Source organism: Pseudomonas xantholysinigenes (assembly GCF_014268885.2).
Classification (GTDB): domain Bacteria; phylum Pseudomonadota; class Gammaproteobacteria; order Pseudomonadales; family Pseudomonadaceae; genus Aquipseudomonas; species Aquipseudomonas xantholysinigenes.
The window spans coordinates 5,080,687-5,196,029 of the sequence record NZ_CP077095.1; the positions used below are offsets into that span (position 1 = coordinate 5,080,687).

The window sequence follows — 115,343 nt, forward strand, 5'->3', positions numbered from 1 at the left end:
CCGATGGCAATGGCCAGGGCGTCGACCTGGGTCTTCTTGACGAAGTCGGCGGCCTCTTCCGGATCGGTCAGCATTTGGCTGTGGTCGAGGATGCCTTCGGCGCCGACGCCGTCTTCTTCACCGGCCTGGCCGGTTTCCAGGCTGCCCAGGCAGCCCAGTTCGCCTTCCACCGACACGCCGCAGGCGTGGGCGAAGGCAACGGTCTGCTGGGTGACGCGGACGTTGTAGTCGTAGTCGGACGGGGTCTTGCCGTCTTCTTTCAGCGAGCCGTCCATCATCACCGAGCTGAAGCCCAGCTGGATGGAGCGCTGGCACACGTCAGGGCTGGTGCCGTGGTCCTGGTGCATGCACACCGGGATGTGCGGGAACTCTTCGATGGCCGCCAGGATCAGGTGGCGCAGGAACGGGGCACCGGCGTACTTGCGGGCGCCGGCCGAGGCCTGGACGATGACCGGGGAGTCGGTGGCGTCCGCGGCTTCCATGATGGCGCGCATCTGCTCGAGGTTGTTGACGTTGAAAGCCGGCACGCCGTAACCGAACTCGGCGGCGTGGTCCAGCATCTGGCGCATGCTAATGAGTGCCATGGTGTATCTCTCTCCCGACAAGCGTCGTTTGTTTCATGCAAGCCTGCCGCAGGGGCGGTTGCTGTTCAAGTAGTGTGGGCCACCTGCGCGGCCCGGCCAGTCACGGTGCCTTGCAGCCCCGCCCAATCAGATCGTTGGTTGCCACCCAGTACGCCAGGCCTTCATCGCCCTTGGTGTGGAAGGCCAGCATGCCATCGCTGTACAGCGCGCCCGAGGCGCCCGGCTCAGCCTTGAGCCGGTAGACCTGGTCGCCGCCACCGAGGCGCACGTCGACCGCATCCTGTTTCGCGTCGGCGAAACGCCACAGCACTTCGGCCTGGCTGTCGCAGACCCAGCGGGTCCAGTGGTCCGCCGGGGCGGGCTGGGCCGGTTGCAACAGCGAGCAGCCCGCCAGGGTCGCCAGGGCCATCAGGGCCAGTAGTGCCTTCATCCGTTAAACCTCGTGTTGGGCCCGCTGCGCGGCCCTTCGCGGGTAAACCCGCGCCCACAGGCAGATGCGGTCCTTGTGGGAGCGGGTTTACCCGCGAAGGGCTGCACGGCAGCCCCTAAGCCAAGACCACAAAACCCACGCTTGGTTGCCCAGGCCCCGATCAAGGGCAGCCGGGCGCCTTGCGCTGGTGCTCGTCGTCGTACTTTTCCAGGCCGTCCGGCCCCAGGCGCTTGTTGATCACCGGTACCGTCTCGGCCTGCCACTGGGACTGGTAGCAACCGCCCTTGGGCGGCTGCGCCGGATCGGCATCGGTGCCCTTGCCGCTGGAGCAGGCGCCCAGCAACATGGCCACGATCATCACAGGCAATTGCTTGACCATCAGGTCGCTCCCTTTGCCAGGCGCCGTCATGCTCAGGCCTTGGCCCGCTCTTCCAGGATTGCCACGGCGGGCAGGACCTTGCCCTCGACGAACTCGAGGAACGCACCGCCACCGGTAGAAATGTAGGAGATATCGGCACCGACACCATACTTGTCGATGGCGGCCAGGGTGTCGCCACCACCGGCGATGGAGAACGCGGCGCTGTCGGCGATGGCCTTGGCCAGGACCTTGGTGCCGTTGCCGAACTGGTCGAACTCGAACACGCCGACCGGGCCGTTCCACAGGATAGTCTTCGAGGTCTTCAGAAGCTCGGCGAACTGCTCGGCGGTTTTCGGGCCGATGTCCAGGATCATGTCGTCGGCGGCCACGTCGGCAATCGCCTTGACGGTGGCTTCGGCGCTCTCGGCGAATTCCTTGGCGACCACCACGTCCACCGGCAGCGGCACGCTGACCTTGGCGGCGATGGCCTTGGCGGTCTCGACCAGGTCAGGCTCGTACAGCGACTTGCCGACTGGGTGGCCGGCGGCAGCCAGGAAGGTGTTGGCGATGCCGCCGCCGACGATCAGCTGGTCGCAGACCGCGCTCAGGCTGTTGAGCACGTCCAGCTTGGTCGACACCTTGGAGCCGGCGACGATGGCGGCCATCGGCTTGGCCGGGGCCTTCAGGGCCTTGCCCAGGGCATCCAGCTCGGCGGCCAGCAGTGGGCCGGCGGCGGCAACCTTGGCAAACTTGGCGACACCGTGGGTGGAACCCTCGGCGCGGTGGGCGGTACCGAAGGCGTCCATGACGAACACGTCGCACAGGGCGGCGTATTTCTGCGCCAGCTCGTCGGCGTTCTTCTTCTCGCCCTTGTTGAAGCGCACGTTCTCGAACAGCACCAGGTCACCGGCCTGCACCTGGACGCCGTCGAGGTAGTCGGCAACCAGCGGCACGTCGCGGCCCAGGGCCTTGCTCAGGTAATCGGCGACCGGCTTGAGGCTGTTCTCGGCAGAGAACTCGCCTTCGGTCGGGCGGCCCAGGTGCGAGCAGACCATCACCGCCGCGCCTTTTTCCAGGGCCAGCTTGATGGTCGGCAGCGCTGCCAGGATACGCGCGTCGCTGGCTACCACAGCGTCCTTCACTGGGACGTTGAGGTCTTCGCGAATCAGTACGCGCTTACCTTGCAGGTCGAGGTCGGTCATCTTCAACACGGTCATGAATGCAGTCCTTCAGGGCTGTTTGCTGCGGGTTGGGTGAACGACGCGCAGATAGTGCTCCGCGACGTCGAGCATACGGTTGGCGAACCCCCATTCGTTGTCGAACCAGGCCAGCAGGTTCACCAGGCGAGGGCCGGAAACGCGGGTCTGGCTGGCATCGACGATGGCCGAATGCGGGTCATGGTTGAAATCACAGCTGGCGTGGGGCAACTCGGTGTAGGCCAGCAACCCTTTGAGCGGGCCCTCCAGGGCGGCCTCGCGCAGCACCCGGTTGACCTCGTCAGCGCTGGTGTCGCGCGCGGTCTGCAAGGTGATGTCCAGGCACGACACGTTGACGGTCGGCACGCGTACCGCTTTGGCCTGGATTCGCCCGGCAAGTTCCGGCAGCAGGCGCTCGATGCCGCGCGCCAGGCCGGTGGACACCGGAATCACCGACTGGAACGCCGAACGGGTGCGGCGCAGGTCTTCGTGGTGATAGGCGTCGATCACCGGCTGGTCGTTCATCGCCGAGTGGATGGTGGTGATCTGCACGTACTCGATGCCGAACGCCTGGTCCAGCACCCGCAGCAGCGGCACGCCGCAGTTGGTGGTGCAGGAGGCGTTGGACACCAGCAGCTCGGCGCCGCTCAGGCAATCCTGGTTGATACCATAGACCACCGTGGCGTCGACGTCCGCCTCGCTGGCCATGGGCTGGGAGAACAGCACCCGCGGCGCACCGGCATCGAGAAAGCGCTGGCCTTCGGCACGGGTGTTGTAGGCGCCGGAGCACTCCAGCACCAGGTCGATGCCCAGGGCGGCCCAGTCGATGCCTTCAGGGGTGGCGCTGCGCAGCACTTTCACGCAGTCACCGTTGATATGCAGACAGTCGCCGTCGACCTTCACCTCGCCGGGGAAGCGCCCGTGGGTGGAGTCGAAGCGCGTCAGGTATTCCAGACTGGCCTGGTCGGCCAGGTCGTTCAGCGCGACGATCTCGAAACCGGCCTTCGCTCCCCGCTCGAACAGTGCGCGCAGGACACAGCGGCCGATGCGGCCGTAACCGTTGAGTGCAACTTTGTAGGGACGCGGGTGGGGCATTCGATGGCTCGCTAACGCATGATGGCTTTTGGGGCCGCTTTGCGGCCCATCGCGACGCAAGGCCGCTCCTACAGGGTACGGTGTACGCCATACCTTGTAGGAGCGGCCTTGTGCCGCGAAACGAGGGCAACGCCCTCGCCTCGCACAGTCTGAATCAGTCTTCCAGCAGCTCTTCGGCGGTGCCCAGGATGTTGTCCAGGGTGAAGCCGAACTCCTCGAACAGCGCGCTGGCCGGGGCCGATTCGCCGTAGGTGGTCATGCCGATGACGCGGCCTTCGAGGCCGACGTACTTGTACCAGAAGTCGGCGTGAGCGGCTTCGATGGCGATGCGCGCCCCTACTTCCAGCGGCAGAACCGACTGCTTGTACGCAGCGTCCTGGGCATCGAACACGCTGGTGCTCGGCATCGACACGACGCGGACCTTGCGGCCCTCTGCGCTCAGCTTGTCGAAGGCCTGAACAGCCAGGCCCACTTCGGAACCGGTGGCGATCAGGATCAGTTCCGGCTCGCCGGCGCAGTCCTTCAGGACATAACCGCCACGGGCGATATCGGCGATCTGTTGGGCGTTGCGATCCTGGTGCTGCAGGTTCTGGCGCGAGAAGATCAGCGCCGACGGGCCGTCCTTGCGCTCCAGGGCGTGCTTCCAGGACACGGCGGATTCCACCGCGTCGGCCGGGCGCCAGGTGTCGAGGTTCGGCGTGCTGCGCAGGCTGGTCAGTTGCTCGATCGGCTGGTGGGTCGGGCCGTCTTCGCCCAGACCGATGGAGTCGTGGGTGTAGACATGGATCACGCGCTGCTTCATCAGCGCCGACATGCGCACGGCGTTGCGGGCGTACTCCATGAACATCAGGAAGGTCGCGCCGTAAGGCACCAGGCCGCCGTGCAGGGCGACGCCGTTCATGATGGCGGTCATGCCGAACTCGCGCACGCCATAGAACACGTAGTTGCCGCTGGCATCATTGGCTTCGACGCCCTTGCAGCCTTTCCACAGGGTCAGGTTGGAGCCGGCCAGGTCGGCGGAGCCGCCGAGGAACTCAGGCAACAGCGGGCCGAAAGCGTTCAGGGCGTTCTGGCTGGCCTTGCGGCTGGCGATGGTTTCGCCCTTGGCGGCGACTTCGTTGATGTAGGCCTGGGCCTTCTCGGCGAAGTCCGCTGGCAGGTCGCCGGCGCTACGGCGCTTGAACTCGGCAGCCAGCTCAGGGTAGGCGGCGGCGTAGGCGGCAAAGCGCTGGTCCCACTCGGCCTCGACCTTGGCACCGGCTTCCTTGGCGTCCCACTCGGCATAGATGTCGGCCGGGATTTCGAACGGGCCGTGGTTCCAGTTCAGCTCTTTACGGGCCAGGGCGATTTCGTCGTTGCCCAACGGCGCGCCGTGGCAGTCTTCCTTGCCCTGCTTGTTCGGCGAACCGAAACCGATGATGGTCTTGCAGCAGATCAGGGTCGGACGGTCGCTCTTGCGCGCGGTCTCGATGGCGGTCTTGATCTCGTCGGCATCGTGGCCGTTGACGTTGCGGATCACCAGCCAGTTGTAGGCTTCGAAGCGCGCTGGGGTGTTGTCGGTGAACCAGCCGTGGACTTCGCCGTCGATGGAGATGCCGTTGTCGTCATAGAAGGCGACCAGCTTGTTCAGGCCCAGGGTGCCGGCCAGGGAGGCGACTTCATGGGAGATGCCTTCCATCATGCAGCCGTCGCCGAGGAACACGTAGGTGTTGTGGTCGACGATGTTGTGGCCTTCACGGTTGAACTGGGCGGCCAGCACTTTTTCCGCCAGGGCGAAGCCCACGGCGTTGGCGATGCCCTGGCCCAGCGGGCCGGTGGTGGTCTCGATGCCTGGGGTATAGCCGAATTCCGGGTGGCCTGGGGTGCGGCTGTGCAGCTGGCGGAAGGCCTTGAGGTCGTCGATGGTGACGTCGTAGCCGGTCAGGTGCAGCAGCGAGTAGATCAGCATCGAGCCGTGGCCGTTGGACAGCACGAAGCGGTCACGGTCGGCGAAGCTTGGATTGCTCGGGTTGTGTTTCAGGTAGTCGCGCCACAGCACTTCGGCGATATCCGCCATGCCCATGGGGGCACCTGGGTGGCCGCTGTTGGCCTTTTGCACGGCATCCATGCTGAGGGCACGAATGGCGTTGGCACGTTCACGACGGCTGGGCATCGCTGAGTCTCCTGAGGCTTGAATTAGGTGGTGAAGCGAAAAAAGGCGGCCATTTTCGCCCACTGGGGGGGCCGGGGGCAAACTTTTAAGCACCAAGCGGCAAGCTTCAAGCTGCAAGCCACGATAGACGGACACCCGATACGCTCTTTCTCTTGCAGCTTGGTACTTGCCGCTTGCAGCTTATCGGCAATATCAAAACTTTTTGATATTGGCCTTGCTAGGCCAACGTTGCCTGTCTAGACTCCCGCCCCATGAACCTCAATGCGCCCATCACCCCACTTCGCAGCGACGAACTGGCCGCCCTGTGCAAGGCCGGCGGCGACCCGCTGCGCCTGAACGTGCTGCGCGCATTGGCCAACGATTCGTTCGGCGTGCTGGAGCTGGCGCAGATCTTCGACATCGGCCAGTCGGGCATGAGCCACCACCTGAAGGTGCTGGCCCAGGCCGAGCTGGTGGCGACCCGCCGCGAGGGCAACGCGATCTTCTACCGGCGTGCCCTGCCCGACAGCCAGCGCCTGGGCGGCCGCCTGCACTCGGCGCTGCTCGAGGAGGTCGACGATCTCGCCCTGCCTCAAGAGGTGCAGGCGCGCATCGCCCTGGTCCAGCAGCGACGCGCCGCCACCAGCCAGGATTTTTTCCTGCGCGTGGAAGAGAAGTTCCGCGCCCAGCAAGACCTGATCGCCGGCCTGCCGCAGTACCGCGAAAGCCTGCTGGCGCTGCTCGACAAGCTGAGTTTTGCGGCCGACGCCAGCGCCCTGGAAGTCGGCCCGGGCGACGGCGGCTTCCTGCCTGACCTGGCCCGGCGCTTCGAACAGGTCACGGCCATGGACAACAGCCCGACCATGCTCGAGCTGGCCCGCCAGGTCTGCGAGCGCCATGAATTGAATAACGTAAACCTGCAGTTGGCCGATGCACTGGGTGCAACGGATGTGCAAGCCGACTGCGTTGTGCTGAACATGGTCCTGCACCATTTCAGCGACCCGGCCCTGGCCTTGCGCCTGCTGGCCAAACGGGTGAAAGCAGGCGGCAGCCTGCTGGTCACCGAGCTGTGCAGCCATGACCAGGGGTGGGCCCGCGACGCCTGCGGCGACCTCTGGCTCGGCTTCGAGCAGGACGACCTGGCCCGTTGGGCCAACGCGGCGGGGCTGACCCATGGGGACAGCCTCTACGTGGGCTTGCGTAACGGTTTCCAGATCCAGGTCCGGCACTTCCAGCGGGCCGCTGGCGACACACACATCGGTAAATTTTAGGAACCCCTCGAGATGAGCGAATACTCCCTTTTCACTTCCGAGTCCGTGTCCGAAGGGCATCCGGACAAGATCGCCGACCAGATCTCCGACGCGGTGCTGGACGCGATCATCGCCCAGGACAAATACGCCCGCGTAGCCTGCGAGACCCTGGTCAAGACCGGTGTCGCCATCATTGCCGGTGAAGTCACCACCTCGGCTTGGGTCGACCTGGAAGACCTGGTGCGCAAGGTCATCATCGACATCGGCTACAACAGCTCCGACGTCGGCTTCGACGGTGCCACCTGCGCTGTGATGAACATCATCGGCAAGCAGTCGGTGGACATCGCCCAGGGCGTCGACCGCTCCAAGCCGGAAGACCAGGGCGCCGGCGACCAGGGCCTGATGTTCGGCTACGCCAGCAACGAGACCGAAGTGCTGATGCCGGCGCCGATCTGCTTCTCGCACCGACTGGTCGAGCGCCAGGCCGAAGCGCGCAAGTCTGGCCTGCTGCCTTGGCTGCGCCCGGATGCCAAGTCGCAGGTCACCTGCCGTTACGAAAACGGCAAGGTGGTCGGCATCGACGCCGTCGTCCTGTCGACCCAGCACAACCCCGAGGTCTCGCAGAAAGACCTGCAGGAAGCGGTGATGGAGCTGATCGTCAAGCACACCCTGCCGGCCGAACTGCTGCACAAGGGCACCCAGTACCACATCAACCCGACCGGCAACTTCATCATCGGCGGCCCGGTGGGCGACTGCGGCCTGACCGGTCGCAAGATCATTGTCGACTCCTACGGCGGCATGGCCCGCCACGGTGGTGGTGCGTTCTCGGGTAAAGACCCATCCAAGGTCGACCGCTCCGCCGCCTACGCCGGCCGCTACGTGGCCAAGAACATCGTTGCCGCGGGCCTGGCCGAGCGTTGCGAGATCCAGGTGTCGTACGCCATCGGCGTGGCCCAGCCGACCTCCATCTCGATCAACACCTTCGGCACCGGCAAGGTTTCCGACGACAAGATCATCCAACTGGTGCGCGAGTGCTTCGACCTGCGTCCTTACGCCATCACCACCATGCTCGACCTGCTGCACCCGATGTACCAGGAGACCGCTGCCTACGGTCACTTTGGCCGTACTCCGCAGCAGAAGACCGTCGGTGACGACACCTTCACCACCTTCACCTGGGAGCGCACCGACCGCGCCGACGCCCTGCGCGACGCCGCCGGCCTGTAAGCCTCCTACAGCAGTAACGGAAAGCCCCTGCCGAGTGATCGGCAGGGGCTTTTTCGTGACATATCGGCTGACAATCCCGCCGTCACACAAGCCATCCCCCTTGCCTAGGCTGAGCATTCCCCACGCCCTGCAAGGAGGCCGGCCATGCCGCTCTGGCGCGTTATCGTCCTGCTACTCGTTCCAGTCCTCAGCGCCCAGGCCCAGGTATGCCCCGACTGGCCAGCCGAGCGCGCCCGCGCAGAAATCGACCAACTGCGCCAGACCCTGGCCCGCTGGGACGACCACTACCATCGCGAGGGCATCGCGCTGGTGGCCGATGAGCTTTACGATCAGAGCCGCCTGCGCCTGGCCCATCTGCAACGCTGCTTCGACCTCGCCCAGCCTGACGAGCCTTTGCGCAGTGCCCGTGGCACACACCCGCACCCCGTCGCGCATACCGGCGTCGCCAAGCTTGCCGACGAACACGCAGTGCGCCGCTGGCTGCAAGGCCGCCAGGATGTGTGGATACAACCGAAGGTCGACGGTGTCGCCGTGTCCCTCATTTATCGACAAGGCAGACTGGTGCAACTGATCAGCCGGGGGGACGGGGTCCAGGGGCATGACTGGAGCAAGCATATTCCCCAGCTCAGCGCAGTCACCCGAGAGCTGGCGCAGGCGATTGACCTGCAATTACAGGGCGAGCTGTACCTGCGCCTGAATGAACACGTGCAAGCCCGGGACGGCGGTGCGAACGCCCGGGGCAGCGTGGCGGGATTGCTCGCACGCAAGCAACTGACCAGCGAACAAGGGAACATGATCGGCCTGTTCGTATGGGACTGGCCGCAGGGGCCCGATCAACAGGCCGAACGCCTGGCGCAGTTGGCGCAACTGGGCTTTCCCGAAGGCCAGCGTTACAGCATTGCTATCGAGACGGCGGCAGATGCGGCACGCTGGCGAGAGCACTGGTACCGCTCTGCCATGCCGTTCGCCAGCGATGGCGTGATCCTGCGCCAGAGCAGTCGGCCACCCGCCGAACGCTGGCAGGCCAAAGCGCCGTACTGGATCGCGGCGTGGAAATACCCTTATGTGCAAGCCTTGGCCGAAGTACGCGAGGTGCGCTTTCGGATCGGGCGTACTGGCAGGGTCACGCCCGTTTTGCATGTGCAGCCGACCAACCTCGATGATCGACGCATTACCCAGGTCAGCCTCGGCTCGCTGGCGCGCTGGCACGCCCTGGATATTCGCCCCGGCGATCAAGTCGCCATCAGCCTTGCCGGGCTGACCATTCCTCGTCTCGAACAGGTCGTGCACCGCGCGCTCGAGCGACAGCCGGTTACCGCGCCAGCCCCCGGCCAGCATCATGCCCACAGCTGCTGGCAAGCCAGCCAGGGCTGTGAGGAACAATTCATCGCCCGGCTCGCCTGGCTTGGCGGCAAGCAGGGCCTGGCCGTGCCGCGCGCCGGGCCCGGTACTTGGCGGCGACTGGTCGAAGCTGGCCTGGTCACTTCGATGAGCGATTGGCTGCGGCTCGATGCCGAGCACCTGCAACAAGTACCCGGAATAAGCAGCCGCACAACGGTGCAGTTGCTGGCCAGTTTCGACGAAGCCCGCTCACGCCCCTTCGATCAGTGGCTGCGAGGACTGGGCGCGCCCATTGGCAAACATTGGCCGTTGACGGGCGACTGGCCAGCGCTGGCTTCACGCAATGCCGAGCAATGGCAGGCCGTGCCCGGAATCGGTGCAAAGCGCGCGCATCAACTTGCGGACTTCTTCGCTCACGCCGAGGTGCAAGCCATTGCCGCACGTTTGACGGAAATCGGCATACGAGGTTTTCCAGCCACGCCCCAGCAGGCTGAGCAATGATTTTTTACCAATTCGCACGTACGAAAAGCCCGAGATTCAAGCGGAAAACTTCACCAAGGGTTTCTAAATGGGCAAAACCAAGGCAGGATTTCCACCAACTTTTGCTGCCCCGCCCCGTTCAGGAGGCTTTTCATGATCCGTATTTCGACACTTTTTCTGCTTGCATCACTGGGCTTGGCTACAGGTGCCGCGCAGGCCGCCCAACCCGCCTCGGAACTGACCGGTTGCGCCGCCAAGCGCCAAGCCATCAGTGAACAGATCGAGCAGGCCCGCGCCCACGGCAACAGCGATCAGCAGGCTGGCCTGGAAAAGGCCCTGAGCGAAGTCACCGAGCACTGCACCGACGCCAATCTGCGCAAGGAACGCGAGCAGAAAGTGCTCGACGCCCGTCACGAAGTGAACCAGCGCACCAAGGACCTGGACAAGGCCATGAAGAAAGGTGACGCGGAGAAGATCAACAAACGCAAAGACAAGCTGGCCGAAGCGAAGAAGGAACTGCAGGAAGCCGTTGACGAACTCGAGCGCTGAACCAACGGCGGCAGCGGCTAAAGCCGCTGCCGCAGGTTCCGCCCAATCCAGAAGCCAAGGTGTTCTCCAGAAGAACCGGCTTTGCCAGCGAACCGTCAATGATTGCGAAACTCGCTATGACAGGCCTTGCACGCCGCCTCGACCTTGTCCATCGGCGCCTTGAGCCCCGCGGCGTCCAACGGCTGGTTGCGAGTCACACCGACCAACTCGCCGGTCACTCCCTCGAGTTGCCGGGCCAGGTCCTGGAACCGCGCCTGGCGCTCCCAGACCTCCGCCCGCGCACTGCTGTCACCCTCATCGCGCACCTGCGGGAAGTGCTGCCACGGTTCGTGGGCCAGGGTGTCCAGCTTCGCGGCGCCCTCGGCGAACTTCCCACCGTCGAAGGGCAAGCGCCCACGCAACATGCCGCCCATGTCCTCGCTGGTCTTGAGCATCTGCTTGAAGATTGCCTTGCGCTGGCCCAGCGGCGAGTTGGGGTCGACGCCATCACAGGCGCTCAGGGCAAGGGCGGCGAGCAGTACTACGGTCAATCGCTTGAACATCTCGGTCTCTTTGGCCAGGCAAACGGGCGGCCAGTATCGCCGCCCACCAGGCAAAGACCAATAGCCACACAGAAAACAAGGGTGAATATTCATCTTTCGCCCAGCACAGGACTCACCCGATGAAATCTGCATTGCGCCATCTCGCCTGGGCCCTGCCCGCCCTGGCGCTGCTGGTCGGCTGTAACGGCGGCGAAAGCGCCAAGCCACAACCTCACGCCATCGCCACCTATGTGCCGGCCACCTGGAAAGACCTACCCGCGGTCAGCGACGACGACCTGCTGGCCGGTTTCTACGCCTGGCGCAGCGGTTGCGAAAAGCTCAAGCGCGACCCGGTATGGGCCGCCACCTGCGAGGCGGCCGGCTCGGCCACGGCAAGCGCTGCCCAGGTCCGCACCTTTCTCGAACAGAACCTGCAGGTGTACGGCCTGCGCTCGGCCGACAACAGCGCCAACGGCCTGATCACCGGCTACTACGAGCCGGTCTACCCCGGTAGCCTGGCGCGTACCGCAGCCGCCCAGGTGCCGGTCTATGGTGTCCCCGAGGACATGATCGTGGTCGATCTCGCCAGCGTGTACCCCGAACTCAAGGGCAAGCGCCTGCGCGGCCGCCTCGAGGGTCGCGTGCTCAAGCCGTATGACACTGCCGAAGTGATCAACCGCGATGGTGCCAAGGCACCGGTGCTGGCCTGGCTGACCGACCCGATGGACCTGCAGTTCCTGCAGATCCAGGGCTCCGGGCGTATTCAGCTGGACAGTGGTCGCCAGCTGCGGCTGGGTTATGCCGACCAGAACGGCCACCCCTATCGCCCGATCGGACGCTGGCTGGTGGAGCAAGGCCAGTTGCCCAAGGAACAGGTGACCATGGGCAGCATCCACGCCTGGGCCCAGGCCAACCCACAACGGGTGCCGGAACTGCTGGCGAGCAACCCGAGCTATGTGTTCTTCAGCACCCGGCCGGACAGCAACGAAGGCCCGCGTGGCTCGCTGAACGTACCGCTGACGGCAGGCTACAGCGTGGCCATCGACCGCAAGGTGATTCCGCTGGGCAGCCTGCTGTGGCTGTCCACCACCCGTCCGGACGGCTCGCCAGTGGTGCGCCCGGTGGGTGCGCAGGACACCGGAGGGGCTATTACAGGAGAAGTGCGTGCCGACCTGTTCTGGGGCACCGGCCCCGAGGCCGGCGAGCTGGCGGGAAACATGAAGCAGCAGGGGCAGATCTGGATGCTGTGGCCCAAGGGCCAGCCTTTGCCTGAAGTACCGAAAGTGCCTTGATCGGCGCGGGATTCTTCGCGGGCAAGCCCGCTCCCACAGGGAGACTGCAAGCCGTCCAGGCTGCGCAGCACCTAGTCGGAGCGGCCTTGCGCCGCGAAAGGGCTGGGCCTCAGACCGAAACCACGAAGAACGATACGATCAGCGCCACCCCGGCGAACCACACCACCGACCGCAACGCCGCCCAGTCCGCCAGGTAGCAGATGATGTAAAGCAGCCGGCTGGTGATATACAGCACCCCCAGCACATCCTGGGTTACCTGTTCGGCATTGCCGACGATATCCGCCACCAGCACCGCCGCGGCAAATGCCGGGAAGGCTTCATAGCCATTTTGCTGGGCAGCATGGGCGCGCCGTGGCAAGCCTGACAGGGTATCGAGAAAGGCGCGCGGGTCGTGATTGTCCTTGAGCCCAAACCGGCCGCTGCTGACCTTGGCGATCAAGGCACAAAGTGGGTTCAACAGCAGCGCGATCAGGATGCACCACAAGGCTACGGTCATGCTCATGACTCCTTGTTCGAAAATGGGTTAGAGCTTCATCACCAGCATGCCTGCCAAGACCAGCCCGCAAGCTAGGAGTCTCGGCCCGCCAAAAGGTTCTTTGAGGTAGCGCATGCCCAGCAGCACCACGAGGATCACGCTGAGTTCGCGCAAGGCTGCCGCCTCGGCCACCGAGCCCAGGTGCATGGCCCATAGCACCAGAGCGTAGCTGAACAGTACGCAGAAGCCGACCGCCAACCCCAGCCGCCATTGGGTCCGCCAGAACAGCACGAAGGGCGCCCTCCGGGCCACCCCGGCCAACAACGGGAACGGCCAGGCACTGAGCAGGGTCAGCCACACCAGGTAGTCCAGCGGCTTGCCCCACAGCCGCACGGCCTGGCCATCGAACCAGGTGTAGCAACCGATGCACAGCCCGATCAACGCCACCACCGGCAGCATCGACCAGGGCAGCCGATCACCGCCACCGCCCTGCCACAGCAGGCAGGCCATGCCACACGGAATCAGCAGGATACCGATGATCTGTTGCTGGCTCAGCGACTCACCGGCGAAGGCCAGGGTCAGGCCCAGCACTACCAATGGCGACAGGCCGCGCATCAGCGGATAGACCAGGCCGAGGTCACCCACTTTGTAGGCTTTTATCAACAGGTAGCGATACAGCTGTTCGGCGAGCGCCGAAGCCAGTAGCCAAGGCCAGATAACGGCCGGTGGGAAGTCGACGAAAGCCACCGCCAGTACCGCGAAAACCAGCGCGACCACGTCCATGCTGGCAATCACCAGCAGGCGCTCGGCACTGAACTTGATCAGGGTGTTCCAGGTGGCATGAAGCAGGGCTGCGACCAGTACCAGGGAGGTTGCCAACACGCCTTGGGTCCTTGTTGTGGGAGCGGGCTTGCCCGCGAAGCTGCACACACGGTGGATGGCACGGGCTGCGCCCGCGGCCACAGGGTATGCGATCCACCCTCTGGATGGGAACGATTTGGACTTATCCGGTCAAACCCTGTGTCCCGAACCCCTCGCCAGATCATCAAAGAACTGCCCGAGCCATTCGGGCAACGACTTGGAAGCCACTGTCACAGGATTCGGGATGCTTGAATTAGTTGCCGCGTTTATCTGCCTTACCACCCTTCTCACTTATGTGAACTACCGCTTCATCGGCCTGCCACCCGCCATCGGCGTGATGGTCACGGCATTGCTGTTCTCCCTGATTCTGCAGGGCCTGAGCCTGATCGGCTTCCCTGGCCTGGAAGAACGCGTCGAAGGCCTGATGAACCAGATCGACTTCAACGACCTGCTGATGCACTGGATGCTGTCGTTCCTGCTGTTCGCCGGCGCACTGCACGTCAACCTCAGCGACCTGCGCAGCTACCGCTGGCCGATCGGCCTGCTGGCCACGCTGGGCGTGCTGATCGCCACCGTGGTGATCGGCTACCTGGCGCACTGGGTGTTTGCCCTGTTCGGCTGGAACGTGCCGCTGATCTACTGCCTGCTGTTCGGCGCGCTGATCTCGCCCACCGACCCGATCGCCGTGCTCGGCGCCCTGCGTACCGCCAACGCCTCCAAGCCGCTGAAGACCACCATCGTCGGGGAGTCGCTGTTCAACGACGGCACCGCGGTGGTGGTGTTCACCGTGCTGCTGGGCATCATCCAGCTGGGCGAGACGCCAAGCGTCGCCGACACCGCCATCCTGTTCGCCCGGGAAGCCATCGGCGGGATCGCCTTCGGCGGCCTGATCGGCTACGCCACCTACCGCATGATCAAGAGTGTCGAGCAGTACCAGGTAGAAGTGATGCTGACCCTGGCGCTGGTCATCGGCGGTTCGGCGATGTGCTACGAGCTGCATGTGTCGGCGCCGATCGCCATGGTGGTGGCCGGCCTGATCATCGGCAACCTGGGGCGCAACCTGGCGATGAACGACATGACCCGTCGCTACATGGACGGTTTCTGGGAGTTGATCGACGACATGCTCAATGCGCTGTTGTTTGCCCTGATCGGCCTGGAACTGTTGCTGCTGCCGTTCAACTGGCTGCACCTGGCGGCCGGTGGCGTGCTGGCGGTGGCGGTGCTGGCCTCGCGCCTGCTGACCGTGGCGCCGGCGATCGTCCTGCTGCGCCGCTGGCGCAGCGTGCCGCAGGGCACTATCCGGGTGCTGACCTGGGGTGGCCTGCGCGGTGGCGTGTCGGTGGCCCTGGCGCTGTCGCTGCCGCAGGGCGAGGAGCGCGACCTGCTGCTGTCGATTACCTACATCGTGGTGCTGTCGTCGATCCTGGTGCAGGGGCTGACGGTCGGCAAGGTGGTCAAGCGCGTAAGCCAACAAGCCTGATGCATCGAGCTGGCTGCTTCGCGGGTAAACCCGCTCCCACAGGATGGCAGAACCTTCAAGGGCGCCGAAGGATCTGTGGGAGCGGGTTTACCCGCGAAGGGCCGAACGCCGCTCTCACTCCACCGCGCTGTCCGGGAACTGGTCCTGGATGTACTTGATCTCGGTGCGTCCATGGGGAGCCGGCAAGCCGTCGTCGCCCAGGTTGACGAAGACCATCTTGTCGACGGTCAGGATCGCCTTGCGGGTGATCTTGTTGCGCACTTCGCACTTGAGGGTGATCGAGGTACGCCCAAACTCGGTGGCGGTGATGCCCAGCTCGATGATGTCGCCCTGGCGCGAGGCGCTGACGAAGTTGATCTCGGAAATGTACTTGGTCACCACCCGCTGGTTGCCCAGCTGGACGATGGCGTAGATCGCCGCCTCTTCGTCGATCCAGCGCAACAGGCTGCCGCCGAACAGCGTGCCGTTGGGGTTGAGGTCTTCGGGTTTTACCCATTTGCGGGTGTGAAAGTTCATCTGGACTCCTGACCGGCTTGGCTGACGTGGGCTAATGATGGCAGACCGCTCGGTCACCCTCCATTGAACATCGACTATCGTCTCGATTAATCGACAGAAAGTCTTGGGTGTGTCACACGCCCGCGGCTATAATCCCTGCCGTTTCACATGGTCCCCCGCAGTGGTGGCCATCCCGCCACCCAGCCGAGGGGCGCTGCAGCAGGTTCGTCCTGTCAGGCTCGGTTGGGGCGTTGTCCGCCTGGCGGACGCTCAACGCACAACGGCGCCCATTCGCACACTACGAATGGAGGCTCTCAATGAGCGCTGTAAACACGCCTGCAGGTTTTTCCGATTTCAAGGTCGCCGACATCTCCCTGGCCGACTGGGGCCGCAAGGAAGTCATCATCGCCGAGTCGGAAATGCCGGCACTGATGGGCCTGCGCCGCAAATACCAAGCCGAACAACCGCTCAAGGGCGCGAAGATCATCGGCTGCATCCACATGACCATCCAGACCGCCGTGCTGATCGAGACCCTGGTCGCCCTGGGCGCCGAAGTGCGCTGGTCGTCGTGCAACATCTTCTCGACCCAGGACCAGGCCGCCGCCGCCATCGCCGCCGCCGGCATCCCGGTGTTCGCCTGGAAAGGTGAAACCGAGCAGGAATACGAGTGGTGCATCGAGCAGACCATCCTCAAGGACGGCCAGCCATGGGACGCCAACATGGTGCTGGACGACGGCGGTGACCTGACCGAAATCCTGCACAAGAAATACCCGGCCATGCTGGACAAGATCCACGGCGTGACCGAAGAGACCACCACCGGCGTGCACCGCCTGCTCGACATGCTGGCCAAGGGCGAGCTGAAAGTCCCGGCGATCAACGTCAACGACTCGGTCACCAAGAGCAAGAACGACAACAAGTACGGCTGCCGTCACAGCCTCAACGACGCCATCAAGCGTGGCACCGACCACCTGCTGTCGGGCAAGCAGGCCCTGGTGATCGGCTACGGCGACGTGGGCAAGGGCTCGGCCCAGTCCCTGCGCCAGGAAGGCATGATCGTCAAGGTCACCGAAGTCGACCCGATCTGCGCCATGCAAGCCTGCATGGACGGCTTCGAAGTGGTCTCGCCATTCAAGGACGGCATCAACACCGGCACCGAAGCCGGCATCAACAAGGACCTGCTGGGCCGCATCGACCTGATCGTCACCACCACCGGTAACGTCAACGTCTGCGACGCCAACATGCTCAAGGCCCTGAAGAAGCGCGCCGTGGTCTGCAACATCGGCCACTTCGACAACGAGATCGACACCGCCTTCATGCGCAAGAACTGGGCATGGGAAGAGGTCAAGCCACAGGTGCACAAGATCCACCGCACCGGCGCCGGCACCTTCGATCCGCAGAACGACGACTACCTGATCCTGCTGGCCGAAGGCCGCCTGGTGAACCTGGGCAACGCCACTGGCCACCCAAGCCGTATCATGGACGGTTCGTTCGCCAACCAGGTCCTGGCGCAGATCTTCCTGTTCGAGCAGAAGTTCGCCGAGCTGCCTGCCGCGAAGAAGGCCGAGCGCCTGACCGTGGAAGTGCTGCCGAAGAAGCTCGACGAAGAAGTGGCCCTGGAGATGGTCCGTGGCTTCGGCGGCGTGGTCACCCAGCTGACCCCGCAGCAGGCCGAGTACATCGGCGTGACCGTCGAAGGCCCGTTCAAGCCAGACGCCTACCGCTACTAAGCGGCAAGCTTGCAGCTGCAAGCGGCAAGATACGGCAGACCGTGTCGTTGCTGCTTGCGACTCCACCTTGGAAGCTCTTGAATGTGCCCAAGCCAGATCGGCCATCACCGGTCTGGCTTTTACTTGCAGCTTGCCGCTTGAAGCTTGCTGCTCGAGGAACGAGTGATGTCCCAGGAACGCCGCTACAGTTTCGAGTTCTTCCCCACCAAGACCGACGCCGGCCATGAAAAGCTGATGGGCGTCGCCCGCCAGCTGGCCAGCTACAACCCAGACTTCTTCTCCTGCACCTACGGTGCCGGAGGCTCGACCCGCGACCGTACGCTGAACACTGTGCTGCAGCTGGAAAGCGAAGTGAAGGTCCCGGCCGCCCCGCACCTGTCCTGCGTGGGTGACAGCAAGGACGACCTGCGCGCCCTGCTGGCCCAGTACCAGGCCGCCGGCATCAAGCGCATCGTCGCCCTGCGTGGCGACCTGCCGTCGGGCATGGGCATGGCCAGCGGCGAGCTGCGTTACGCCAGCGACCTGGTCGAGTTCATCCGCCAGGAAAGCGGCGACCATTTCCACCTGGAAGTGGCCGCGTATCCGGAAATGCATCCCCAGGCGCGCAACTTCGAGACGGATCTTGCCAATTTCGTGCACAAGGTCAAGGCCGGTGCCGACAGCGCCATCACCCAGTACTTCTTCAACGCCGACAGCTACTTCTACTTCGTCGAGCGTGCGCAGCAACTGGGCGTGGACATCCCGGTGGTGCCCGGCATCATGCCGATCACCAACTACAGCAAGCTGGCGCGCTTCTCCGACGCCTGCGGCGCCGAGATCCCGCGCTGGATCCGCAAGCAGCTGGAAGCCTATGCCGACGACACCGCCAGCATCCAGGCCTTCGGCGAGGAAGTGATCACCCGCATGTGCGAACAACTGCTGCAAGGCGGCGCACCTGGGTTGCACTTCTACACCTTGAACCAGGCCGAGCCGAGCCTGGCGATCTGGAACAACCTGAAGCTACCCCGCTGATGGTCGCGGGCAAGGCTTTGGCGCACGTCAAAGCCTTGCTCGTTGCACGCCCCGCCCCACGCCCCAGCGACAAAAGCCCACTGGTCTTGCCAGAGCGGCCAGCGTACTCTCGCGCCATGCGCCCGCTGATCCCCACCCTCCTGCTGTTGCTGCTCGTCTGCCTGAGCCCGCTGGCACAGGCGGAACGCTTGCGCATCGTCAGCGATGACTGGGCGCCCTACCTGTTCCAGGACAACGGCCAGCCCCAGGGCATCGACTATGAAGTGACCAACGAAGTGTTCAAGCGCCTGGGCATCGAGGTGCAATGGCAGTTCCTGCCCTGGCGACGCTGCCTGGCCATGGTCGAGCAGGGCCTGGCCGACGGCGTGATGGATATCTTCCAGGTCGATTCGCGCCTGGGCTACCTGGTCTATCCCGACGAGCCGATGTCCGAGGCCGAATTCGTCCTGTACCAGGCCCGCCAGCGCCCCCATCCGGTGGCACGCCTGGAGGACCTCGCCGGGCTGACCGTGGGCACCTCGCCGGGTTACACCTATAACGCCGCGTTCAGCGACTCGCCGCTGTTTCGACGCGAAGCGGCCCCTACCCATGAAGCCAACTTCGGCAAGCTGATGCTCGGCCGCATCGACCTGCTGGTGACCGATCGCCGGGTCGGCCACTACCTGGTAAGGCAACTGGGCCTGGAGCAATCCGTCGAAGCCCTGCCACTGGTGATCAGCCGCCACCCACAGTACCTCGGACTGGCCCGCAAGCCCGGCCGCGAGGCTCTGGCCCAGGCCTTCGCCGAGGAACTGCGGCGCTTCAAGCAGGAGCCGGCCTACGCCGCGATCAGCGCCCGCTACCTGGGCAATCAGGATTTTCCTTTCGCCGTTGAGCAGCAGGACAGCGGCACACGCTGAATGCTCTGTTATACTCGAGCCTTCCCGCCCGGCTCACGCCCGGACGCTCGGCCTCGCCATCGGCATCTCGACCCGCAGCAGCGCACCCCTGGTGCCCGCCCGCCGCCTCCAGGATGCGCAGTGAACGCCCAGCTGGACCGGACGCGATCGCATCACTCCGATGCCCGTCGCGCCAGGCAGAACACCCCATCGGGCCCAGCCCCCACGAGAACAGGATTGCCCATGTCCTTTGCTTCCCTCGGTCTCTCCGAGGCTCTTGTCCGCGCTATCGAGGCTGCGGGCTATACCCAGCCCACTCCGGTGCAACAGCGGGCCATTCCCGCCGTGTTGCAAGGTCGCGACCTGATGGTCGCCGCCCAGACAGGTACTGGTAAAACCGGCGGTTTTGCCCTGCCGATCCTCGAGCGCCTGTTCCCGGGCGGCCACCCCGACAAGTCGCAACGCCACGGCCCGCGACAACCGCGCGTGCTGGTGCTGACGCCGACCCGCGAGCTGGCCGCCCAGGTGCATGACAGCTTCAAGATCTATGCCCGCGACCTGAACTTCATCAGCGCCTGCATCTTCGGCGGCGTCGGCATGAACCCGCAGGTGCAGGCCATGGCCAAGGGCGTCGACGTACTGGTCGCCTGCCCGGGTCGCCTGCTCGACCTCGCCGGCCAGGGCAGCGTCGATCTGTCCCGCGTCGAAATCCTGGTGCTGGACGAAGCCGACCGCATGCTCGACATGGGCTTCATCCACGACGTCAAGAAAGTGCTGGCTCGCCTGCCGGCCAAGCGCCAGAACCTGCTGTTCTCGGCGACGTTCTCCAAGGACATCACCGACCTCGCCGACAAACTGCTGCACAACCCCGAGCGCATCGAGGTCACGCCGCCGAACACCACCGTCGAGCGTATCGAGCAACGCGTCTATCGCCTGCCGGCCAGCCACAAGCGTGCTCTGCTGGCGCACCTGATCACCCTCGGCGCCTGGGAACAGGTGCTGGTGTTCACCCGCACCAAGCACGGCGCCAACCGCCTGGCCGAGTACCTGGAAAAGCACGGCCTGACCGCCGCCGCGATCCACGGCAACAAGAGCCAGAACGCCCGCACCAAGGCCCTGGCCGACTTCAAGGCCAACACCGTGCGCGTACTGGTGGCCACCGACATCGCCGCCCGCGGCCTGGATATCGACCAGTTGCCCCACGTGGTCAACTTCGAGCTGCCCAACGTCGAGGAAGACTACGTCCACCGCATCGGCCGTACCGGCCGGGCCGGTCGCTCGGGCGAGGCCATCTCGATGGTCGCGCCGGACGAAGAGAAGCTGCTCAAGAGCATCGAGCGCGTCACCAAGCAGCGCATCCCGGACGGCGACCTGATGGGCTTCGACGCCTCCCAGGTCGAGGCTGAAAAGCCCGAGGTGCGCGAGCGCCCGCAGAACAACGGCCGTGGTGGTCGCAACCAGCAGGCGCGTGGCGAAGGCAGCAAGGACGGCGGCGGTCGCAAGGACAAGGGCAAGGACAAAGGCCGCAACAAGCCTGCGGCCGAGAAGCCCGCCGAGAAGGAAAAGTCCGCTGACAAGCAGCAACAAGGCCAGCAGCGCAAGCCGCGGGACAAGAAGCCGCGCCAGCAGCAGGCAGCCCAGGGCCAGAAAGCCATTCCGGCGGTACCCGCCAACCGTGACCCGGAAGAGTTCCTCGACGACGATATCGACAATTTCGGTAACCGCGCCGACTACGTCAGCCCCTACCAGAACGCCAAGAACCAGGGCCGCAATCGTCGCCCAGGTGGCGCCGGTCAGGGCCAAGGTCAAGGACAGCGCAGTGGTGGCGGCCAAGGCCAAGGTCAGGCACGTGGCAACGGCCAGCAGCGCCAGGGCCAAGGCCAGGGCGGCGACAAGCGCCCGCGCAACGGCGGTGGCAGCAATGGTGGCGCTCGCCGTGACAACAACGGCGGTCGCAACCGCCGTGACGACGCGGCTCGCCAGGAGCCGGCAGTGCGCAACCCGCGCGAGTCGCAAAGCGCGCCAGTGATCATCCGCAAGGAATCCAAGCTCGACCGCTATCCAACGCCTGAGCAGTTGGACGACCTGCCAAGCCGCCCACGCGGTGAACGCCCGGCCCTACTGACCCGCAAGGGCTGATTGAAACACCGAGGGGCCGCTACGCGGCCCTTTCACGACACAAGGCCGCTCCCACAGCAGTACCTGTAGGAGCGGCCTTGTGTCGTGAAAGGGCTGCATAGCAGCCCCTCGGTCGTTCAGCTGACGCTAATTACTTCTGCTTCACACCTTCGACGCTGATATCCAGGTCCAGTGTCTGGGAAGTCGGGCCTGGGCCTTTGATCCCGAAGTCGTTCAGGTTCAGCGTGGTCTTGGCGTTGAAACCGGCGCGCTCGCCGCCCCATGGGTCCTTGCCCTCGCCATTGAACACAGCCTTGAAGGTAACCGGCTTGGTCACGCCGTGCAGGGTCAGGTCGCCGGTCACATCGGCAGTCTTGTCACCAGTGGACTTGACGCTGGTGGAGACGAACTTGGCTTCTGGATACTTCTTCACGTCCAGGAAGTCGGCGCTGGCGATGTGCTTGTCGCGCTCGGCGTGGTTCGACCAGAGGCTGGCAGTCTTCAGGTCGACGCTGATCTTGCTGGCTTCAGGCTTGGCGCTGTCCCAGGTGAAATTGCCGTCGAAGTCCTTGAAGGTGCCGTGGATGAAGCTGTAGCCCAGGTGGCTGATCTTCCAGTCCACGAACGCGTGCTGGCCTTCCTTGTCGATCTTGTATTCGGCGGCCATGGCCTGGCCGGCGGAGATCAGGGCAGTACCGAGCGCCAGGGCGGCAAAAGTCTTTTTCAACATCCTTACTTCCTTCCTTTGCAATTGAGGTTGAGAGTCAAGCTTTGCGGCCCAGCATGCGGGTCAGGGTCGCGTCACGGTCGATGAAATGATGCTTGAGTGCGGCCACGGCGTGCAGCACCGCGAAAATCACCAGCCCCCAGGCCAGCCACAGGTGGATGACCCCAGCCGTGTCGGCCTGGTCGGGCAAGTCGCTGACCAGCGCAGGGACCTCGAACAGGCCGAACACCGGGATACCGACACCGTCGGCGGTGGAGATCAGGTAACCCGCGGCCATTACCGCGAACAGCCCCAGGTACAGCGCCAGGTGCCCCAGCTTGGCGACCAGGCGGGTGGCCTTGCCGTGATTGGCCGGAGCCGGCGGTGGCGGGCTGACGAAACGCCACAGCACGCGCAGCAGCATCACCGCCAGAAGCACCAGGCCAATACTCTTGTGCAGGTCGGGGCCGGACTTGCGCCAAGGGCTGTAGTAATCCAGGCCGACCATCCACAGCCCCAGGCCGAACAGGCCGAAGACCGCCAACGCCACGCCCCAGTGCAGGACAATGCTGACCAGGCCATAGCGAGAAGATGAATTGCGCAGTTGCATGTTGGCGTATTTCCCCGTGAAAGCTGTGCACAAGACTAGCGGGTAACGTATCGAATAAAAGCGGAAAAACTTGCTTCGGATTATCTAAAAATCCGATATAAAGTCTGCAAGCTTCCCATTAAGGAAACATTAACGATAGACGTTCCCACAGGTACTGCACGGTATGTCTTACGCTGGCCTCCTGCAGGAGCGGCTAGACCGCTCCTACAGTGGACGTACAAACCCGTTAAGTGGGGCTCAGCCAGCCTTGGCCTGGCTGTTGACCACAGCCTTCTTGGCAGGCTCACCTTTGGCGGTAGCCTTCTTCACCGGCGCGGGCTTGGCAGTGGGTTTATGCACAGGCTTGGCCGCCGGTTTGTGCGCGGCAGCAGGCTTGGCCGGCGCCACCTTGACCGGCTCTTCCTTGGCCACCGGCGCCGGAGCGGCCGGTGCGGGTGCCGGAGCAACTGGCGGTGCAACCTCTTCAGCCTTGGCAACCGGCGCGGCCTTGGCTTCTGGCTTGTCACTCGCCCCGAACAGGCGCGAGAAGAAGCCCGGCTTGTCCTGCTTGGCCTCTTCGGCCTTGGCCGCCTGTGCCTTGGCTGGCGCCTTGTCGGAAGATCCACCGAACAGGTTGGAGAAGAATCCGCCCTTGTCCTTCGCCGCGGCCGCGCCGACAGCGGCGGCGGCGGCGACCGGCGCGGCCTTGACCGGGTCGAACGACTTGCCCGCCGCCAGTTCCTGGACCTGCCCGGCAGCGCGCTGGCCACTGCGCAGAGCACCCTCTAGGGTACCGGGATACAGCGCGTCGGTGTGTTCGCCGGCGAAGGCAATGCGCTGCACCGGGCGCTCCCACAGGCGCCAGTACTTGCTGATCTGCCCCGGGCCAAAGGCCAGGTAGGCGCCGCCCATGCCGGCGTCGGTGCTATAGCGGCGCACCTCGTAACCGGTGAAGGCACCCCGGGCCTGCGGGTAGAAGGCATGCAGGCGGATCAGCACCTGGTCGACCATCTGCTTGTCGCCGAACGCCTGCAGCAGGCGAGCATTGTCGCCGGACAGGTTGATCACCACGTTGGCCCCGCCCTTGAGCGCAGGCTCGATCCACAGCATGCCCAGGCCAGTGTTGCTGAAGATCTCGCCGGACATGCGCGCACGGCTTTCCCAGACCGGGTTCTTGAACTTGAGCATCAGCTGGTCGCGCCAGCCGTAGTTGGTGCCCTTCAACGCGGCCAGGTGCTGGTTGTCCAGGCCCGGGGTCATCTGGATCTTGGCCAGCGCGCGCAGCGGCACGGCCATGACCAGGTAATCGGCCTGGTAGCCGACCGCGCCGACCTTGACCGTCACGCCGTCCTTGTCCTGGACGATGGCAGTGACCGGCGAGCTGGTCTTGATGGTCTTCAGTTGCTTGACGAAGGCCTGGGCCAGCACCGGGCTGCCGCCAGGCAGACGCGCGGCACGCAGGTCGCGGTCGCTGACGTTGCGGTAGACGCGGTTCTGCTGGGCGAAGTACAGCAACGACAGGCGCGAAGGTTCATCGTAGCGGGTGCGGATCTGCTGGTTGACCAACTGACGGGCGGTGGCCGGCAGTTGCAGCTTGTCGAGCCAGGTGGACACGTTCATCTGGTCGAGGGCGAACAGGGTGCTGTTGGCCGCCGGGTTGAGCGGGTCGTCGATCGAGCGGGCCAGGTCGTCGAGGGTCTTTTCGTAGCGCTTGAGCGCCTCGGCGGTGGCCGGCTGCTTGGCGGCCAGGTCAGTGGCGCTGAAATACTCGCCGTCGATCAGGTAACCCGGCGTGCGCACGAATTCGGGCGCCGGCAAGGTCGCGACCTTGAACTGTTGCAGGTACTGGTTGAGCACCGGCTGGGTCTTGTCGTTGCCGATCCATTCGCTGGTCGCCAGGCCCGAGCGCCCGCCCATGCCCGATTTGGCCTCCAGCAGGGTCACCTGCCAGCCTTTGTTCTGCAGCTCATAGGCCGCGGTCAGGCCCGCCAGGCCGCCACCGACGACGATTGCCGTCTTGTCCTTGGCCAGCGCGGCACCGCTGGACACACCGATCAATACCAACGCGCACAGGCGCACCCAAGCAGCAGCCATGATGGCGAACTCCGGTTGAAAAACGACAGAGAGGCCGGGGAAGAACGCCCCGGGAAAGATGCGTTAAGAATACGTCACCGCCGCAGACCCTGCCAGCGCAGTGACATCAAGTGCTTTTGGCAACTGGTAATTTTGCCAGTTGTCCACGCCAACGCTGGCGGCCAAGCTGTGCGAGGACTCATCAGCATCGGACGCTTCTTCGTGAGCCATACCCTCCAGCAACCCGCCCCCCTCTTGGGCAGCGCCTCGCCCAGTCAGGACTGGAACACGTCCATGGGCTGGAACATCTCGATACAAGGAGATGTGCAATGGTCGAGCTACCAGACTGCGCAGGGCAATATCGCGGTTCAGCTCACGCTATCCGGCGAATGCGATGTGAAAATCGATTTCAGCCAGCTGGTCAACGAGCTGTCACTCGGCACGCACATCTGTCGTTTTGGCAAAAATGTCGTGCATGCCTACTGGCTGACATTCTTCGATGGCGAATCGCATTTTGTTCCCGGCCCGACCCAGTTCGGCGGCCATCAGCATGAACAACACTCGCCCCTGTGCAGCCTGACCCTTTCCACCGGCCCGCAATCGATCGTGCAACTGCGTTCCCTGCAATGGTCGCTGCTGCGCCTGCATTGACTGGCCAAGCAACGGTTGTCCTGCCCAGCGGCATTGCTTAGGCTTACGCGGCCAACCCCGCCGTACCGCCAGGAGTAAAGCCCATGGGCCTCAACGATCAGTGGATGCAACGCGACCTCAAGGTCCTGTGGCACCCCTGCACCCAAATGAAAGACCACGAGCAACTGCCGCTGATCCCGATCAAGCGCGGCGAAGGGGTATGGCTCGAGGACTTCGAGGGCAAGCGCTACCTGGACGCGGTCAGCTCCTGGTGGGTCAATGTGTTCGGCCACGCCAACCCGCGCATCAACCAGCGCATCAAGGACCAGGTCGACCAGCTCGAACACGTGATCCTCGCCGGTTTCAGCCACCAGCCGGTGATCGAGCTCTCCGAGCGCCTGGTGGCGATGACCCCGACCGGCCTGGACCGGGTGTTCTACGCCGACAACGGCTCGTCGTGCATCGAAGTGGCGCTGAAGATGAGCTTCCACTACTGGCAGAACACCGGCAAACCGCAGAAGAAGCGCTTCGTCACCCTGACCAACAGCTACCACGGCGAGACCATCGCCGCGATGTCGGTGGGTGATGTGCCGTTGTTCACCGAGACCTACAAGGCGCTGCTGCTGGACACCATCAAGGTTCCTAGCCCCGATTGCTACCACCGCCCGCAAGGCATGGGCTGGGAGGAACACTCGCGGAACATGTTCGCGGCCATGGAGCAGACCCTGGCCGAACACCACGCCAGCATCGCGGCGGTAATCGTCGAGCCGCTGATCCAGGGTGCCGGCGGCATGCGCATGTACCATCCGGTGTACCTCAAGCTGCTGCGCGAAGCTTGCGACCGCTACGACGTGCACCTGATCCACGACGAGATCGCCGTGGGCTTCGGTCGCACCGGCACGATGTTCGCCTGTGAGCAGGCCGGCATCCGCCCGGACTTCCTGTGCCTGTCCAAGGCCCTGACCGGCGGTTACCTGCCGCTGGCGGCCTGCCTGACCACCGACAAGGTGTACCAGGCCTTCTACGACGACTACCCGACCCTGCGCGCCTTCCTCCATTCGCACAGCTACACCGGCAACCCGCTGGCCTGTGCCGCGGCGTTGGCGACCCTGGACATCTTCGCCCAGGACAACGTGATCGAGGCCAACCAGGCCCTGGCCACGCGCATGGCCAGCGCCACCGCGCACCTGGCCGAGCACGCCCATGTCGCCGAGATCCGCCAGACCGGCATGGCCCTGGCCATCGAGATGGTCCAGGACAAGGCCACCAAGGCCGCCTACCCGTGGCAGGAACGTCGCGGCCTGAAGGTGTTCGAGCATGCCCTGAGCCGCGGGGCCCTGCTGCGGCCATTGGGCAGCGTGGTGTACTTCCTGCCGCCCTACGTGATCACGCCCGAGCAGATCGACTTCCTGGCCGAGGTGGCCACGGAGGGTATCGACATCGCCACCCGCAGCAGCGTGAGCGTGGCCGTGCCGGCCGATTTCCACCCCGACTTCCGTGATCCGGGCTAGGCCCGCAAGCCCACCGCCTAACCCTGTGGGAGCGGGTTTACCCGCGAATGCGAGGTAAAACCCAGCGACGCATTCGCGGGTGAACCCGCTCCCACAGGCTCCACGTTCACTTTATTGCTTGAGCTCGACCATGAGACTTTCCCGCTTTTTCATCGACGCCCCCCTCGGCCTCGGCGAGCACGACCTCCCCGAAGCCCAGGCCCACTACATCGGCCGCGTGCTGCGCATGGCGCGCGGCGACGCCGTGCAGCTGTTCGACGGCAGCGGCCAGGAATACCTCGGCCAACTGCTGGAAGTGGGCAAGAAAACCGTCCGCGTCAGCCTCGACCAGGCCCTGGCCGGGCAGGCCGAATCGCCCCTGCATATTCATCTGGGCCAGGGCCTGTCCCGGGGCGAACGCATGGACTGGGCGATCCAGAAAGCCACCGAGCTGGGCGCCAATGTCATCACCCCGATCGTCAGCGAGCGCTGCGAAGTGCGCTTGAAGGACGAGCGCGCCGACAAGCGCCTGGCCCACTGGCGACAGGTGGCGATCAGTGCCTGCGAGCAATGCGGCCGTTCGACCCTACCGCTCATCCAGCCGCCGGTAACCCTGGCTGAATGGCTGAAAAGCACCGAGGCCGACCTCAAGCTGGTATTGCACCCGGTAGCAGAACCGCTGACCCGCCATGACAAACCGACCAGCCTGGCCTTCCTGATTGGCCCGGAAGGCGGCCTCAGCGACGCCGAAGTCGAGCAGGCCAAGGCCGCCGGCTACCACGCCGCGCGCCTCGGTCCACGCGTGCTGCGCACCGAAACCGCACCAGTGGTGGCGTTGTCGGTCGCGCAGCAGTTGTGGGGCGACTTCTAGCTGACGTAGAAAAACACCGCGACGAAGTGCATCAGGCTGCCGGCAATGACGAACAGGTGCCAGATGCCGTGCCAGTGGCGGAAGCGGCTGTCGAAGGCGAAGAAAACGATGCCGACGGTGTAGAACACACCGCCGGCCGCCAGCCAGGTAAAGCCGGCAGCCCCCAGGCTCTGTAGCAACGGCTTGACCGCCACCAGCACGATCCAACCCATCACCGCGTAGATGACAATCGACAAGATCCGCGCCTCGGAGCGTGGCTTGATCTCCTGCAGCATGCCGATCAGCGCCAGCCCCCAGACCACCCCGAACAGGCTCCAGCCCCAGGGCCCACGCAGACTGACCAGGCAGAACGGGGTATAGCTGCCGGCGATCAGCAGGTAGATCGACAGGTGGTCGAGCTTGCGCATGACCCGCTTCGCCCGGCCGCGGGTGCTGTGGTAAAGGGTCGAGATGCTGTAGAGCAACAGCAAGGTGGTGCCGTAGATGGAGAAACTGACGATCTTCCAGGGGTCGCCCTGCAACCCGGCCACGACGATCAGCCAGATGGCGCCGATACAGGCCAGGACAGCACCGACCAGGTGGGTCCAGGCATTGAAACGTTCACCGTAGTACATGCAGGCACAGACCTCGGCTGACGAACGGGGTTCCAATCGCTTCGCGGGTAACCCCACAGGGGTTGCACTGAACCTGTGGTAACGGGTTTACCCGCGAAGGGGCCAACAGACTCGCATCCTACTCAACGACAGATTGCAAATGTGCGTCACGCACCAACCGCTCCAGCCCCGCCAGGTCCGGTACCCGCGCCACCTGCTCGCCCACCTGCACCGCGGCCAGCTCCAACCCGGCCAGCGGCACATCCACGTAGTTGAGCTGGCTGTCGAGCTTGCATGAACGCGGAATCCCCTGCAGCAACACCGCCAGGTAACGCAGGCCAGTATCGCCCAGGGCGTTGAGCACGACGATCCGCGCCCGCTCGCCACAGGTGGTCTGCCCGCCACAGGCGGCCTCGAAACCGATCAGCGGCAGCCGTTGCTGCCGCCAGTCGACCCACCCCAGGTGCCAATCGGGCTCGCCCACCTCGCAGGCAATGGCGCGATGGCCGATCAACTCGGCCACCGCCACGTTGGGCAGCACCAGGGTGCGGTCGCCCAATGGCAGCAACAGGCCCGTCAGGCTGCTGCGCTGGCCGGCAATATGTTCAAGCATGGTGCTGACTCCAGTGGCTGATGCTGTGCAACAGCACCGACTCCTGGTACGGCTTGCCCAGGTATTCGTTGACGCCGATCGCCATGGCCCGGTCGCGGTGCTTCTGGCCGGTGCGCGAGGTGATCATGATGATCGGCAACTGTTTCAGGCGCTCGTCGCGACGGATACGCGTGGCCACCTCGAAACCGTCCATGCGTGGCATCTCGATATCCAGCAGCAGCACATCGGGACGGTGTTCCTCGAGCAAGGCCATGGCATCGACACCGTCCTTGGCGGTCAGCACGCTCATGCCGTGGCGCTCCAGCAGACGGCTGGTGACCTTGCGCACGGTGACCGAGTCGTCCACCACCATCACCAGCAAGGGCCGCCGTGGCGCTGGACCGATCAATGCGTGCGGGTTGTCCACCACACTGGGCAGGCGCGCCAGGCGACGCTGCTGGCCACGCAGCTGGCCCAGCAGGTCGAGAATCAGCACCACCCGGCCGTCGCCGAGCAGGGTCGCGCCCGACAACCCCGGCACTGCGGCGAACTGCGGCCCCAGGCTCTTGACCACGATCTCGCGGCTGGGCGAGAGGCTGTCGACCTGGATGGCGAAGGACTGCTCATGGGAATGGGTGAGCAACACCGGCAAGGGCACGCTCTGGCCCAGCAAGCGCGGCTGGCCGCCACCTTGCAATAGCTCGCCGAGGTAGCGCAGCGCGTAGTCGTGGCCGGCGTAGGTGTAACGCGGCGGGTCGTGACGGTAGCAGGCCTCGAGCTCGGCTGGCGGCACCCGGACGATGCCTTCGATGGTGTTCAGCGGGATGGCGTACTGCTCGTCGTCGACATGCACCATCAGCGCCCGGTTCACCGACACCGTGAACGGCAGGCGGATCAGGAAGCGCGCGCCCTTGCCGGGACTGGACTCGATACTCATCGAACCGCCCAGCTGCTTGACCTCTTCGTGGACCACATCCATGCCCAGGCCACGCCCGGAGATCTGGGTGATCTTCTCGGCGGTGGAGAACCCCGGGCGCAGGATGAACTGCAGGACCTCGTGGTCACTCAAGCGCGCCTGCGGGTCGAGCAAGCCGCGCTTGATCGCCTTGTCGCGCACCGCCGCCAGCGGCACCCCGGCACCGTCGTCGCTCATTTCAATGACGATGTCGGCGCCTTCATGCAGCAGGTTCAGGAGGATGGTGCCCTGCTCCGGCTTGCCGGCGGCCAGGCGCGCCTCGCGCGACTCCAGGCCATGGTCGACGGCATTGCGCAGCATGTGTTCCAAGGGTGCGACCATGCGTTCGAGAACGCTTCGGTCCAGCTCGCCCTCGGCGTTGCCGACCACCAGCTCGACCTGCTTGCCCAGCTCGCTGGCCACCTGCCGCACCACCCGCTGCAAACGCGGCACCAGGCGCTCGAACGGCACCATCAGGGTGGCGGTCAGGCCTTCCTGCAACTGGCTGTTGACCCGTGCCTGCTGCTGCAGAAGGCTGTGCGCCTCCTGGGCGCGCTGGAGCAGGGTTTCCTTGAGGTCGAGCAGGTCCGAGGTGGACTCGAACAAGGCCCGCGACAATTGCTGCAGCTGCGAATGGCGGTCCATCTCCAGCGGGTCGAAGTCGTCGTAGGCGTCCCCCTCGAACTGCTGGCGGCTGGAGATTCGCCCCTGGGTCTCGATATCCAGGCGCAACAGCTGGTCGCGCATGCGCTCCAGCGTGGTTTCCATTTCGCTCAAGGCGAACTGGGCGTCATTGACCTGCTGCTCGATGCGGCCGCGAATCACTGAGTGCTCGCCAGCCAGGTTGCCCAGGTCGTCGAGCAGCTCGGCGTCGACCTTGACCATGTCGGCGGCCCGCTCCGGCGCGGCAGCCGGCGCCTCGAGGGGGGCGGCCTCAGCCTGGGCCTGGGCGGCGGCGCTGTCGGTCAAGGCAGCGCTGGAGAAGTTGCGGATGTAATCGATCAGCGCCGTGGCCGCGTGCAAGGGCTGGCCCAGGCGGGCGGCATCGAGCATGTGCGCCAGGCGGTCGTGGCAGTTCTGCAACAGGCTGAACAACGCCGGGGTCGGTGGCAGGCGCCCGGCGGCCAGCAGTTCGTAGAGGAATTCCAACTCATGGGCCAGGTCGCCGATGGCGGCGATCTCGACCATGCGCGCGCCGCCCTTGAGGGTGTGCAGGTCGCGCAGCAGGTTTTCCACCTCCACCGTGCTGCGCGGGTCGGCCTGCCAGCGCGCCAACGACTCGGCGGCACTCTCGACGATATCCGAGCTTTCCTCGAGGAAGACCTCGAGCAGTTCTTTGTCGCCCTCGGCGCTCTGCTCATCATCCATCGCCTCCGGCTGGCCCGGCGGCGGCGCATGATGGCGGAACTCACGCAGCTCACCGAGCAGCGCCACCGCCGACAGCGGAGCATGGCCTTCGCCCAGGCTGTGCAACATATCGGCCAGCGCGGCATGGCTGCGTCGCAGCAACTCGAACAACGCCGGGCTCGTGCCCAGGCGGCGGTCGACCAGGCCCTCGTAGAGCAACGCCAGCTCCTGGGCGAGCACTTCGATGGCGCCGATCGCGGCCATCTGCGCGCCGCCCTTGAGGGTCTGCATATCGTGCTGCAAGGTCGACAGCGCCGAGAGGCTGTCCGGGTCGTGCTGCCAATGCTGCAGCGCCTGGTTGGCACCGTCGAGGATATCGCCGGCCTCTTCGAGGAACAGGTCGACCACCGCCGGGTCGCTCAGCTCGCCCAGTGGCGCCAGCGGCGTCACCCCTTGCGCGCCGACCACGCCCATCGCCAAGGGGTCGAGGGCATCGTCAAGCAGCCCGTGCAAGGCCGCCAGGCATTCCGGGCGGGCGCTGAGGTCCTGCCCGGCCGCCACCTCGTCGAACAGGTCGAGCAAGGCCTCATGGGCCTGCCGGGCGACCTCGAACATCCGTGGCGTCACCGCCAGGCTGCCCTCTTCCACCGCGCCATACAGGTCGAGCAAGCCTTCGCAGATTTCATCCACCTGCCACAACTCGGCCTGGTGCGCGCCGTGGCCGAGGGTGGTCATTTCGTCGAGCAGCATTTCCAGTTCATGGCGCTGCGCCGGCTGGGCCTGCCAGTTGGTCAAGCGGGTCTCGGCATCGAGCAGGATGTCCATGCCCAGGGTCAGGAAGCTGGCGATCATCTGCGGGTCGCGCCGCTGCCGGCGCTGCGGATGCCCCTCGGCCTGATGCTGCGCCAAGCGCGCATCGACCACCTGGCCGACCTGCTCGATCAGCGCCGCGGCACCCGGAATCGGCGCCAGCGGCGTACTGCCCAGCTGCGCCAGGCCAAGGTGGAACAACGCGCGGGCGGCCTCCAGTAGTTCGCTCTCGGCTACCTGCAAGGGTAACTGATGGCCCTTGTACTCGCGCACCAGCCGGTCGAGGGCGGTGGCCAGCTCCGCCACCGGCATCACTCCGGCCATCGCGGCGCTGCCCTTGAGCGTGTGCAACGCACGCTGCAGCTCATCGCTGACCGGCGTGCCGCGAGCATCGACGCTGTGCAGGAAGACATCGAGCCCGGCCAGGTGGCCCTGGGCCTCGTTGCGAAAGATCGCCAGCAACTGCGGATCGAGGCCGTCGATGCTGACGCTGGGTGGCGCATCATTGAGCGCCAACGCATGCAGGTGGCTGGCCAGTTGCTCGATATCGGTGGTCGGCGGCATTTGCCCGGCGGCGAAGTCGGCCAGCAGGTCGGGCAAGCGCACGAACACCTGCTGCAAGGCCACCAGCCCTTCGGGGCTGAGCACAATGCGCCCTTCCAGCACCCGGTTGAGCAGGTGCTCGGCGCCCCAGGCCAGCTCCGCCACGGCCTCGGCATGCACCATGCGGCCAGAGCCTTTGAGCGTGTGCAAGGCCCGGCGCACTTCGACCAGGGCCTCGCGCAGGCCGTTGTCGGCGCGCCAGCGCAACCAGTGCCGCTCGATTTCCGGCAGCAACTCGCCCGCCTCCTCGAGGAACACCGTGCGCAGTTCGTCATCGATGCCATCCATTGCCTGGCCGGCAGCTGCCGCGCCCACTCGCTGGCACTGCACGCCCAGCGCGGCGAGGCTGGCATGGGCCATGTCGAGAAAGCCCTGGGCATCGGCCAGCGGATCGGCCACGCGCCATTGCAGCCAGGCCTCGCCGGCGCTCAGCGCGTCGGCCAGGTGCGCCAACTCGTCCGGCAGTGGTTCGTCTTCCAGATGCACCAGCCATCCCTGCACATAGCCGGCACAGGCACCGAATACCTCGGCGGCCACCGGCAGCATCAGCATTGCCAAGGCCCCGCGCACCTGTTGCAACAAGCCGGGCAAGGCTTGCAGGCGCTGGCGCGACCAGTCCGACTCGAGGCAGTCGCCGATCAGGTCCTTGGCCTGCTGCAGGACATTGAGCGATTCGTTGAGCACCAACTGGCGGATCTCGGCCAGGTCGGAGCCCGGCAGGCTACCCGGCGTGGTCTCCTCCAGCGGGCCGACCATGCCATTGAGGGTGGCTTCCACGTACAACAACGCCCCGGCGACATCCATCAGCAGCGCCTCGTCCACCGCGCCATCCTGCTCGACCAGGGCCTGCAGGGCCAGCACCTGGTCGATGATCACCCGCCGCGGCTGCTGGAAGCCCAGCACCGCCAGGGTGTCGGCGACATGCCGCAATGGCGCGAGCAAGGCCTCCAACGGCTCCTGGGGCGGGCGCTCGCCGCCGACGAAGGGGTCGAGGCGATCCTTGATGCGCATCAGGTCGTCACACAGTGCCATCACCACCGAACGCAACGCGTCGCGCCCCGGGCCGGCCTGCATGTGCTCGCGCCAATTGCCCAGCGACAGGTCGAGGTCGGCCAGGTCCGCCGGCCCAGCGATACGCTGGCCAAGCTCGCCCAGCAGGCTGGCTTGGGCCAGCGGTTCGGCGCCACGGCAGCCGCGCAACTGGTTGAGCAGCGGCATGACCACCAGCGGCAGGTCGTGACGCGCGCCACGCAGGCGGTCGAGATACGACGGCAACTGTTCAAGGCCGCGGAATAGCGCCCCCAGGCAGTCGCCGCGCGGGCTCACCTGGCCATCGGCGATGGCTCGCCCCAGCAACTCGAGCTCTTCGGCCAGGCGCATGGCCCCCGGCAGTTCGAGCATGCGCAGGCAGCCGTGCACCTGATGCAGGTTATCGACGAAAAACGCCAGCAACGACAGCTCGCCCGGCTCGCCGGTGAAGCGTTCCAGGGCCTGACGGGCCTGGCCCAGGCAATCGAGGATGGACGCCCGGGTCCAGGCCAGGGCGACGGTGTCATGCCGTTCGTGGTGCAGCGGGGTCGCCGTCATGCCTGCCCCCTCACGAGCGCTCTACCGCTTTGGGCAGGGTGAAGCCCGATACCGAGCGGCGCATCTCGCTGGCCATGCGGGCCAGGTGGCGGATGCTGTCGGCGGTGGCACCGGAGCCAGCGGAGGTCTGCGCGGTGATCTGCTGGATCACCGCCATGGTGTGGGAAATCTGCCCGGCGGAAGAGGTCTGCAACTGGGCGGCGTCGGAGATACTGTGGATCAGTTCGGCCATGGTCTGCGACACGCCCTCGATCTCGGCCAGGGCCACCCCGGCGTCCTGGGCCAGGCGCGCGCCGCGCACCACCTCGGCGGTGGTCTGTTCCATGGAGATCACCGCCTCGTTGGTGTCGGCCTGAATGGTACGCACCAACGCCTCGATCTGCCGGGTCGCCGAGGACGAACGCTCGGCCAGGCGCTGCACCTCGTCGGCGACCACGGCGAAGCCTCGCCCGGCCTCGCCGGCCAGCGAAGCCTGGATCGCTGCGTTGAGGGCGAGGATGTTGGTCTGGTCGGCAATGTCGTCGATCAAGCTGACGATGTCGCCAATTTCCTGGGACGACTCGCCCAGGCGCTTGATCCGCTTGGCGGTGTCCTGGATCTGCTCGCGGATGTTGTCCATGCCATGGATGGTGTTGTGCACCACCTCGTTGCCCTTGTTGGCAATGGCCACCGAACGTTCGGCGACCTTGGCCGACTCGTAGGCATGGGCCGACACCCGGTCGATCGACTCGACCATGTCACCCACCGCCTCGGAGGCCTCGCTGATCTGCTCGGCCTGGTGCTCCGACGCCTTGGCTAGCTGGCGCGCGGTGTTTTGTGTGTCCTGCACCGCGGCGGCGACCTGCTCGGCGCTGTGGTTGATGGTGGCGACCAGATCGCGCAACTGGTCGACCGAATAGTTGATCGAGTCGGCAATGGCGCCGGTGAAGTCCTCGGTGACCGATACCGTGACGGTCAGGTCGCCGTCGGCCAGCTCTTCGATTTCATCGAGCAGGCGCATGATCGCCTGCTGGTTGCGCTCGTTCTTTTCCGCAGTATCGCGCAGCTGGCGGCTGGTCGCGCGGACCATCACCAGGCCGATGAGGATGATCGAGGCCAGCGCCAGCAAGCCGAGCACGTAGCCGCCGACGGTGTCCAGGGTGCGCCCGCCGGCCAGGTTCTCGAAGCCGTTGGCCAGGTGCGAGGCCTCGTCGAGCAAGGTCTGCGACAGGCTGAAGATATTGCTGGCAGCCTCGCGCACACGGAACAGCTCCGGCGAAGTCTCGAGAATTTCGTCCACCGAGCCGGCAACGAACTGGAACAGTTCGGCGATCTCGGCCAGCCGCGCCCGGGCGTCGGCGTCCTCGACCCGGGTAACCTGTAGCGCCGGGTTGCCGGCGAGCATGCCCTCGAGTACCTGGCCAAAGCGGCTGGCGTCGCGACCAAAGGCATCGGCGGCCTGCACCGAGGTGTCGTCGCCGGCCAGCACGGTGTTGACCGAGCCCAGGATGCGTTCGGCCAGCAGCAACTGGCGCTGGGCCACCGCCACCTGGCTGGCCGGAGCGCCACTTTGCAGCAGGATCTCGACGACCTTCTCGTATTCCACCTGCAACTGCGGCACGGTCTCGGCCAGGGTTGCCGCCACCTGGTGCAACGACAGCACGGTCTGCTCGCTGGCCAGGATGGTGTCGGTGTTCTTGCGCAGGTTCTCCCAGTCCTGGCGCACCGCGTCCATCTCGTCGCGCACCGCCGCCGGCGCGGCGGGCAGCCCGGTGGTCTTGTCACCTTCGCGCAAGTAGCTCCAGCGCCGCTCGAAATCGTTGCGCGCATCGCTCAGCAAGCGAAACGCCAGGGCCTTGCCCGCCGCCGCCTCGGTGGCGTTCTTGGCGATGCGCTGCGACAGCACGCGCAGTTCGCCGGCATGGCCGATGTACTGCTTGTCGTGGTTGGCCTGAGTATTGAGGTAGGCGAAATTGGCGAACAACAGGACGATCGACAGGATCAGCACCACGAACAGCACGGTGATCTGCGCGGTGCTGCGCGGTCGCTGGGCCACGGCGGCCGGCGAGACGCCTGTGCTGGCAACGGAAGGTGCTGGCTTGTTCACGGCGAAATTCCTCTACAACGCCACATCGAGAAACCCCGGTACCTGGGCCAGCGCAAAGGGGCTGAAGATCGCCCAGTTGCGCTCACGGGGAAAATGGCCCTGGACATAGGGCGCGGCGGCGCGGATCAACGGTTGCGGTGGCGACAGCTCGAGGCTGCTCAAGGCGAAGTGCTGCAGGCCGACCACCTCGTCCACCAGCAGCCCGGCGAACAGCTCTTCATGATCCAGCACCAGTACCCGCCGTTGCTTGCCTGCGGTGGCCGGGCCCAAGCCGAAGAACGCGCACAGGTCCATCACCGGCAACAGCCGCCCGCGCAGGTTGGCCACCCCGCGCACCCACGGCTGCACGCCCGGCACCCGACTGCTGCGGGGCTCGCGCAGCACCTCGGCGACCTCGCCCATAGGCGCGACGAACCACTGGCCGGCCACCCGAAAGCCGATACCGCTCCACTGTTGCAGGCGGGTGTCCTGGGGCGGCTGGTCGGCCACCAGCAGGCGGCAGCGCCGGTCGATGTCCAGCAGCAGCTCGAAGGCGGTCAGCGACGCACCCTGGGGGCGGGTGGTCAAGCGCCGAGCACTTCTTTCAACTTTGCGATCAGCGCATCTTCCTCCACCGGTTTGGTGAGGAAATCGCGGGCGCCCTGGCGCTGGGCCCAGATCCGGTCGGTTTCCTGGTCCTTGGTGGTCACCACGATCACCGGGATGGCGCTGGTTTCCAGGTCCTTGCTCAATTGCCGGGTGGCCTGGAAGCCGTTCATGCCGGGCATGACGATATCCATCAGCACGGCATCGGGCTTCTCCTGACGGGCCAGGGCCACGCCGTCGGCGCCGTTGTCGGCCTTGAGCACCTGGTGGCCGTGCTTTTCCAGCCACTCGGTCAAGCGGTACATCTCTGTCGGCGAATCGTCGACAATCAGAACTCGGGCCATGCTGTTTCCCCATCAGGAAATAAAGACGCCGCCCGGCGAGGGCGGCGTCAGGGTGCGTGTGAATCCTGCACGGCGAAGCCGGGCACGCAGGCGCGGATCGCATCGAGCAGTTCTTCCTTGCTGAATGGCTTGGTCAGGAACTGGTCGGAACCGACCACCCGGCCGCGGGCCTTGTCGAACAGGCCGTCGCGGGAGGACAGTAGGATCACCGGGGTGTCCCTGAACTCGCTGTTGTGCTTGATCACCGCGCAGGTCTGGTAGCCATCCAGGCGCGGCATCAGCACATCGACGAAGATCACCCGGGGCTTGTGGTCGATGATCTTGGCCAGGGCGTCGAAGCCGTCGCTGGCGGTGATCACTTCGCAGCCTGCCTCGCCGAGCAACATCTGGGCGGTGCGGCGGATCGTGCGGGAGTCGTCGATCACCATCACCTTCAGGGGTTGTTCCATAAAGTTCGCCATCGTTTGCGGCTCTGGTCTGAGCGGCAAGCTACAAGCTGCAAGCTTCAAGAAAAAGCAGATCGGTGTGCAGCCCGGCTTTACTTGCCGCTTGTGGCTTGACGCTTGAAGCTGGATCGAGCCTTTTTAACACAGTCCCGAGGGCCATTCCATCCGCCGCGCCCCTTGACCGGCAGCCTTCACGGCGCCACCCTGAGCCACTTTTCTTTCATGTCATCGCGGCCGTCGCCGCCAAGAGGAACCACCCCATGAGCATTCGCCTCGGGATTGTCATGGACCCCATCGCGTCCATCTCCTACAAAAAGGACAGCTCCCTGGCCATGCTGCTGGCCGCCCAGGACCGTGGCTGGAGCCTGTTCTACATGGAACAGCGCGACCTGTACCAGGGCGAAGGCAAGGCCCGCGCGCGGATGCGCCCACTGAAGGTGTTCGCCGACCCGGCCCGCTGGTTCGAGCTGGGCGAGGAGCAGGACAGCCTGCTGAACGAGCTGGACGTGATCCTCATGCGCAAGGATCCGCCCTTCGACATGGAGTTCGTCTACAGCACCTACCTGCTGGAGCAGGCCGAGGCCGAAGGCGTGCTGGTGGTCAACCGTCCGCAGAGCCTGCGCGACTGCAACGAGAAGCTGTTCGCCACCTTGTTCCCGCAGTGCACGCCACCGACCCTGGTCAGCCGTCGCCCGGACATCATCCGCGAATTCGCCGCCAAGCACGGCGATGTGATCCTCAAGCCGCTGGACGGCATGGGCGGCACTTCGATCTTCCGTCACCGCGTCGGCGACCCCAACCTGTCGGTGATTCTCGAGACCCTGACCGCCCTTGGCGCCCAGCAGATCATGGCCCAGGCCTACCTGCCGGCGATCAAGGACGGCGACAAGCGCATCCTGATGATCGACGGCGAGCCGGTGGACTATTGCCTGGCGCGCATCCCGGCCAGCGGCGAGACCCGCGGCAACCTGGCCGCTGGCGGCCGTGGCGAAGCCCGCCCACTGAGCGAGCGTGACCGCTGGATCGCCGCCCAGGTCGGCCCGACCCTGCGCGAAAAGGGCCTGCTGTTCGTCGGCCTGGACGTGATCGGCGATTTCCTCACCGAGATCAATGTCACCAGCCCGACCTGCATCCGCGAGATCGACGCGGCCTACAACACCAATATCGGCGGCCAGCTGATGGATGCCATTGATCGCAAGCTGCAGGCGCGCTGACCGAGGACACGTAGCAATGCCGCACAGTGGGGTATGATGCGCAGCCGCAAGTTTCAAGCTGCAAGCCTCAAGTAAAAGCAGGCCTGCACTGAGCCGCCTCTGCTTGAAGCTTGCAGCTTGTGACTCGAAGCTGACTTTGGATACCCGATGACGCTCCCCGCCGACATCCCCGCCGCTCTGCTACCACCCCGCGTCCGCCCGGTGGATCGGCTCGGCTTTACCCTGTTCCTGGCCGTGCTGGTGCACCTTGCCTTGATCCTCGGCGTGGGCTTCAGCGTGGTCAAGCCGGCTGAAATCCGCCACACCATGGACATCACCCTGGCCACCTTCAAGAGCGAGAAGGCACCCGAAAAAGCCGACTTCCAGGCCCAGGACAACCAGCAGGGCAGCGGCACCCTGGACAAAAAGGCGGTGCCCAAGACCACCGAGGTCGCGCCGTTCCAAGACAGCAAGATCAACAAGATCACCCCGCCGCCAGCCGCGAAACCGGCAACCCCGCCCGCGCCAGCGAAGTCCGTGGTCGCCACCCAGGCGCCCAAGACCCAGAAGGTCGAGCCTAGGCCGAAGGAAAGCAAGCCGCAGCCCAAGCCTGAGGCCAAGGTGCCCGAGTTCGACAGCTCCCAGCTGTCCAGCCAGATCGCCAGCCTCGAGGCCGAGCTGTCCCACGAACAGCAGCTGTACGCCAAGCGCCCGCGCATCCACCGCCTCAATGCCGCCTCGACCATGCGCGACAAGGGCGCCTGGTACAAGGAAGAGTGGCGCAAGAAGGTCGAGCGCATCGGCAACCTCAACTACCCCGAGGAAGCCCGGCGCCAGCAGATGTACGGCAGCCTGCGCATGATGGTGTCGATCAACCGCGATGGCTCGCTGTACGAAGTGCTGGTGCTGGAGTCCTCCGGCCAGCCGGTGCTGGACCAGGCCGCCCAGCGCATCGTGCGCCTGGCGGCGCCGTTCGCGCCGTTCACCGGCGACCTGGCCGAGTTCGACCGGCTGGAGATCATCCGCACCTGGCGATTTGCCCGGGGTGACAAGCTGTCGAGCAATTGAGTCACAGCCTGCAAAAGCGCTGTGGGAGCGGGTTTACCCGCGAATAGGGCCGAGCAGCCAACGTCAATTGCATGATCTGGCGCATTCGCGGGTAACCCGCTCCCACAGGGACAGCAACAGCCCTCCAGGCACCTTGTCAGCCTCGCCACCTGGCGCCACACTAGCGGACATGAAAACCCTCGCCCCCAGCTACCTCAAGCACCAGTTCCTGATCGCCATGCCGCATATGGCCGATCCGAACTTTGCCCAGACCCTCACCTACATCGTCGAGCACAATGCCCAAGGCGCCATGGGCCTGGTGGTCAATCGCCCGCAGGAGCTGAACCTGGGCGACATCCTCGAGCAATTGCGCCCGGACGAGCAGCCCCCGGCCAGCACCCTGCACGTGCCGATCTACCAGGGCGGCCCGGTGCAGACCGACCGTGGCTTCGTGCTGCACAGCGATGAGTGCAGTTTCCAGGCCACCGTGGCCCTGGAAGGTTTGTCGCTGACCACCTCGCAGGATGTGCTGCTGGCCATCGCCGCCGGCGTGGGGCCGAAACAGAGCCTGATCACCCTCGGCTATGCCGGCTGGGAAGCCGGCCAGCTGGAGGCGGAACTGGCCGACAACGCCTGGCTCAACTGCCCGTTCGACCCCGAGATCCTATTCGGCATGGACAGCGAGCAGCGCCTCGGCGCCGCCGCCAAGAGCCTGGGCATCAACCTGAGCCTGCTCACCAGCCAGGCGGGGCACGCCTGATGGCCGAGCTGCGCCTGTTGCTGGGCTTCGACTACGGTACCCGACAGATCGGCGTCGCCGTCGGCCAGGTCATTACCGGCCAGGCTCGCGAGTTATGCACGCTCAAGGCCCAGAACGGCGTACCGGACTGGAACCAGGTCGAGAAACTGATCAAGGAATGGAAGCCCGACGCCATCGTCGTCGGCCTGCCGCTGAACATGGACGGCACGCCCAGCGAGATGAGCGAGCGCGCCGAAAAGTTCGCCCGTCGCCTGCACGGCCGCTACAACCTGCCGGTGCACACCCACGACGAACGCCTGACCACCTTCGAGGCCAAGGGCGAGCAAATGGCCCGAGGCGGCCGCCACGGCAGCTACCGTGACAATCCGGTCGACGCCATCGCCGCGGCCTTGCTGCTGCAAGGCTGGCTGGAGGCCAACACTTAAATCCGCTTTGCCGCCGGAGCCACCCGGCCCCCCGCCCAAGGAGCACGCAATGAGCCTACCCAATCCCGCCGAGCTGATCCGGCAGATGGCCGTCGACCTTCGCGCCCACCTGGCCCGCCGTGCCATCACCGAACCGCGCTACATCGGCATCCGCACCGGCGGCGTGTGGGTGGCCCAGGCGCTGCAAGCCGAGCTGGGCGACAGCAGCCCGCTGGGCACGCTCGATGTATCGTTCTACCGCGACGACTTCAGCCAGAACGGCCTGCACCCGCAGGTGCGCCCGTCGGAGCTGCCGTTCGAGATCGAAGGCCAGCACCTGGTGCTGATCGATGACGTGCTGATGAGCGGTCGTACCATCCGCGCCGCCCTCAACGAACTGTTCGACTATGGCCGTCCGGCCAGCGTGACACTGGTGTGCCTGCTCGACCTGGATGCCGGCGAACTGCCGATCCGCCCCAACGTGCTTGGCGCCACCCTGTCCCTGGCCGCCCATGAACGGGTAAAATTGACCGGACCCACGCCGCTCGCCCTCGAGCGCCAGGACCTCGCTTCCGCATCCGCCCTTTAAGAGTCCCCCGCGATGACGCCATTCGACGCCAAGCGCCCGCTGCAGCTCAATGACCAGGGCCAGCTGCGCCATTTCCTCTCGCTCGACGGTTTGCCCCGCGAACTGCTCACCGAGATCCTCGACACCGCCGACTCGTTCCTCGAAGTCGGCGCCCGGGCCGTGAAAAAGGTCCCGTTACTGCGCGGCAAAACCGTGTGCAACGTGTTCTTCGAGAACTCCACCCGTACCCGCACCACCTTCGAACTGGCCGCCCAGCGCCTGTCGGCCGACGTGATCAGCCTGAACGTGTCGACCTCCTCGACCAGCAAGGGCGAAACCCTGTTCGACACCCTGCGCAACCTCGAGGCCATGGCCGCCGACATGTTCGTCGTGCGCCACTCCGACTCCGGCGCCGCGCACTTCATCGCCGAGCACGTATGCCCGGACGTCGCCGTGATCAACGGTGGTGACGGCCGCCACGCGCACCCGACCCAGGGCATGCTCGACATGCTGACCATCCGTCGGCACAAAGGCAGCTTCGAAAACCTCTCGGTGGCCATCGTCGGCGACATCCTCCACTCGCGGGTGGCCCGCTCGGACATGCTCGCGCTCAAGGCCCTGGGTTGCCCGGATATCCGCGTGATCGGCCCGAAAACCCTGATCCCGATCGGCATCGAGCAATACGGCGTGAAGGTCTACACCGACCTGGCCGAAGGCCTGAAGGACGTCGATGTGGTGATCATGCTGCGCCTGCAGCGCGAGCGCATGGCCGGTGGCCTGCTGCCCAGCGAGGGCGAGTTCTACCGTCTGTTCGGCCTGACCACAGCGCGCCTGGCCGGGGCCAAGCCTGACGCCATCGTCATGCACCCGGGGCCAATCAACCGCGGCGTCGAGATCGAGTCGGCGGTAGCCGACGGCAAGCACTCGGTGATCCTCAACCAGGTCACCTACGGCATCGCCGTGCGCATGGCGGTGCTGTCCATGGCCATGAGCGGGCAGAACGCGCAACGTCAATTCGAGCAGGAGAACGCCCAGTGACCATCAGCATCATCGGCGCCCGGGTCATCGATCCTGCCAGCGGCCTGGACCGCGTCACCGACCTGCACCTCGATGGCGGGCGCATCGTCACCATCGGCACCGCGCCTGCCGGCTTCAGCGCCAGCCGCACTATCCAGGCCGACGGCCTGGTGGCCGCCCCGGGCCTGGTCGACCTTGGCGTGTCGCTGCGCGAGCCGGGCTACAGCCGCAAGGGCAACATCGCCAGCGAGACCCGCGCGGCGGTCGCCGGAGGCGTCACCAGCCTGTGCTGCCCACCGCAGACCAAACCGGTGCTGGACACCTCGGCGGTAGCCGAGCTGATCCTCGATCGCGCCCGCGAAGCGGCCAACAGCAAGGTCTACCCGATCGGCGCCCTGACCAAGGGCCTGGAAGGCGAGCAACTGGCCGAGCTGGTCGCCCTGCGCGACACCGGCTGCGTGGCGTTCGGCAATGGCCTGAAAGAGATCCCCAACAACCGCACCCTGGCCCGCGCCCTGGAATACGCGGCCACCTTCGACCTGACCGTGGTGTTCCACTCCCAGGATCGCGACCTGGCCCAAGGCGGCCTGGCCCATGAAGGCCCGATGGCCAGCTTCCTCGGCCTGCCCGGCATCCCCGAGACCGCCGAGACCGTGGCCCTGGCGCGCAACCTACTGCTGGTCGAGCAGACCGGCGTGCGCGCTCACTTCAGCCAGATCACCAGCGCCCGCGGCGCCCGGCTGATCGCCCAGGCCCAGCAGCTGGGGCTGCCGGTCACCGCCGACGTGGCGCTGTACCAGCTGATCCTCACCGACGAAGCCCTGCGCGACTTCTCCAGCCTGTACCACGTGCAACCGCCACTGCGCACGCCTGCCGACCGCGACGGCCTGCGCGAGGCGGTGAAGTCGGGGGTGATCCAAGCCATCTCCAGCCACCACCAGCCCCACGAGCGCGATGCCAAGCTGGCGCCGTTCGGTGCCACCGAGCCGGGTATCAGCGGCGTCGAGCTGTTGCTGCCACTGGCCATGACCCTGGTGGAGGACGGCCTGCTCGACCTGCCGACGCTGCTGGCACGCCTGAGCAGCGGCCCGGCGGCGGCCATGCGCCTGCCGGCCGGTGAGCTGAAGGTGGGCGGTGCGGCGGACCTGGTGCTGTTCGATCCCAAGGCCTCGACCGTGGCCGGCGAGCAGTGGTTCTCGCGCGGCGAGAACTGCCCGTTCATCGGCCACTGCCTGCCGAGCGCGGTGCGTTATACCTTGGTCGATGGGCACGTTTGCCACGAGGCCTGATCCAGCACCTGTCTCGCTCTTGTAGGAGCGGCCTTGTGTCGCGAAAGGGTCGCGCAGCGGCCCCAGGATCTCGACTACATACAGAAATGCCGGGGCCGCTCTGCGGCCCTTTCCGACCGGTCCGACGCCTCGGCAAGGCCGCTCCTACAAAGATCGCACTGGCGCCGATCAGCAGAGACCACTCATCCCCTAAGGTTGAAATCCTTCCCCCCTCCCCCCATATGAGTCTGCATCAGGCATTTTCGCCCCGCTGCGTGGAGACTCTCCCTTGACTACCATCGTTTCTGTCCGCCGTAACGGCAAAGTCGTCATGGGCGGCGACGGCCAGGTTTCCCTCGGCAACACCGTGATGAAAGGCAACGCCAAGAAAGTCCGGCGCCTGTACAACGGCCAGGTCATCGCCGGCTTCGCCGGTGCCACCGCCGACGCCTTCACCTTGTTCGAGCGCTTCGAAGCCCAGCTGCAGAAACACTCCGGCCACCTGGTGCGCGCCGCCGTCGAGCTGGCCAAGGAATGGCGTACCGATCGCTCCCTGAGCCGCCTGGAAGCGATGCTGGCGGTGGCCAACAAGGACGCCTCGCTGATCATCACCGGCAACGGCGACGTGGTCGAACCCGAGGACGGCCTGATCGCCATGGGCTCCGGCGGCGCCTACGCCCAGGCCGCGGCCCGCGCCCTGCTGAACAAGACCGACCTCTCGGCCCGTGAAATCGCCGAGACCGCCCTGAACATCGCCGGCGACATCTGCGTGTTCACCAACCACAACCTGACCATCGAGGAGCAGGACCTGGCCGAGTGAATCAGTTGTTCTGGCGTCCCGCACACTGCGGGACTTTTCCACACTGATCACCCTGCTCGAGGACCATTTTCATCATGTCCATGACCCCCCGCGAGATCGTCCACGAACTCAACCGCCACATCATCGGCCAGGACGACGCCAAGCGCGCCGTGGCCATTGCCCTGCGCAACCGCTGGCGGCGCATGCAGCTCCCCGCCGAGCTGCGTGCCGAAGTCACCCCCAAGAACATCCTGATGATCGGCCCTACCGGCGTCGGCAAGACCGAAATCGCCCGGCGCCTGGCCAAGCTGGCCAACGCACCGTTCATCAAGGTCGAGGCGACCAAGTTCACCGAGGTCGGCTATGTCGGCCGTGATGTCGAGTCGATCATCCGAGACCTGGCCGATGCCGCGCTGAAGATGCTCCGCGAGCAGGAAATCGTCCGCGTGCGCCACCGCGCCGAAGACGCCGCCGAAGACCGCATCCTCGACGCCCTGCTGCCGCAGGCGCGCGTCAGCAGCTTCAGCGAGGAAGCCCAGCAGGGCAGCGGCGACTCCAACACCCGCCAGCTGTTCCGCAAGCGCCTGCGCGAAGGCCAGCTGGACGACAAGGAAATCGAGATCGAAGTCGCCGAGAACATGGGCGTCGAAATTGCCGCGCCACCTGGCATGGAAGAAATGACCAACCAGCTGCAGAGCCTGTTCGCCAACATGGGCAAGGGCAAGCGCAAGGCGCGCAAGCTGAAGGTCAAGGACGCCCTGAAGATGGTCCGTGACGAAGAGGCCGGCCGCCTGGTCAACGAGGAAGAACTCAAGGCCAAGGCCCTGGAAGCGGTCGAACAGCACGGCATCGTGTTCATCGACGAGATCGACAAGGTGGCCAAGCGCGGCAACGTCGGCGGCGCCGATGTGTCCCGTGAAGGTGTGCAGCGTGACCTGCTGCCGCTGATCGAAGGCTGCACCGTCAACACCAAGCTGGGCATGGTCAAGACCGACCATATCCTGTTCATCGCCTCGGGCGCATTCCACCTGAGCAAGCCGAGCGACCTGGTGCCGGAGCTGCAGGGTCGCCTGCCGATCCGCGTCGAGCTCAAGGCCCTGACCCCGGAAGACTTCGAGCGCATCCTCAAGGAGCCGCACGCCTCGCTGACCGAACAGTACCGCGAGCTGCTCAAGACCGAGGGCCTGCACATCGAGTTCGCCGACGAAGGCCTCAAGCGCCTGGCCGAGATCGCCTTCCAGGTCAACGAGAAGACCGAGAACATCGGTGCCCGTCGCCTGCACACCTTGCTCGAGCGCCTGCTCGAAGAGGTATCGTTCAGCGCCGGCGACCTGGCCAGCGCCCACGACGAAACGCCGATCAACATCGACGCGGCGTACGTCAACAGCCACCTGGGTGAGCTGGCGCAGAACGAAGACCTGTCGCGCTATATCCTGTAAGCGGCAAGGTTTGAGCTGCAAGCGACAAGCTGGCCTGCGTCGCTTGCAGCACTGCGACTCCAAGAAATATTCACGATGGCTTGAATATCACTTCTTGTAGCTTGAAGCTTGTAGCTTGACGCTCAGGAGAGATAACCCATGGCCCGCCTGCCCACCGCCATCAACCTGCACAAAGCCTCCAAGACCCTCACCCTCACCTACGCCCCCGGCGAGGTCTATCACCTGCCCGCCGAGTTCCTGCGCGTGCACTCCCCTTCCGCCGAGGTCCAGGGCCACGGCAATCCCATCCTGCAATTTGGCAAGATCAACGTCGGGCTCAGCGGCCTGGAGCCGGCCGGTCAATACGCACTGAAATTGACCTTCGACGACGGCCATGACTCAGGATTGTTCACCTGGGAATACCTCGAGCAACTGTGCCTGCGCCAGGAGCAGCTGTGGGCCGAGTACCTGGACGACCTGCACAAGGCCGGCAAATCCCGCGACCCGTCCGAATCGGTAGTGAAACTGATGCTCTAGCGCAAGGCCCCCAGGCTTTAGAGCGCATTTTCTAATCTCATCTGCTTGAATGCCTGAATGGCAGCCAATGACTGGCTGTCTTGCGCATTACATGAAAGTCGGGTAACCAATGGGGCTGGCAAGTTCCCTGCATCGCTTTTCAGGCAAGCAGGGCCAGGCCGGTATGTAGAGGTCGCGAGCGAAAGCAGGTTGTCTTCACACGCAGAAACCCCCGCAGCTCATCACCGCCACGCATCCGGTCGCAGCACCGCTGTTCCTTATCACTGGTCACCCGAGTAGCAGTACCGGGCTGTCACAGCACGCCGGTACTCGTCTCAGGACAACGGAGCGTCGTAGATGAGTAACAAGAACAACGATGAGTTGCAGCGGCAGGCCTCGGAAAACACCCTGGGGCTCAATCCGGTCATCGGCATTCGCCGCAAGGATCTGCTGACCTCGGCGCGCACGGTGCTGCGCCAGGCCATGCGCCAGCCGTTGCACAGCGCCCGTCACGTGGCGCATTTCGGCCTGGAACTGAAAAACGTGCTGCTGGGCAAGTCGACCCTGCAGCCAGAGGGCGACGACCGCCGGTTCAACGACCCGGCCTGGAGCCAGAACCCGCTGTACCGTCGCTACCTGCAGACCTACCTGGCCTGGCGCAAGGAGCTCAACGACTGGATCGGCAGCAGCGACCTTTCGCCACAGGACATCAGCCGCGGCCAGTTCGTCATCAACTTGCTGACCGAGGCCATGGCGCCCACCAACACCCTGTCCAACCCGGCGGCGATCAAGCGCTTCTTCGAAACCGGTGGCAAGAGCCTGCTCGACGGCCTGTCGCACCTGGCCAAGGACATGGTCAACAACGGCGGCATGCCCAGCCAGGTCAACATGGAGGCCTTCGAGGTCGGCAAGAACCTGGGCACCAGCGAAGGCTCGGTGGTGTACCGCAATGATGTGCTGGAGCTGATACAGTACCGGCCGATCACCGAACAGGTGCACAGCCGTCCTCTGCTGGTGGTGCCGCCGCAGATCAACAAGTTCTATGTATTCGACCTGAGCCCGGAAAAGAGCCTGGCACGCTTCTGCCTGCGCTCACAGCAGCAGACCTTCATCATCAGCTGGCGCAACCCGACCAAGGCCCAGCGCGAATGGGGCCTGTCCACCTACATCGACGCCCTCAAGGAAGCGGTCGACGCGGTACTGGCGATCACCGGCAGCAAGGACCTGAACATGCTCGGCGCCTGCTCCGGCGGCATCACCTGCACCGCGCTGGTCGGCCACTACGCCGCCCTGGGCGAGAAAAAGGTCAACGCCCTCACCCTGCTGGTCAGCGTGCTCGATACCACGGTCGATACCCAGGTCGCCCTGTTCGTCGACGAACAGACCCTCGAGGCCGCCAAGCGCCACTCCTACCAGGCCGGCGTACTCGAGGGCAGCGACATGGCCAAGGTGTTCGCCTGGATGCGCCCCAACGACCTGATCTGGAATTATTGGGTCAACAACTACCTGCTCGGCAACGAGCCACCGGTGTTCGACATCCTGTTCTGGAACAACGATACCACCCGCTTGCCGGCCGCCTTCCATGGCGACCTGATCGAGATGTTCAAGAACAACCCGCTGACCCGCTCCGATGCCCTGGAAGTCTGCGGCACCGCCATCGACCTGAAGAAAGTCGAGTGCGACATCTACAGCGTCGCTGGCACCGCCGACCACATCACCCCCTGGCAGTCGTGCTACCGCTCGGCGCACCTGTTCGGCGGCAAGATCGAGTTCGTGCTGTCCAACAGCGGGCATATCCAGAGCATCCTCAACCCTCCGGGCAACCCCAAGGCACGCTTCATGACCGGCGAGGACCGTCCGGACGATCCGTTGGCCTGGCAGGAGAACGCGGTCAAGCATGCCGACTCCTGGTGGCTGCACTGGCAGACCTGGCTGGGCGAACGCGCCGGCGAACTGAAGAAAGCCCCTACACGGCTGGGTAATCGTGCCTATGGCGCAGGCGAGGCCGCGCCGGGAACCTACGTCCACGAACGTTGAGCTGAACCGCCACGCGGCGCCTGTCGGGGCCGCGTGGTGCTACTTTCACCCTAGAGTCACGCGCATGCCGGAACCGTACATTTTCAGGACCGTCGAGCTGGACCAGCAGTCCATCCGCACCGCGGTCCGCCCGGGCAAGCCACACTTGACGCCGCTGCTGATTTTCAACGGCATCGGCGCCAACCTTGAGCTGGTGTTCCCCTTCATCGAGGCGCTGGACCCGGACCTGGAGGTCATCGCCTTCGACGTGCCCGGGGTCGGCGGCTCGTCCACGCCGCGCCATCCCTACCGCTTTCCCGGCCTGGCCAAACTGACCGCGCGCATGCTCGACTACCTGGACTACGGCCAGGTCAATGTCATCGGCGTATCCTGGGGCGGCGCGCTGGCGCAGCAGTTCGCCCACGACTACCCCGAGCGCTGCAAGAAACTGGTGCTGGCCGCCACCGCCGCCGGCGCGGTGATGGTGCCGGGCAAGCCCAAGGTGCTGTGGATGATGGCCAGCCCTCGGCGCTACATCCAGCCTTCCCACGTGATCCGCATCGCCCCACTGATCTACGGCGGTGGCTTTCGCCGCGACCCGGACCTGGCCATGCACCACGCCTCCAAGGTGCGCTCCGGCGGCAAGCTGGGCTACTACTGGCAATTGTTCGCCGGCCTTGGCTGGACCAGCATCCATTGGCTGCACAAGATCCACCAGCCGACCCTGGTGCTGGCCGGCGACGACGACCCGCTGATCCCGCTGATCAACATGCGCCTGCTGGCCTGGCGAATTCCCAATGCCCAGCTACACATAATCGACGACGGCCACCTGTTCCTGATCACCCGGGCCGAAGCCGTCGCCCCGATCATCATGAAATTCCTCCAGCAGGAGCGCCAGCGCGCGGTCATGCACCCACGGCCCGCAGCGGGCACCTGACGCCATGCGCAAGGCAGGCTCGGCCCACGGGGGCACGGGCTTGCCCAGTGCTTGGCCCGATTGCTAAACGAGGGAGTGTTGGCATGAAGGACAAACCGGCTAAAGGGATGGCCCCCGTCCCCGCCACCAGCATGAACGTGCAGAACGCCATCACCGGGCTGCGCGGTCGCGACCTGATCTCGACCTTGCGCCAGGTCGGCCGGATTGGCCTGCGCAACCCGCTGCACACCGCGCATCACCTGCTCAGCCTGGGCGGCCAGCTGGGCCGCGTATTGATCGGTGATTCTTCGCTGCAGCCGCACCCAAGGGACAGCCGCTTCAGCGACCCGACCTGGAGCCATAACCCGTTCTACCGCCGTGGCCTGCAAGCCTACCTGGCCTGGCAGCGACAGACCCGCCAGTGGATCGAGGAAAGCAGCCTGGAGGACGACGACCGGGCGCGGGCGCAGTTCCTGTTCACCCTGATCAGCGATGCCGTGTCGCCGAGCAACTCGTTGCTCAACCCGCTGGCGGTCAAGGAGCTGTTCAACAGCGGTGGCCAGAGCCTGCTGCGTGGCGCCAGCCACCTGCTCGACGATCTGCGGCACAACGACGGCCTGCCGCGCCAGGTGGACGAACGTGCCTTCGAAGTCGGTGGCAATCTCGCCGCCACCCCCGGCGCCGTGGTATTTCGCAACGAACTGCTGGAGCTGATCCAGTACAAGCCCATGAGCGAGAAACAGTACGCCCGTCCGCTGCTGGTGGTGCCGCCGCAGATCAACAAGTTCTACATCTTCGACCTCGGCCCGACCAACAGCTTTGTCCAGTACATGCTCAAGCAAGGCTTGCAGGTGTTCATGGTCAGCTGGCGCAATCCCGACCCTCGTCACCGCGAATGGGGGCTGTCGAGCTATGTACAGGCCCTGGAAGAAGCACTCAATGCTTGCCGCAGCATCAGCGGCAGCCGCGACCCAAACCTGATGGGCGCCTGCGCCGGCGGCCTGACCATGGCCGCGCTACAAGGCCATTTGCGAGCCAAGCAGCAATTACGCAAGGTCCGCAGCGCCACCTACCTGGTAAGCCTGCTCGACAGCCAGTTCGACAGCCCCGCCAGCCTGTTTGCCGATGAGCAAACCATCGAAGCCGCCAAGCGCCGCTCCTACCAGCGCGGCGTGCTCGACGGCGGCGAGGTGGCACGGATCTTCGCCTGGATGCGCCCCAACGACCTGATCTGGAACTACTGGGTCAACAACTACCTGATGGGCAAGACCCCACCGGCTTTCGACATCCTCTACTGGAATGCCGACAACACCCGCCTACCGGCCGCCCTGCACGGTGACCTGCTGGACTTCTTCAAGCTAAACCCGCTGACCTTCCCGGCAGGGCTCGAAGTGTGCGGCACGCCGATCGACCTCAAGCAGGTCGACCTGGACAGCTTCACCGTGGCCGGCAGCAACGACCACATCACGCCCTGGGACGCGGTGTATCGCTCGGCGCTGCTGCTGGGCGGCGAACGGCGTTTCATCCTGGCCAACAGCGGGCATATCCAGAGCATCATCAACCCCCCCGGCAACCCCAAGGCCTACTACCTGGACAACCCCAAGCTCTCCAGCGACCCGCGCGCCTGGTTCCATGACGCCGCGCGCCACGATGGCAGCTGGTGGCCGCTGTGGCTGGACTGGATCAGCCAGCGCTCCGGTACCTTGAAGGCACCGCGCAGCGAGCTGGGCAACGCCACCTATCCACCGCTGGGCCCCGCGCCAGGCACCTACGTACTGGCCCGCTGACCGGATGAAAACCCGTGACCGAATCCTCGAATGTGCCTTGCAGCTGTTCAACCGCCAGGGCGAGCCGAACGTCTCGACCCTGGAGATAGCCAACGAGCTGGGCATCAGCCCCGGCAACCTGTACTACCACTTCCACGGCAAGGAGCCCCTGGTAATCGGCCTGTTCGAGCGTTTCGAAGAACAGCTGATGCCGTTGCTCGACCCACCACTGGACGTGCGCCTGGACGCCGAGGACTACTGGTTGTTCCTGCACCTGATCGTCGAGCGCATGGCCCAGTACCGCTTCCTGTTCCAGGACCTGTCCAACCTCACCGGACGCCTGCCCAAGCTGGCCCGGGGCATGCGCAGCCTGATCAACGCGCTCAAGCGCACCCTGGCCGCGCTGCTCGCCAGCCTCAAGGGCCAGGGCCAGGTGACCAGCGAGACCCAGGCACTGGGGCAGTTGGTGGAGCAGATCACCCTGACCCTGATGTGCTCGCTGGACTACCAGCGGGTGCTGGGCCGCGAGGGTGACGTGGGCGTGGTGGTGTACCAGGTGATGATGCTGGTGGCACCCCACCTGCACGCCCCAGCGCGCAAAGCCGCCGAGCAACTGGCGATGCGCTATCTGGAGACGTAGGCGCCAGCGTTGCCGGCGAACACCGGCATCGCGAAGCAGTCATCACAGGCTGAAGCGCCCCACCATACCGCGCAGTTGCTGCCCCAGCTGCTCCAGCTCGCCACTCGACGCTGCCGTCTGCTCACTGGCCACGCTGGTCCGGTCGGACACATCGCGCACATTGATCACGCTGCGGTTGATCTGTTCGGCCACCACGCTCTGTTGCTCGCTGGCCGTGGCAATCTGCTGGTTCATGCCCTGGATGGTCGACACCGTCGCGGTAATCTGCCCCAGGGCATCACCGGCCTTGCGGCTGAGCTCGACACTCTGCTCGGTCAAGCGCTTGCTGTTGTCCAGCAAACCAGTGACCTCATCGGTCCCCCGGTGCAGGTTGTCGATCAGTTGCTCGATTTCCTCGGTCGACTGCTGCGTACGCTGGGCCAGCCCGCGCACTTCGTCGGCGACCACGGCAAACCCACGCCCGGCTTCACCCGCCCGGGCCGCCTCGATGGCGGCATTGAGCGCCAGCAGGTTGGTCTGTTCCGAGACCGACTTGATGACATCGAGGATCGAACCGATACGCTGGCTCTCGTCCGACAAATGGCCCATGGCCTGCAGGCAATGATCCATCTGCCCTGCCAATTGCTCGATGCGCGAGATAGCCTCGGCCACCACTTGGTCGCCCAGTTGCGCCTGGCTGTCGGCCGTAGTCGCCGCCAGCGAAGCCTGTTCGGCGTTCTGCGCCACCTCCTGCACCGTGGCGCTCATCTGGTTCATCGCCGTGGCCACCTGGTCGGTTTCCTCGCGCTGCTGGTTGATCCGCTCGCGGGTGTCGACACTGGTGCTCGCCAGCTCCGCGGCGGCCCGGGACAAGTGCCCGACGCCCTGGTCGATACCGCCGAGCAGTTCGCGCAGGCTCAAGGTCATCTCGCGCATGCTGGTCTGTAACTGGCCCATTTCATCGCGGCGCGCCACCGTGTCCACCTGGCTGAGGTCGCCCCGGGCGATGCGCGATGCCTGGGCCAGGGTCTGGTGCAAGGGTCGGGTGATCTGCCCGGTGATCAACCAGCCGGCCAGCACGCCTACCAGCAGCGCCAGCACCGCCACGCTGGTCAGCAACGACCGGGCTGCCAGGGCCTCGCTGTCGCGCTGCTCGACCTTGCGCTGGCCCAGTTCGACACTGACGGCGCGCAGTTCCTCGCCCATTTTCTCCATGCCGTCCTGCAGCTGCTCCACCTGCAGCGCCGCCCCCCGATAGCGCTGCAGGCTATCGCGGTAGCGGGCCAGCTCGACACCCGGGCGCTCCATCAGGGCGCGCGGCAGGCCCAATGGCGCAACCCCTCGGAGCAATTGCTCCAGGCTGGTATCGGCGGCATCCAGCGCGCTGTCGCCGACCGCGGCGAAGCTGCTCATCGGCACAAAGGTATAGGCCGGCACCAGACTCTGCTGGTTGGCGCTTTCGACATGCCGGCTCAGGTTGTCCATGAGCCCGACCACGTTGCCCTGTTGGCCATCCGCGGGCATTTTCAGCAAGGCCTGGGTCTGCAGGTCGTCGATGACCTTGGCCAATGTTTCGGCCTGCTCCAGCATGGCCGTGCGCAACCCCTGGCGGCTGTCGACGGCACGCTGCAGCGCGTTGAAGTCATCTTGCAGGCGCTGCAGCAATTGCAGTTTCTGGGTCAGCATCTCCCGTGACTGGTCCACGCTGGACCGCTGCTGCAAGGCGCTCATGCGGCTTTGCAACTGGTCGAGAATGCGCGTGATGCGGGTGCGGCTGGTGTCATCGCTGAGCACCCGATAGGTGATGCGCTCGGCGCGCAGGTCCTTGGTCAGGTCGTTGATGGCGCCGATTTCGCTGAGTTGCTCCGAGCGGCTGATGGCGCCGTCCAGGGCGCGCCAGCCACTGACCGTGGTGGCCAGGGTGAGGATCAGCACCACGGCGAAGCCGAGGGTGAGCTTGTGCGCGACCCTCAGGTTGCCGAGCTTGCGGTCGAGGTAAGCGAACATGACAGGTCTCCGTCCAGATGAGAGTGGGCCATAGCGGCACATTGCCGCCATGGTCAACGCTCATCGGCACGGAAGCTGCCGGACTCGACCTGTAAATTGGGTAGGAAAAGTCTTTGCAGGCTGCGGGAATGTTCCGGCAGCCTGCAAAACGCTGGCGCTACAGACGGAAACGCCTGACCAGTTCCTGCAAGTGTGTGCCCAGGCGGGCGAGTTCGACGCTGGAGCTGGCGGTCTCCTCGCTGGCCGCCGAGGTCTGGTCGGAGATGTCGCGCACGTTCATCACGCTGCGGTTGATCTCCTCGGCCACGGCGCTCTGTTGCTCGGCCGCGGTGGCGATCTGCTGGTTCATCGCCTGGATCGACGACACGGTCTGGGTGATGGTGGCCAGCGAGCCGCCGGCACGACGGGTCAGTTCGACACTGCTGTCGGTCAGCCCGCGGCTGCTGTCCATCACGCTGGCCACGCGCTCGGTACCACTCTGCAAGCCGGAGATCAGTTCTTCGATTTCCTCGGTGGAGTGCTGGGTACGCTGGGCCAGGCTGCGCACTTCATCGGCGACCACGGCGAAGCCACGCCCCGCCTCACCGGCCCGCGCCGCCTCGATGGCGGCGTTGAGCGCCAGCAGGTTGGTCTGTTGCGCCACCGCCTTGATCACGTCGAGCACGCTGCCGATCTTGTCGCTTTCGGCCTTGAGCTGGTTCATGGCCTCGCTGGAGTTCACCACTTCGCTCGCCAGGCGTTCGATCTGGGCGATGGCCTGGGCGACCACTTTGTCACCCTCGCGGGCCTGCTGGTCGGCCACCAGTGCCGCTTCCGAGGCCTGTTCGGCGTTGCGCGCGACCTCCTGCACAGTGGCGGCCATCTCGTTCATGGCAGTGGCCACCTGGTCGGTTTCGACCTTCTGATTGTTGACCCCGGCGCTGGTCTGCTCGGTCACCGCCGACAGTTCCTCGGCGGCACTGGCGATCTGCGTGACGCCATCGCCAATGCCGCCGATCAGCTCGCGCAGGCTCTGGGTCATGCGCTGCATGCTGGCCTGCAACTGGCCCAGTTCGTCGCGGCGCTCGACGTTCAGGTCCTGGCGCAGGTCGCCGCCGGCCACCCGCTCGGCGGCGGCGAGGGTCTGGCGCAACGGCACGATGATCTGCCGGGTGATGGCGAAGGCCGCCAGCACACCGAGCAGCAAGGCCAAGGCGGTGGCGCCGGCGAGCAAGGTCTTGGCTTGCTGGGTACCCTGGTCGCGGACCTTGGTCTGGGATTCGGTCATTTGCAGACTGGTGTCCAGCAGCACGGTGCCTTGCGCGGCCATCCGCGCCAGGGCCTGCTCGCTGGCGGCCTGGGCGTTGCCCACCTGGAGCACGGCGTCGCGGTAGGCGGCCAACGCCTCGGCGGCCTCGTCGAGCCCGGCAGCGTATTCGGGGGGTAACTTGGTGGGCAGCGCCTTGAGCACCGGCAGGGCCTGGTCGATGGCCTGCAACGCCGTCTGCTGGAATTCAGCCTTGCCACTGTAGGTGTAGCCACGCACCTGGAATCGCGCCTGCTGCAGCTGTGCGCTGACCTCCACGGCCTCCTGGTACTGGCCAATGTCGCCGGCCTGGCGCAGCCGCTGCTGGACCTTGGCGATGAGCTCGGCGGCCTTGTCGGCGCTGTCGCCCAGCACCTGGCGGCTGGCGCTGCGGCGCTGGTCGGCCTGCTTGAGCTCGCTGAAAGCCTGCTGGTACTGGCGCACGGCGTCGCGTTGCTGCTCCAGGCGCTGGCGGTCGGCCGGCAGCTCGATCTGGCCGAGCATGAACTGCACCTGGCGTTCGACGTTGGCCAGCGACTTCTCCAATTCGCTCACCGCGGCCTGGTCACGGTTGCGTTCATAGTGCTGGCGGGCGATGCGCAGCTCCTGGGTGTACTGGTGGATCACCGAGATATTGCCGAGCTTGTCGCCACGGCTGGTCACGCTGTCCAGGCCCATCCAGCCGCTGAAGGTAATGGCAAGGGTGAGCAACAGGACCAGGCCGAAACCGATCCCCAGCTTGCGGTTGACACTCATATTTCCCAGAGACTGGGCGAACCAACGGTACATAGACGACTCCCCGACGCATGGCAGTACGGATTATTGTTTTCTTGCACAGGCCATCGGCGCACGGAGGGGAAACTTGATGGGAAAAAGCTGACCAGCCTGTCAGAAAATTCGCGAAAGAAGGGCCGTCACTGCCGTTTCCACCCGTAGGATTCGGTCGCCCAGTTGCACGGGGGCCAATCCGGCCTTGCCCAATAGATCGATTTCATAGGGAATCCAGCCGCCTTCCGGGCCGATGGCCAGGGTCACCGGCTGTTCCACGCCGCGTGGGCAGGCAGGGTAAGGACCTGGGTGGCCGACCAGGCCAAGTGTGCCGCTGGCGATGGCCGGCAGGCGGTCCTCGACGAACGGTTTGAAGCGCTTCTCGATGAGCACTTCGGGCAATACCGTGTCACGGGCCTGCTCAAGGCCGAGGATAAGGTTCTCGCGAATGGTCTCGGGGTTGAGGAATGGCGTCTGCCAGAAGCTCTTCTCCACCTTGTAGCTGTTGACCAGGATCAGCCTCGGCACGCCCAGGGTGGCGACCGTCTGGAACAGCCGGCGCAGCATTTTCGGGCGTGGCACGGCCAGCACCAGGGTCAGCGGCAGCTTGGCCGGTGGCGCCTGGTCGAAGGCCACCTGCAACTCCGCCTCATGGCCTGCGAGGCGCACCACCTCGGCCTTGCCCATCAACCCGCCAATCCGCCCCACGCGCAGGCTGTCGCCCACCGCCACGCGATGAATCTCCTGCATGTGGGTGAAACGACGATCGGCCAGGACGACGCGGTCGGCCGCGACAAAGTCGGCCTCTTCGAGGAGCAACAGGTTCACGGTTGCGTCGCAGGCGGCTGGTCGTTGTGGTCGTCGCCGGCTTCCTCGCGGGCGTGGCTGCGCTTGCGGATCAGGCTGCCGCACAGCACGCCGACCTCGAACAGCATCCACATCGGCACGGCCAACAGGGTCTGGGAGAAGATGTCCGGCGGCGTGAGGATCATGCCGACCACGAAGCAGCCGATGATCACGTACGGGCGGATCTTCTTCAGGTACTGCACATCGACCACGCCGATCCACACCAGCAGCACCACCGCCACCGGGATCTCGAAGGCGACCCCGAAGGCGAAGAACAGGGTCATGACGAAGTCCAGGTAACTGGAGATGTCGGTCATCATCGACACGCCTTCAGGCGTGGCGCTGGCGAAGAAGCCGAAGATCAGCGGGAACACCAGGAAGTAGGCGAACGCCATGCCGGCATAGAACAGGAAGATGCTCGACACCAGCAACGGAATGGCGATGCGTTTTTCGTGGCGGTACAGGCCCGGCGCGATGAAGCCCCAGATCTGCTGCAGGATGAACGGGATCGCCAGGAACAGCGAGACGATCATGGTCAGCTTGAACGGCGTCAGGAACGGCGAGGCCACGTCGGTGGCGATCATCGTCGCATTGGCCGGCAAGTGCGCGCGCAAGGGCGCCGAGACCAGGGTGTAGATCTGCTGGGCGAAGGAGAACAGCCCGGCGAAGATCAGGAAGATGGCGGCGACGCAACGCAGCAGGCGGGTGCGCAGTTCGGTCAGGTGCGAGACCAGCGGCATCGGCTGGTCATGTTCCGGATTCTCGCTCATGGGGCTCGCGGCGGTTGGGGCGGTTCGGAGGGTGGCACTGCGGCGGGCTGCGCGGGAGCGGCCTCGGCGGCAGGTGTGGCGGGTGTCTCGGCGCCGGCCGAGGGTGGGGCCGGGGGCGTCAGCGGGTTAAGGATGCGCTTGGCCTCCTGCTCCATCTGCAGGATGTGCTCGTTGTGCAACTGGCGGCGGATGTCGTCGGCGCCGATCTCGCGCTCGACCTCCATCTTGATCGCGTTGAAGCTGCGCTTGAGCCGACCGATCCACAACCCGGCGGTGCGCGCGGCACCCGGCAGGCGCTCGGGGCCGAGCACCAGCAAGGCCACCAGGCCGACCAGCAGCAGCTCGCTGAAACTGATGCCGAACATGGTTCAGTCTTTCCGCTGCGGCTCTTGGACCGGCTGGGCCTGGCCCTCGATGGTCTGGCCCTGGGCCTGCTGGGCGGTGTTCTGCACCGGCGCAACGGGCTGGACTGGCGGCGGGGTCTGCTCGGCCGGCTTGGTTTCTTCCTCGTTCATCGCCTTGCGGAAGCCCTTGATCGATTCGCCCAGGTCGCTGCCGAAGTTCTTCAGCTTCTTGGTGCCGAACACCAGTACCACGACGACCAGCAGGACGATCCAGTGTTTCCAGTCAAAAATGCCCATTTCAAACTCCTGAAAAAATGTGTCTGTCGGCGGGAGCCGGACTGGCTTCCAGAGGGTTTGCAAGGCCCTGTGGGAGCGGGTTTACCCGCGAACAAGGGCGAAGCCCTTGCCATGCACCGCGGCGCCTGGTTCGCGGGTGAACCCGCTCCCACAGGGGAATTAAATCTCAGGACGAAGGCTGCCGCGCGGCCTTCTCGTCATGCCCGGACAGCCCGAAACGGCGGTCCAGTTCGTCCAGTACCGCCTGCGGATGCTGGCCCAGCGCGCTGAGCATCACCAGGCTATGAAACCACAGGTCGGCGGTCTCATAGATGACATCGCTGTAATCCTTGCTGACGGCGGCATCCTTGGCGGCGATGATGGTCTCGACCGACTCTTCGCCGAGCTTCTCGAGGATCTTGTTCAGGCCCTTGTGGTACAGGCTGGCCACGTAGCTGCTGTCGGGCGCTGCTTGTTTGCGTTGCTCCAGCACCTCGGCGAGGCGGTTTAGCGTGTCGCTCATGTTCAGTGTCCTGCGCTGTAGATGGCGTCCGGATCCTTCAGGACCGGATCGACGATTTTCCACTGGCCGCCCTCGAAAACCCGGTAGAAGCAGCTTTCACGGCCGGTATGGCAGGCGATATGACCCAGTTGCTCGACCATCAGGATGATCACGTCGGCGTCGCAGTCCAGGCGCATTTCATGCAGTTTCTGCACATGGCCCGACTCCTCGCCCTTGCGCCACAGCTTGCCCCGCGAGCGCGACCAGTAGATGGCGCGATGCTCGGCGGCGGTCAGGGCGAGGGATTCACGGTTCATCCAGGCCATCATCAACACGCGCCCGGTCTTGTGGTCCTGGGCGATGGCCGGTACCAGGCCATCGCTGTTCCACTTGATCTCGTCCAGCCAGTCTTTCATCGTCGACTCCAAACCGGGCCCGCTCCCGTACCGGGCCCCTGTGCGCTAGTGTGCCAGCCAGCCGCGCGGCTGGCTATCGGCGCACGATCAGGTAGAGGCCGGCAGCCAGCATCAACCAGGCCGGCCAGGCGGCAGGAGCGCTGAGGCTGACGGCACCGGCAGCCAGGGTCGCGCCACCGCCGAGCAGGCCGGCACCGAGCAGACGCAGCGCCCAGTTGTCGCCAGCACGGCGGCGTTCGGGCAGTTGCGGGTCGTGCAGGTGCGGCTGCGACAGGCGCTCGAGCAAGTCACGGGTCATGTCGGCCAGGTGCGGCAGTTGCTCGGCCTGGCTGTACAGGTTGCCGATCACCGCCTTCGGGCTCATGCGTTCGCGCATCCAGCGCTCGAGGAACGGTTTGGCGGTGCTCCACAGGTCCAGATCGGGGTACAACTGGCGGCCCAGGCCTTCGATGTTGAGCAGGGTCTTCTGCAGCAGCACCAGCTGCGGCTGGACTTCCATGTTGAAGCGCCGGGCGGTCTGGAACAGGCGCATCAGCACCTGGCCGAAGGAGATGTCCTTCAACGGCTTTTCGAAGATCGGCTCGCACACGGTGCGGATGGCCGCCTCGAACTCGTTGACCTTGGTCTGCGCCGGGACCCAGCCCGAATCGATATGCAACTGGGCGACTCGGCGGTAGTCACGCTTGAAGAAGGCAATCAGGTTGCGCGCCAGGTAGTCCTGGTCCTCGGACGTCAGGCTGCCGACGATACCGCAGTCGATGGCGATGTATTGCGGGCTCCAAGGCTTGACCGTACTGACGAAGATGTTGCCCGGGTGCATGTCGGCGTGGAAGAAGCTGTCACGGAACACCTGGGTGAAGAACACCTCGACGCCACGCTCGGCGAGCATCTTCATGTCGGTGCGCTGGTCGGCCAACGTCGCCATGTCGGTGACCGGCACGCCGTAGATGCGCTCCATCACCAGCACCTTGGGCCGGCAGAAGTCCCAGTACACCTGGGGCACGTACATCAGCTCGGAGCCTTCGAAGTTACGCCGCAACTGGCTGGCGTTGGCCGCCTCGCGCAGCAGGTCGAGCTCGTCGTAGATGGTCTTTTCGTAGTCGCCGACGATTTCCACCGGGTGCAGGCGACGGGCGTCGGCCGAGGCGCGCTCGGCGGCCTTGGCGATCAGGAACAGCCAGGCCAGGTCCTGGGCGATCACCGGCTTCAGGCCCGGGCGCACCACCTTGACCACCACCTCTTCACCACTCTTGAGCCGCGCGGCATGTACCTGGGCCACCGAGGCCGAGGCCAGCGGCTCGACGTCGAAGCGGCTGAACACCTCGCCGACCTTGGCGCCGAGCTGTTCCTCGATCAGCGCCACGGCCTGTTTCGGGTCGAACGGCGGCACGCGGTCCTGCAGCAGCATCAGCTCATCGGCAATGTCGGTGGGCAGCAGGTCGCGGCGGGTGGACAGCAACTGGCCGAACTTGATGAAGATCGGCCCCAGGTCCTGCAAGGCCAGGCGCAGGCGCGCGCCACGGCTGAGCTCGGAAGGCTTGCGCGGCAGCCAGCGCCAGGGCATCAGCAGGCGCAGGCTGGCCAGCCACCAGGGCAGCAGGGGCTGTTCGAACAGCAGGTCATCGAGGCGGTAGCGGATCACGACGCGCTGGATGCGCAACAGACGGCGGACGGCGAGCAGCTTCATGCGTTATCGCTGGTATCAGGAGAGTGGGCGGCGAGGCGGCGCAAGCGCGCCTCGAGGCGTTCGATGTCGATCTTGAGGGCGTCGAGCTCGCTGAAGGCCGCTTCGGCCTCGCGCTTGCCAACCAGGGTGCGGGACTCTTCGGCCAGGTACTCGGAAAGGTTCTGGCTGAAGCGGGCCAGGCCCTGCTGGGTCCAGCGCGCGCGCAAACGCAGGTGTCCGGCGATCAACGCGCTGGGCACCGGGCCCAGCCAGCGTTGCAGCTCGTATTCCCAGTCCAGCTCCAGATCCTGCAGCACGCCCACCAGGTCGAGCAGCACGGCGCTATCGCCGTGCAACTCGACCTGCGGGCTGTGCAGTACCGCGGTCTTGTCCTTGGCCAGGGCCAGTTGTGCCAGGCGCCCGGCGGGCGCGCGCAGGGTGCAGTCGACCTCGCCTTCCCAGTGGGCGGCGAGCATCAGGCCCTCGTCGTCGGGCAGCACGAACAGCTTGAGCGCCGGCTGCACGCAGTCGATCTCGATGACCTTGCCTGCCAACGCAGCCAGGCGCGGCAGCGCGGTGCTGTCCATGCGCAGCACACGGTTGAGCCCGTGCTCGACGCTGGCGAGCAGGCCGGCGAGCAGCATCAGGGCTTGATTCCCCGGTGCACGGCGACGATGCCGCTGGTCATGTTGTGGTAGGTGACGCGATCGAAACCGGCCTCGACCATCATGCTCTTGAGGGTTTCCTGATCAGGGTGCATGCGGATCGATTCGGCCAGGTAGCGGTAGCTTTCCGAGTCGTTGGTGATCAGCTTGCCAGCCAGAGGCATGAAGGCGAACGAGTAGGCGTCGTAGGCCTTGGACATCAGCTTGTTGGTCGGTTTGGAGAACTCCAGGATCAACAGCCGGCCACCGGGCTTGAGCACCCGCAGCATGGAGCGGATGGCCGCGTCCTTGTGCGTCACGTTGCGCAGGCCGAAGGCGATGGTCACGCAGTCGAAGTGGTTGTCCGGGAACGGCAGCTTCTCGGCGTCGGCCTGGACGAACTCGATGTTGCCGGAGACACCGCGATCGAGCAGGCGGTCACGGCCGACCTTGAGCATCGAGTCGTTGATATCGGCGAGCACCACCTGCCCGGTCGGGCCCACCAGGCGCGAGAACTTGGCGGCCAGGTCGCCGGTGCCACCGGCGATATCCAGCACGCGGTTACCGCTGCGCACACCGGACAGCTCGATGGTGAAGCGCTTCCACAGGCGATGCATGCCGCCGGAGAGCACATCGTTCATCAGGTCGTACTTGGCGGCTACCGAGTGGAAGACCTCGGCGACTTTCTTCGCCTTCTGGCTTTCCGGCACGTCCTGGTAGCCGAAGTGGGTGGTGGGTTCGGCGTGGTCGCCTTTGCGCTGGTCGGTCATTTCGCTTCACCAGAAAAAAATTACCGCCATTCTATGGGCAATGGGCGGTTTTGTCTTGGCAGGGTGTGTCGCCGGGCGGGTGGGGGCATAATGCGGCCATTGTCTTCATATCCAGGAACACCCGCATGACCCAGATCAGCGTCGAACGCAAACACTCCCTTGGCCGTGAGGCCGCCCGCGCCAAGGCAGAAGCGCTGGTGGAAAAACTGACCCGCGAATACGACCTCAAGGCCAACTGGAACGGTGACCGCGTCGACGTGTCGCGCAGTGGCGCCAACGGCAGCGTGCACATCGGCGAGGACACCATCCGCGTCGAGCTGAAGCTGGGCATGATGCTGTCGATGATGAGTGGCAGCATCAAGGGCGAGATCGAACGGGCGTTGGACAAAGCGTTGGCTTGACGGCGAATAGCGAGGCGCCATCGCACGGTGGATGGCGCTTCGTGTCCCTCTTCAATAGCACGTCAGCGCATGGAGCTTAATCAAGGCGAATAAACTCCAAAGCATCTGCAAGCCTCAAGACCGCACGGTCATTCGCATTATTACTGAGTTTTAGATGGATGGCCTCAAAGTTACGTGAGGCTGAGTCAGCAGACTTGTAGTGAATGTGGATTTCGAAATGGGTTCTTCTGCCATTTGGGTTCAGATAGAATGCATAGCCGTCCCAATAATCATTCGTTCGCCGCGTTGCCTTTCTGGTGATGAATCGCCGGGATCTTAGGCCGTAGCATTCCTTTAAAAACTTCAATGCCGCAAGCGCCGGTGTTTTCAGGTTCAAATAGGCGTCCGAAAGTTGGCTGATCATTTCTGATCGAAGGAGCGCGGTGGCTTTCTGCAAACGCTCGATATAGTTACCTGTCGTGTGATTATGTTTTTTCACCAGGTCGCTGAAACTTTCCAGCTCCCTGATACGCGCCTCAAATTGATCTCGTAAATCCGAGGGGTGGAGTTTTTCCTCTTTGAGGCGCGCTGCGAATCTTTCGTTCGAGGCAAGCCGCTTATTTATTTCCTTGATCTGTCTATTGGACAGTCCCTCGGGCACGTGCGGCAAGGCCGGTGCCGCGTCGGCATCATCACTGCTGACGAAATCCAGCTCGGTGCCGGAGTCTCTATCACTGCTCGCTTCAGACTCCACTTCATTGCCAGATTCGACCTCAATGCCCTCTTCCTCGATGGGCACTGTGCTCACTTCATCAGCAATGTTGGGGCGCGCGACGGTTCTGCCCAAATGGCCGCCGCCTCCGCGAGCGACTATAGTCAGTTTCCATTGACCATCAGCCCGCTCGAGCCAAGGGCCAGGCTCTGCATTGGGACCAATAATTTGCTGGCTACCCCATTGAGCATCAACTTCGAACATTACCCCTTGCAGATCGACGTAAGTGCGATCATTTGCCGTATACAGTCCCTTCAGGATGCCTTCGGGAATCTCGCTCAGCTCACTGACGCTAACCGTTGCCCTCAAACGACTGAGTTGTTGCAGCGCCTCCGAAGACAGGTTCCCCAACCGCTGGCTGTTACCCCACTGAGCGACGTACAGCGGCTTGACCTGCTGGCCGCGCTCCGGGGGTATCCAAGGTTTCTGTTCAGGCAACTCGCCAGACCTACCAGGGACACCACGCGCGGAGAGTTCGAGGGAGACGTCAGGCTGCTCGATAATCGGCTCAGCCGGCGAGTCAACGCTCCCGGCCAAACCAGCAGATATCAGAATCACGCCGAAATTGACCAACAGATCAATGGCGCTGACGGTTTTGTCCTCGGCGGAACCATCAAACAAGTGCGGGACGTCATTATAGAAAACGCGTGCAAGGTTGATGGCAAGTAGCGTGGTTGCGACGGGACCGCCCAAAAATAGCGAGAAGGCCGACAGCAGATCGAACGCGCCCCAGGCGGCCTTGACATACCACTCATGCCTGAGCGTGTCACTCGAGGGCGCGCGCTTCGCAGCGATCCTGATCAGCGTCGCCCCCCAACTTTCATACAGGGACTCCTCATACGCTTGCGGGTAAGGAGTGAAAGCAAGTTTTACGGCCCATTGACGCGCGAAATCAGCACTGCGCGGGAACGGTACGACCTGATTCAAGAACAAGTAGTAGTCATAAGGCGGGAAAGCACCGCCGCCATAGGCAAGTGCGGCATCGTTATCCATCCACGCGATGAAGCTTTCCTGCAAGCTTTTATCCTCCAGGAAATGTTTCGCCATGGCGGGCAAGGATGGGAACTCAAGCAAGGATGCATACCAAGGGCGATACAACAGGTAGACCCCGCTCTGCGCAAGCCGCAAGATAAACATATTGGCTACGTCATCACCCGCCGTGTCACGCAACGAGCGAGGAATTACGAGCGGCGCGATCTCGATGGTATTGCCCTGCGCCGAGTCGGTACTGCAGAACGAAGTGATTTCTTTAAAGACAGGCTCGCTCAGCACTTTGTCGGCAAAGGCTCTGAGCGCACAGCCTAACAGGCTGCTCCTCCAGGTTCTGGCAAACGCACTGATGCGCTCGGCCCTGCCTTCGCTGCGCGTTAACCGTTCGTTCACGTAGACCGGATAGGTTCCGCCGATATCCACGGTGGTAACCAACGTGGTCCAATCGCTTGTAGTCACCTTGACAGGAAGTGGCTGGTCCTTATTGTGGGCCCCGACGATGTACTCAGAGTTTCTCTCGCTGGATCGTGAGATGGCCAGGCTGGTCAGAGTCGTCTGGTGTCGGGTGTCGGGGCCGCCTAACGCATAGTTCTCCGAGACAGCCTTACTAGGTAGGTGGTCAAGAGTGATTGTCACCAGGTCAGGATTGCAAGGGGGGATGACAAGGTGGTCCGCGCTCATCTGCTCGCGTAGGCGGCGCAGGGTATATTGCTCGAGGCTCTCGATGTCTGGCACCTCGCCCGAGTCATTTGCGCGCCTCTGAGCTGCGGTCAGTGGCAGCAACAGCTTGCAGTACTCGAACAGCGTCTGATCCGGTGCTTGCGTCAGCCAGGACAACGAGGTGTCGGCGTTCTGCGCAAGAGAGGGGCAGAGCTCTGACGAAAAATGGCGTGAAGGGTTGCTGAGGGCCTGCAGATAGGCCACCAGGCGTTGAGGTGTCTCGACCGTACTGACATCCAGTTGCTCGATACTGTTCAAAATGCCGTTGAGCAACTGCAATGCCTGGAATTCGAATGGATCCCCGGCCAGCGTGTAAGGTGACCAGGAAAACTGGCTGTACTCATGAAACTTCAGCAGTTCATTCTGTAACTCATCGCCAAGCGCTTTGGTATTTTCGAAGCGGCGTATTTCCCCCGAGGGTTTACAGCAAATCAGAGACTCTGACGCTTCGGATTTTACGGACAGCAGCAGGTACGGCAACATCAGGTCGGTGCGGCGCGCCTCATGCGAAAGACTGACCTGGATACCTTGTGCGCAGACCTCGGTGGTTGTGCCATCCAGCAACTGGTAAAGGCTTTCTCGCTCATGATCCTCAAGAAAGTAGTGGCCGATATGGTTCAGCGTGATGACCTTGAGCATTTGCGCCACCCATTGTAGCCGGGAGACCTCCAGGCCATTGGCCTTGGCTAGCCAGAACGATACCTGCGCGCGCTGGAACGTAGAGAGGAGCCTTTCGGTTATCGCGCTGAACGCACGGCCCATGACTGCGGCTTCGGTTGCTGAAAGCGAAAGCGTATCGACCTTGCCAGCAGCCTGTGTCGTGAGGAAGCAATCACCTTCGACAAGCGTCAAAGGGCTTCCTACAACCAATGACTCCAGCAATTTGTCGCTCAGAGGCGCCGCTGGAGCCCCGGCCAGGATAAGGTAGACATTTTTCAAAGACTCCAGGGCTGGGTTGATTGCCTTCAGTTGCGAACAGTGTTCAATGAGGGCCTTGCTGGTTTCCTTGTCCAGAACCTGACTCAGTGTCGGGCGCACAAGGAACTGCCTGGCCACAAGATCCTGGAATGTGGATGTTGGGGATTGGAGTAGGCTCATGCTATGAATCTCTGTAGGAGTGGAGCCTCAGCCTAGTAGTCCCCATGCCGCGTCTAGCGTTAAATATGTAGCGCACACTGGCCTTGAATACCCTGTAAGCCCTTCATGAACTCACGCTTAGGGTGCACATTCTAACTTTGCCCTCTAACGTAACCTCACACCCTGTCATCAGGGTCAAATTCTCCACCCTTTACCAGGATGAGGTGCAGAGCATGGCCAAAGTGAATCTCAAGCAAAAAGACGACGCCCAAGGCAGCACCCTGGGCGAGGTGCGCGGCTACGCGCGCAAAATCTGGCTGGCGGGCATCGGTGCCTACGCCCGCGTCGGCCAGGAAGGTTCCGACTACTTCAAGGAGCTGGTCAAGGCCGGCGAAGGCGTCGAGAAACGCGGCAAGAAGCGCATCGGCAAGGCCGTCGACGCCGCCAATACCCAGCTCGACGAAGCCACCCAGGAGGTCACCCGCGTGCCCGGCCGGGTCGAGGCGCAGTTGGATAAAATCGAGCGGGCCTTCGACGCACGGGTAGGTCGCGCCTTGAATCGCCTCGGCATTCCGTCTAAACATGACGTTGAGGCGTTGTCCATCAAGCTTGAACAGCTGCACGAGCTGCTCGAGCGCGTCGCGCACAAACCATAAGGAGAGCAGGATGGCTGGCAAGAAGAACACCGAGAAAGAAGGCAGTTCCTGGATCGGCGGCGTCGAGAAATACTCGCGCAAGATCTGGTTGGCTGGCCTGGGTATCTACTCCAAGATCGACCAGGATGGTCCGAAGCTGTTCGATTCGCTGGTGAAGGACGGCGAGAAGGCCGAGAAACAGGCGAAGAAAACCGCCGAAGACGTGGCCGACAGCGCCAAGTCGTCGACCACTTCGCGGGTATCGGGGGTCAAGGACCGCGCGCTGGGCAAGTGGAGCGAGCTCGAAGAAGCCTTCGACAAGCGCCTGAACAGCGCCATCTCGCGCCTGGGCGTGCCCAGCCGCAACGAGATCAAGGCCCTGCACCAGCAGGTCGACTCGCTGACCAAGCAGATCGAGAAACTGACCGGTGCGTCGGTGACCCCGATCTCCAAGGCCAAGGCGAGCGCGAGCAAGCCTGCGGCCAAGCCCCTGGCCAAGGCCGCTGCCAAGCCGGCAGCAAAACCTGCGGCGAAAACCGCGGCGGCCAAACCGGCAGCCAAACCTGCGGCCAAGCCTGTAGCGGCCAAACCCGCGGCCAAGCCGGCTGCAGCGAAAAAGCCAGCCGTGAAGAAAGCGCCGGCCAAACCGGCAGCGGCCAAGCCAGCCACTGCGGCGCCCGCCGCCACCGCGGCACCGGCGCCGAGCGCGGCACCGGCCAGCAACACGCCATCGGCACCGGTGAACGCCGCCAGCCAGGCCTGATGCGCATCGCCTGATTCGCCAGCAAGCGGGCTCCTACGGCCCGAGACACAGCGGGATCACACGTAGGAGCCGGCCTTGCCGGCGAACACCAGCGCAGCCGGTGCCAGGCACCGCGCCGCCGTCGGGATCACAGCACCTGGCGCAAGAACGCCTGGGCCCGCGGATCCTTCGGCGCGGCAAAGAACTGCGCCGGCGGCGAATCTTCCAGCAACTTGCCGTGATCGAAGAACAGCACCCGATCGGCCACTTCCCGGGCAAAGCCCATCTCGTGGGTCACGCAGACCATGGTCATGCCTTCCTGGGCCAAGGTCTTCATCACATCCAGCACCTCGCCGACCATTTCCGGGTCCAGCGCCGAGGTGGGTTCGTCGAACAACATCACCTTGGGCTCCATCGCCAAGGCACGGGCGATGGCCACTCGCTGTTGCTGGCCACCAGACAAGCGCGACGGATACTCGTTGGCCTTCTGCGCGATACCGACCTTTTCCAGCAGTGCCCGGGCCTTGGCCTCGCGCTCGGCCTTGTTGCGCTTGCGCACCACCTTCTGCGCCAGGCACAGGTTCTCCAGCACGGTCATGTGCGGGAACAGGTTGAAGTGCTGGAACACCATGCCGACTTCGCGGCGATAGGCATTGATATCGGTCTTCGGATCGTCCAGTTGCAGGCCGTCGATGGCCACATGGCCATCGTCGAAGTGCTCCAGGCCATTGAGGCAACGCAGGAAGGTCGACTTGCCCGAACCCGACGGCCCGAGCACCACCACCACTTCGCCCTTGGCGACCTGGGTGGTGACGTTGTCCACCGCCCGCACCACCATGCCACGGGTGTCGAAGACTTTCAGCAGGTCACGGACTTCAATCACTTTGCGCAAGCCTCCGCTCGAGCCGGCTGGCAATGTGCGACAGCGGCAGGTTGATCAGCAGGTACAGGCCTGCCACGCAGAACCAGATCTCGAAGGTCGAGAAAGAGGTGGTGATAGCCTCGCGGCCGCTCTTGGTCAGCTCGGTGATGGCGATCACCGACACCAGCGAGGTGTCCTTGACCAGGCTGATGAATTGCCCGGCCAGCGGCGGCAGCACGCGCTTGAAGGCCTGTGGCAGGATCACATGGCGCATCGACTGGCTGGCGTTCAGGCCCAGCGAGCGCGCGGCTTCGTTCTGGCCCTTGGCGATCGACTGCACGCCGGCACGGACGATCTCGGCCACATAGGCGCCGGTGAACAGCGCCAGCGCCGCGACCCCAGCGAACTCGCGAGACAGGTTGAGCACAGTGCCGATGAAGAAATAGAAAATGAAGATCTGCACCAGCAGCGGCGTGCCTCGCACCAGCTCGACATACACCGTGGACAGGTCGCGCAGCGTGGGATTGCTGGACAACCGGCAGAGCCCGGCGAACAATCCCAGCACCAGTCCCAGGGCGCCGGACACCACCGAGATCCACAGCGTGGTCCACAGGCCCCAGGCCAGCGGGCCGGCGGCCCAGTGGCGGGTGACGCCGATGGCGTCGCCTTCGGCGACATCGTCGCCGCGGGCCAGCAGCATGCTGTCCTTGGCCACTTCGACGACTTCTGTGTCACCACTTTCGGTCTTCAGGGTGACCCTGGCGTTGTCGCCGGACACCACGATTTCCTCGATCGTGCCGTTGTTGCCGGCACGCTGGGTTTCCTCGGCCTTGTAGGCGAAGTATTGCGGAACCCGGTTCCAGCGCCACTCGTAGGAAATCATCGAGGTGGCCAGGTACAGGCTGAACGCCAGGCCCACCAGGACCAGCGCGGTCAGCCCATGCCAGGGCCACTGTGCTTTCTTGTGTTTGATCACTTGGGGTATTTCCACAAAAAAAGAAACGCGCCAGGTGGAGCCTTGGCGGTGGCCTGCGAAGTCTGTGCGGTACTGGCTGGCCTCTTCGCGGGTAAACCCGCTCCCACAGGGATTGGCGACACCTGTGGGAGCGGGTTTACCCGCGAAGAGGCCAGCGAAAACATCCGCTGTCCTCGCCCTGCCACCCTCAGCGCCACCAGCGCGTCAGGGTCAGAGCCTGAGCTTGTGGCCCGGGCCTTATTCCATTTCCTTCAACCAATCCTTGCTCTTGAACCACTTGTCGTGAATACGATCGTAGGTCCCGTCGTGCTTGATCTGGTGCAGGAAGTTGTTGATGTAGTTGATGCTGTCGTAGTCGCCTTTCTTCAGGCCAAAGGCCAGCGGCTCGTAGGTGAAGGGCTCTTCGAGGAACAGCAGCTTGCCGGCACCGGCCTTCTCCACCGCCACCACGTTGTAGGGCGAGTCGTAGACGAAGGCGTCAGCCTTGCCGTTGACCACATCCATCACCCCTTCCTGCTCGTTGTCGTAGCCATGGTACTTGGCCTTGCCGATCAGTTTCTTGGCGACCATCTCGCCGGTGGTGCCGAGCTTGGAGGTGAGGCGGTACTTCTCGTTGTTCAGGTCCTTGTACGACTTGATCTCGCCCGCCAGTTCCTTGCGGATGAGCAGGGTCTGGCCGACGACGATGAAGGGTTCGCTGAAGTTCAGGCGCAGGTTGCGCTCCTGAGTCAGGGTCATGCCGCTGCCGATGAAGTCGAACTTGTCGGTCATCAGGGCCGGGATGATGCCGTCGTAGGCAGTGGAGACCATTTCCAGCTTGACGCCCATGGACTTGGCCATGGCCTTGAGGATGTCGACTTCGAAGCCGATGATTTCACCGCGCTTGTTGGTCATCTCGAACGGCATGTAGGTCGGGTCCATGCCCACCCGCAGGGTGCCGCGCTTGACCGCGTCATCGATGGCGCCCGCCTGGGCGGCGGTTACCGCGATCAGGGCAGTCGCGCCGACCAGCAGTCGCGACAGGAATTTCTTCATCATCAGCAAGTCCCCTAGCAAGAAATACGCAGATTTTATTGTTCGCACGGTCCTGTGGGCCGAGGCGTAATGTCGGGTGGGATGCTAACGCATGCGCAGCGCCGGACCTAGAGCCGGGGGGGACTTTGTTGGCCAAAATCGACCAGAAAGCATCGCGGGGCCAGCCCGCTCCCACGCCATCTCAATGGTGTGTGGGAGCGGGCTGGCCCCGCGATTATCGAAGCAACGGCTCAAGCCAGGGCTGGCTGGACCTGGTTTTCCGGATGCAGCGGCAACAACGGCGAGTGCGGGTCGTTGTCGATGGAGGCACGCCACACATCGATCCACGCGGCGTTGTGCTCGCTCCACACACGGTCGTGCAGGCGCGACAAAGCCACCGGATCACTGAGCAGCGCCAGGCGGGTGTTCAGGTCCAGGCCCTTGGGCCCGACCTCCAGCGCCTTGGCCACGCGCTCGGCGCGCAGGGCCTCGATTGGCGCGGCCTGGCCGTGACGCGCGGTGGCCATGGCGCAGGCCAGGGCGTTCTGCCGTGGGTCGACCACGGCGCGCACGAAACCATCGTGCAGCGCGTGCCAACGGTTCTCGTGGGTGTACTGGTCGGTCGCCAGCAGCTCCTGCGGCGTCGCGTACTCCTCGGGGATGAGGAACAGCTTCTCATCCTTGGCCGCCAGGCCCAGGCGCGTACGGCTGGAAATCACCGACACCGGGATCGACAGCACCAGCGAGCCGACGATCGGCGCCAGCCACCACAGGAAGCTCGGGTTCAGCCAGGCCACCAACCCAGCCCAGGCGATGCCCAGCAGGGTCTGCGGGCCATGACGGCGCACCGCTTCGCCCCATGGCGTGGAGTCGTCGTCACGCTGCGGCGAATTCCAGGTCGCGGCCCAGCCGAGGAACGCGGCCAGCACGAAGCGGGTGTGGAAAATCATCCGCACCGGCGCCAGCAGCATGGAGAACAGCATCTCCATCAGCATCGACAGGGTGACCTTGATCCGCCCGCCGAACTCGGTGGCGCCCTTGGCCCAGATCAGGATGACGCTGAGCAGCTTGGGCAGGAACAGCAGCACGATGGTGGTGGAGAACAGCGCGATGGCCTTCTCCGGGTGCCACTGCGGCCACAGCGGATAAAGCTGGAACGGCTCGATGAAGTACTGCGGCTCCATCAGGGTGTTGGTCGCCAGCAGCGCGGTCGACAGCACCAGGAACAGGAACCACAGCGGCGCCGACAGGTACGACATCACCCCAGTGAGGAACACCGCGCGGTGCACCGGGTGCATGCCCTTGACCAGGAACAGGCGGAAGTTCATCAGGTTGCCGTGGCACCAGCGGCGGTCGCGCTTGAGTTCGTCGAGCAGGTTCGGCGGCAACTCTTCGTAGCTGCCCGGCAGGTCGTAGGCAATCCACACGCCCCAGCCGGCGCGACGCATCAGCGCGGCTTCGACGAAGTCGTGGGAGAGGATCGCGCCGGCGAAGGCGCCCTTGCCCGGCAACGGCGCCAGGGCGCAGTGCTCGATGAACGGCTTCATGCGGATGATCGCATTGTGGCCCCAGTAGTGCGACTCGCCCAACTGCCAGAAGTGCAGGCCGGCGGTGAACAGCGGGCCGTACACACGGGTGGCGAACTGCTGCATGCGCGCATAGAGGGTATCCATGCCCGAGGCTTTCGGCCCGGTCTGGATGATGCCGGCGTCCGGGTTGGCCTCCATCAGGCGCACCAGGCTGCTCAGGCATTCGCCGCTCATGACGCTGTCGGCGTCGAGCACGACCATGTACTTGTATTCGCCGCCCCAGCGACGGCAGAAGTCGTCGAGGTTACCGCTCTTGCGCTTCACCCGACGGCGACGACGGCGGTAGAAGATGCGCCCGAAGCCCTTGGTCTCACGGCACACGTCCAGCCAGGCCTGTTGCTCGGCCACGGCGATGTCGGTGTCGTTGGTGTCGCTGAGCACGAAGAAGTCGAAGCGGTCGAGGTTGCCGTTGGCGGCCACCGACTCGAAGGTCGCGCGCAGACCGGCGAACACCCGTGGCACGTCTTCGTTGCAGATCGGCATCACCAGCGCGGTGCGCGCCTCGGGCGCGATCGGCTCGTTGCCGGCGCTGCTGCCGGAAATCTTGTATTTGTCACGCCCGGTGAGCAGCTCGAGGAAGCCCATCAGGGCTGTCCAGAAGCCCGCCGACACCCAGCAGAACAGGATGCCGAACAGGACCAGGATGGAGGTCTGCAGCGCATACGGCCACACCTGCACCACGGTGTCCCACAGCGGCTGGTTGAGGATCTCGTCGAGATCGACGAACGACCAGCCCTGGTACGGCAGGATGCCCTTCATGTACCAGCCGGCGACGAGGGTCTGGCCGATCATCAGGGTCAGCAGGATGTAGCGGCGGATCGAGCCGACCGTGCGCCAGCGCGCCGGCGGCAGTTCGCGCTTGGGCGGCTGCGGGGCGTTGGTGCGGCCAGTCATGCGCCGCCACATGCGAATCAGGATATTGGTGCGCCACGGCTCGGGCACCACCTTGGTGCGCTTGATCGGCGGCGCGATCTTCAGGCACAGCCGCCCGCTGGCATCGACGCCGAGCATCTCGGCCTCTTCCAGCTCGGCGGCACTGCCGACGGTAAGACGGGTGCCCACCGAAGCCTGGGCGGCCTCGGTGGTGCTGGCGGCCGGCTGGGCCGCCAGGCGTTGGTGCAGCTCGCTAAACGAGGCGCAGCTAGCGAGTTCAGCGCGCTGCTCGTCGCTCAGGGGAAGGTGGGCCAGGTATTCGCGCAGCGATTCCGGCCTTGCGCTTGAGTTACTCATCGGCAGGCAACTGATAGCTCCAGGTCTCGGTCAGCACTTTCTCGGTGGTGGCCGGGGTCCCGTTGGTGGATGCCGCGTCGGCGGCGGGTTGCTCGGCAGCTTTTTCCGCCTTGGCTTTCTCGGCCTTGGCATGGGCGTGCTTGGCCTTGTCCTGCTTGGTTTCCTTGGCAGGCTTGGGTTGCTCGACCGGTACGTCACGCAGCAGCGCGGCGCGCATTTCGGTGGCTTTCTTCGGATCCTGCACCTTCAAGCGCAGGGTCAGGCGCCAGCCTTTGGTTTCCGGGTTGTAGCGCAGGTTGTTCTCGACCACCTCGGCGTTGTCGCCGACGCTGACCTGGCTGCGCACGGCGGTGTCCGCCGGCAGGGCGGCCAGGTTCGGGCCGACGAAGTCGACCAGGAAGGCGACGGTGCCATCGGCCTGGCGGATCAGGTTGGACTGCTTGACGTCGCCCGTGGAGCGCAGGGTCTGCTTGACCCAGGCCAGTTCCGGCGAGTGCAGCTGGTCTTCCTTGATGGTCCAGCGCAGGCGGTAGTCATACTCGAACGGTTTGCCGGGCTCCGGCAGTTTTTCCGGGCTCCAGAATGCGACGATGTTGTCGTTGGTCTCGTCGGCGGTCGGAATCTCGACCAGGTCGACGGTGCCCTTGCCCCAGTCACCCTTTGGCTCGATCCAGGCGCTCGGACGCTTTTCGTACTCGTCGTCGAGGTCTTCGTAGTCGCTGAAGGCGCGCTGACGCTGCAGCAGGCCGAAACCACGCGGGTTCTCGACGCTGAAGTTGCTCACGGCCAGGTGTTTCGGGTTATTCAGCGGACGCCACAGCCACTCGCCGTTGCCGGCATGGATCGACAAGCCTTCGGAGTCGTGCAGGGCCGGACGATAGTTCATGACCTTCGACGGCTGGTTGGGGCCGAACAGGTACATGCTGGTCAGTGGCGCGATGCCCAGGCGGCTGACGTTGTCACGCAGGTAGACCCGCGACTTGACGTCGACCAGGGTGTCCTCGCCCGGACGCAGGGTCAGCTTGTAGGCGCCGGTGGAACGCGGCGAGTCGAGCAGCGCGTAGATCACCAGGTGCTTGTCGTTGGGCTTGGGCTTTTCGATCCAGAACTCGCGGAAACGCGGGAACTCTTCGCCGGACGGCAGCGCGGTGTCGATGGCCAGGCCGCGGGCCGACAGGCCGTAGCGGTGGCCTTTGCCGACCACGCGGAAATAGCTGGCGCCAAGCAGGGTCATGATCTCGTCCTGCTTGTCGGCCTTGTTGATCGGGTACAACACGCGGAAACCGGCGTAACCGAGGTTCTTGGTGGCGTCGGCGTCGTGCGGCACGTCACCGAACTCGAAACGGCTCGGGTCGTACTTGATTTCCTTGACCTTGTTGGCGGTGATCTCGTTGATGGTCACCGGCGTGTCGAAATGCATGCCCTGGTGATAGAAGGACAGCTTGAACGGCGTCTTGTCCTTGGCCCACTCGGCCTTTTCCTGCAGGAAGCGGATCTTCTGGTAGTCGGCGTACTTCATGTCGCGGAACACCGGCGGCAGGTTGCTCTTCGGTGCCTCGAACTTCTGACCGGCCAGATCCTTCGCCTTGGCTGCAACATCGTCCAGATTGAATGCCCACAGCTGGCCGGCGCTCAGCAGGCCGAACAGCGCCACGCCGGCCAATACGGCCTTGCGCAAGCGAACGCCGGGGATTCTTGGTGCAATACAGGGGCTTACAATCACGAGCAATCCTCGCCGAAAACAGATCATGAAACCAACGGCCAGCGACCAATGCCGGGTTGGCGAGCACTGTTCGGACCCCGTGAGGGCGTAATGATTCCCCAAACGGATCCAGACAATGCTCGAGTCAAAGTGAAACGAACCCACGAACGCAGGCTCATGTAGCGCGCGATTATCCAGCAGGTCGCGTTACAACGCATCAGGCTGGACAAACTATTTATCGTACAAAACCCCTTGTTTTCGACAAACAAAGGGTTTTTTGACCTCATATTTGTAACATAAATGTTACCGGGCCATCATTGACCAGATGCACTTGCATGTCAGCACCGAACCGACCGCTTGCCACCACGGGGTGCTGGGCCTGTGCTTGACGTAAAAGATAGTCGAAAAGCTCAGCGCCCAGCGCCGGCGGCGCCGCCGTCGAGAAGCTTGGGCGCATGCCGCTGCGGGTATCGGCGGCCAGGGTGAACTGCGACACCAGCAGCAAGCCGCCGCCAATGTCCTTGAGCGAACGGTTCATCTTGCCCTGCTCGTCGCTGAACACCCGGTAGTTCAGCAGCTTGTGCAACAGTTTGTCGGCATGCTCCGGCGAATCTTCAGGCTCGACCGCCACCAGCGCCAGCAAACCCTGGTCGATGGCGCCGACGATTTCCCCCGCCACTTCCACCCGCGCCCCACGCACACGCTGGATCAGCCCCTTCATGCTTCTTCCAGGGGCAGGTCGAGCAGGCGCCGGGCCATCTGGTCGGCGGCGCGCACCAGGGCATCGGTGATGCCGGGTTCGGATGCCGCGTGACCGGCATCGCGAATCACCTTCAATTCGCTGTTCGGCCAGGCCTGGTGCAGCTCCCAGGCGTTGTCCAGCGGGCAGATCACATCGTAGCGGCCATGCACGATCACCGCCGGCAGGTGGGCGATCTTGGGGATGTCGCGGATCAGCTGGTTTTCTTCGAGGAATGCATTGTTGGTGAAGTAATGGCACTCGATACGGGCGATCGACAGGGCGCGCTGTGGCTCGGAGAAACGGTCGACCACCAGCGGGTTGGGGCGCAGGGTGGCGGTGCGGCCCTCCCAGGTGGACCAGGCCTTGGCGGCGTGCATCTGGGCAATCTGGTCGTTGCCGGTCAGGCGTTTGTGGAAAGCCTTGACCAGGTCGCCACGCTCCTCGGGCGGGATCGGCGCGATGTAGTCCTGCCAGTAGTCCGGGAACAGGCGGCTGGCACCCTCCTGGTAGAACCAGCTGATCTCCTGCGGCCGGCACAGGAAGATGCCGCGCAGGATCAGGCCATGCACGCGCTCGGGGTGGGTCTGGGCGTAGGCCAGGGCCAGGGTCGAGCCCCAGGAGCCGCCAAACAGCACCCACTTTTCAATGCCAAGGTGCTCGCGGATGCGCTCTAGGTCCTCGACCAGATGCCAGGTGGTGTTGTTCTCCAGGCTCGCGTGCGGCGTGGAGCGGCCACAGCCGCGCTGGTCGAAGGTGATGATGCGGTACAGGTTGGGGTCGAAGTAGCAGCGGCTCTGGGCATCGCAACCAGCGCCCGGGCCACCGTGGATGAACACCACCGGCAGACCTTCCGGCGAGCCGCTTTCATCGACATACAGCACATGCGGCGCTTCCACGGCCAGATCGTGCCGGGCGTAGGGTTTGATCTGCGGGTAGAGGGTCTGCATCGCGCACTCCGTGTGAGGTTTGGTTCGGCCGTGGGCCATCATAAACCCGAATTGCACTTTGAGCACCGTCCTCGCTAGCGACGGTCGCCGCCACCGGTACACATATCTACTGCCCACGGACCAACCCGCCCGCCGATAGTCCTGGCCTCACATCCAGCAAGGACTCGACATGCCAGATCCAGGCACTACCTCACCCAGCCCTCAGTACGCCGCCATCGAGCGCAAGATTCCCACCTGGCTCAAGCAAGCTCCGCCAGACATCCATCGCGCGATACGCGCACAACAACACGCCCCGACCTGGCTGGCATCGGCCCTCCAACAACACCCCGAAGTCGCCAAGGCCTGGCAGCAGGAACATGCCCGGCATCGCGAACATCAAGCGCAGGTACAGGCGCTGTTCGAGCACCTGCCCGACCTCGAGACCTACGCGGCCGAGGCCCTGACCAACGCCATCAAGCAGCGCTTCGGGCTCGACCTCGATGTACGCCATACGTATCTGGTCGATGCCCGCCTGATCGACACGGCCAACGCCGCCGACGCCCGCCAGGCCATCAACCAGGCGACCCGCTCGCTGCTGCACAGTGCCCTGCACAACTTCGACCGTGATGCCGCTAGCGAACACGGCATGGACGCGCCCGACGCCCTGCTGAAGAGGTCCGTCATCCTCGACCACCGGCGCTTCATGGGGACTGTCCCGCTCATCAACACCGTCGCGATCACCGCCGAAGACTTCGCCGACCTCTGCCGTACCCTGGACATCGGCGGCACGTTCCACGACCTGGTACAGGCCATCTACAAACCAGTTGCCACAACGCAACGGAGTGCCAGCGATGCCGCGCAAGCCGTTTATCAAACCTTGTGCCGCGCCGAAGTCTCGGCGCTCAGGCAATCCCTGCATTTCGCCCGCCTGAAGGGCGATATCAGCGAGGCGTTCTACACGGCCATCCTTGCCGCGCCACTCGACCAGCCACCCTCGACCAATGCGCAGGTGACATTCAACCTGCTCGAGCTATGGGAGTCGGAGCTGACCGGCGTCGTGCTCATTGCAGCCAAAGGGCAGTCGAACGTAGCCCTGTACATCCCCGAAGACAGCGTCGAGCCCCTCAAGGAGTTCGCCAACCGAGAGGCCCTGCACAGCGCATTGCGCGACAGGCTCCAGGCCAACCTCCGCTATCTGGACAAACACATCGCCGACCGTGACAAGGCAACGGTCACCGCCCGCCTCAAGGACCGTCTGACGCCCCTGGGCTGGAGCATCCACGGCCTGCAGGAGCGGATCCCGGATCCACAGGCCAAGCTGTACCCGGTTGCACAACCCTTCAACCAGACGTTCCTGAATGTCATGACGTCCCAGAAGGCCCAGCGCCACCTCGATGACGCACAGTTCCATGCCACGCCAACCGCCATCGTCGATCTACGCGCCGCCCAGGCCCACCGTAGCTTGATTGCCGGACGCGTGTTGCTGGCCTTGAACATTGCAGGCTTCTTCGTGCCAGGACTCGGCGAAGTGATGCTAGCCGTGTGCGTGGCGCAACTGGCCCATGAGGTGTTCGAGGGCATCGAGGCCTGGGAGAACGACGAGCGTGATACCGCTCATCGGTACATGGTCGATGTGATCGAGAACGTGGCGGTCATGCTGGCGCTCCACAAGGCGGCCAGCGCATTGAAACGCTTGAAGGGCGCCGAGGGGGCAACGCCAGAGGAAGAGGTCGATCAGCCTGAGGTAGAGCACATACCTGTGGAAACACCCTCTTTCATCGAAGAACTGAAGGAAGTCGAACTCCCGGATGGCAGCCGACGCCTGTGGAAGCCCGACCTGACCCCTTTCGCCCAAGAGCCCACCCTCCCCGCCCAGGTCAACCCGGACCAACTGGGGCTGTACCGTCATGACGGCAAGCTCTGGCTACGCCTCGATGGCAAGCACTACTCACTGAATCTGGACAGCCACACCGGCATCTACCGGATCGAACACCCCAGCCGGCCTCTCAGCTACCAGCCCGAGTTGCGTCACAATGGCGAGGGTGCCTGGCTGCATGAGCTGGACCGTCCCCGGGAATGGCAGGGCATGCGCTTGTTCCAACGCCTTGGGCAGCCAGCCGAGTCGCTCGACGAGCAGGACGCCGCACGCATCCTGCGGGCCTGCGACATCGACGAAAATGTCTTGCGCAGGATCTTGAGTGAAAACCAGCCAATCCCCGCCCCGTTGAGGGATACACTGATGCGCTTCAAGCTCGACCAGGAAACCCTGGATGCCTTTCCGAACGCGACCACCAGCGCCAGGCGCGGCGAGTTCGCCAGACGCTACCAACAACCCTCGCCTACCCAGGCGCCTGGCGCCGCGGTACTGCAACACCTTTACCCGCAATTGCCGGATGTTCATGTCAGAGAGCTGCTGCACAACACTTCGTCCGCAGAACTGGAGCAGTTGATTGCCGGCCGGGTGCCCAGGCGCATCGGTGAAGAAGTCCGCCTGATGCAGCAACAGCTGCGTCTGACGCGTGCCTACGAGGGTTTGTACCTGAGCACGGTGGACAACCCCGACACCGATCGACTGATCCTACATTCCTTGCCGCAGTTACCGGGCTGGTCCGCCGAAACGGCCATCGAGCTCAACCGCGGAATCCTGCCGGCCGCGACGCTCGACCGAATCGGCGGTGACGACGCCCCCGCAAGCATCATCCATCACACACCCCAGGGCTACCGCCTGGCGGACACAACCCATGACTCACTCTACGAGGCGTTGTTCGCGGCGATCCCTCAAGCGCAGCGCGAAGCACTCGCGCCCGCCGGGATACGCGATGCTCAGACACTTGCCACGCACATCCAGCAAGCGCCCCTGCCTCGCTGGGCTCTGCGCAAGGCACTGAAGATGCAGCGCCCCGGACCACGCTCGCCCATGCGCCTGGCCGACGGCCGCCTGGGTTATCGCCTGAGCGGCGACGGCAAGCTACCTGAACAACCCAGCAGGGCCAGCTTGTTGTCCCAATTCGAGGAGATTACCGACGCGCACACCGCCGAGCAGGCACTGACCGCACTGGAAGAAGACGGCAATTCACCAGGCCAGATCCAGGCCAGAATCGAACAACTGCGCGCCGAACGCCAGGAACTGCGCCAACACTTGGACACGGCATTTTCCGGAGCTGGCCAGATTGATCGACTGGGTGCACGCAGGGCCAACCGAGAAGACATCGAGACAGCCCTGTGGCAACACTGGCTGCCCAGTGCCGTGCCTGAGCTCGGGCAGGCGAGCGGAACCCTGCGCCTCTCGCGGATGTTCATTGCCGAATTTCCCCAGCAACTGCCGGCGTTCATCGGCTCACGTGTCCGTCGCCTGCAGCTGGACAACATCGAACTTGATCATTCGCAGGACGCCAGCCTCACCACCGCACAACTCGATGCGCAGCTGAGCAATCTGTTCCAGCACTTCCCCAACCTGTCGGCGCTGGAGATCGAGCGCGACTTCAACACACTCCTCGACGTCTCGCCGCTGTCCCGCAATTTGTCCTTGATCACCAACAGTTTCCCACAGCTCAGCGAGCTGAGACTGCTCAACCAGAATCTTGCGCTCGACGCGCCCGCCTTCGAACGCCTGGCCACCCTCGATAACCTGCATCACCTGGACTTGAGCGGCAACAGCCTAGCAACCCTTGAACTGCCCGGCCTGCGCCTTGGTTACCTGGGGCTGGATCGCTCAGGGCTGATGCGCTGGCCTGCCTGGTTGAATCAGGCCACACTGGAAAACATCGACACGCTGTCCCTGCGCGGCAATCGGCTCGGCGAAATTCCCAGCTTCCTGCTGGAAAGCCCACGCCTGACCGACCACCACACGCGCATTCACCTGCAGGACAACCGGCTATCCGACCGACAACGCCTGGCCCTCTACATCAGCCAGTACACCCCAGGCCACAGGTTCGTGTTCGACCTGGATGCCAGCAGCATCACCGAGAATTACCGCGTGGTCCGCGAGGCCGTCGATCCGTGGCCTACGGCACCAGGCCCGAACGGTGCCCCGAGTGCTCTGGATACACAATACCGAACGCGGGTCAGGCACTCGATTCTCGACTACTGGGAACGCTTGCTGCGCAATGACATGGAAACGGATTTGCGCCTGGACGCCATGAGGCTGGCCGACTTTCCCACCGACCTTCCCGATGTGTTCTACGACAGCACCTTGATCATCAGGCTCACCCGCACCCAGATGACCGCCGAGCAGCTCGACCAGTGGCTACAGCCGTTCCAAAACATCACCTATCTAACGCTCGACAATCACATCCAGCTGCTGCAACGACTTCCAGAAGCCCTTACCACCCGGCCCTCGATCTATCGACTGGACCTCATCAACCATGGCCTGCCGATCAACGACCAGATGCTGCGAATCATCACTCGCATGCCCGCGCTAAGGTGGCTGGATCTTTCGGGCAACTTGTCCGGCCCGACCCTGGCTACCCTGGTCAGGCAACTGCCACGCCTGAACCGCCTGGCATTGCGCGACATGAACTTCGAGGCGTGGCCGGACTGGTTGAATGCGAACATGCCCAGGGATGCACTGGACCTGCGGGACAACCGCCTGACCACCCTGCCCCAGGCGATCCTCGACAACCCGCACAGCAACACCGAGAGCATTAGTCTGCTGCTCGAGGGCAACCCATTGAGCGAAGACACGATGCGCACCGCCTATCTGTCACAACGCTTCGACCGCACCTATACCTTCGACATGGACGTGACACCGGACTTCCTTATGGCATTGCCAATGGATGCCGAGGGCAACCTGGTGCCCAGCCCACCAAGGCCGGGCGTTGCCGGCGATATCCCGTTGAACGGGCATGCCCACCCACACTGGCGCCAGGTGTTCGAGCCCGACGTCCAACCCTGGCTCGAAGGTAGCGCCGACGCCACACGGCAAACGCACAGCCAACAATGGAACCGACTGCATGAGGACGGTGACGCGGACCACCTGCTGCAACTGGTCACTCGGCTGACGCAATCACGCCCATACCAAGTTGCCCAAAGCAGGCCAGCGCTGATCGAACGCGTATGGCGGGTCCTGGACATGGCGGACAACCAGGCCGAGCAGCGGGTACTGTTCAACGCGCTGGCGACGGATGCGATCCTCGACGACACCTGCGAGGACGGCATGCTGTTGCAGTTCCAGCAAATCGAACAGGCCTATTTCACGGCAATGGCCACCGCAGAAGCGGAGGGCCCGGACCGCGAAGCCAACCTGTTCGACCTGCTGCGGCGTCTGTTCCGCCAGGACAGGCTGGACCGTATCGCCCAGCGGCATGTAGAGGAACGCCATTCGCTGGACGCCGTCGAAGTGCACCTGGCCTACCGCCGCCACCTCGCCACGGCCCTGCGGCTACTGAGCCCCGCCGACGAAATGACCTACGGCGCCGATGTCGACTCGCAAGACGCCACCGTAGCGTTGTTGGAGATACTCGTGGCAGAGGAACGGGATGAGTTCATCGACTTTGCCTTGCAGACACCCTTCTGGACCGACTACCTGCGCGATGCCTACGCCGACGACTTCACGTCGTTCGACAGGGCGTTCGAGGATGCGGTGGAGGCCTTGTCGACCCAGGACCCCGAGGCCAGCCTGGATTCCTTGGCCCCCGCCACGCGGCTCCTGGAGCAGCAACGGGACAGGGATGTCAGGGAGCAGATGGACATCCTGACCTATCGCATCCGCAACCAGAGCCGTGCCAGCTCGACGTAAGCGAAACTCAAGCGCCCCCTTGTCATCAAGGGGGCCCCGGGATCAGCGTCCGTAGCGCTCCTTGCCCCACTGCAAGGTCGCCTCCAGCAGGCGCCGCAAGACCTTCTGGGTCGGTTGCGCCAGGTCTTCGCGGTAGTGGAAAGGCTCGACCTCTTCCATGTAGGTGCTCTGCGCCAGCTCCAATTGCACCGCATGTATGTTGTTTGCCGGGTCACCGTAGTGCCGGGTGATATGCCCCCCCTTGAAACGCCCATTGAGCACATGGCTGTAGCCTTGGGCGTCGCCGCACACGCCCTGCAGTCGCTCGGCCAACTCGGGATCGCAACTGGCGCCGTTGAAAGTGCCCAGGTTGAAATCCGGCAGCTTGCCGTCGAACAGGTGCGGGATCAGCGAGCGAATCGAGTGGGCGTCCCATAGCAACGCATAACCGAACTCGGCACGCAGCCGATCAAGCTCGCGACGGATCGTGCCGTGATAGGGGCGCCAGATTTGTTCCAGATAGCTCGCCCGTTCGGCGCTGGAGGGTGCCTTGCCTTCGTTGAACAGTGGCTCGCCATCGAACAGCGTCGCCGGATACAGACCGGTGGTGGCGCCAACATACAGCGGCTTGTCGTCATCCGGGCGGTTCAGGTCTATGACGAAGCGCGAATACTCCGCCGCCACCACGCTGGCGCCCAACTCGCGAGCGAAATCGTACAGGCGTGGTATATGCCAGTCGGTGTCCGGCAAGCTGCGGGCCTGGTGGACCAGGCCGTCGCGTACCGCGTCGGTCAGGCCCAGCCCGGCATGGGGCATGCTGATCAGCAGGGGCAAGCGGCCCTGGTGGAAACTCAATACCTTGTCCATGCGCCCTCGCTCAGTTGGATATCTCGTGGCCCAGGCGCACTACGCGCTTGGGCAAGTCACCGCCGAGCCAGTAGCTGAGGTCGGCGGGCCGCTCGATCTGCCAGGCGATGAAATCAGCGACCTTGCCCACCTCCAGCGAGCCGTGGCTGTCACCCAGGCCCAGCGCGGCGGCGGCGTGCACGGTGACACCGGCCAAGGCTTCCTCAGGGGTCATGCGGAAACAGGTGCAACCCATGTTCAGCATCAGCCGCAGCGACAGCCCTGGCGAAGTGCCGGGGTTGAGGTCGCTGGCCAGGGCGATCTTCACGCCGTGTCGGCGCAGGGCATCCATCGGTGGCAACTGGGTTTCGCGCAGGAAGTAGAACGCCCCAGGCAACAGCACGGCAACGGTGCCGGCCTCGGCCATGGCAATGGCGTCCTCTTCGGTCATGAACTCCAGGTGATCGGCCGACAGCGCCTGATAGCGGGCTGCCAGGCTCGAGCCATGTAGCGACGATAACTGCTCGGCATGCAGCTTGACCGGCAAGCCCAGCTCACGCGCCTTGATGAACAAGCGCTCGACCTGGACCGGGGAAAACGCCAGGTGTTCGCAGAAGGCATCCACCGCGTCCACCAGGCCCTCGGCGGCCAACGCCGGGAGCATCTCGTCGCAAATATGGGCAATGTAGTCGTCGGCTCGCCCCGCGTACTCCGGCGGCAGGGCATGGGCCGCCAGGCACGTGGTGCGCACCGTCACCGGCAACTCCTCGCCCAGGCGCCGGGCGACACGCAGCATCTTGCGCTCGCTGTCGAGGTCCAGGCCGTAGCCGGACTTGATCTCGATCGTGGTCACCCCATCGCGCATCAGCGCCTGCACCCGCTGACGGGCGCTGGCCAGCAGCTCATCCTCGCTGGCCGCACGGGTGGCCCGCACGGTGCTGGCGATACCGCCGCCCTGGGCGGCGATTTCGGCATAGCTGACGCCCTGCAGGCGCTGCTCGAACTCACCGCTGCGGTTGCCGCCAAACACTGCGTGGGTATGACAGTCGATCAGCCCCGGGGTGACCCAGGCGCCGCCCAGGTCGACGACACGGTCGGCCGCCACTGGCGGCACATCCGCGCGCGGGCCGATCCATTCGATCTGCCCAGCGCTGGTGACGATCGCCGCGTCCTCGATGGCCGAGTAACGGCCTTCGCTCATGGTCGCGGCATGACAGTGCTGCCAGAGGGTTCTCATCAGCTTCTCCTTTTTACTTCAGCGGTGCAGCTCGGCAGCTTCCCGGGCCCGTTCGCCATTACCCGCGCGTGGCTTGCACCACAGCAGGTAGGACGCGACCAGGAACACCACCCAGATTACACCGACGATCAACGCTGCCTGGGTATCCGGGAAGTAGCCCAGTACACCGAAGATGAACAGCATGAAGGCAATGGCCATGGCCGGCCCATAAGGCCAGAACGGCACGGGGAATTTCAGCTGCGCCACTTGCTCGCGGCTCATGCCGCGGCGCATGGCCACCTGGGTGACCAGGATCATCAGCCACACCCACACGGTGGCGAAGGTGGCGATCGAGGCGATCAGCAGGAACACGTTCTCCGGAATCAGGTAGTTGAGCAGCACGCCGACCAGCAGCGCCGCGCCCATCACCACCACCGTCATCCATGGCACGCCATGTTTCGACAGTTTGCCGAAGCCACGCGGCGCCTGGCCGTGCTGGGCCAGGCCATACATCATGCGGCCGGCGCCGAAGATGTCGCTGTTGATTGCCGACACGGCCGCAGAAATCACCACGATATTCAGCACGGCGGCGGCCGAGCCGATGCCCAGGTTGCTGAAGATCTGCACGAACGGGCTGCCTTGGCTGCCGATCTGCGGCCACGGGTACAGGCACATCAGCACGAACAGGGTGAGCACGTAGAACAGCAGGATGCGCAGCGGCACGGCGTTGATCGCCTTGGGAATGACCCGCTGTGGGTCTTTCGCTTCACCGGCGGTGACGCCAATGATCTCGATACCGCCGAAGGCGAACATCACCACGGCGAACGAGGCGATCAGGCCGCCGATGCCATTGGGCATGAAGCCGCCATGCTCGAACAGGTTGCTCACCCCGACCGCATGCCCGGTGCCCACCTGGCTGAAGCCGAAGGCCATGATGCCCAAGCCGGCGAGGATCATCGCGACGATGGCGCCGACCTTGAGCAGCGACAGCCAGAACTCCATCTCGCCGAACACCCGCACGTTGCACAGGTTCAGACCGCCGATCAGGAAGACGATGCCCAGCACCCAGATCCAGCGGGCGACCTCAGGGAACCAGAAGCCCATGTAGATACCGAAGGCGGTGACGTCGGCGATGGCGACGATGACCATCTCGAAAGCGTAGGTCCAGCCAAGGATGAAGCCGGCCATGGGGCCGAGGTAGGTGCTGGCGTAGTGGCCGAAGGAGCCGGCCACCGGGTTGTGCACGGCCATCTCGCCGAGGGCGCGCATTACCATGAACACAGCGGCGCCGCCGATCAAGTAGGCCAGCAGCACGGCCGGGCCGGCCATCTGGATGGCTGAGGCCGAACCGTAGAAAAGCCCGGTACCGATAGCCGAACCGAGCGCCATGAAACGGATGTGCCGGGCCGATAGCCCGCGCTTGAGACCTTGAGCTTGTTGCATGTCACGTCCTTATTGTTGTTCTGGTCGTGAGAATGAAGGGGGCTGCTGCGCAGCCCATCGCGGCACAAGGCCGCTCCTACAGGGGAACGCATTGCCTGTGTAGGAGCGGCCTTGCGCCGCGAAGGGGCCGCAAAGCGGCCCCCGAAGGCATTACAGGCTTGGCAGGACCCCAACCGGCAGCAGGCCAGTCAAGGTGCCTTTGGCCAGCAGCGCGGCGGCCGCCTCGATATCCGGGGCGAAGAAGCGGTCGCGGTCATAGTGCGGCACTTCGCGGCGCAGCGCCTGGCGCGCCTGCTCCAGCTTGACCGAAGTCTTCAGACCCTTGCGCAGGTCCAGGCCCTGGCAGGCGCCCAGCCATTCGATGGCCAGCACGCCACGGGTGTTCTCGGCCATTTCCCACAGGCGCTTGCCGGCGGCCGGGGCCATCGACACGTGGTCTTCCTGGTTGGCCGAGGTCGGCAGGCTGTCGACGCTGTGCGGATGCGACAGCGCCTTGTTCTCGCTGGCCAGCGCGGCGGCGGTGACCTGGGCGATCATGAAGCCGGAGTTGACCCCACCGTTTTCCACCAGGAACGGCGGCAACTGGGACATATGCTTGTCCATCATCAGCGAAATGCGGCGCTCGCTCAGCGAGCCGATTTCGGCGATGGCCAGGGCGATGTTGTCGGCGGCCATGGCCACCGGCTCGGCGTGGAAGTTGCCACCGGAGATGACATCGCCTTCGGCGGCGAACACCAACGGGTTGTCCGACACGGCGTTGGCTTCGATGCCCAGCACTTCGGCAGCCTGGCGGATCTGGGTCAGGCACGCGCCCATGACCTGCGGCTGGCAGCGCAGCGAGTACGGGTCCTGGACCTTGTCGCAGTTCTTGTGCGACAGCGACACTTCGCTGGAATCGCCCAGCAGGTCGCGGAAGCAGGCGGCAGTGTCGATCTGGCCACGCTGGCCACGCACGGCATGGATGCGCGCATCGAACGGCGAACGCGAACCCAGCGCAGCCTCGACGCTCAGGCCACCACAGGCGATGGCGGCGGCATACAGGTCTTCGGCCTGGAACAGGCCACGCAGGGCATAGGCGGTGGACGCCTGGGTACCGTTGAGCAGGGCCAGGCCTTCTTTGGCGGCCAGGGTCAGCGGCTCCAGGCCGGCGACGGCCAGGGCTTCGCTGGCCGACAGCCACTGGCCTTTATAGCGGGCCTTGCCCTCGCCCAGCAGCACCAGCGACATGTGCGCCAGTGGCGCCAGGTCGCCGGAGGCGCCAACCGAGCCCTTGAGCGGAATGTGTGGATAGACTTCGGCGTTGACCAGGGCGATCAGCGCGTCGATGACTTTGCGGCGGATACCGGAGAAACCACGGCTGAGGCTGTTGATTTTCAGCACCATGATCAGCCGCACCAGGTCATCATCCAGCGGCGCGCCGATACCGGCGGCGTGGGACAGCACCAACGAGCGCTGCAGGTTCTCCAGGTCGTGGCTGGCGATGCGGGTCGAGGCCAGCAGGCCGAAACCGGTGTTGATGCCGTAGGCGGTGCGGTCCTCGGCGATGATCTGCTCGACGCAGGCGACACTGGCGTCGATGGCCGGCGCAGCGCTGGCATCCAGTTGCAGGCGCACCGGGGCGGCGTGGATGGCGCGCAGCTGGGCCAGGGTCAGGGTGCCGGGCTTGAGGGTCAGTTCGGTCACTTCGCTACTCCAATCGCTTGGGGCCACGCGGGGCCCCTTCTTGTTGTTCAGTATCACCCCTGAAGGGTGCGATCCAAAGCGCGGCGATCAGCCGGTGATCATCGGCAGGTCCAGGCCCTGCTCCTTGGCGCAGTCAATGGCGATCTGGTAACCGGCATCGGCGTGGCGCATGACGCCGGTGCCCGGGTCGTTGGTCAGCACGCGGGCGATGCGCTCGGCGGCTTCATCGGTACCGTCGCAGACAATGACCATGCCCGAGTGCTGGGAGAAGCCCATGCCCACGCCACCGCCGTGGTGCAGCGAAACCCAGGTGGCGCCGCCTGCGGTGTTGAGCAGGGCGTTGAGCAGCGGCCAGTCGGAGACTGCGTCGGAGCCGTCGCGCATGGCTTCGGTCTCGCGGTTGGGGCTGGATACAGACCCCGAGTCCAGGTGGTCACGGCCGATGACGACTGGCGCCGACAGCTCGCCGCTGCGGACCATTTCGTTGAAGGCCAGACCGAGCTTGGCGCGCAAGCCCAGGCCAACCCAGCAGATACGCGCCGGCAGGCCCTGGAAGCTGATGCGCTCGCGGGCCATGTCCAGCCAGCGGTGCAGGTGGGCGTCGTCCGGGATCAGTTCCTTGACCTTGGCGTCGGTCTTGTAGATATCTTCGGCATCACCCGACAGCGCGGCCCAGCGGAACGGACCGACGCCGCGGCAGAACAGCGGGCGAATGTACGCCGGCACGAAGCCTGGGAAGTCGAAGGCGTTGGCCACGCCCTCTTCCTTGGCCATCTGGCGGATGTTGTTGCCGTAGTCGAAGGTCGGGATGCCTTGCTTCTGGAAGTCGAGCATGGCCTTGACGTGCACGGCCATCGATTGCTTGGCGGCCTTGACCACGGCAGCCGGGTCGGTCTGCGCGCGATCGCGGTACTGTTCCCAGGTCCAGCCGGCCGGCAGGTAGCCGTTGAGCGGGTCGTGGGCGCTGGTCTGGTCGGTGACCATGTCCGGGCGTACGCCACGCTTGACCAGCTCCGGCAGGATTTCGGCGGCGTTGCCGTGCAGGGCGATGGAGATGGCCTTGCCTTCGGCGGTGTATTTGGCGATGCGCGCTAGGGCGTCGTCCAGGTCAGAGGCCTGTTCATCGACGTAACGGGTTTCCAGGCGGAAATCGATGCGGCTCTGCTGGCACTCGATGTTCAGCGAGCAGGCCCCGGCCAGGGTCGCGGCCAGTGGCTGGGCGCCGCCCATGCCGCCCAGGCCTGCGGTCAGCACCCACTTGCCCTTGAGGCTGCCGTTGTAGTGCTGGCGGCCGGCCTCGACGAAGGTTTCGTAGGTGCCCTGGACGATGCCCTGGCTGCCGATGTAGATCCAGCTGCCGGCGGTCATCTGGCCGTACATGGCCAGGCCCTTGGCATCCAGTTCGTTGAAGTGTTCCCAGTTGGCCCAGTGCGGCACCAGGTTGGAGTTGGCGATCAGCACGCGCGGGGCGTTGCTGTGGGTCTTGAACACGCCGACCGGCTTGCCCGACTGCACCAGCAGGGTTTCGTCGTCTTCCAGGCGGGTCAGGGTCTCGACGATCTTGTCGTAGCATTCCCAGTTGCGCGCGGCGCGGCCGATGCCGCCGTACACCACCAGCTCTTTCGGGTTCTCGGCGACCTGCGGGTCGAGGTTGTTCATCAGCATGCGCAGCGGTGCTTCGGTCAGCCAGCTCTTGGCGGTCAGCTTGTTGCCGCGCGGGGCACGGATTTCTACGTCACGGTATTTGTTGTTGTCAGTCACGGGGATGTCCTCTGCGGTCGTCCGACGGCATGTGTGTGTCGTGGCGACTATACAAACACATCTTTACTTGTATGTACAAGCATAGGCAACCAAAAAAGACCGACCACTCCTCGGACGAAAACGCAAAGCCGCTCCTACAGGGAACCGCGTCAGCCAGGGCAAACGCGGACAATGTAGGAGCGGCCTTGTGTCGCGAAAGGGCTGCGCAGCAGCCCCGGCTATCTCAACGTGTAATGAGCTCTATCAGGCAGAACCGCCCCTGCACATCCAGCTCCAGCAACCCCTCGCCGCCATCGATCCGCAGACAGTCATACCGCCCAAGCTGCTGCGCGCCCTCCCCGACCACCCCCACCTCGACATGATTACCGGCGGCGAACAGCAACAGCGTCGACGCCGAGCTGAACACCCGACTGCTGCCATCGAACCATTGCAAGCGCGCCTGATACCGCTGCGGCGCATAGATCAGGTTGAAATCGCGGATCGCCCCGCCCAGCAGCTTGCAACTGACCTGGCTCTCGCCGCTGAAGGCAAATGCATCGAATGGCAGCAGCGGCCGACTGGCCTGGCCATCGACCAACAGGCGCATGCCATCGCCCTGCAACACGGTAATGATCCGCTGGTAGCCAGTGAACGTGGAAAACCCACCAGACTCCTCGATATCGGCGATCGACAGCCGCCAACCGAAACCGTCCAGGCTGTCGCCGGCGTCACGGGTGATCTCTTCGGTGAAGCCACCACCGTTCTTCCAAGGCATGCGCGGGTAATCACAGGCGCGCAACAACTGCAGATGGCTCATTTGCTGAATCGTCCTTCCAGGCGATGACGGGAACCGGGGTGGATCAACCGCGCGGCGGTCACCGGCTGGCGGCCCGACCAGGTGCGGCGGCGGATCAGCAGGCACGGCTCGCCCCGCTCGATCTGCAACAACTGGCATTCTTCAGGCTCGGCGAGAATCGCCTCGACCACGTGCTCGCCCTCGGTGAGCGGCGCCACTTGCGACAGGTAGGCATACGGCGTCTGCCGAGTGAAGTCCTGCTTGAGGTAGTCAGGCGCGATAGCAGCATTGACGTAACGGTCTTCGATCTGCACCGGCACGCCGTTTTCGTAATGCACGATCAGCGAATGGAACACCCGCTGGCCTTCGCGCATGTCCAGGGCCAGGGCGCGCTCGGAGCCGGCGGCCTCCTCGGCCAGGGTGATCACCTGGCAGCTATGCTGGTGGCCACGGCCGGCGATCTCGTCGGCGATATTGTTGACCTCGAACAGCGCCGAGCGGCTCTTGGGCTCGGCGACGAAGGTGCCGACGCCTTGCATGCGCACCAGCAGGCCTTCGGCGGTCAGCTCGCGCAGCGCGCGGTTGATGGTCATGCGGCTGAAGCCCAGCTCGCTGACCAGCTCGCTCTCCGAGGGCACCCGGTGATGAGGCGGCCAGCTGCCGCTCTCGATCTGCTGGATGATCATCTGTTTCACCCGGGCGTAGAGCGGCGCCGGCCCTTCGCCCATCTGGGCAACCAGCGCGGAGACAGGAGGTGTCGGCACGGCGTTGAATCCTTGTTCGGTTGGCGTGAACGGTAGCTTGCCGGAGTTTACCCGGCAGGCAAACGGCTGTATATGTATATACAAGTTAACAATAACAGGATTTCACCGATGTCCGCCTATTTCGCCGAACGCGCCCTGCTGCCCAGCGGCTGGGCCCGCAATGTCCGTCTGGAGGTCGGCGCCGATGGCCGGCTGGCCGCGATCATGGCCAATGCCGGCGCCGCGGGCGCCGAGCGCCTGGCCGGGCCGTTGCTGCCGGGCATGCCCAACCTGCACTCGCACGCATTCCAGCGGGCCATGGCCGGGCTGGCGGAAGTGGCCGGCAACCCCAACGACAGCTTCTGGACCTGGCGCGAACTGATGTATCGCCTGGTCGGGCGCATCACCCCGGAGCAACTGCAGGTCATCGCCCGCCAGCTGTACATCGAGATGCTCAAGGCCGGCTACACCTCGGTGGCGGAATTCCACTATGTACACCATGACCAAGGCGGCCAGGCCTACACCGACCCTGCCGAACTGTCCCGGCGCATCAGCGTCGCCGCCAGTGCCAGCGGCATCGGCCTGACCTTGCTGCCGGTGCTCTACAGCCACTCGGGCTTTGGCGGGCAAGCCCCCAACGACGGGCAACGCCGCTTCATCAATTCAACCGAACAGTACCTGCGCCTGCAGCAGCAGCTTGCCCCGCTGCTGGCACAACAGCCGGCGCAGCAACTGGGGTTGTGCTTCCACTCGTTGCGCGCCGTCACCCCCACGCAGATTGCCGAGGTGCTCAGTGCCAGCGACAAGGCGTGCCCGATCCATATCCATATCGCCGAACAGCAAAAGGAAGTCGATGACTGCCTGGCCTGGAGCGACCGCCGGCCGCTGCAGTGGCTGTACGAGCATGTCGATGTGGATAAGCGCTGGTGCCTGGTCCACGCCACCCACGCCGAAGCCGACGAAGTCAGCGCCATGGCTCGCAGCGGCGCGGTGGCCGGATTGTGCCTGACCACCGAGGCGAACCTGGGCGACGGGATCTTCCCGGCAGTGGACTACCTGGCCCAGGGCGGGCGCATGGGCATCGGCTCGGACAGCCATGTATCGCTCAGCGTGGTTGAGGAACTGCGCTGGCTGGAGTATGGACAGCGCCTGCGCGACCAGCGGCGCAACCGGCTGTATCGCGGTGACCAGCCGATGGTTGGCCGCACGCTCTACGATGCCGCGCTAATGGGCGGCGCCCAGGCGCTGGGGCAGCCGGTCGGCGAGCTCGCCGTGGGCAAGCGCGCGGACTGGCTGGTGCTCGATGGGCAGGATCCGTACCTGGCCGTGGCCGACGGCGATGCCATCCTCAACCGTTGGCTGTTCGCTGGCGGCGACCGCCAGGTGCGCGATGTGATGGTCAACGGACAGTGGGTGGTGCGCCAGGGGCGGCATGATCAGGAAGAGGAAAGTGCGGTGGCGTTTGTGGCGGTCCTGCGCCAACTTCTAGCCTGAACGTGGTCCCTGTAGGAGCGGCCTTGCCGAGGCGTCGGACCGGTCGGAAAGGGCCGCATAGCGGCCCCGGCGATATGTGCATTAATGCTGAAATCCTGGGGGCGCTTCGCACCCCTTTCGCGACGCAAGGCCGCTCCTACAGGGGACCGCGTCAGCCTGCGGCTCAATGCCGGGCGACAATGTTTCTGTCAGGCGTCCGCCAAATCAGCCGATTGGTGTCATAGCCCTGCTGCCGCGCCTTGGCCAGCAGGTTCTCCCGCTCCCACGCCGGCAAAGAAGGCGTACGCGAAAGAATCCACAGGTACTTGCGATCCGGGCTGCCAACGATCGCCGTACGGTAGCGCTCGTCGACGAACAGGATCCAGTAGTCACCCCTGGCCACGCCCGGCACCAGGCGAGTAAACCAGTTGTCGAACTCCACCCACAGCTTGTCGGTGTGCCCTGGTTCCTGCAGCGAGGCATGGCCTTCGGCGCGCAGCCACTCATCGCCCAGGGTGCGGCAACGGTTGAGCACGCCGACCGTGCCATCAGGCTTGAGGTTGTAATGGGCCTCGGACTGGGCGCAGCCGTCCTGGTACTTCATCGGCAGGCGTGCCAGCTCGAACCATTTGCCCTGGTAACGCTTGAGGTCGACCGCACCTGCGGTCTTCGGCGCCAGCGGGTCGGTGGCCGAGGTGGCGCAGCCACCGAGCAGCATCACCAGGCACACGCCCAGCAGCAGGTGCAGACGCCTCATTTGAGGCCCTGCCCGGAATACATCAGGACCTTGTCCGCGGCATATTGCACGCTGATGAAGCTCTTCTCGTCACCCCAGGTGCAGCTGCTCATGCCCAGGGCGCCAGAGCACTCCTTCGGCGTGCCGAGCAGTTGCTCGACCTCGGCCTTGTTCATGCCGGCCTTGAGCTTGGAATAGTTTTCCTGGTTGATCTTGCTGCAGGCGGTCAGGACGACGCACAAGGACAACAGGGCGAGGGAACGCAACGACATGAGGGGACACTCCTGGAGGTGGATACACAGGCGCGAGGGCCTGCAGGGAGCTTAGAAGGAAAAATGTCGTTTCGGTTCCCTGGCACAGGTGCTTTGCCTGTACGCCATTGGTCGGGTGGCCTGCCACGCAATCATGTGAGGCGCCTTGCGCGCCAGGCAGGCCGTGCAGGAGCGGGCGCTCCTGCAAGGCAGGTACTGCGTCAGAACCGCGAGCCGGGCTCCAGCAGGAAGTCCATCTCTTCGCTGGTGCTCGGGCGGTTCAGCACCAGGTTGCGGTGCGGGAAGCGGCCAAATCGGGCAATCACCCGCTGGTGCTGCTCGGCGTAGTCGAGGAAGCCTTCGAACAGCCGACGATTGGCTTCCGGCTGTTCGTCCAGCAGGATCTGATACCGCTCGACACACAGGTTCTGCCAGTCCAGCACCTCGGCATGCTCCAGCACCAGCAGCACGAACACGCGCTGGATCGGCAGCAGCTGATAGTCCCAGCCCTTCTGCAGCCCCTGCATGGCCACCACCTGCGCCCGCCGGTCACCGTCGAAGGCTCGTGGCGTGTCGCGGTGGATCATCCGTGGTAGCTGGTCCAGCAGGATCAACAGGCCCAGCCAGCCCTGCGGGCTCTGCTGCCACTCATCGAGACCGCCCGCCAGGGCCTGCTCGACCAGGTCGCCGAACAGGGCATGGGCCTCGGCATCATGGTGCTTGCCGAACCACAGCGTGTTTTTCTCGTCAGCCACGGCCTGGGCACTGCTGCCCCAACCGAACCACCATTCCAGCAACGGCTGCCAAGGTGCAAGCATGGGTTATTCCTTGTGGTAGGCGGTGACGCGCTCGACCTCTTCCTTCGAGCCGAGGATCACCGACACACGCTGGTGCAGGCTCTCTGGCTTGATGTCGAGGATGCGCTCGTAACCGTTGGTGGAGGCGCCACCGGCCTGCTCGATGATGAACGACATCGGGTTGGCTTCGTACATCAGGCGCAGCTTGCCCGGCTTGCTCGGCTCACGGGCGTCGCGCGGATACATGAACAGGCCGCCACGGGTCAGGATGCGGTGCACATCGGCGACCATCGAAGCGATCCAGCGCATGTTGTAGTTCTTTTTCAGCGGGCCGGTCTCGCCAGCCAGCAACTCGCCCACGTAACGCTGCACCGGGGCTTCCCAGTGGCGTTGGTTGGACATGTTGATGGCGAATTCGGCGGTGCTTTCCGGCACACGGATGTTTTCGTGGGTGAGGACGAAGCTGCCCAGCTCGCGGTCCAGGGTGAAGCCCTTGACGCCATTGCCCAGGGTCAGGATCAGCATGGTCTGCGGGCCGTAGATGGCGTAACCGGCGGCGACCTGCTGGGTGCCCGGCTGCAGGAAGGCGTTTTCGTTCAGGGTCTCGTTCTGGCTCAGGTACTCGTTGGGGCAACGCAGGACCGAGAAGATGGTGCCGACCGACACGTTGACGTCGATGTTCGACGAGCCGTCCAGCGGGTCGAAGACCAGCAGGTAGGCGCCTTTCGGATACTTGCCCGGGATCTGGTAGGCATTGTCCATTTCCTCGGACGCCATGCCGGCCAGGTGGCCACCCCACTCGTTGGCCTCCAGCAGGATGTCGTTGGAGATCACGTCGAGCTTCTTCTGCACTTCGCCCTGCACGTTTTCGGTGCCCATGCTGCCCAGCACGCCGCCGAGGGCGCCCTTGGACACGTGGTGGCTGATTTCCTTGCACGCGCGCGCCACCACTTCGATCAGGAAGCGCAGATCGGCAGGGGTATTGTTGCTGCGGGTCTGCTCAATCAGATAGCGACTCAGGGTAACGCGGGACATGTGTGGCTCCGAAAGGGAAAGGGGTAGAAAACCCCCGCAGTTTACAGGGAGAGTGGCAGGCTAGCGAGCAAAGAGACTCGCCTGGGCTGTCAGACGATACATTGGGTCGGTAGTTCAGCCCGCGCCAGGCCGATGGTCGGGCGCGGCTCCATTCGCGGGCAAGCCCGCGCCCACAGAAGCGTGTGGCGATCCTGTGGGAGCGGGCTTGCCCGCGAATGACCTCACGTCAATCCAAAGCCTTCCAGATCTCGGTCGCATACTCGCGGATGGTCCGGTCCGACGAAAACCAGCCCATCCGCGCTGTGTTGAGCACCGCCATGCGCCACCAGTCCTGTGGCGCGTGCCACAGCTCCTCGACCCGCCGCTGGGCATCCCAATAGGCATCGAAGTCAGCGCACACCAGGAAGCGGTCATAGGCGATCAGCCCATCCACCAGCCCGGCATAACGCGCCGGGTCGTCCGGCGAGAACACTCCGCTGCGGATCGCCTGCAGCACGTCGCCCAACCGATGCGAGGTAGCAACCGCCGCCGCCGCGCCAAAATCGCCGGAACGCCCACGCGCCTCCACCTGCTGGGCGGTCAGGCCGAAGATGAACATGTTCTCGGCGCCCACCTGTTCGCACATCTCGACATTGGCGCCATCCAGGGTGCCGATGGTCAGCGCGCCGTTGAGGCCGAACTTCATGTTGCTGGTGCCGGAGGCTTCGTAGCCGGCGGTGGAGATCTGCTCGGACAGGTCGGCCGCCGGGATGATGCTCTCGGCCAGGCTGACGTTGTAGTTGGGCAGGAACACCACCTTGAGCAGCCCGCGCACGGTCGGGTCGTTGTTGACCACCCGGGCGATATCGTTGGCCAGCTTGATGATCAGCTTGGCCTGGTGGTAGCTGGCGGCAGCCTTGCCGGCGAAGATCTTCACCCGCGGCACCCAGTCGGTGCCCGGGTCGTTGCGCATGGCCTGGTACAACGCCACCGTGTGCAGCAGGTTGAGCAACTGGCGCTTGTACTCGTGGATGCGCTTGACCTGGACGTCGAACAGCGCTTCTGGATTGACCGTCACCCCCAGCCGGTCCTGGATGATGCTGGCCAGGGCGCGCTTGCTGTGCAGGCGCTGGGCGGCGAACTGTTTGCGGAAGGTGACCTTGTCGGCGAAAGGCGCCAGCCCCTTGAGCTTGCCTTCCGGGTCGTCCAGCACCTCCGGGCCCAACGCCTCGATCAGCATCGCCGTGAGCTGCGGGTTGGCCTGGTACAACCAGCGGCGGAAGGTGATGCCGTTGGTCTTGTTGTTGATCCGTTGCGGGTAGAGCTTGTGCAGCTCGGCGAACACCGTGCTCTTCATCAGCTTGCTGTGCAGCGCCGACACGCCGTTGACGCTGTGCGAACCGAGAAACGCCAGATTGCCCATGCGCACCCGCCGGCCATTGTCTTCTTCGATCAGCGACACCGCGCGCAGCACGTCGAAGTCGTGCAGGCCTTTCGCCCGCAAGGCGTCGATATGGTAGGCATTGATCAGGTAGATAATCTGCATGTGCCGCGGCAACATGCGCTCCATCAGCGCCACCGGCCAGGTTTCCAGGGCCTCGGGCAGCAGGGTGTGGTTGGTGTAGGCCAGGGTGCCGACGGTAAGCTCCCAGGCCTTGTCCCACGGCACCTCATGCTGGTCGACCAGCAGCCGCATCAGCTCGGCCACGGCAATCGACGGGTGGGTGTCGTTGAGCTGGATCGCCGCGGCGTCCGGCAGGTTGAGCAGGTCCTTGTGCATGTTCAGGTGACGGCGCAGCAGGTCCTGCAACGAGGCGGAAACAAAGAAATACTCCTGGCGCAGGCGCAACTCCTGGCCGGCTTCGGTGCTGTCGGCTGGGTACAGTACCCGCGAGATACTCTCGGCCCGCGCCACCTCGGCCACGGCGCCAAGGTGATCGCCGGCATTGAAACGCTCCAGGTGCAGCTCCTCCAGGGCCCGCGCCCGCCACAAGCGCAGGGTGTTGACACTGGCGCCGCGCCAGCCGACCACCGGCGTGTCGTAGGCCACCGCGCGCACCGTTTCCCCCGGCCACCACACCTGGCGCGGGGCGCCATGGCTGTCGTGCACCGTTTCGACGCTGCCGCCAAAGCTGATCGGATAGATTACCTCGGCGCGCTCGAACTCCCAGGGGTTGCCGAAATCCAGCCAGTTCTCGGTCTGCTCCTGCTGCCAGCCATCGACCACGGCCTGGCGGAACAGGCCATGCTCATAGCGGATGCCATAGCCGTGGGCGGCGATGCCCAGGGTCGACATGCTCTCCATGAAACACGCCGCCAGGCGTCCAAGGCCGCCGTTGCCCAATGCCGCGTCGGGCTCCAGCAGGCGGATACGCTCCAGATCCACGTCCAGCCCCTGCAGGGCTTCGCGGGCGATCTCCAGGTAGCCGAGGTTGCTCAGGCTGTCGTACAGCAGCCGGCCGATGAGGAACTCGAGGGAGAGGTAATAGACCCGCTTCTGGCTGCGCCGGTAGGCCCGGCGGGTGTGGTCCATCCAGTGGTCGACCATGTGGTCGCGGGCCGCCAGGGCGATGGCCTCGAACCAATCGTGATCGAAGGCGTGCTCCGGGTCCTTGCCGACCGCGTAGGTCAGCTTGGCCAGTACCGCGGCGCGAAAAGCCGCCACCTCGTCTTCATGGGCCTTGGCGTCACGGGCTTTGGGTTGCTGGGACATGGGACATCCTCGGGCAAGTGGGCGAAAGCGCGGGAAGATTGTTCAGCCTAGACGCTCTGACACACAGCGACAGCGACGGTTCGCGGTTTTCATGCACGGCGCGGGAATCGGGCAAAAGGTTGTTCACAAATTGAACAACTCCGGTATGATCGCGCGCCCCAAGACCGTGATACGCCCCCATAACCATGAAAACGACCCTGATCGCCGCCGCCGAAGTCGACCGCCTGGAGACTTGGCAGCGCTATGCCAGCCACATGTGCGGTGGCTGCCACTCGACCTGCTGCACCCTGCCGGTGGAGGTGAAGATCAAGGATCTGATCCGCATTGGCGTGGTAGACGAGTTCGAGAAGGACGAGCCGCCGAAGAACGTCGCCAAACGCTTGCAGAAGGAAGGCATCATCGAGCGCTTCAACCAGAAGTCGGGGATCTTCACCCTGACCCGGATGAGCAACGATGACTGCATGTACCTGGACCGCAAGAGCCGGCTGTGCACCATCTACGACAAGCGCCCGGATACCTGCCGCAACCACCCCAAGGTCGGGCCGCGGCCGGGGTATTGTGCCTACAAGCCCAAGGTGGCTACCCGCTGATCCTGCTTTGCTTTTGAAATCCTGGGGCTGCTTTGCAGCCTACAGGGAGGCGCGAGCTCCTGTAGGAGCGGCCTTGTGTCGCGAAAGGGCCGCAAAGCGGCCCCAAATTCTCAAGGCAAACAAAAACGCCCCCGGCCTTTCGACCGGGGGCGTTTTCATTCAGCCTGAACTAACGACTCAGTTCTTGGCTTTCTTGGCAGCGCGGGTACGCTCGCCTTCGTCGAGGATCTTCTTGCGCAGACGGATCGACTTCGGCGTGACTTCGCACAGCTCGTCGTCCTGGATGAATTCCAGGGCCTGCTCGAGGGTGTGGCGAACCGGCGGAACCAGGGCAATGACTTCGTCCTTGCCCGAAGCACGCATGTTGTCGAGCTTCTTGCCTTTGGTCGGGTTCACGCCCAGGTCGTTGTCACGGCTGTTCAGGCCGATGATCTGACCGTTGTAGATCTCCTGGCCGTGCTCGACGAACAGCTTGCCGCGAGCCTGCAGGGTTTCCAGCGAGTAGGTCAGCGCCTTGCCGGTCTCGACCGAAACCAGTACGCCGTTCAGGCGGCCGGACATCTGGCCGGACTTCATGGTGTCGTAGCGATCGAAGATCGAGGTCAGGATGCCTGCACCGTTGGTCAGGGTCAGGAACTGGTTACGGAAACCGATCAGACCACGGGCTGGAATGTTGTATTCCAGACGAACACGGCCCTTGCCATCCGGAACCATGTTGGTCAGGTCGCCTTTACGCAGACCCATCTCTTCCATGACCTTGCCCTGGGATTCTTCAGGGATGTCGATGGTGACGTTCTCGAACGGCTCCTGCTTGACGCCGTCGACTTCGCGGATGATCACTTCCGGACGGCCCACGGCCATCTCGAAGCCTTCACGGCGCATGGTTTCGATCAGAACGGACAGGTGCAGCTCACCACGGCCCGATACCTTGAACTTGTCAGGGGAATCGGTTTCCTGGACGCGCAGGGCTACGTTGTACAGCAGTTCTTTGTCCAGGCGGTCCTTGATGTTACGGCTGGTGACGAACTTGCCTTCTTTACCGCAGAACGGCGAGTCGTTGACCTGGAAGGTCATCGAAACGGTTGGCTCGTCAACGGTCAGCGGCTTCATCGCCTCGACGGTATCCGGAGCGCACAGGGTGTCGGAGATGAACAGCTCGTCGAAACCGCTGATGCAGACGATGTCGCCAGCCTGGGCTTCTTCGACGTCGACGCGGTGCAGGCCGTGGTGGCCCATCAGCTTGAGGATACGGCCGTTGCGCTTCTTGCCTTCGGTGTCGATGGCGACAACCGGGGTGTTCGGCTTGACGCGGCCACGGGCGATACGACCAACGCCGATAACGCCGAGGAAGCTGTTGTAGTCCAGTGCCGAGATCTGCATCTGGAACGGGCCGTCACGGTCAACGGAAGGTGCTGGTACGTTGTCGATGATCGACTGGTACAGCGCGGTCATGTCCTCACCCATTTCGGTGTGGTCCAGGCCCGCGATGCCGTTCAGGGCCGAGGCGTAGACGACTTTGAAGTCCAGCTGTTCGTCGGTGGCGCCGAGGTTGTCGAACAGGTCGAAGATCTGGTCCAGAACCCAGTCAGGACGCGCGCCCGGACGGTCGACCTTGTTGATAACGACGATCGGCTTCAGACCGGCTTCGAAGGCCTTCTTGGTCACGAAGCGGGTTTGCGGCATCGGGCCGTCCTGGGCGTCGACCAGCAGCAGCACGGAGTCGACCATCGACATCACACGCTCAACCTCGCCACCGAAGTCGGCGTGGCCGGGGGTGTCGACGATGTTGATGTGGTAGCCGTTCCAGTTGATGGCGGTGTTCTTCGCCAGAATGGTAATGCCGCGCTCTTTTTCCTGGTCGTTGGAGTCCATGACGCGCTCGTCGTTGAGCTCGTTACGCTCCAGGGTGCCGGACTGGCGCAGGAGTTTGTCGACCAGGGTGGTTTTACCATGGTCAACGTGGGCGATGATGGCGATGTTACGCAGATTTTCGATCACAACTGTATCTCGAGCAGAGGATTCGGTTGCCGCCAGTGTAGGCGGCGAATATGTACGGTTTGAGGCTCAGCGGGCCCGATGGTCGGGAGGGCGATGGCGGATGCTGCCGCCATACAGCCCTGGTGTCTTATGTCGGACGATAAACACGCACATTGGCATGTCCCTCACTGAGCAGGTGGTGTGCGTGCAAACGGCTCATCACACCTTTGTCGCAATACAGCAAGTACTGGCGCGTGGGGTCCAGGTGCTTGAACTTGCTGTTGATCGCGTAGAACGGCATGGCCTGGACTTCGATACCTTCCAGCGCCAGGGGTTCGTCTTCCTGGGCATCAGGGTGACGAATGTCGATGACGATCTGGCCGGGCAGCGCCTCGGCCACTTCCTCGACTTCGATGTCCTTGCCCAGCTCATCGATCACGTGGTCGATGGAAATGAACTTGGCGCGCTCCAGGGCACGCTCCAGCACTTCCATCTCGAACTGCTTCTCTTCGTGCTCCATGCGGTGACGCTTGGCATGGGTGGTCGGGTTCACCGAGATCACGCCGCAGTACTCGGGCATGTGCTTGGCGAAATCGGCGGTGCCGATCTCGGTAGCCTGGTCGATGATGTCCTGCTTGTGGCTGGCCAGCAGCGGGCGCAGCACCAACTTGTCGGTGGCCGAGTCGATGATCGACAGGTTCGGCAACGTCTGGCTGGACACCTGGGAGATCGCCTCGCCGGTGACCAGGGCGTCGATCTGCAGGCGGTCGGCCATGCGGGCGGCCGCGCGCAGCATCATGCGCTTGAGCGTGACGCCCATGTAGCTGTTGTCGACCTTGTTGAGGATTTCGCCGACCACTTCCTCGAACGGCACGCTGATGAACAGCACGCGCTGGCTGCTGCCGTACTTCTTCCACAGGAAGTGGGCCACTTCCATCACGCCCAGTTCGTGGGCTCGGCCACCGAGGTTGAAGAAGCAGAAGTGGGTCATCAGGCCGCGGCGCATCATCTGGTAGGCCGCCACGGTGGAATCGAAGCCACCGGACATCAGCACCAGGGTCTGCTCCAGGGCGCCCAGCGGGTAGCCGCCGATGCCGTTGTGCTGGTTGTGGATCACGTACAGGCGCTGGTCGCGAATCTCGATGCGCACCAGCACCTCGGGCTGCTTCAGCTCGATGCCGGCGGCGCCGCATTGCTGGCGCAATTGGCTGCCGACGTAGCGGTCGACGTCCATCGAGGTGAAGTCGTGGTGGCCGCCGCGCTTGCAGCGCACGGCGAAATGCTTGCCGGCCAGCAGGTGGCCGAAGTGGTGCTTGCACTTGGCGACGATGTCGTCGAAGTCGCCCAGCGGGTATTCCTCGACCTGCAGGAAGTGGGTGATGCCCGGTGTGCAGGACAGGCGCTCGATCATTTCGCGCTGGATCTTCTCGTCCTCGATGCGGGTGACCACCTCGAGGTTGTCCCAGACACCATCAACCGCGAGCTCGGGATCCAGGTCCTTGAGCACGTTGCGGATGTTCTTGGCGAGCTGGCGGATGAAGCGCTTGCGTACCGGCCGGCTCTTGATGGTGATCTCTGGGAAGACTTTGACGATAAGTTTCATTGGTTTAACAGCGCGCGCAGGGCCTGCCGAAAATGAGGGGCGCGAATTATAGCGGAAATTGCTCAGGTTTTGACCAACTTTTGATCAGAAGCTTTGTGATGAATTCAGCAGGGGGCTTGTGCAGCACCTGTAGCGGCCCTTTCGCGGGTAAACCCACACACAGGGATCGCACAATCATTGAAGCCAGTGAAGATCCTGTGGGAGCGGGTTTACCCGCGAAGGGCCCTCGAAAGAAGCATGAGACCGCACATTCGCACCAAAATAGTGCGCGCAGCTCAAAAAATGCCTTTTATGGGTGCGCCTCACCCCCTCTGCAACCACGCAAATGCCCGCCAACGCCTCTTTTTATCCCCTGCTCGCCATTTTCGAGCACTGGCATGCAATTTGCTCCCTTGTGAGGCAGGTACGCTTGGCCGACTATCCGCGCCCAGCGACACCCTTTTTCCAGGGCAGCGGCCAACTGCGCCCTAGACCATCCGGAGGACAACATGTCGAAGTCGGTTCAACTCATCAAAGATCATGACGTCAAGTGGATTGATCTGCGTTTCACGGACACCAAGGGCATTCAGCATCACGTGACCATGCCGGCGCGCGATGGCCTGGACGAAGACTTCTTCGAAGTCGGCAAGATGTTCGACGGTTCCTCCATCGCCGGCTGGAAAGGCATCGAAGCCTCCGACATGATCCTGATGCCGGTCGACGACACCGCTGTGCTGGACCCATTCACCGAAGAGCCGACCCTGATCATCACCTGCGATATCGTCGACCCGTCGAGCATGCAGGGCTACGATCGCGACCCGCGCGGCATCGCCAAGCGCGCCGAAGAGTACCTGAAGAGCACCGGCATCGGTGACACCGTGTTCGCCGGCCCCGAGCCGGAGTTCTTCATCTTCGACGAAGTGAAATTCCAGTCGGACATCTCCGGTTCGATGTTCAAGATCTTCTCCGAGCAAGGCTCGTGGATGACCGGCGCCGACGTCGAAGGCGGCAACAAAGGCCACCGTCCGGGCGTGAAAGGCGGCTATTTCCCGGTTCCGCCGTTCGACCACGACCACGAAATCCGCACCGCCATGTGCAACGCCCTGGAAGAAATGGGCCAGACCGTCGAAGTTCACCACCACGAAGTGGCGACTGCCGGCCAGAACGAGATCGGCGTCAAGTTCAACACCCTGGTCAAGAAAGCTGACGAAGTACAGGCCCTGAAGTACGTCGTGCACAACGTTGCCGACGCTTACGGCCGTACCGCCACCTTCATGCCCAAGCCTCTGTACGGCGACAACGGCTCGGGCATGCACGTGCACATGTCGATCTGGAAAGATGGCAAGAACACCTTCTCCGGTGAAGGCTATGCCGGCCTGTCCGACACCGCCCTGTACTTCATCGGCGGCATCATCAAGCACGGCAAGGCCCTGAACGGCTTCACCAACCCTTCGACCAACTCCTACAAGCGTCTGGTCCCAGGTTTCGAAGCCCCGGTGATGCTGGCCTACTCGGCGCGCAACCGTTCCGCCTCGATCCGTATTCCTTACGTCGGCAGCCCGAAAGCCCGCCGTATCGAAGCACGCTTCCCGGACCCATCGGCCAACCCGTACCTGGCCTTCGCGGCCCTGCTGATGGCCGGCCTGGACGGTATCCAGAACAAGATCCACCCAGGCGATGCCGCCGACAAGAACCTGTACGACCTGCCGCCTGAAGAGGCCAAGGACATCCCACAGGTTTGCGGCAGCCTGAAGGAGGCCCTGGAAGAGCTGGATAAAGGCCGTGCGTTCCTGACCAAGGGTGGCGTGTTCTCCGACGACTTCATCGATGCCTTCATCGAGCTGAAGAGCGAAGAAGAAATCAAGGTCCGCACCTTCGTGCACCCGCTGGAATACGAGCTGTACTACAGCTGCTGATAGGATCGGCGCCCCGCGTCGATGACATCAGGACGGCCTCCCTCGGGAGGCCGTTTTCGTTTCCGGGTCGAATCCACTGCGGGCAAATCGCGCTCACCCGCGAAGAAGCCATTGGCCACCCCCCAAAATCAAAACCTTCCTCTCCGGGCTATGCTCTATATTGGTGCATTATTTTCGGACGTGCCCCCTCATGCACCCCAATATAGCCAAGATGAAACGTTTAACCTGAACTTTGTGTTCCGAATGTGCGCAAAAACAGGTGTTTATCCGGATTTCTCGCTTCTTTTCAGAGCCTTGGTTTGTTTCTTGCATTTTCACGCTACCAAGCGCATCACCCGCGCCAGCCAATGTGCCAAAAGAGGTCAACGACACCTTATGACCATCAGCGATGCACAGCACCGTCTGCTCCTGGACAACCTGACCACCGCCACGCTGCTGCTCAATGCCGAGCTGCGCCTGGAATACATGAACCCGGCCGCGGAAATGCTCCTGGCCGTCAGCGGACAGCGCAGTCACGGACAGTTCATCAGCGAGCTGTTCACCGAGTCGACCGAGGCGCTCAACTCGTTACGCCAGGCGGTGGAACAGGCGCACCCGTTCACCAAGCGTGAAGCCCAGCTGACCTCGCTGACCGGCCAGAGCATCACCGTCGACTACGCCGTGACACCAATCCTGCACCAGGGGCAGACCTTGCTGTTGCTGGAGGTGCATCCCCGCGACCGCCTGCTGCGCATCACCAAGGAAGAAGCCCAGCTGAGCAAGCAGGAAACCACCAAGATGCTGGTGCGCGGCCTGGCCCACGAGATCAAGAATCCCCTCGGCGGCATCCGTGGCGCGGCGCAGTTGCTGGCCCGCGAGCTGCCCGAAGACGGCCTGCGCGACTACACCAATGTGATCATCGAGGAAGCCGACCGCCTGCGGAACCTGGTCGATCGCATGCTCGGTTCGAACAAGCTGCCGTCGCTGGCCATGACCAACATCCACGAAGTGCTGGAACGCGTGTGCAGCCTGGTCGAAGCCGAAAGCCAGGGCGGCATCACCCTAGTGCGCGACTATGATCCGAGCCTGCCGGACGTCCTGGTGGATCGCGAACAGATGATCCAGGCAGTGCTCAATATCGTGCGCAACGCCATGCAGGCCATTGGAGGCCAGAACGAATTGCGCCTGGGCCGCATCACCCTGCGCAGCCGCGCGGTGCGTCAGTTCACCATCGGCCACGTGCGTCACCGCCTGGTGGCCCGGGTCGAGATCGTCGACAACGGCCCCGGCATTCCCGCGGAACTGCAAGACACCCTCTTCTATCCCATGGTCAGCGGCCGTCCGGACGGTACCGGGCTGGGCCTGGCCATCACCCAGAACATCATCAGCCAGCACCAGGGCCTGATCGAGTGCGAGAGCCACCCCGGCCACACCGCGTTCTCCATCTACCTGCCCCTGGAACAAGGAGCCATCGCCCCATGAGCCGCAGTGAAACCGTCTGGATCGTCGATGATGATCGCTCCATCCGCTGGGTCCTGGAAAAGGCCCTGCAACAGGAAGGCATGACCACCCAGAGCTTCGACAGCGCCGACGGCGTGATGGGCCGCCTGGCCCGCCAGCAGCCGGACGTGATCATCTCCGACATCCGCATGCCCGGGGCCAGCGGCCTCGACCTGCTGGCACAGATTCGCGAGCAGCACCCAGGGTTGCCGGTGATCATCATGACCGCCCACTCCGACCTGGACAGCGCCGTGGCTTCGTACCAGGGCGGCGCCTTCGAATACCTGCCCAAGCCGTTCGACGTCGACGAGGCGGTGTCGCTGGTCAAGCGCGCCAACCAGCATGCCCAGGAACAGCAGGCCCTCGAAGTGCCCCAGGCGCTGGCCCGCACGCCCGAGATCATCGGCGAGGCGCCGGCGATGCAGGAGGTGTTCCGTGCAATCGGCCGGCTCAGCCACTCCAACATCACCGTGCTGATCAATGGTGAGTCCGGCACTGGCAAGGAACTGGTGGCCCATGCCTTGCACCGCCACAGTCCACGGGCGGCATCGCCATTCATCGCCCTGAACATGGCGGCGATCCCCAAGGACCTGATGGAATCCGAACTGTTCGGCCATGAAAAAGGCGCCTTCACCGGCGCCGCCAACCTGCGCCGCGGCCGTTTCGAGCAGGCCGACGGCGGCACGCTGTTCCTCGACGAAATCGGCGACATGCCCGCCGACACCCAGACCCGCCTGCTGCGGGTGCTGGCCGATGGCGAGTTCTACCGGGTCGGCGGCCATGTGCCGGTAAAAGTGGATGTGCGCATCATCGCCGCCACGCACCAGAATCTCGAGTCGCTGGTGCAGGCCGGCAAGTTCCGTGAAGACCTGTTCCACCGCCTCAACGTGATCCGCATCCATATACCGCGCCTGGCCGATCGGCGCGAGGACATTCCGGCCCTGGCCCGCCACTTCCTGGGCCGCGCGGCCCAGGAACTGGCGGTTGAGCCCAAGCTGCTCAAGCCTGAGACCGAGGCGTTCATCCGCAACCTGCCATGGCCAGGCAACGTGCGCCAGCTGGAGAACACCTGCCGCTGGATCACGGTGATGGCCTCCAGCCGCGAAGTGCTGGTCGGCGACTTGCCGCCGGAGCTGCTCAACCTGCCCCAGGACGCCGCGCCGGTGACCAACTGGGAACAGGCCTTGCGCCAGTGGGCCGATCAGGCCCTGGCCCGCGGCCAGTCGAGCCTGCTCGACAGCGCCGTGCCCAGTTTCGAGCGGATCATGATCGAGACCGCGCTCAAACACACCGCCGGGCGTCGGCGTGACGCGGCGCTGCTGCTGGGGTGGGGGCGCAATACCTTGACGCGCAAGATCAAGGAATTGGGGATGAAGGTCGATGGCGGGGATGATGATGACGGGGAAGAGCACTGATTAATGAGTGTACTTCGGTGAAGAGAGGGCCAGACATGGCCCTCCTGACTCAGGCGCCCCCATAAACTAGTTCGCTCGGGAATGCCTGATGAAACAGGCGCACTAGGTTAAATTCCTCAGTTCCTCTCCGACCTCCAACACCGCATTGAATGACTTATCAATCGAGCTGTCGATTTTATCGGGGGATGGCCACACGCCTCGGCTGATGTCTTCATTGATCCTATCCTTAACATCATTAAATACAGCGACAACCCTATTAGCTTCCTGACCTGTACTGTGATTCAGGTAGTAGTATTTATCTTTTGCCAATTGTTTTTCACGGCGCTTCGCCCTCTTCGAAAAGATCAACGCCCCAACTCCAGCAGCCGTACCAACTACCCCTAACAGCGCTGGAGCGGCTCCTCCAGTGACTAAACTTACTGCTGTTCCAACAACTGCAACCACAGGTACCACAACTGCCGACGTCTCAGCAATCTGCCTTGACAATGTTGGCTTCACCTTATTCAGAACATCGCGCTCAGTGGAGTGGCGCTGTTCAGCGATAATTGCGCGCCCCGAGGTATTTGTCTGGTAAACAGTCTTCCCTGCGTCGCGAGCAGCGAACAGGCCCAGCATGATATTTAATCCAGCTTGAATAAATTGACCACTAGGATCCCACCGATTTACAGGATCGCCACCACAATAGGCATACGCATTTATACCACCCTTACCAAATGGACTTAGTTGATCTGGAGATTGAAACCGAAACAACCTTGGAGAATAGCAACGGTGACCATTACCCAGCAGATAACTGCCGATCACCTTATCACTAGGTTGTCCGCAAAAGCCGAGCATCGGCCCATCTGAAATGGCAGTGGCACCATATGGCGTATACGCTCTGGAGAAATTGCTTCCCCAAAACGGTGATCGCTGGTGATCAAGCATCGGCAAGTACAAGCTCATGAGCAGTCGCTCCCACAGGACCATGGAATCATGAGCCGAAAGCTAACCGAGGCTACTCAGTGACCGATACTGGCAAAATTATCAGGTCCGGCAGAGGCCTCCTGCGCCTGATGCCCCCTTCTATCGGATAGAGCCCTTTGCACCGTTGCTGTGCCATATGCACCAGCAAAAGGCAGATTAGTCCTCAGAATCCCTCGAAAAATGGCCAGAACACCGCATTCCCGCGCCTACTAGACCTGGCACGCTCCCTGCTATGTATCCAGTACCTCCAGTTTTGGGGACCTCGGTACAGGCAGGCCGGGACATCCCCTCTTTTATTCGTGCAGCCTCACCTGCACCCGCCAACGCCCCGCCTCCTTCGTCGCGTTCCACTCGCCACGCAGGGGGCGGGCGGCCACCACGGTCAGCACCAGCCCCTCTTCGCTTTTCTGCAGGCGCCAGCCCACCGGCTTGCCCTGCATCGTCAACTGGCCGCGCTGGGCCTTGCCCTGGGCCTCGAACACCACCGCCACGGTGCCTTCGACATTCTCACCGTGCAGCTTGGGCTCCTCGTTGAACCACAGGTCGAGGCCGTCCTGCACCACCGTTACTTGCTCCAGCACCCGCTCCTCAGGCGTGGTCAGGCGGCCGATCATCAGGCCGACCATTAGCCCGACAATGGCCAGGGACAGGATCACCCGCGGGAAGGCCTTCGAACGCAGGTCCGGTTCGAGGGTAGAATGCTCGTCATCTTCACGCCTGGAGCCGTGCATGTTTCACGTCATCCTTTTTCAACCAGAAATTCCGCCGAATACCGGCAATATCATCCGCCTGTGCGCCAACAGCGGCTGCGCCCTGCACCTGATCGAGCCGATCAGCTTCGAGCTGGACGACAAGCGCCTGCGCCGCGCGGGGCTGGATTACCACGAGTATGCCACGCTCAAGCGCCACCAGAGCCTGGCCGACTGCCTGGAGAGCCTGGGCCAGCCACGGCTGTTCGCCTTCACGACCAAGGGCTCGCACCCGTTCCACGAGGTCGACTACCAGCCCGGTGACGCCTTCCTGTTCGGCCCCGAGAGCCGTGGCTTGCCGGCCGATGTGCTGGACAGTCTGCCAACCGAACAACGCTTGCGCCTGCCAATGCGGCCGGGCTGCCGCAGCCTGAACCTGTCCAATACCGTGGCGGTGACGGTGTATGAGGCGTGGCGGCAGCAGGGGTTTGCCGGTAGCTGATGCGCCGCCTGTCTCGGCCCTTTCGCGGGCAAGCCCGCTCCCACAGGTATTGTGTAGTTGCTGAGAGCAGCACGGCCCCGATGGGTGCACAGGTATTGTGTGGTTGCTGAAAGCAGCACGGCTCCTGTGGGAGCGGGTTTACCCGCGAAAGGGCCGGGGCAGGCGACACACCATGAAAAAGGCGACCACGAAGGTCGCCTTTGATCTTTACCGGCAGCAATCACTGCACAGTTGGCAGCTCACCGGCTTCCTGCATACGCTGCATCTCTTGCGCGTACAGGGCGTCGAAGTTGACCGGCGACAGCATCAGCGCCGGGAACGAGCCACGGGTCACCAGGCTGTCCAGGGTCTCGCGGGCGTACGGGAACAGGATGTTCGGGCAGAACGCGCCGAGGGTGTGGCTCATCGACGACGCATCGAGGCCGGCGATCAGGAAGATGCCCGCCTGCTGCACTTCGGCGATGAACGCCACTTCGTCACCGTTCTTCACGGTCACCGACAGGGTCAGCACCACCTCGTGGAAGTCGCCTTCCAGGGCCTTCTGGCGGGTGTTCAGGTCCAGCGAAACGCTCGGCTCCCACTGCTGGCGGAAAATCTGCGGGCTTTTCGGCGCCTCGAACGACAGGTCGCGCACATAGATGCGCTGCAGGGAGAATTGTGGTGCGTTTTCTTCAGCGGCAGCGCCGTTGGTCTGTTGCTCGGTCATGGCAGATCCTTTTCCTAATGTTCTTGAATGCAGTGCGAATCAGGCCGCCAGCAGCGCGTCGAGCTTGCCGGCGCGCTCCAGGGCATAGAGGTCATCGCAGCCACCGACATGCGTGCTGCCGATCCAGATCTGCGGTACCGAGGTGCGGCCGGCCTTCTGGCTCATTTCGGCGCGTACCTGGGGCTTGCCGTCGACCTTGATCTCTTCGAACGCCACGCCCTTGCTCTGGAGCAGGGACTTGGCGCGCATGCAGTAGGGGCAGTAGTCGCTGGAGTAAACGATGACGGGCTTCATGTCACTTCACCAGGGGCAGGTTATCGGCTTTCCAGCTGGACACGCCACCGCTGAGCTTGGCCGCGGTGTAACCAGCCTTGAGCAGTTCGCGGCACAGGGTACCGGACTGCTGGCCCATCGCGTCGACGACGATCAGGGTCTTCTCTTTATGCTTTTCCAGCTCGGCCATGCGGCCGGCCACTTTGTCCTGCGGAATGTTCAGCGCACCGACGATATGCCCGGCCGAGTACTCCTTCGCAGGGCGAATATCGATCACCACGGCCTTCTCGGCATTGACCAGGGCGGTCAGCTGGCCGTTGCTCAGGCTCTGGCCGCCACGGCGGACTTCGTTGATCAGCAGCAGGATCAGCAGGACGACGAAAATCGCCACCAGGATGAAGTGATCTGTCGCGAATTGAATCAGGTGAGCAACCATCAGGGGTGTTCCAGGCGATTGAAAATGGCGGCCAGTATACACAGCCCCCCATGACCGCCAAAGCCCACCGGGCCGGCCGGAAAACCACCTTCATGTTCCATATCCGACCGCGCTGGTCGGGCAAGGGGAGGAATATTCGCCGTCGCTGGCGGATTTGCCCTAAAATGCGTGTCTTTATCATCTTTGAACAACCGTGAGTTTGATTGATGACGAGCACGCCTAAACCCCTGGTCCTGATCATCCTGGATGGCTTCGGTCACAGCGAAAGCCCCGAATACAACGCCATCTACTCCGCCAACACACCGGTCTACGACCGCCTGCGCGCCACCCAGCCGCATGGCCTAATCTCCGGTTCCGGCATGGACGTGGGGCTGCCCGACGGGCAGATGGGCAACTCGGAAGTCGGTCACATGAACCTCGGCGCCGGCCGCGTGGTGTACCAGGACTTCACCCGGGTGACCAAGGCCATCCGTGACGGCGAGTTCTTCGAGAACCCCGTGCTCGGTGGCGCGGTGGACAAGGCCGTCGGTGCCGGCAAGGCCGTGCACATCCTCGGCCTGCTCTCCGAAGGCGGCGTGCACAGCCACCAGGACCACCTGATCGCCATGGCCGAGCTCGCCGCCCAGCGTGGCGCCGAGAAGATCTACCTGCACGCCTTCCTCGACGGCCGCGACACGCCACCGCGCAGTGCCCAGTCGTCCATCGAACTGCTCGACGCCACCTTCGCCAAGCTGGGCAAAGGCCGCATCGCCAGCCTGATCGGCCGCTACTACGCCATGGACCGCGACAACCGCTGGGACCGCGTCAGCGCCGCCTATAACCTGATCGTCGACAGCGCCGCCGAATACACCGCGCCGACCGCCGTGGCCGGCCTGCAGGCCGCCTACGAGCGTGACGAGAGCGACGAGTTCGTCAAGGCCACGCGCATTGGCGAGGCGGTGAAGGTCGAGGACGGCGATGCCGTGATCTTCATGAACTTCCGCGCCGACCGCGCCCGCGAGCTGTCGCGCGTGTTCGTCGAGCCCGAGTTCAACGAGTTCCCGCGCGCGCGCCTGCCCAAGCTGGCGGCCTACATCGGCCTGACCCAGTACTCGGCGAAGATCCCGGCCCCGGCGGCCTTCGCCCCGGCCAGCCTGAACAACGTGCTTGGCGAATACCTGGCGAAAAACGGCAAGACCCAGCTGCGCATCGCCGAGACCGAGAAATACGCCCACGTCACCTTCTTCTTCTCGGGCGGGCGCGAAGAGCCGTTCGAAGGCGAAGAGCGCATCCTGATCCCATCGCCGAAGGTCGCCACCTACGACCTGCAGCCAGAAATGAGCGCCCCGGAAGTCACCGACCGCATCGTCGAGGCCATCGAGCAGCAGCGCTTCGATGTGATCGTGGTCAACTACGCCAACGGCGACATGGTCGGCCATACCGGCGTGTTCGACGCCGCGGTCAAGGCCGTGGAGGCCCTGGATGGCTGTGTCGGGCGCATTGTCGAGGCCTTGGACAAGGTCGGCGGCGAAGCGCTGATCACCGCCGACCACGGCAACGTCGAGCAGATGGAAGACGAGTGCACCGGCCAGGCGCATACCGCCCACACCACGGAGCCTGTGCCGTTCATCTATGTTGGCAAGCGCAGCGTCAAGGTCCGCGAAGGCGGCGTGCTGGCCGATGTCGCGCCGACCATGCTCAAGCTGCTGGGGCTGGAAAAGCCTACCGAGATGACCGGGACCTCAATCCTGGTCGACGCTTAAGCGGCAAGCGGCAAGCGACAAGCGACAAGCGACAAGCGACAAGAAGAAACAGCACAGTACGCGTTTATTCTTGCCGCTTTTAGCTTGAGGCTTGCCGCTGATACCACGGGGCGTTTTTTTTGCAGGCCCAGGCGGGCATACTAGGCCAGTCTCCATCCCTGGTACGCCCAACCCCATGCTCCGCGCCCTGTTCCTACTCGCCCTGTCATGCCTGCTCACTCCGGCCTTCGCCGCCGACGAGCGCGCACAGACCCAGCAACAGCTGGACGCCACCCGCCAGGACATTGCCGAGCTGAAGAAGATGCTGGGCAAGCTCCAGGAAGAAAAAGCCGGCGTGCAGAAAGACCTCAAGTCCACCGAGACCGACATCGGCAACCTGGAAAAACAGGTGGAGGCACTGCAAAAAGAACTAAAAAAGACCGAGGGCGAGCTGGAGCGCCTTGATCACGAGAAAAAAAAACTCCAGAGCGCCCGCGTTGAACAACAACGCCTGATTGCCATCCAGGCCCGGTCCGCCTACCAGAACAACGGTCGCGAGGAATACCTCAAGCTGCTGCTCAACCAGCAGAACCCCGAAAAGTTCGCCCGTACCCTGACCTACTACGACTACCTGAGCAAGGCGCGCCTGGAGCAGTTGCGCGCCTTCAATGAAACCTTGCGCCAGTTGGCCAACGTCGAGCAGGACATCGCCCGCCAGCAGGAACAACTGCTGACCCAGCGCGCCGACCTCGACAATCGCCGCCAGGCCCTGGTCGCCGAGCGCGACAAGCGCCAGCAGGTGCTGGCCAAGCTCAACACCGACATGAAAGCGCGCGACCAGAAGCTGCAAAGCCGCGAACAGGACCAAGCCGACCTGAGCAAGGTGCTCAAGACCATCGAGGAAACCCTCGCCCGCCAGGCCCGCGAAGCCGAGGAAGCTCGCCAACGCGCCCTGCTGGCCAAGCAGGAAGAGGAAAAACGGCGCAAGGAACAAGCCCTGGCCGCCGCCCGCGACAACGTTCCGCAAGAAACACCAAAAAAGGCCCGCACCACCCTGGGCCCGGTGGTTTCCAGCGACGGCGCCAGCTACGGCGGCGCTTTTTCTGCAGCCCGGGGCAAACTTCCATGGCCGGTCAATGGTCGATTGCTGGCACGCTTCGGCGATGCTCGTGGCAGCGATGCCCGAGCCAAGTGGGACGGGGTGATGATCGGCGCCAGCGCCGGCACCCAGGTGCGCGCCGTGCATGGCGGGCGCGTGGTGTTCGCCGACTGGTTGCGCGGTGCCGGACTTCTGGTCATTCTCGACCATGGCAACGGTTACCTGAGCCTGTATGGCCACAACCAGAGCCTGCTCAAGAGCGCCGGCGACATCGTCAAGGCCGGCGAAGCGATCTCCACCGTCGGCGACAGTGGCGGCCAGGACAGCGCCGGGCTGTACTTCGCGATTCGCCAGCAGGGCCGACCCACCGACCCTGCGCAATGGTGCCGAGGCTAGTGTCCTGTCTCGGAAATACGTTCTCTTTTGGCGAGTGGCTTGGGTGTTCGGCCAAGGCGCCGCGACGAGTCATAGCAGGGCTATGGCGAGGAGTGGCAACGCCGGCCGGGCGCCCAAGACGCCGCCAAAAGTGAACAGCTTATTTCCGAGACAGGACACTGGATAATGCTACTTTTACGGCGGCGCCCATGAAACGGCGACGCCGATGCTCCCAGCGGGAGCACCAACAGGATCAGGAGTTCGTTCGACATGCTGCACTCGCCTCGCCTCACCCAGCTGGCCCTGACCATCGCCCTGGTCGTCGGCGCGCCCCTGGCCGTTGCCGCCGAACCGGCCAAGCCGGCGACCGCCAAGCCCGCCGCGGTGCCAGCCACCGAGGTGACCGCCAAGGCGCCGCTGCCGCTGGACGAACTGCGCACCTTCGCCGAGGTCATGGACCGCATCAAGGCGGCCTATGTCGAGCCGGTGGATGACAAGACCCTGCTGGAAAACGCCATCAAGGGCATGCTCAGCAACCTCGACCCGCACTCGGCCTACCTTGGCCCCGAGGACTTCCAGGAACTGCAGGAAAGCACCAGCGGTGAGTTCGGCGGCCTGGGCATCGAGGTCGGCATGGAGGACGGCTTCGTCAAGGTGGTCTCGCCCATCGACGACACCCCGGCCTCGCGCGCCGGTATCGAGGCCGGCGACCTGATCGTCAAGATCAACGGCGCGCCGACCCGCGGCCAGACCATGACCGAGGCCGTGGACAAGATGCGCGGCAAGATTGGCGAGAAGATCACCTTGACCCTGGTGCGCGACGGCGGCACCCCGTTCGATGTGACGCTGGCCCGCGCGGTGATCCAGGTCAAGAGCGTCAAGAGCCAGCTGCTGGAGAACGACTACGGCTATATCCGCATCACCCAGTTCCAGGTCAAGACCGGCGACGAAGTGGGCAAGGCGCTGGCCAAGCTGCGCAAGGACAACGGCAAGAAGCTGCGCGGCGTGGTCCTCGACCTGCGCAACAACCCGGGCGGCGTGCTGCAGTCGGCAGTGGAAGTGGCCGACCACTTCCTCACCAAAGGCCTGATCGTCTACACCAAGGGCCGTATCGCCAACTCCGAGCTACGCTACTCCGCCGACCCGGCCGATGCCAGCGAGGGCGTGCCGCTGGTGGTGCTGATCAACGGCGGCAGCGCCTCGGCCTCGGAAATCGTCGCCGGCGCCCTGCAAGACCAGAAACGCGCCGTGCTGATGGGCACCGACAGCTTCGGCAAGGGCTCGGTGCAGACCGTGCTGCCGCTGGCCAACGACCGCGCGCTGAAGCTCACCACCGCGCTGTACTTCACCCCCAATGGCCGTTCGATCCAGGCCCAGGGCATCGTCCCGGACATCGAGGTGCGCCCGGCCAAGCTCACCACCGAGGCCGACAACGACAACTTCAAGGAAGCCGACCTGCAGGGCCACCTGGGCAACGGCAACGGCGGCGCGGATCGCCCGAGCGGCAGCAGCAAGCGCAAGGATCGCCCACAGGACAACGACTTCCAGCTCAGCCAGGCCCTCAGCCTGCTCAAGGGCCTCAACATCACCAAGGGTGACTGAGCCCCGCCATGCGTTACCTGTGGTCCCTGCTGTTCTGCCTGTTGGCCGGTATCGCGCACGCGACGCCGGCCAACAAAGCCTACATGAGCA

The 115,343-nt window shown here is 64.2% G+C and carries 98 protein-coding genes, 3 pseudogenes and 1 riboswitch (2 of these 102 only partly in view); of the genes and pseudogenes, 41 read left to right on the top strand and 60 right to left on the bottom strand.

The window, feature by feature from the left end; translation table 11 throughout:
* From fba to tkt, 6 genes are all read right to left on the bottom strand, one after another.
* Positions 1-584, bottom strand: the 5' portion of a protein-coding gene (gene fba / locus HU772_RS22650; protein ID WP_186656267.1) for a class II fructose-bisphosphate aldolase. Its footprint begins 481 nt before the window's first position; 584 of the gene's 1,065 nt are visible here — the first part of the coding sequence; its start codon is at positions 582-584; its stop codon lies off the left edge, out of view.
* Positions 585-684: 100 nt separating this feature from the next.
* The gene (locus HU772_RS22655) at positions 685-1,014 is read right to left on the bottom strand and encodes an MliC family protein (protein WP_186656269.1); all 330 of its coding nucleotides are present in this window, start codon (positions 1,012-1,014) and stop codon (positions 685-687) included.
* 160 nt (positions 1,015-1,174) lie between these two features.
* A complete protein-coding gene (locus HU772_RS22660; protein ID WP_186656271.1) occupies positions 1,175-1,393 on the bottom strand; it encodes a hypothetical protein in 219 nt (72 codons plus the stop codon).
* Positions 1,394-1,425: 32 nt separating this feature from the next.
* Entirely contained in the window at positions 1,426-2,589 is a 1,164-nt protein-coding gene (locus tag HU772_RS22665) for a phosphoglycerate kinase (RefSeq protein ID WP_186656272.1), read from the bottom strand.
* A 12-nt stretch (positions 2,590-2,601) separates the two neighbouring features.
* The gene (epd, locus tag HU772_RS22670) at positions 2,602-3,663 is read right to left on the bottom strand and encodes an erythrose-4-phosphate dehydrogenase (RefSeq protein ID WP_186656275.1); all 1,062 of its coding nucleotides are present in this window, start codon (positions 3,661-3,663) and stop codon (positions 2,602-2,604) included.
* Positions 3,664-3,817: 154 nt separating this feature from the next.
* The gene (gene tkt / locus HU772_RS22675) at positions 3,818-5,815 is read right to left on the bottom strand and encodes a transketolase (protein WP_186656278.1); all 1,998 of its coding nucleotides are present in this window, start codon (positions 5,813-5,815) and stop codon (positions 3,818-3,820) included.
* Between the two features lie 251 nt (positions 5,816-6,066).
* On the opposite strand from tkt, the gene HU772_RS22680 reads away from it, so the two are divergent.
* The 4 genes from HU772_RS22680 (at position 6,067) to HU772_RS22695 (ending at position 10,638) form a co-directional block, all read left to right on the top strand.
* The gene (locus tag HU772_RS22680; RefSeq protein WP_186656288.1) at positions 6,067-7,065 is read left to right on the top strand and encodes an ArsR/SmtB family transcription factor; all 999 of its coding nucleotides are present in this window, start codon (positions 6,067-6,069) and stop codon (positions 7,063-7,065) included.
* Between the two features lie 12 nt (positions 7,066-7,077).
* Positions 7,078-8,268: a methionine adenosyltransferase gene (gene metK, locus HU772_RS22685; protein WP_134690391.1), complete on the top strand. Its 1,191-nt coding sequence runs from the start codon at positions 7,078-7,080 to the stop codon at positions 8,266-8,268.
* Between the two features lie 144 nt (positions 8,269-8,412).
* Positions 8,413-10,110, top strand: coding sequence for an NAD-dependent DNA ligase LigB (gene ligB, locus HU772_RS22690; protein ID WP_186656301.1), 1,698 nt, complete (start codon positions 8,413-8,415; stop codon positions 10,108-10,110).
* 132 nt (positions 10,111-10,242) lie between these two features.
* On the top strand, positions 10,243-10,638 hold the full coding sequence (locus tag HU772_RS22695) for a DUF1090 domain-containing protein (protein WP_186656304.1): 396 nt from the start codon (positions 10,243-10,245) through the stop codon (positions 10,636-10,638).
* A 95-nt stretch (positions 10,639-10,733) separates the two neighbouring features.
* On the opposite strand, the gene HU772_RS22700 is transcribed toward HU772_RS22695, so the two are convergent.
* Complete coding sequence (locus tag HU772_RS22700; RefSeq protein ID WP_186656307.1) at positions 10,734-11,180, bottom strand: c-type cytochrome; 447 nt, start codon at positions 11,178-11,180, stop codon at positions 10,734-10,736.
* 119 nt (positions 11,181-11,299) lie between these two features.
* Between HU772_RS22700 and mltA the strand changes: the two genes are divergently transcribed.
* Positions 11,300-12,451 carry a murein transglycosylase A gene (gene mltA, locus HU772_RS22705; RefSeq protein WP_186656310.1) on the top strand — a complete coding sequence of 384 codons (1,152 nt, stop codon included), beginning with the start codon at positions 11,300-11,302 and terminating at the stop codon, positions 12,449-12,451.
* Positions 12,452-12,560: 109 nt separating this feature from the next.
* Here mltA and HU772_RS22710 read toward each other — a convergent pair whose 3' ends face one another.
* Complete coding sequence (locus HU772_RS22710; protein WP_186656313.1) at positions 12,561-12,947, bottom strand: MAPEG family protein; 387 nt, start codon at positions 12,945-12,947, stop codon at positions 12,561-12,563.
* Positions 12,948-12,974: 27 nt separating this feature from the next.
* On the bottom strand, positions 12,975-13,808 hold the full coding sequence (locus HU772_RS22715) for an EamA family transporter (RefSeq protein ID WP_186656316.1): 834 nt from the start codon (positions 13,806-13,808) through the stop codon (positions 12,975-12,977).
* A gap of 223 nt (positions 13,809-14,031) precedes the next feature.
* Here HU772_RS22715 and HU772_RS22720 point away from each other — a divergent pair, with 223 nt between their 5' ends.
* Positions 14,032-15,267, top strand: coding sequence for a cation:proton antiporter (locus HU772_RS22720; protein WP_186656319.1), 1,236 nt, complete (start codon positions 14,032-14,034; stop codon positions 15,265-15,267).
* A 114-nt stretch (positions 15,268-15,381) separates the two neighbouring features.
* Here the strand turns inward: HU772_RS22720 and HU772_RS22725 are convergent, their stop codons facing one another.
* Complete coding sequence (locus HU772_RS22725) at positions 15,382-15,783, bottom strand: acyl-CoA thioesterase (protein WP_138219226.1); 402 nt, start codon at positions 15,781-15,783, stop codon at positions 15,382-15,384.
* A 179-nt stretch (positions 15,784-15,962) separates the two neighbouring features.
* A riboswitch (S-adenosyl-L-homocysteine riboswitch) is annotated at positions 15,963-16,058 on the top strand.
* Between the two features lie 21 nt (positions 16,059-16,079).
* Here HU772_RS22725 and ahcY point away from each other — a divergent pair.
* From ahcY to rhlE2, 4 genes are all read left to right on the top strand, one after another.
* Positions 16,080-17,489: an adenosylhomocysteinase gene (gene ahcY / locus HU772_RS22730; RefSeq protein ID WP_186656321.1), complete on the top strand. Its 1,410-nt coding sequence runs from the start codon at positions 16,080-16,082 to the stop codon at positions 17,487-17,489.
* Positions 17,490-17,654: 165 nt separating this feature from the next.
* Positions 17,655-18,500 carry a methylenetetrahydrofolate reductase [NAD(P)H] gene (gene metF, locus HU772_RS22735; RefSeq protein ID WP_186656336.1) on the top strand — a complete coding sequence of 282 codons (846 nt, stop codon included), beginning with the start codon at positions 17,655-17,657 and terminating at the stop codon, positions 18,498-18,500.
* A 116-nt stretch (positions 18,501-18,616) separates the two neighbouring features.
* Entirely contained in the window at positions 18,617-19,399 is a 783-nt protein-coding gene (locus HU772_RS22740) for a substrate-binding periplasmic protein (protein WP_186656339.1), read from the top strand.
* Between the two features lie 222 nt (positions 19,400-19,621).
* Positions 19,622-21,517 (top strand): RNA helicase RhlE2, encoded by a 1,896-nt coding sequence (gene rhlE2 / locus HU772_RS22745; RefSeq protein WP_186656353.1) that lies wholly within the window; start codon positions 19,622-19,624, stop codon positions 21,515-21,517.
* Between the two features lie 130 nt (positions 21,518-21,647).
* Here the strand turns inward: rhlE2 and HU772_RS22750 are convergent, their stop codons facing one another.
* The 3 genes from HU772_RS22750 to HU772_RS22760 form a co-directional block, all read right to left on the bottom strand.
* Positions 21,648-22,226 (bottom strand): YceI family protein, encoded by a 579-nt coding sequence (locus HU772_RS22750; RefSeq protein WP_186656355.1) that lies wholly within the window; start codon positions 22,224-22,226, stop codon positions 21,648-21,650.
* A gap of 34 nt (positions 22,227-22,260) precedes the next feature.
* Positions 22,261-22,812, bottom strand: a complete 552-nt coding sequence (locus HU772_RS22755; protein ID WP_186656357.1) for a cytochrome b — start codon at positions 22,810-22,812, stop codon at positions 22,261-22,263.
* 237 nt (positions 22,813-23,049) lie between these two features.
* Positions 23,050-24,885, bottom strand: coding sequence for a flavin monoamine oxidase family protein (locus HU772_RS22760; RefSeq protein ID WP_186656359.1), 1,836 nt, complete (start codon positions 24,883-24,885; stop codon positions 23,050-23,052).
* Between the two features lie 201 nt (positions 24,886-25,086).
* Between HU772_RS22760 and HU772_RS22765 the strand changes: the two genes are divergently transcribed.
* The 3 genes from HU772_RS22765 (at position 25,087) to HU772_RS22775 (ending at position 27,855) form a co-directional block, all read left to right on the top strand.
* Positions 25,087-25,515: a hypothetical protein gene (locus HU772_RS22765; protein ID WP_186656361.1), complete on the top strand. Its 429-nt coding sequence runs from the start codon at positions 25,087-25,089 to the stop codon at positions 25,513-25,515.
* Positions 25,516-25,598: 83 nt separating this feature from the next.
* Positions 25,599-27,005 carry an adenosylmethionine--8-amino-7-oxononanoate transaminase gene (locus tag HU772_RS22770; protein ID WP_186656363.1) on the top strand — a complete coding sequence of 469 codons (1,407 nt, stop codon included), beginning with the start codon at positions 25,599-25,601 and terminating at the stop codon, positions 27,003-27,005.
* Positions 27,006-27,135: 130 nt separating this feature from the next.
* The gene (locus HU772_RS22775) at positions 27,136-27,855 is read left to right on the top strand and encodes a 16S rRNA (uracil(1498)-N(3))-methyltransferase (RefSeq protein WP_186656365.1); all 720 of its coding nucleotides are present in this window, start codon (positions 27,136-27,138) and stop codon (positions 27,853-27,855) included.
* Here the strand turns inward: HU772_RS22775 and trhA are convergent.
* The 7 genes from trhA to pilG all read right to left on the bottom strand — a co-directional run bounded on the left by trhA (position 27,852) and on the right by pilG (position 37,806).
* Positions 27,852-28,469 (bottom strand): PAQR family membrane homeostasis protein TrhA, encoded by a 618-nt coding sequence (gene trhA / locus HU772_RS22780; RefSeq protein WP_186656367.1) that lies wholly within the window; start codon positions 28,467-28,469, stop codon positions 27,852-27,854. The two genes, HU772_RS22775 and trhA, sit on opposite strands and share 4 nt — an antisense overlap.
* A 118-nt stretch (positions 28,470-28,587) precedes the next feature.
* Positions 28,588-29,061 (bottom strand): chemotaxis protein CheW, encoded by a 474-nt coding sequence (locus HU772_RS22785; protein WP_186656369.1) that lies wholly within the window; start codon positions 29,059-29,061, stop codon positions 28,588-28,590.
* Positions 29,054-34,342 (bottom strand): hybrid sensor histidine kinase/response regulator, encoded by a 5,289-nt coding sequence (locus HU772_RS22790; RefSeq protein ID WP_186656381.1) that lies wholly within the window; start codon positions 34,340-34,342, stop codon positions 29,054-29,056. Before HU772_RS22790 ends, HU772_RS22785 begins: the two co-directional genes overlap by 8 nt.
* Positions 34,343-34,352: 10 nt before the next feature.
* Entirely contained in the window at positions 34,353-36,377 is a 2,025-nt protein-coding gene (locus tag HU772_RS22795; protein WP_186656725.1) for a methyl-accepting chemotaxis protein, read from the bottom strand.
* Positions 36,378-36,440: 63 nt separating this feature from the next.
* On the bottom strand, positions 36,441-36,995 hold the full coding sequence (locus HU772_RS22800) for a chemotaxis protein CheW (protein ID WP_186656384.1): 555 nt from the start codon (positions 36,993-36,995) through the stop codon (positions 36,441-36,443).
* The gene (gene pilH / locus HU772_RS22805; protein WP_186656392.1) at positions 36,992-37,357 is read right to left on the bottom strand and encodes a twitching motility response regulator PilH; all 366 of its coding nucleotides are present in this window, start codon (positions 37,355-37,357) and stop codon (positions 36,992-36,994) included. Before pilH ends, HU772_RS22800 begins: the two co-directional genes overlap by 4 nt.
* A 47-nt stretch (positions 37,358-37,404) precedes the next feature.
* The gene (gene pilG, locus HU772_RS22810; protein ID WP_186656406.1) at positions 37,405-37,806 is read right to left on the bottom strand and encodes a twitching motility response regulator PilG; all 402 of its coding nucleotides are present in this window, start codon (positions 37,804-37,806) and stop codon (positions 37,405-37,407) included.
* 257 nt (positions 37,807-38,063) lie between these two features.
* On the opposite strand from pilG, the gene gshB reads away from it, so the two are divergent.
* The 14 genes from gshB (at position 38,064) to HU772_RS22880 (ending at position 52,131) form a co-directional block, all read left to right on the top strand.
* Entirely contained in the window at positions 38,064-39,017 is a 954-nt protein-coding gene (gshB, locus tag HU772_RS22815) for a glutathione synthase (RefSeq protein ID WP_186656409.1), read from the top strand.
* Between the two features lie 147 nt (positions 39,018-39,164).
* Positions 39,165-40,064 (top strand): energy transducer TonB, encoded by a 900-nt coding sequence (locus tag HU772_RS22820; protein WP_186656411.1) that lies wholly within the window; start codon positions 39,165-39,167, stop codon positions 40,062-40,064.
* 169 nt (positions 40,065-40,233) lie between these two features.
* Positions 40,234-40,803, top strand: coding sequence for a YqgE/AlgH family protein (locus tag HU772_RS22825; RefSeq protein WP_186656413.1), 570 nt, complete (start codon positions 40,234-40,236; stop codon positions 40,801-40,803).
* On the top strand, positions 40,803-41,228 hold the full coding sequence (gene ruvX, locus HU772_RS22830; protein ID WP_028688357.1) for a Holliday junction resolvase RuvX: 426 nt from the start codon (positions 40,803-40,805) through the stop codon (positions 41,226-41,228). The genes HU772_RS22825 and ruvX overlap by 1 nt, the downstream gene beginning before the upstream one ends.
* 49 nt (positions 41,229-41,277) lie before the next feature.
* Positions 41,278-41,796: a bifunctional pyr operon transcriptional regulator/uracil phosphoribosyltransferase PyrR gene (gene pyrR, locus HU772_RS22835; protein ID WP_186656415.1), complete on the top strand. Its 519-nt coding sequence runs from the start codon at positions 41,278-41,280 to the stop codon at positions 41,794-41,796.
* 12 nt (positions 41,797-41,808) lie between these two features.
* On the top strand, positions 41,809-42,813 hold the full coding sequence (locus HU772_RS22840; protein WP_038706925.1) for an aspartate carbamoyltransferase catalytic subunit: 1,005 nt from the start codon (positions 41,809-41,811) through the stop codon (positions 42,811-42,813).
* Positions 42,810-44,081: a dihydroorotase gene (locus tag HU772_RS22845; RefSeq protein WP_186656417.1), complete on the top strand. Its 1,272-nt coding sequence runs from the start codon at positions 42,810-42,812 to the stop codon at positions 44,079-44,081. Before HU772_RS22840 ends, HU772_RS22845 begins: the two co-directional genes overlap by 4 nt.
* Before the next feature lie 268 nt (positions 44,082-44,349).
* Positions 44,350-44,880 carry an ATP-dependent protease subunit HslV gene (gene hslV / locus HU772_RS22850; RefSeq protein ID WP_134690445.1) on the top strand — a complete coding sequence of 177 codons (531 nt, stop codon included), beginning with the start codon at positions 44,350-44,352 and terminating at the stop codon, positions 44,878-44,880.
* Positions 44,881-44,954: 74 nt separating this feature from the next.
* The gene (gene hslU / locus HU772_RS22855; RefSeq protein ID WP_186656419.1) at positions 44,955-46,298 is read left to right on the top strand and encodes an ATP-dependent protease ATPase subunit HslU; all 1,344 of its coding nucleotides are present in this window, start codon (positions 44,955-44,957) and stop codon (positions 46,296-46,298) included.
* Positions 46,299-46,436: 138 nt separating this feature from the next.
* Complete coding sequence (locus HU772_RS22860) at positions 46,437-46,814, top strand: gamma-butyrobetaine hydroxylase family protein (protein ID WP_186656421.1); 378 nt, start codon at positions 46,437-46,439, stop codon at positions 46,812-46,814.
* A 336-nt stretch (positions 46,815-47,150) separates the two neighbouring features.
* On the top strand, positions 47,151-48,830 hold the full coding sequence (phaC, locus tag HU772_RS22865; protein WP_186656423.1) for a class II poly(R)-hydroxyalkanoic acid synthase: 1,680 nt from the start codon (positions 47,151-47,153) through the stop codon (positions 48,828-48,830).
* Positions 48,831-48,894: 64 nt separating this feature from the next.
* The gene (gene phaZ / locus HU772_RS22870) at positions 48,895-49,746 is read left to right on the top strand and encodes a poly(3-hydroxyalkanoate) depolymerase (protein ID WP_186656426.1); all 852 of its coding nucleotides are present in this window, start codon (positions 48,895-48,897) and stop codon (positions 49,744-49,746) included.
* Positions 49,747-49,829: 83 nt separating this feature from the next.
* Positions 49,830-51,512, top strand: a complete 1,683-nt coding sequence (phaC, locus tag HU772_RS22875; RefSeq protein WP_186656429.1) for a class II poly(R)-hydroxyalkanoic acid synthase — start codon at positions 49,830-49,832, stop codon at positions 51,510-51,512.
* A gap of 4 nt (positions 51,513-51,516) precedes the next feature.
* Positions 51,517-52,131 (top strand): TetR/AcrR family transcriptional regulator, encoded by a 615-nt coding sequence (locus tag HU772_RS22880; protein ID WP_186656432.1) that lies wholly within the window; start codon positions 51,517-51,519, stop codon positions 52,129-52,131.
* 176 nt (positions 52,132-52,307) lie between these two features.
* Here HU772_RS22880 and HU772_RS25400 read toward each other — a convergent pair.
* The 13 genes and pseudogenes from HU772_RS25400 to ubiE all read right to left on the bottom strand — a co-directional run.
* Positions 52,308-53,067 (bottom strand): annotated as a pseudogene (locus tag HU772_RS25400) (methyl-accepting chemotaxis protein); the annotation flags it as partial.
* 9 nt (positions 53,068-53,076) lie between these two features.
* A pseudogene (locus tag HU772_RS25405) lies at positions 53,077-54,168 on the bottom strand (methyl-accepting chemotaxis protein); the annotation flags it as partial.
* A 106-nt stretch (positions 54,169-54,274) separates the two neighbouring features.
* Positions 54,275-55,147, bottom strand: coding sequence for a methyl-accepting chemotaxis protein (locus HU772_RS25410; RefSeq protein ID WP_437182457.1), 873 nt, complete (start codon positions 55,145-55,147; stop codon positions 54,275-54,277).
* A gap of 30 nt (positions 55,148-55,177) precedes the next feature.
* Positions 55,178-56,191, bottom strand: a pseudogene (locus HU772_RS25415) (methyl-accepting chemotaxis protein); the annotation flags it as partial.
* A gap of 99 nt (positions 56,192-56,290) precedes the next feature.
* Positions 56,291-56,998, bottom strand: a complete 708-nt coding sequence (locus HU772_RS22895; RefSeq protein WP_186656461.1) for a 16S rRNA (uracil(1498)-N(3))-methyltransferase — start codon at positions 56,996-56,998, stop codon at positions 56,291-56,293.
* Positions 56,995-57,786, bottom strand: coding sequence for a twin-arginine translocase subunit TatC (tatC, locus tag HU772_RS22900; RefSeq protein WP_186656463.1), 792 nt, complete (start codon positions 57,784-57,786; stop codon positions 56,995-56,997). Before tatC ends, HU772_RS22895 begins: the two co-directional genes overlap by 4 nt.
* Positions 57,783-58,151, bottom strand: a complete 369-nt coding sequence (tatB, locus tag HU772_RS22905) for a Sec-independent protein translocase protein TatB (RefSeq protein ID WP_186656465.1) — start codon at positions 58,149-58,151, stop codon at positions 57,783-57,785. Before tatB ends, tatC begins: the two co-directional genes overlap by 4 nt.
* A 3-nt stretch (positions 58,152-58,154) precedes the next feature.
* Entirely contained in the window at positions 58,155-58,427 is a 273-nt protein-coding gene (locus HU772_RS22910; protein WP_186656467.1) for a twin-arginine translocase TatA/TatE family subunit, read from the bottom strand.
* A gap of 166 nt (positions 58,428-58,593) precedes the next feature.
* Complete coding sequence (locus HU772_RS22915; protein ID WP_186656469.1) at positions 58,594-58,929, bottom strand: phosphoribosyl-ATP diphosphatase; 336 nt, start codon at positions 58,927-58,929, stop codon at positions 58,594-58,596.
* A gap of 2 nt (positions 58,930-58,931) precedes the next feature.
* Positions 58,932-59,324: a phosphoribosyl-AMP cyclohydrolase gene (hisI, locus tag HU772_RS22920; protein WP_186656470.1), complete on the bottom strand. Its 393-nt coding sequence runs from the start codon at positions 59,322-59,324 to the stop codon at positions 58,932-58,934.
* Positions 59,325-59,397: 73 nt separating this feature from the next.
* Positions 59,398-61,011, bottom strand: coding sequence for a ubiquinone biosynthesis regulatory protein kinase UbiB (ubiB, locus tag HU772_RS22925; RefSeq protein ID WP_186656472.1), 1,614 nt, complete (start codon positions 61,009-61,011; stop codon positions 59,398-59,400).
* Positions 61,008-61,634 carry a ubiquinone biosynthesis accessory factor UbiJ gene (locus HU772_RS22930; RefSeq protein WP_186656474.1) on the bottom strand — a complete coding sequence of 209 codons (627 nt, stop codon included), beginning with the start codon at positions 61,632-61,634 and terminating at the stop codon, positions 61,008-61,010. Before HU772_RS22930 ends, ubiB begins: the two co-directional genes overlap by 4 nt.
* Entirely contained in the window at positions 61,634-62,404 is a 771-nt protein-coding gene (gene ubiE, locus HU772_RS22935) for a bifunctional demethylmenaquinone methyltransferase/2-methoxy-6-polyprenyl-1,4-benzoquinol methylase UbiE (protein ID WP_186656476.1), read from the bottom strand. Before ubiE ends, HU772_RS22930 begins: the two co-directional genes overlap by 1 nt.
* Positions 62,405-62,529: 125 nt before the next feature.
* Between ubiE and HU772_RS22940 the strand changes: the two genes are divergently transcribed.
* A complete protein-coding gene (locus tag HU772_RS22940) occupies positions 62,530-62,805 on the top strand; it encodes a polyhydroxyalkanoic acid system family protein (protein WP_186656479.1) in 276 nt (91 codons plus the stop codon).
* A 76-nt stretch (positions 62,806-62,881) separates the two neighbouring features.
* On the opposite strand, the gene HU772_RS22945 is transcribed toward HU772_RS22940, so the two are convergent.
* A complete protein-coding gene (locus HU772_RS22945; protein WP_186656481.1) occupies positions 62,882-66,364 on the bottom strand; it encodes a dermonecrotic toxin domain-containing protein in 3,483 nt (1,160 codons plus the stop codon).
* 212 nt (positions 66,365-66,576) lie between these two features.
* Here HU772_RS22945 and HU772_RS22950 point away from each other — a divergent pair, with 212 nt between their 5' ends.
* Complete coding sequence (locus HU772_RS22950; RefSeq protein WP_134691412.1) at positions 66,577-66,999, top strand: phasin family protein; 423 nt, start codon at positions 66,577-66,579, stop codon at positions 66,997-66,999.
* A 10-nt stretch (positions 67,000-67,009) separates the two neighbouring features.
* Positions 67,010-67,741 (top strand): phasin family protein, encoded by a 732-nt coding sequence (locus HU772_RS22955; RefSeq protein WP_186656483.1) that lies wholly within the window; start codon positions 67,010-67,012, stop codon positions 67,739-67,741.
* Positions 67,742-67,868: 127 nt separating this feature from the next.
* On the opposite strand, the gene HU772_RS22960 is transcribed toward HU772_RS22955, so the two are convergent.
* The 7 genes from HU772_RS22960 to pip form a co-directional block, all read right to left on the bottom strand.
* Positions 67,869-68,603, bottom strand: a complete 735-nt coding sequence (locus HU772_RS22960) for an amino acid ABC transporter ATP-binding protein (protein ID WP_186656728.1) — start codon at positions 68,601-68,603, stop codon at positions 67,869-67,871.
* On the bottom strand, positions 68,596-69,558 hold the full coding sequence (locus HU772_RS22965) for an amino acid ABC transporter permease (RefSeq protein WP_186656486.1): 963 nt from the start codon (positions 69,556-69,558) through the stop codon (positions 68,596-68,598). Before HU772_RS22965 ends, HU772_RS22960 begins: the two co-directional genes overlap by 8 nt.
* A 237-nt stretch (positions 69,559-69,795) precedes the next feature.
* Positions 69,796-70,593 carry a transporter substrate-binding domain-containing protein gene (locus HU772_RS22970; protein WP_186656731.1) on the bottom strand — a complete coding sequence of 266 codons (798 nt, stop codon included), beginning with the start codon at positions 70,591-70,593 and terminating at the stop codon, positions 69,796-69,798.
* Positions 70,594-70,823: 230 nt separating this feature from the next.
* Positions 70,824-73,391 carry a glucans biosynthesis glucosyltransferase MdoH gene (gene mdoH, locus HU772_RS22975; protein ID WP_186656488.1) on the bottom strand — a complete coding sequence of 856 codons (2,568 nt, stop codon included), beginning with the start codon at positions 73,389-73,391 and terminating at the stop codon, positions 70,824-70,826.
* Positions 73,384-75,114, bottom strand: coding sequence for a glucan biosynthesis protein G (locus HU772_RS22980; RefSeq protein ID WP_217858738.1), 1,731 nt, complete (start codon positions 75,112-75,114; stop codon positions 73,384-73,386). The genes mdoH and HU772_RS22980 overlap by 8 nt, the downstream gene beginning before the upstream one ends.
* Before the next feature lie 262 nt (positions 75,115-75,376).
* A complete protein-coding gene (gene dtd / locus HU772_RS22985) occupies positions 75,377-75,814 on the bottom strand; it encodes a D-aminoacyl-tRNA deacylase (RefSeq protein WP_186656490.1) in 438 nt (145 codons plus the stop codon).
* Positions 75,811-76,782 (bottom strand): prolyl aminopeptidase, encoded by a 972-nt coding sequence (gene pip, locus HU772_RS22990; protein WP_186656492.1) that lies wholly within the window; start codon positions 76,780-76,782, stop codon positions 75,811-75,813. The genes dtd and pip overlap by 4 nt, the downstream gene beginning before the upstream one ends.
* A gap of 169 nt (positions 76,783-76,951) precedes the next feature.
* Here pip and HU772_RS22995 point away from each other — a divergent pair, with 169 nt between their 5' ends.
* Complete coding sequence (locus tag HU772_RS22995; protein ID WP_186656494.1) at positions 76,952-82,498, top strand: NEL-type E3 ubiquitin ligase domain-containing protein; 5,547 nt, start codon at positions 76,952-76,954, stop codon at positions 82,496-82,498.
* Positions 82,499-82,540: 42 nt separating this feature from the next.
* Here the strand turns inward: HU772_RS22995 and hutG are convergent, their stop codons facing one another.
* The 7 genes from hutG to hutC form a co-directional block, all read right to left on the bottom strand.
* Positions 82,541-83,344: an N-formylglutamate deformylase gene (gene hutG, locus HU772_RS23000; protein WP_186656496.1), complete on the bottom strand. Its 804-nt coding sequence runs from the start codon at positions 83,342-83,344 to the stop codon at positions 82,541-82,543.
* A gap of 10 nt (positions 83,345-83,354) precedes the next feature.
* Positions 83,355-84,560 (bottom strand): imidazolonepropionase, encoded by a 1,206-nt coding sequence (hutI, locus tag HU772_RS23005; protein ID WP_186656498.1) that lies wholly within the window; start codon positions 84,558-84,560, stop codon positions 83,355-83,357.
* An 18-nt stretch (positions 84,561-84,578) separates the two neighbouring features.
* The gene (locus HU772_RS23010; protein ID WP_186656502.1) at positions 84,579-85,982 is read right to left on the bottom strand and encodes an amino acid permease; all 1,404 of its coding nucleotides are present in this window, start codon (positions 85,980-85,982) and stop codon (positions 84,579-84,581) included.
* Between the two features lie 150 nt (positions 85,983-86,132).
* The gene (gene hutH / locus HU772_RS23015; protein ID WP_186656504.1) at positions 86,133-87,665 is read right to left on the bottom strand and encodes a histidine ammonia-lyase; all 1,533 of its coding nucleotides are present in this window, start codon (positions 87,663-87,665) and stop codon (positions 86,133-86,135) included.
* An 87-nt stretch (positions 87,666-87,752) separates the two neighbouring features.
* The gene (gene hutU, locus HU772_RS23020; protein ID WP_186656507.1) at positions 87,753-89,426 is read right to left on the bottom strand and encodes a urocanate hydratase; all 1,674 of its coding nucleotides are present in this window, start codon (positions 89,424-89,426) and stop codon (positions 87,753-87,755) included.
* A 223-nt stretch (positions 89,427-89,649) separates the two neighbouring features.
* Positions 89,650-90,222 carry a HutD/Ves family protein gene (locus HU772_RS23025; RefSeq protein WP_186656510.1) on the bottom strand — a complete coding sequence of 191 codons (573 nt, stop codon included), beginning with the start codon at positions 90,220-90,222 and terminating at the stop codon, positions 89,650-89,652.
* The gene (gene hutC / locus HU772_RS23030) at positions 90,219-90,929 is read right to left on the bottom strand and encodes a histidine utilization transcriptional repressor HutC (RefSeq protein ID WP_186656735.1); all 711 of its coding nucleotides are present in this window, start codon (positions 90,927-90,929) and stop codon (positions 90,219-90,221) included. The genes HU772_RS23025 and hutC overlap by 4 nt, the downstream gene beginning before the upstream one ends.
* A gap of 144 nt (positions 90,930-91,073) precedes the next feature.
* On the opposite strand from hutC, the gene HU772_RS23035 reads away from it, so the two are divergent.
* Positions 91,074-92,438, top strand: a complete 1,365-nt coding sequence (locus tag HU772_RS23035; protein ID WP_186656513.1) for a formimidoylglutamate deiminase — start codon at positions 91,074-91,076, stop codon at positions 92,436-92,438.
* A 163-nt stretch (positions 92,439-92,601) separates the two neighbouring features.
* Here HU772_RS23035 and HU772_RS23040 read toward each other — a convergent pair whose 3' ends face one another.
* The 5 genes from HU772_RS23040 to HU772_RS23060 form a co-directional block, all read right to left on the bottom strand.
* Positions 92,602-93,174, bottom strand: coding sequence for a lipocalin family protein (locus HU772_RS23040; RefSeq protein ID WP_186656516.1), 573 nt, complete (start codon positions 93,172-93,174; stop codon positions 92,602-92,604).
* Positions 93,171-93,425 carry an outer membrane protein assembly factor BamE domain-containing protein gene (bamE, locus tag HU772_RS23045; RefSeq protein ID WP_011536093.1) on the bottom strand — a complete coding sequence of 85 codons (255 nt, stop codon included), beginning with the start codon at positions 93,423-93,425 and terminating at the stop codon, positions 93,171-93,173. The genes HU772_RS23040 and bamE overlap by 4 nt, the downstream gene beginning before the upstream one ends.
* 200 nt (positions 93,426-93,625) lie before the next feature.
* Positions 93,626-94,222, bottom strand: a complete 597-nt coding sequence (locus tag HU772_RS23050) for a DUF924 family protein (RefSeq protein ID WP_186656519.1) — start codon at positions 94,220-94,222, stop codon at positions 93,626-93,628.
* Between the two features lie 3 nt (positions 94,223-94,225).
* On the bottom strand, positions 94,226-95,236 hold the full coding sequence (locus HU772_RS23055) for a class 1 fructose-bisphosphatase (RefSeq protein WP_186656521.1): 1,011 nt from the start codon (positions 95,234-95,236) through the stop codon (positions 94,226-94,228).
* A gap of 226 nt (positions 95,237-95,462) precedes the next feature.
* A complete protein-coding gene (locus HU772_RS23060; RefSeq protein ID WP_186656530.1) occupies positions 95,463-97,928 on the bottom strand; it encodes a glycogen/starch/alpha-glucan phosphorylase in 2,466 nt (821 codons plus the stop codon).
* A 185-nt stretch (positions 97,929-98,113) separates the two neighbouring features.
* On the opposite strand from HU772_RS23060, the gene HU772_RS23065 reads away from it, so the two are divergent.
* On the top strand, positions 98,114-98,518 hold the full coding sequence (locus tag HU772_RS23065; protein ID WP_115273392.1) for a YkgJ family cysteine cluster protein: 405 nt from the start codon (positions 98,114-98,116) through the stop codon (positions 98,516-98,518).
* Between the two features lie 177 nt (positions 98,519-98,695).
* On the opposite strand, the gene typA is transcribed toward HU772_RS23065, so the two are convergent.
* Both typA and thiI read right to left on the bottom strand, forming a co-directional pair.
* A complete protein-coding gene (typA, locus tag HU772_RS23070; RefSeq protein WP_134691390.1) occupies positions 98,696-100,516 on the bottom strand; it encodes a translational GTPase TypA in 1,821 nt (606 codons plus the stop codon).
* 127 nt (positions 100,517-100,643) lie between these two features.
* Entirely contained in the window at positions 100,644-102,098 is a 1,455-nt protein-coding gene (gene thiI, locus HU772_RS23075; RefSeq protein ID WP_186656533.1) for a tRNA uracil 4-sulfurtransferase ThiI, read from the bottom strand.
* A gap of 488 nt (positions 102,099-102,586) precedes the next feature.
* Between thiI and glnA the strand changes: the two genes are divergently transcribed.
* The 3 genes from glnA (at position 102,587) to ntrC (ending at position 106,887) form a co-directional block, all read left to right on the top strand.
* Entirely contained in the window at positions 102,587-103,993 is a 1,407-nt protein-coding gene (glnA, locus tag HU772_RS23080) for a type I glutamate--ammonia ligase (RefSeq protein ID WP_008095432.1), read from the top strand.
* A 375-nt stretch (positions 103,994-104,368) separates the two neighbouring features.
* The gene (gene glnL / locus HU772_RS23085) at positions 104,369-105,454 is read left to right on the top strand and encodes a nitrogen regulation protein NR(II) (RefSeq protein ID WP_186656536.1); all 1,086 of its coding nucleotides are present in this window, start codon (positions 104,369-104,371) and stop codon (positions 105,452-105,454) included.
* Positions 105,451-106,887: a nitrogen regulation protein NR(I) gene (gene ntrC / locus HU772_RS23090; protein ID WP_186656538.1), complete on the top strand. Its 1,437-nt coding sequence runs from the start codon at positions 105,451-105,453 to the stop codon at positions 106,885-106,887. The genes glnL and ntrC overlap by 4 nt, the downstream gene beginning before the upstream one ends.
* Before the next feature lie 102 nt (positions 106,888-106,989).
* On the opposite strand, the gene HU772_RS23095 is transcribed toward ntrC, so the two are convergent.
* Together HU772_RS23095 and HU772_RS23100 are read right to left on the bottom strand one after the other, a co-directional pair.
* Positions 106,990-107,829 (bottom strand): RHS repeat-associated core domain-containing protein, encoded by an 840-nt coding sequence (locus HU772_RS23095; RefSeq protein ID WP_437182411.1) that lies wholly within the window; start codon positions 107,827-107,829, stop codon positions 106,990-106,992.
* A gap of 314 nt (positions 107,830-108,143) precedes the next feature.
* Positions 108,144-108,581 carry a hypothetical protein gene (locus HU772_RS23100; protein WP_186656544.1) on the bottom strand — a complete coding sequence of 146 codons (438 nt, stop codon included), beginning with the start codon at positions 108,579-108,581 and terminating at the stop codon, positions 108,144-108,146.
* On the opposite strand from HU772_RS23100, the gene trmL reads away from it, so the two are divergent.
* Positions 108,580-109,041, top strand: coding sequence for a tRNA (uridine(34)/cytosine(34)/5-carboxymethylaminomethyluridine(34)-2'-O)-methyltransferase TrmL (gene trmL, locus HU772_RS23105; protein ID WP_186656559.1), 462 nt, complete (start codon positions 108,580-108,582; stop codon positions 109,039-109,041). The two genes, HU772_RS23100 and trmL, sit on opposite strands and share 2 nt — an antisense overlap.
* Before the next feature lie 220 nt (positions 109,042-109,261).
* On the opposite strand, the gene secB is transcribed toward trmL, so the two are convergent.
* The 3 genes from secB to HU772_RS23120 are packed head-to-tail and all read right to left on the bottom strand — an operon-like array spanning position 109,262 to position 110,456.
* Positions 109,262-109,747 carry a protein-export chaperone SecB gene (gene secB, locus HU772_RS23110; RefSeq protein ID WP_186656561.1) on the bottom strand — a complete coding sequence of 162 codons (486 nt, stop codon included), beginning with the start codon at positions 109,745-109,747 and terminating at the stop codon, positions 109,262-109,264.
* Positions 109,748-109,786: 39 nt separating this feature from the next.
* On the bottom strand, positions 109,787-110,041 hold the full coding sequence (gene grxC, locus HU772_RS23115; protein WP_186656563.1) for a glutaredoxin 3: 255 nt from the start codon (positions 110,039-110,041) through the stop codon (positions 109,787-109,789).
* Between the two features lies 1 nt (position 110,042).
* Positions 110,043-110,456: a rhodanese-like domain-containing protein gene (locus HU772_RS23120; protein ID WP_186656565.1), complete on the bottom strand. Its 414-nt coding sequence runs from the start codon at positions 110,454-110,456 to the stop codon at positions 110,043-110,045.
* Positions 110,457-110,662: 206 nt separating this feature from the next.
* Between HU772_RS23120 and gpmI the strand changes: the two genes are divergently transcribed.
* The 4 genes from gpmI to HU772_RS23140 form a co-directional block, all read left to right on the top strand.
* A complete protein-coding gene (gene gpmI / locus HU772_RS23125; protein WP_186656567.1) occupies positions 110,663-112,198 on the top strand; it encodes a 2,3-bisphosphoglycerate-independent phosphoglycerate mutase in 1,536 nt (511 codons plus the stop codon).
* Positions 112,199-112,373: 175 nt separating this feature from the next.
* A complete protein-coding gene (locus tag HU772_RS23130) occupies positions 112,374-113,672 on the top strand; it encodes a murein hydrolase activator EnvC family protein (RefSeq protein WP_186656569.1) in 1,299 nt (432 codons plus the stop codon).
* 249 nt (positions 113,673-113,921) lie between these two features.
* The gene (locus HU772_RS23135) at positions 113,922-115,253 is read left to right on the top strand and encodes a S41 family peptidase (protein ID WP_186656572.1); all 1,332 of its coding nucleotides are present in this window, start codon (positions 113,922-113,924) and stop codon (positions 115,251-115,253) included.
* Between the two features lie 8 nt (positions 115,254-115,261).
* Positions 115,262-115,343: the beginning of a divergent polysaccharide deacetylase family protein gene (locus HU772_RS23140; protein WP_186656575.1), read on the top strand. Its footprint extends 686 nt past the window's final position; only the first 82 of its 768 coding nucleotides appear in the window; its start codon is at positions 115,262-115,264; the stop codon falls past the right edge of the window.

What these genes read in the sequence shown, in the direction of transcription:
- HU772_RS22655 (WP_186656269.1), bottom strand. Translation starts at nt 1,014, where the DNA reads ATGAAGGCACTACTGGCCCTGATGGCCCTGGCGACCCTGGCGGGCTGC.
- HU772_RS22660 (WP_186656271.1), bottom strand. Translation starts at nt 1,393, where the DNA reads ATGGTCAAGCAATTGCCTGTGATGATCGTGGCCATGTTGCTGGGCGCC.
- HU772_RS22665 (WP_186656272.1), bottom strand. Translation starts at nt 2,589, where the DNA reads ATGACCGTGTTGAAGATGACCGACCTCGACCTGCAAGGTAAGCGCGTA.
- epd (WP_186656275.1), bottom strand. Translation starts at nt 3,663, where the DNA reads ATGCCCCACCCGCGTCCCTACAAAGTTGCACTCAACGGTTACGGCCGC.
- tkt (WP_186656278.1), bottom strand. Translation starts at nt 5,815, where the DNA reads ATGCCCAGCCGTCGTGAACGTGCCAACGCCATTCGTGCCCTCAGCATG.
- HU772_RS22680 (WP_186656288.1), top strand. Translation starts at nt 6,067, where the DNA reads ATGAACCTCAATGCGCCCATCACCCCACTTCGCAGCGACGAACTGGCC.
- metK (WP_134690391.1), top strand. Translation starts at nt 7,078, where the DNA reads ATGAGCGAATACTCCCTTTTCACTTCCGAGTCCGTGTCCGAAGGGCAT.
- ligB (WP_186656301.1), top strand. Translation starts at nt 8,413, where the DNA reads ATGCCGCTCTGGCGCGTTATCGTCCTGCTACTCGTTCCAGTCCTCAGC.
- HU772_RS22695 (WP_186656304.1), top strand. Translation starts at nt 10,243, where the DNA reads ATGATCCGTATTTCGACACTTTTTCTGCTTGCATCACTGGGCTTGGCT.
- HU772_RS22700 (WP_186656307.1), bottom strand. Translation starts at nt 11,180, where the DNA reads ATGTTCAAGCGATTGACCGTAGTACTGCTCGCCGCCCTTGCCCTGAGC.
- mltA (WP_186656310.1), top strand. Translation starts at nt 11,300, where the DNA reads ATGAAATCTGCATTGCGCCATCTCGCCTGGGCCCTGCCCGCCCTGGCG.
- HU772_RS22710 (WP_186656313.1), bottom strand. Translation starts at nt 12,947, where the DNA reads ATGACCGTAGCCTTGTGGTGCATCCTGATCGCGCTGCTGTTGAACCCA.
- HU772_RS22720 (WP_186656319.1), top strand. Translation starts at nt 14,032, where the DNA reads ATGCTTGAATTAGTTGCCGCGTTTATCTGCCTTACCACCCTTCTCACT.
- HU772_RS22725 (WP_138219226.1), bottom strand. Translation starts at nt 15,783, where the DNA reads ATGAACTTTCACACCCGCAAATGGGTAAAACCCGAAGACCTCAACCCC.
- ahcY (WP_186656321.1), top strand. Translation starts at nt 16,080, where the DNA reads ATGAGCGCTGTAAACACGCCTGCAGGTTTTTCCGATTTCAAGGTCGCC.
- metF (WP_186656336.1), top strand. Translation starts at nt 17,655, where the DNA reads ATGTCCCAGGAACGCCGCTACAGTTTCGAGTTCTTCCCCACCAAGACC.
- HU772_RS22740 (WP_186656339.1), top strand. Translation starts at nt 18,617, where the DNA reads ATGCGCCCGCTGATCCCCACCCTCCTGCTGTTGCTGCTCGTCTGCCTG.
- rhlE2 (WP_186656353.1), top strand. Translation starts at nt 19,622, where the DNA reads ATGTCCTTTGCTTCCCTCGGTCTCTCCGAGGCTCTTGTCCGCGCTATC.
- HU772_RS22750 (WP_186656355.1), bottom strand. Translation starts at nt 22,226, where the DNA reads ATGTTGAAAAAGACTTTTGCCGCCCTGGCGCTCGGTACTGCCCTGATC.
- HU772_RS22755 (WP_186656357.1), bottom strand. Translation starts at nt 22,812, where the DNA reads ATGCAACTGCGCAATTCATCTTCTCGCTATGGCCTGGTCAGCATTGTC.
- HU772_RS22760 (WP_186656359.1), bottom strand. Translation starts at nt 24,885, where the DNA reads ATGGCTGCTGCTTGGGTGCGCCTGTGCGCGTTGGTATTGATCGGTGTG.
- HU772_RS22770 (WP_186656363.1), top strand. Translation starts at nt 25,599, where the DNA reads ATGGGCCTCAACGATCAGTGGATGCAACGCGACCTCAAGGTCCTGTGG.
- HU772_RS22775 (WP_186656365.1), top strand. Translation starts at nt 27,136, where the DNA reads ATGAGACTTTCCCGCTTTTTCATCGACGCCCCCCTCGGCCTCGGCGAG.
- trhA (WP_186656367.1), bottom strand. Translation starts at nt 28,469, where the DNA reads ATGTACTACGGTGAACGTTTCAATGCCTGGACCCACCTGGTCGGTGCT.
- HU772_RS22785 (WP_186656369.1), bottom strand. Translation starts at nt 29,061, where the DNA reads ATGCTTGAACATATTGCCGGCCAGCGCAGCAGCCTGACGGGCCTGTTG.
- HU772_RS22790 (WP_186656381.1), bottom strand. Translation starts at nt 34,342, where the DNA reads ATGACGGCGACCCCGCTGCACCACGAACGGCATGACACCGTCGCCCTG.
- pilH (WP_186656392.1), bottom strand. Translation starts at nt 37,357, where the DNA reads ATGGCCCGAGTTCTGATTGTCGACGATTCGCCGACAGAGATGTACCGC.
- pilG (WP_186656406.1), bottom strand. Translation starts at nt 37,806, where the DNA reads ATGGAACAACCCCTGAAGGTGATGGTGATCGACGACTCCCGCACGATC.
- gshB (WP_186656409.1), top strand. Translation starts at nt 38,064, where the DNA reads ATGAGCATTCGCCTCGGGATTGTCATGGACCCCATCGCGTCCATCTCC.
- HU772_RS22820 (WP_186656411.1), top strand. Translation starts at nt 39,165, where the DNA reads ATGACGCTCCCCGCCGACATCCCCGCCGCTCTGCTACCACCCCGCGTC.
- HU772_RS22825 (WP_186656413.1), top strand. Translation starts at nt 40,234, where the DNA reads ATGAAAACCCTCGCCCCCAGCTACCTCAAGCACCAGTTCCTGATCGCC.
- ruvX (WP_028688357.1), top strand. Translation starts at nt 40,803, where the DNA reads ATGGCCGAGCTGCGCCTGTTGCTGGGCTTCGACTACGGTACCCGACAG.
- pyrR (WP_186656415.1), top strand. Translation starts at nt 41,278, where the DNA reads ATGAGCCTACCCAATCCCGCCGAGCTGATCCGGCAGATGGCCGTCGAC.
- HU772_RS22840 (WP_038706925.1), top strand. Translation starts at nt 41,809, where the DNA reads ATGACGCCATTCGACGCCAAGCGCCCGCTGCAGCTCAATGACCAGGGC.
- hslU (WP_186656419.1), top strand. Translation starts at nt 44,955, where the DNA reads ATGTCCATGACCCCCCGCGAGATCGTCCACGAACTCAACCGCCACATC.
- HU772_RS22860 (WP_186656421.1), top strand. Translation starts at nt 46,437, where the DNA reads ATGGCCCGCCTGCCCACCGCCATCAACCTGCACAAAGCCTCCAAGACC.
- phaC (WP_186656423.1), top strand. Translation starts at nt 47,151, where the DNA reads ATGAGTAACAAGAACAACGATGAGTTGCAGCGGCAGGCCTCGGAAAAC.
- phaZ (WP_186656426.1), top strand. Translation starts at nt 48,895, where the DNA reads ATGCCGGAACCGTACATTTTCAGGACCGTCGAGCTGGACCAGCAGTCC.
- phaC (WP_186656429.1), top strand. Translation starts at nt 49,830, where the DNA reads ATGAAGGACAAACCGGCTAAAGGGATGGCCCCCGTCCCCGCCACCAGC.
- HU772_RS22880 (WP_186656432.1), top strand. Translation starts at nt 51,517, where the DNA reads ATGAAAACCCGTGACCGAATCCTCGAATGTGCCTTGCAGCTGTTCAAC.
- HU772_RS25410 (WP_437182457.1), bottom strand. Translation starts at nt 55,147, where the DNA reads ATGCAGCGCATGACCCAGAGCCTGCGCGAGCTGATCGGCGGCATTGGC.
- tatC (WP_186656463.1), bottom strand. Translation starts at nt 57,786, where the DNA reads ATGAGCGAGAATCCGGAACATGACCAGCCGATGCCGCTGGTCTCGCAC.
- tatB (WP_186656465.1), bottom strand. Translation starts at nt 58,151, where the DNA reads ATGTTCGGCATCAGTTTCAGCGAGCTGCTGCTGGTCGGCCTGGTGGCC.
- HU772_RS22910 (WP_186656467.1), bottom strand. Translation starts at nt 58,427, where the DNA reads ATGGGCATTTTTGACTGGAAACACTGGATCGTCCTGCTGGTCGTCGTG.
- HU772_RS22915 (WP_186656469.1), bottom strand. Translation starts at nt 58,929, where the DNA reads ATGAGCGACACGCTAAACCGCCTCGCCGAGGTGCTGGAGCAACGCAAA.
- hisI (WP_186656470.1), bottom strand. Translation starts at nt 59,324, where the DNA reads ATGAAAGACTGGCTGGACGAGATCAAGTGGAACAGCGATGGCCTGGTA.
- ubiB (WP_186656472.1), bottom strand. Translation starts at nt 61,011, where the DNA reads ATGAAGCTGCTCGCCGTCCGCCGTCTGTTGCGCATCCAGCGCGTCGTG.
- HU772_RS22930 (WP_186656474.1), bottom strand. Translation starts at nt 61,634, where the DNA reads ATGCTGCTCGCCGGCCTGCTCGCCAGCGTCGAGCACGGGCTCAACCGT.
- ubiE (WP_186656476.1), bottom strand. Translation starts at nt 62,404, where the DNA reads ATGACCGACCAGCGCAAAGGCGACCACGCCGAACCCACCACCCACTTC.
- HU772_RS22940 (WP_186656479.1), top strand. Translation starts at nt 62,530, where the DNA reads ATGACCCAGATCAGCGTCGAACGCAAACACTCCCTTGGCCGTGAGGCC.
- HU772_RS22945 (WP_186656481.1), bottom strand. Translation starts at nt 66,364, where the DNA reads ATGAGCCTACTCCAATCCCCAACATCCACATTCCAGGATCTTGTGGCC.
- HU772_RS22950 (WP_134691412.1), top strand. Translation starts at nt 66,577, where the DNA reads ATGGCCAAAGTGAATCTCAAGCAAAAAGACGACGCCCAAGGCAGCACC.
- HU772_RS22955 (WP_186656483.1), top strand. Translation starts at nt 67,010, where the DNA reads ATGGCTGGCAAGAAGAACACCGAGAAAGAAGGCAGTTCCTGGATCGGC.
- HU772_RS22970 (WP_186656731.1), bottom strand. Translation starts at nt 70,593, where the DNA reads ATGAAGAAATTCCTGTCGCGACTGCTGGTCGGCGCGACTGCCCTGATC.
- mdoH (WP_186656488.1), bottom strand. Translation starts at nt 73,391, where the DNA reads ATGAGTAACTCAAGCGCAAGGCCGGAATCGCTGCGCGAATACCTGGCC.
- dtd (WP_186656490.1), bottom strand. Translation starts at nt 75,814, where the DNA reads ATGAAGGGGCTGATCCAGCGTGTGCGTGGGGCGCGGGTGGAAGTGGCG.
- pip (WP_186656492.1), bottom strand. Translation starts at nt 76,782, where the DNA reads ATGCAGACCCTCTACCCGCAGATCAAACCCTACGCCCGGCACGATCTG.
- HU772_RS22995 (WP_186656494.1), top strand. Translation starts at nt 76,952, where the DNA reads ATGCCAGATCCAGGCACTACCTCACCCAGCCCTCAGTACGCCGCCATC.
- hutG (WP_186656496.1), bottom strand. Translation starts at nt 83,344, where the DNA reads ATGGACAAGGTATTGAGTTTCCACCAGGGCCGCTTGCCCCTGCTGATC.
- hutI (WP_186656498.1), bottom strand. Translation starts at nt 84,560, where the DNA reads ATGAGAACCCTCTGGCAGCACTGTCATGCCGCGACCATGAGCGAAGGC.
- HU772_RS23010 (WP_186656502.1), bottom strand. Translation starts at nt 85,982, where the DNA reads ATGCAACAAGCTCAAGGTCTCAAGCGCGGGCTATCGGCCCGGCACATC.
- HU772_RS23025 (WP_186656510.1), bottom strand. Translation starts at nt 90,222, where the DNA reads ATGAGCCATCTGCAGTTGTTGCGCGCCTGTGATTACCCGCGCATGCCT.
- hutC (WP_186656735.1), bottom strand. Translation starts at nt 90,929, where the DNA reads ATGGGCGAAGGGCCGGCGCCGCTCTACGCCCGGGTGAAACAGATGATC.
- HU772_RS23035 (WP_186656513.1), top strand. Translation starts at nt 91,074, where the DNA reads ATGTCCGCCTATTTCGCCGAACGCGCCCTGCTGCCCAGCGGCTGGGCC.
- HU772_RS23040 (WP_186656516.1), bottom strand. Translation starts at nt 93,174, where the DNA reads ATGAGGCGTCTGCACCTGCTGCTGGGCGTGTGCCTGGTGATGCTGCTC.
- bamE (WP_011536093.1), bottom strand. Translation starts at nt 93,425, where the DNA reads ATGTCGTTGCGTTCCCTCGCCCTGTTGTCCTTGTGCGTCGTCCTGACC.
- HU772_RS23050 (WP_186656519.1), bottom strand. Translation starts at nt 94,222, where the DNA reads ATGCTTGCACCTTGGCAGCCGTTGCTGGAATGGTGGTTCGGTTGGGGC.
- HU772_RS23055 (WP_186656521.1), bottom strand. Translation starts at nt 95,236, where the DNA reads ATGTCCCGCGTTACCCTGAGTCGCTATCTGATTGAGCAGACCCGCAGC.
- HU772_RS23060 (WP_186656530.1), bottom strand. Translation starts at nt 97,928, where the DNA reads ATGTCCCAGCAACCCAAAGCCCGTGACGCCAAGGCCCATGAAGACGAG.
- HU772_RS23065 (WP_115273392.1), top strand. Translation starts at nt 98,114, where the DNA reads ATGAAAACGACCCTGATCGCCGCCGCCGAAGTCGACCGCCTGGAGACT.
- thiI (WP_186656533.1), bottom strand. Translation starts at nt 102,098, where the DNA reads ATGAAACTTATCGTCAAAGTCTTCCCAGAGATCACCATCAAGAGCCGG.
- glnA (WP_008095432.1), top strand. Translation starts at nt 102,587, where the DNA reads ATGTCGAAGTCGGTTCAACTCATCAAAGATCATGACGTCAAGTGGATT.
- glnL (WP_186656536.1), top strand. Translation starts at nt 104,369, where the DNA reads ATGACCATCAGCGATGCACAGCACCGTCTGCTCCTGGACAACCTGACC.
- ntrC (WP_186656538.1), top strand. Translation starts at nt 105,451, where the DNA reads ATGAGCCGCAGTGAAACCGTCTGGATCGTCGATGATGATCGCTCCATC.
- HU772_RS23095 (WP_437182411.1), bottom strand. Translation starts at nt 107,829, where the DNA reads ATGAGCTTGTACTTGCCGATGCTTGATCACCAGCGATCACCGTTTTGG.
- trmL (WP_186656559.1), top strand. Translation starts at nt 108,580, where the DNA reads ATGTTTCACGTCATCCTTTTTCAACCAGAAATTCCGCCGAATACCGGC.
- HU772_RS23100 (WP_186656544.1), bottom strand. Translation starts at nt 108,581, where the DNA reads ATGCACGGCTCCAGGCGTGAAGATGACGAGCATTCTACCCTCGAACCG.
- secB (WP_186656561.1), bottom strand. Translation starts at nt 109,747, where the DNA reads ATGACCGAGCAACAGACCAACGGCGCTGCCGCTGAAGAAAACGCACCA.
- grxC (WP_186656563.1), bottom strand. Translation starts at nt 110,041, where the DNA reads ATGAAGCCCGTCATCGTTTACTCCAGCGACTACTGCCCCTACTGCATG.
- HU772_RS23120 (WP_186656565.1), bottom strand. Translation starts at nt 110,456, where the DNA reads ATGGTTGCTCACCTGATTCAATTCGCGACAGATCACTTCATCCTGGTG.
- gpmI (WP_186656567.1), top strand. Translation starts at nt 110,663, where the DNA reads ATGACGAGCACGCCTAAACCCCTGGTCCTGATCATCCTGGATGGCTTC.
- HU772_RS23130 (WP_186656569.1), top strand. Translation starts at nt 112,374, where the DNA reads ATGCTCCGCGCCCTGTTCCTACTCGCCCTGTCATGCCTGCTCACTCCG.
- HU772_RS23135 (WP_186656572.1), top strand. Translation starts at nt 113,922, where the DNA reads ATGCTGCACTCGCCTCGCCTCACCCAGCTGGCCCTGACCATCGCCCTG.